The following is a 111,698-nucleotide window of genomic DNA, read 5'->3' on the forward strand; positions in this document are numbered from 1 at the left end:
AAGAGCCTGCAATTGTTTCGCGTTCATAAATCAACCTTATTTTGATAGTAAATTAAACATATCAAGATAAGGCAAATACACAATTTAATTTACAGGCTCTATTTTTTCTTTTTTATGTGTTAAGTTAATTTCTTATTATTAATTATCACCTCCTTTCCCACCTTTGCCTCCAGCAAAACTAACAGAAAAAATAGAAAGTGAAAGTATTTCAATTAATAAATCTGATATTAAATTTTTATTTTTCATAGGAAAATCTCATTATTTTAAATTAATTAATGTGGTATTATAAAATAAACCATTTTTTCACTACAAAAAATATTCTATATGCTCATTCTTTCAGAAATTTAATATAGTTATCATCTCCTTCATTTTAATTATCTCTACCTTTACCACCTTTACCACCTTTACCACCTTTACCACCTTTACCACCTTTACCACCTTTACCACCATGCCCCCCAATGATATCTCCATCTCCCCCTTTCCCTCCATTACCGGCTTTACTGCCAATACCTCCTGCATCTCCACCATTGCCACCATTCCCCCCACCGATACCTTTCCCTCCTTTTCCCCCTTTCCCTCCTTTTCCCCATAACCATCCATCAGCTCCATCAGCTCCATTAGTCTCAGTAGTTTCATTATCCTTATTAGCTTTATTATTCTTATTTATCTTGTTTCTTTTGTTTTTATTATCAATTTTATAATTTTCATTAACTAAAAGCAGTTCATTATTCTGAGATAATAATACTGTTGATGAACTGTGTGCATAAGAGATAGATATCATAAATATCATCGATACTAGTGGTAATATAGTTGGAATTTCTTTTTTTTTCATATACTAAGCCCTTTAAATTTATTTAAGGTAGATAATAAAAACTCAACCTTTTAATATGTTATAATGATATTCGTTTTTACATCATTCTTTTCTATCTCTACTAGATTAAATATTACATCGCAACTATGTTTATTTATACTTTTCTTATTTGTCAATTCATTTTTCGACAAATCGATATATTTGTAAAAATATATTGTGACTAAACACCTTTTCATAATAGCGAAACTCTCATGTTTTATATTTATTTCAATGTATTATGTAATTAGTGTTTTAGGGGGATTTTCATATACACGATAAGTGACTATGTATACTGTAGTTTGTGACTAAATCTTTTAATCCTCTTTGAAAGTTTTTTCACTCATGCCGATATCTCGGCCAGTTAGACCATCATCAAACCATGCGAGAAACACAGAATCAGCGAACCCTCGACTCATAGGGGCTTGTTCATACTCATGTAGTATCGCTTGAAATACTCTTTGGCCTGTTCTAGTTAGTTCATAAGTTGCAGCTATCCCAGCCGCAAATACTTTTACGAATTCATCAGAATCCTTTTCCTCTATTTGGTGTACCACGCTAGTTGCTGTGAGTTCTCCGGTATCAACATCCACTAAGGTTTTTCTTGATGACGCTGAACGGACTCGCTTTTTTTCACTGGCACTTCTGCATCATCTACTAGCGGATTTGTATCTGGAGAATCAACAAGGCGCTTGAGATTTGTATTTATCTGAGACATTTTTACCCCTATTTTTCTCCTCATCTTAGACACATAGTGTCACGTCAAAAGATAAAAAAAGAACTTTTTGTCTCAAGCGTTCCATTTTTTGTCTCAACGCCCCAATGAACCCAGCACTACGCTGGGTTCTATTTTTGATTATTTTCTTTCATAGCGCGAAGGCCATATTTCTTCTGGCGTGCGCTCCAATGCTGTCGCGATAAGACGTTCGCCTTTCGGCCAATGTCGTTGTAGGGCATTGGCAAGGGTTGATGATGCAAGCCCTGCCTCTCGTGATACTTCTGATAATGTTGTCCCGCGTTTTTTCAATTCAGCAATGATATCAGCGGAATGCCAGTCTTTTTTTTCCATCCTTAAGATCTCCAATTAGCTATCGTTTTTTCAATTAAAAAGTAAGTTATTAAACAGTAGACTATAAGTCACACATCATAGCATAACTCAAATTGAATAGTGACTCATAGTCCGTGGTCGGATAAGTAACACGAATCGATACTTATCGGATGAAAACATCGAACAACATTAGATCCCTTTTTGGGCAAAGAATCAGATATCTCAGGAAAGAAGCAGGGATGTCGCAGGAGGCTTTTGCCGATAAATGTGGATTGGATCGAACTTATGTCAGCGGCATTGAACGCGGCGTCAGAAATCCTACCTTAGAAATTATTTATGTGATTGCCAATGGATTACAAATTGAACTGACTGATCTGTTTGATTTTAAAACAATGTTTCCACCTCATTAGGGCTAATTATCAATATCACTTCTCTGCAATAAAAAACGTCACTCTTTCTTCTCCTTCATCATTCAATTTATTGACTACGACCTGAATGATGAAGGCGGTTCTCAATTTCACTCGTGATCGTTTGTTTGTCACTTATTATTCTTTTTTTGAATATGATATGTGTTTTTGACATAGTATGCAGAGAACGTTTGGTAACATGTGATGAATGAATTTTAATTAAATTCCAATTGGAAACGAGATAATGTTATTGCTCCCTGAACTTGCCATTGGAGCGGCTGTTGGTTTGGTTATCAGCACTACTGGCGTTGGCGGTGGAGTGATAATCCTGCCGATCCTGATTTATTTTTTTGGATTGGATGCGCTGGCTGCTGTAGCGACGGCAAATCTTCTTTCAATGCTGATGAAAATATCATCTTCTTATATACATTTTCGCATGGGGAATATTCCCCTTCGCCGATCTTTGATAATTCTGTTGATCATGATACCCAGCACAGTGTTGGCTAGTTATGGTGTAACGTTGTTGAATCATTTTAGCCACCATCAGGAGCAGATCGAATGGGGAATTAATTTGTTGGTGGTATTGGCTATCTTATTCTCTTTGTATCTTTTTTACCGCCGAATACGCCAACCACAGTTACAAATGAATTGCACACATCCAACTTCGGGAATGGTTAAGCCTCTTTTGTTGCCCGGCACAGGTGCTGGATTGGTACTGGGAGCAACAGGAGTTGGTGGTGGAGTTGTCGTGCTGCCATTGTTGCTGCGTTACGGGCGGATGAATATAAAACAAGCGATTGGTGTCTCCCTTTTCGTCACAATGATATTATCTGGTTCATCTGCTTTTGCTTTCGCATGTGGCGGTCATACAAACTGGAAACTGGCCCTGGTGTTATTTGTTGGTTCCCTGTTGTCTATCCCTTTTGTTAACTATCTGATGAAACATATGCCTGACAAGGTATTTCAATATGCCACCCTGTTTTTGATCTTATGCAGTGCTGTGCTGATGGGGATAAGACTTGTTGAATAGAATTTCCTTTAACCACTGAATCAAGGGGCTACCTCAATGGTCAAAGGATATAATCGCATGATTATTAAGCGGACTCTTCCGAACAGACTTATGGCTTTTAAGTTCAATAGGTTGTTTCGCCAATGTTTTTCAACGCATTGATCACTAATTGCCAAAATTTAGCTTGATCCAATTTGACGGCAACTTGTGTGTGACAATCTTCAGGCGGTGGAAAACGGAAATCTGCGACTGTCATGCCTGCTGTTAAGGCTCCGGTTAGCTCAATATTAACGGGGACTTTTTGGGTCGTCATGACAGTAGGGTCGATCACATAGGCCACTGCACAAGGATCGTGTACCGGAGGATAGCCGAATCCTTGGTTCTCACGATACCTGTCCCCATAAAATTGGAGTGCATCCAAAACGAATTGAGCAGAATGCGTTTTAATCTGGGCAATCTTCTCAATAACTTCAGGCGTCGCTTGAGCCTGATGAGTGAGATCTAAACCCACCATTGTCAGAGGCCATTTTTCATTAAAAACAATGTGTGCCGCTTCCGGATCGATCAAAATATTAAATTCAGCAACAGCGCTTCTGTTACCTTTATGGTAGCCACCTCCCATCAATACCACTTCCTTTACACGTTCGACAATCTGCGGGGCTTTGCGTGCAGCCATGGCGATATTCGTCAGACCGGCAGTGGGAACCAGAGTGACGCTTTTAGGCGGATTTTCCATAATCACATCAATGATTAAATCTACTGCATGACGGGAATCCAACTTCATTGCTGGTTCAGGCAGAATAGGGCCATCCAGACCAGTCTCGCCATGAATATCCGGTGCTGTTTTGATCTCCCGAACAAGTGGTCGGTGGCATCCTGCTGCGAAAGGAATATTGCGAATATTGGCAATTCGGGCAACGCACAGCGCATTATGGGTTACTTTATTCAGAGTCTGGTTGCCAACCACGGTCGTTACAGCCAATAGTTCAATGTTTGGATTTCCGTGAGCAAGTAAGAGAGCAATGGCGTCATCATGCCCGGGATCGCAATCAAGGATAATTTTCTTGGGTAGCATACTTGTTCCTTTTAGTGATTATGCCTTTCATCTTTCAGGCGGCTGTTTTGGTTACAACCCGAAACTTATTAGGTAAACATGCAAATATCCTTTTTAGAATAATTCAGTATTAAAAAAATTCCCCTTCCATCTATCACAAAATGAAAACATAAAATCCCTCATTTTTTAATGAATATTTTAATAATTGTGATTTGATTAACATGCAAACAACAAACAATTTGAGCATTTTAAGTACATGTGATTCATATACACCTTGAGATGAAATGCACAGACAGCGATTTGACACGAGAATATTAACTTATTAATGTTTTTGCTGGTGCCTTTGTTAATTTTTTGTGAATACACCGAAATAATCAATGTTCAATAAATATGATAAATCTCCCTGAAAAAACAGCATAGCAATGTAACTGAATGTATATCATCAGGGGATAGATGCACATGGGGTATAGCATGAATAATAAACTTGATTCATTAACATACTATGCGGCAACTAAGAAATATGATCTCCGTTTTCCAATGCTGACAGAAGATTTGGATGTTGATGTCGTTATCATTGGGGGGGGATTCTCTGGTATCAATACGGCATTAGAACTCGCTGAAAAAGGGATCACCAATATTGCTATTTTGGAAGGCCGGACTCTGGGATTTGGGGGGACTGGTCGTAATGGCGGGCAAGTGATGACAGGGATCGGTCATGACTTGGATAAGATCAAACGCCATGTTGGTGAGAAAGGCCTGGAAACAATATTCAAAATCAGCAGCCTGGGAGCCGGTATTATTCGTGACCGGATTGCCAAATATGATATTCAGGCGGATTTTTGTCGGGGTTATGCTTATCTTGGCTGGAATTCACGGCATGATAAGACGTTGCGGGACTGGCTGGAAGGCTTCCGTGCTGCTTCCCCTGATGAAGAAATCGAGCTTTATACAGGGCCTGATGTCAAAAAAGTCATTGGATCAGAGCGCTATACCAGTGCATTGAAACATATGGGTGGCGGTCATGTTCATTCACTCAATCTGCTTTTAGGCGAAGCTAAGGCTGTCTCCGAATACGGTGTTAAGATTTTTGAAAATAGTCAGGTCTTGAATGTCGAATATGGCCCGCGGGTCACGGTGCGCACAGCAACCGGCTCAGTTCGTGCCAGCAAGATGCTATGGGCATGTAATGGCTTCTTGGATGAGGAGCTCGAACCCACTATCTACAGAAAAACTATCAATACGTATGCCTTCCAATTGATGACAGAAGAACTGTCTGAAGATTTGATTGAACGAATAAGCCCGATTCGCGGTGCATACAGCGATATCAGCCCCGTCATTGATTATTACCGTGTCACTAAAGAAAACCGCTTGCTATACGGCAGTGCGACACAATTTTTTGAATATATGCCTTCCGATTTAAAAGCATGGAACCGCCATATCATGCTGAAAACCTTCCCTTACCTGAAAGACGTGAAAATAGAATTGGCGTGGGGCGGGCCATTATGTTGCAGTGTTAATTTGTTCCCGCAAATTGGTTCCCTGCCTAAGCATAAAAATGTGTTCTATGTTCAGGGATACTCAGGCTTTGGTGTAACCCCAAGCCATATTATTTGCAAAATTCTTGCTGAAGGAATGAGCGAAGGCTCCGATCGTTATTCACTACTGAGCTCTATTCCACATCTCGATGTTATTGGGAAAGACAGCCTTAGGAATGTATTGCTCTCTGGCGGCAAAATTTGGCATCAAACTTCGGGTTATTGGAAAGGACGTCGTTAGTCGGATCTCTGTTTAGCATTTTTCCTACGATTTTTTTGAACGGTAACTGTTAAAAGGTAAAGTCATGATCAAGCCATTATTATTAGATAAAGCCCTTCCTGAATTAATGCCCATTGGCAGTGTCACTAATCTTGGTTCTGTTGTGGTAGAGGGAGATCCGCAGGCGAGTGCAGCCATGATCCACGGAGCACCATCGGATAATCTGACTTGCGGTATTTTTGCCTGTACCAAGGGCAAATTTAAAATGGTCTACCCCTTTGATGAGATGGCAACAGTGCATGAAGGCTCAATAAAACTGACGGATGTCAAAACTGGGGTTACGGTTGAATATCATGAAGGTGACTCGTGGTTTGCGGCAAAAGGGACTGAAGTATTGTGGGAAATCACCAGCGAACGTTTCGTTAAACATTACATGGCTTGCATAAACGGACAAGTGTCTGGCTAGACTGAGGAAGAGATGATGAGTGAAATTAATTTGCTGGAGTCTGTTACCGCTTTTCTGCGACGTTCTCACGGCCATTATATTAATGGAGTCTCTATTCTTGGTCAGGAAAATGAAACTTTCTCTGTCGTTAACCCAGCGACGGGTGAAACGATAGCTATGGTCAATCAAGGAGGAGAAAACGAAGTTAATCAGGCAATGCAGGCGGCATCAACCGCCTTTCATGGTGTATGGGCAGAAACTTCACCCATGGAACGGGGGAATTGCCTGAATCGGCTGGCTGATTTATTGCTGAAAAATAGTGAACAACTGGCACAATTGGAAAGCTTATGTTCAGGCAAACCCATCCAGTTATCCCGCATGCTGGATGTGGGGGCATCTGCCGATTATTTGCGCTATTTTGCCGGATGGTCAAGCAAAATCAGCGGAGAAACACTGGATGTTTCATTGCCCTCATTTAAAGGAGAGAAATATACCGCGTTTACCCGCCGTGAACCGATAGGCGTAGTGGTTGGTATTATTCCGTGGAATTTCTCCATCATGATTGCTATCTGGAAATTAGGGGCAGCGTTGACCAGTGGTTGTACTGTGGTGCTGAAACCCAGTGAATATACCCCCTTGACCATGCTGCGTGTCGCTGAGCTGGCGAAAGAAGCCGGAATCCCTGATGGTGTGATTAACATCGTCAATGGGTCTGGTGCGGGTGTTGGGACGCACCTGCTAACTCATCCTCTGTGTGCCAAGGTCACTTTTACAGGTTCAGTGCCTACAGGAAAGCTCATTGGCAAATCTGTCATGGAACATGGGCTGTTCCGTGCAACGCTGGAGTTAGGCGGTAAAAATGCTGCTGCTTTCCTGTCGGATATGCCTGTTGAGAAGATTGTTGACGGGGTATTGGAAGCGGGTTATATGAATCAGGGGCAAATCTGTGCGGCGGCGGAACGTTTCTATATTCCTTCTGTTCATATGGATGCGGTTTTGAAATTACTTTCTGAGCGCTTGTCTGCGATGAAAATTGGCTCTCCCCTTGATGAAACGACGGAAATGGGACCTTTGGCAAATAAAGAGCATTATGAAAAAATTCTGTCTTTGTTTGAGAAAGCGCGTCAGGAGGGGAGTGAAATCGTATATGGCGGCCATGCTCTGGAAAGGAAGGGTTTCTTTGTCATGCCAACCGTGATTCGTGCCAAAAGTGCTGACGATACATTGATGAAAGAAGAAACATTCGGGCCAATTGGTACTTTCCTCAGTTATGACGATGAGGAAGAGCTGATTGCCATGATGAATGCAACGCCATTCGGTTTATCCGCCAGTTTATGGACTAACGATTTGGGCAAAGCGATGCGTATGACATCTCGCATTGAAGCGGGAATACTATGGATCAACATGCATACGTTCCTCGATCCTGCTGTTCCATTTGGTGGCGTGAAATCCTCTGGGATGGGGCGTGAATTTGGCAGTGCATTCATTGAACATTATACGGAATTGAAGTCGGTCATCATGCGCTATTAATTTATATTGATAGAGCGCCATCCGGCCTTTGGCTGTTGTGGCGCTTTTTATCTTTCAGAAAACCCTCCTGTCATCAGAATGTCGTCATAGATTCAAATAACTGTCATATGACATATCTATTATCCGGGCAACTCAACATGATGATTTTTCATCTTTTACCCAATGGATTTTAAGGTACAGCCAGCAAGGCTACACTTGAAAGACGGCGGGTATATTTATCTGACTGCAAGGAAAAACCTATGTCGCGTAATTATGAAAAAAAGCTGCTTGCTGTTGCCATTACTGTATTGATGTCAGGGGCTGATATGCCTGCATGGGCAGCCAGCGATTCAAATCACATTATGGCGCAACAGCGCGCAGCGCAAGGTAATATGGCTGAATTTGGAGGTGCACGCCGTTTGACTCAAGATCAAACAGAGGCACTTAAGGCCGCCCTGAGTAACAACAAAGCGAAGAATGTGATTTTGTTTATCGGCGATGGCATGGGGGACTCTGAAATCACCCTTGCGCGTAATTATGCAGAAGGCGCTGGTGGATTCTTTAAAGGGATCGACGCCTTGCCATTTACCGGACAATATACTCACTACTCGCTGGATAAGAAAACGCAAAAGCCGAACTATGTAACGGATTCAGCAGCGTCTGCTACCGCCTGGACAACAGGAGTGAAAACCTATAACGGGGCATTAGGCATTGATGTTTTTGGTAACGCTCACTCATCTCTTTTGGAGTTGGCTAAAAAGAACGGTAAGGCAACGGGAAATGTGACGACGTCTGAAATTCAGGATGCGACTCCAGCGGCTTTGTACGCACATATCACAAACCGTAAATGCTATGGCCCAGAAGAAACATCAAAAAAATGTCCCACTGATGCGTTAGAAAATGGTGGTAAAGGCTCCATAACTGAGCAATTACTGGCAGCACGCGCTGATGTAACTTTGGGGGGTGGTGCGAAATCATTTACCCAACAATCAGTATCCGGCATCAATAAAGGAAAAACATTAAAACAACAGGCATTGAGTCAGGGATATCAATGGGTAACCGATGAGCCGTCGTTAACTGCCGTCAAAGAAGCCAATCAACAAAAACCCTTGCTAGGTTTGTTCCATGATGGAAATATGGATGTCGCCTGGGAAGGGCCAAAGGCGATTTATCACGGTAATATCAATGAAAAGCCTGTGAAGTGCGACGTAAATTCTAAATTAGATTCTAACGCCCCGACTCTGGAACAAATGACAGAAAAAGCGATTGATTTACTGAAAAAAAACAAAAATGGCTTTTTCCTGCAAGTCGAAAGCGCTTCGATTGATAAACAGGATCATAATGCCAATCCTTGTGCGCAAATTGGTGAAACTGTCGCTTTAGATAAAGCGATACAAGTGGGGCTTAAATTTGCGAAAGAACAGGGTGATACGTTAGTGATTGTGACTGCTGATCATGCGCATTCCAGCCAGATCATTGAGCCTGATACAAAATCGCCGGGTTTGACGCGTTCATTGATTACTAAAGACGGGGCTGTCATGACAGTAAACTACGGGAATTCGGAAGGAGATAGCCAGGGACATACAGGAGCACAGTTACGGGTTGCTGCTTATGGCCCACATTCTGCCAATGTTGTTGGATTAACCGATCAGACGGATCTGTATTTTACCCTACGTAATGCGATGGATTTGAAATAATTGTTATTACCGTTATGTGTAGTTTATTTGGTAGTTTTCGTTATCTGGAATATTGTTGAAACAAGTTAATGTTTGATAAGAGATTTGAACAATAAGGGCAGGGACATAAAACAGAAAAGTAGAGGGAGATAAAGGGAAGGAAAATGAAACAGTGGTGCGAAGGGGGGGACTTGAACCCCCACGTCCGTAAGGACACTAACACCTGAAGCTAGCGCGTCTACCAATTCCGCCACCCTCGCAGGTACTGCCATTTATCCCATTTGTTTAACCGATAGTCATCTGATTTGGTGCGAAGGGGGGGACTTGAACCCCCACGTCCGTAAGAACACTAACACCTGAAGCTAGCGCGTCTACCAATTCCGCCACCCTCGCATATTCAGACACTATTACTTAAACGAATAGCATGGAGGCGCATTCTAGAGATTTTATGGCTGGCGTCAATCATTATTTAGTGGAAAAAAGAGTGATTGGTGTAAAAAACAGCATATTACAGCATGTTGATGTTTTGGTGAAATTGCCTGCTCGTTAAGTTGGAGCAGGCAAAACGGGGAGCGTGTTTAAAGCCTAAGTTACTTCTTAGTTGCTTGATACACTTTGAATTTGCCTGTTTGTGCAAGAACTTCATGTTTGCCAAAGGCACTGTCTAACAGAGCAGGATAAGGTAAGAAAGCGTTTGCAACGATCCGCAACTTACCACCCGATTTCAGATAGTTTGGTGCCATACGGATCATATCGTCAGCCGCTGCCAAATTAGTTTTTAAGCCATCATGGAATGGTGGATTGGAAATGATCCAGTCGAATTTTTCTTCAATGGCAGAATATACATTGCTGGTGACGACATTGCCTTCCAGCTTATTGACTTTCAGCGTTGCTTTACTGGATGTGATTGCGGCAGCACTGACATCACTCAATGTCAAAGCCAAATCAGGGTTTTTCTTACCCAATACGGTTGCCAGTACTCCTGAGCCACAGGCCATATCCAACAGACTACCGGAGATGGGAGCATCAAAAGTCGAAAGCAGCAGACGACTGCCTACATCCAGATCATCCTGGCTGAACACGCCGGGCAGTGTATTAACAATGACATCTCCCACTTGATAGCTGTTCCACCAGTTATTTTGATCAAACTGAACCTGATTTTTCAATTGGCCATAAAACAGACTGCAACGGCGGGCAGTATCAATTTTATGGAAAGTCGCTATACCTTCCATCAACTTATCAACGCTACGTACGCCACTGCGGTTTTCCCCCACAATGAAAATATCAGTGTTGGGAGACAGAACGGAAAACAGATTACGTAGCTGAAAACGTGCTTCATGCTTGCTTTTTGGCCAGTAATAAATCAACGTATCACACTCTTTGATAAATGTGCTGTCTGCCACAAGGCCAAAGTAAGCATTGTCACCGAGTTGACGAATCAGGGATTGCCAATGATGATACTGATTAGTATGCACCCGTACACTTGCAGCTTCGATTTCCGTTGCAAGACTGTCCTGAAGATCACCGGCAAAAAGCAGATGATGGGAGCGGAATTGCTCATGATGGCGCAGGATAACTTCGCTGGCCGGGGTTAATGCTGACATCTATGAATAGCTCCTTATAAATCTTTTATCCAAGTATAAATACCAGTGGGCAGGATTGGAATGCCGAGTTGGTTGGCGTAGAGATAAGCCCTCTGATAATATATTACCCGTTATTTTTTTATGGCAGATGGAATAAAACACGATGACGAAGCGTGACAGATTACTTTCCCAGTTGGGGATCACTCAATGGGTTTTGCGTAGCCCGATGGCCTTGCAAGGTGAATTATCTGTCCTCATCCCTGATTCAACCCGTCTATTGATCATTACCCATGATCATATTGACTTAAGTCATTCATTATTTGCTGATATTTTTACAGCCATGGGGATTGATGCCTCATCGGTATATTGCATCACGACAAAAGATGTTGAGCTACTTTCGGAATCAATCCACTGCCCATACTGGCTGTTGGGGGTTGATATTACCCTATCAATACAAGGGATTTCTTTGAGAAGCCCGGCATTAAATGACTTATCTCTTGATGGGAATGCAAAACGCGCTCTTTGGCAACAAATTTACCATTATGAAGAATATTTCTCTATTAACTCCCGTTGATCTTTCCACAGCATTTCAAATAGAACAGGCCAGCCACGCATTTCCTTGGAGTGAAAAAACGTTTTACTCCAATCAGGGAGAGCGTTATCTCAACTATAAAATAACGTTGAATGACCAGATTATCGGTTTTGCGATAACGCAATATGTGATGGATGAAGCCACGCTATTTAATATCGCCATTGATCCTGAATATCAATCAAGGGGATATGGCAGGGCATTGTTGAACCATCTCATTGATAGCTTGCCTGAAAAGCAGATAAACACCCTATGGCTTGAGGTGCGGCGTTCCAATCAATCCGCTATCCGGTTATATGAAGATCTGGGTTTCAATGAGGTTTCCATCCGTAAGAATTATTACCCGACTGCGACGGGAAAGGAAGATGCCATTATTATGGCGTTGCCATTGTTTGGTGGAGCTTTATGAACAGCGATAAAAGCTTATCTATGCCTGGATGAAGGTCTGACTGATAACTATTTCATAGCTTTCACACTCTTGATCTATACTATCGCCCCTTTTGTAACATATAAAAACACCATGGAACGCTTTCTCGAAAACACTATGTATGCCTCGCGCTGGCTGCTTGCACCGGTCTATTTCGGTTTATCATTAGCGCTATTTGCTCTTGCGATTAAATTCTTTCTGGAAATCATGCACATCCTGCCGAATATATTTTCGGTTGCAGAGTCAGACTTGATCCTGACACTGCTTTCTCTGATTGATATGGCCTTGGTGGGTGGGTTATTGGTGATGGTGATGTTTTCAGGTTATGAAAATTTTGTCTCAAGTCTGGATATTCACGAAAGTAAAGAGAAGCTGAGCTGGTTAGGGAAAATGGACGCAACCTCACTCAAAAATAAAGTTGCAGCCTCAATTGTCGCTATTTCCTCCATTCACCTGCTGCGCATCTTTATGGATGCCAAAAATGTGCCGGACAATAAACTAATGTGGTATGTCATTATCCACCTTACCTTCGTTTTATCCGCCTTTATGATGGGATATCTTGATAAACTCACACGCCACAACCACTAAGCAGCCCATCGAGCCAATCATCCTCCCCCTGATGCCAGTTGAATTCAACCGGCTGGCATTACGGGACTCGCCGTTTTGGTAATTCGCTGTGCAGGGTTTCTTTCATAAGCATCTCAATGCACCTGTCTACAACCATTTCAACCACTTCACTTCTGGTCGTCTCAAGCCGATTCGCCAGACCATCAATTTTTCTGATAACGGACATTCTCAAAGAAAGAGAAATAGGCTTTTTTTTCTCTTTATCAAGGAAAACATGACTGGTGGATTCTTCGGCTTTCAGGCTGAGATGCTGAGCAAGCAGCTCTTCGATCCTTTTCACGTCTTTCTTGGTCAATACTCCACTATCAACTAATTGATAGGTATTCCCCATTTTGCTAAAACGAATATCAGCACAGTAAAGATCCCTCAATTCCCGCAAAGCACGTGTTAGCGTCGGCTCAGAACAACTGAGCTCGTTAATGATCCTAACCTTACTAACCGGTTTGCCATGTGAAAGTAATAAAGTTAACTTGAAATTTCTAAATTGTTTGGGACTGAGCAGCATCTTTTTAATTACCAAGTCAGGGATAACAAAACCCCCTACTGTTAACCACGGGAATAAATTCCAGCATAGCTTCTATCATAGTTAAATCAATAATAAAACAGATTAAAAACCTTAATCCTCTTTTCTCCGGTTTCAGTCTTTATGCTGTCTCAGGCTCGATACCGTAATATTCAGCCCGCTCAAGAATATTGACCGCCCACCGTTGATGAGTAGCAGGTTCACACATCACCCCCTGAGATTTAAAGACAGCTTGGTTTGAGGTGAGAATATTCAAGGCATCGGTATAATCGTGGGAACTGACCCTCATCGCCCGCTGAATACATTCAATCTGTTTTGGGTGTATGGCTGTTTTTCCCACTAAACCGTGGGCAATATCCAATGCCAACTCTTTCTCAAGGAGCTCCAAATCATCAATGTGCTCACAAACCGGGGCGGTCAGGGCAAACTTCCGCGCCGCAAAAACGGCAACAAGCATTTTAATGACATATCCCATTGGCCCATCATACAGTGTGAAATCACGGGAGCGTCGTAAGGACATCACATTCATCAGATCGTTGCCGCCAATACGCAGGGCAATGATGCGTTCTTTGCAAGGATGATTTTTAAGAGTGTCAGCAAGCTGATTCATTTTCTGGATATCAAAGACTTCTTCAGTCTCCAGTGTCGGCATAATGCAAAGATGCGTTGAACGAATAATATCCCACCAATCGGGCAACGAAGCGTGGGTAAATTTGGGCAAAACCAGCCCATCAATGATATTGAGGTTAATGCTGGCGATCAGGTGTTTCGCCATTGTCTTGTCGCGCGGCCGGATAAAAATCAAAGGGCGATGTTGTTTCTTGCCGGAAAAAAAGGCACAGGAAGAAGCCATATCAGATCCTGCCAATGTTTGCAGAACACGGCTGAGGTTTTCAATAGCTGCCGGGATATCCTGCTCACTGACGGCATCTTCCAAACAAATCACCAGAGAGCGCAACCCAGTGATTTTATTTTGTAACACAATTTCTGCAATATTCTGACGAGTGGCAGGCATATACAGCGTTGCGCCAAGTTGGTATGGAGAAGGGATCAATTTCATTACGCAACCTTTTTAATAATAGTAACGGCGCGATACTGACCTATCAGATCACCAACTTCCGTAATAACAACATTTTTCTGGCGTGCCAGATGAACCAATAACGCAACATCAGGATCATTCCGGGAACGTACAAGTACATGTTCTGGTACGCGCCGCAATACTGCGCGGGTTGCTTCAGCAATGCCGGGTTTGATGCGGTTGATGCTGTCAATCTGGTATTTTTCAGCAAGATCAGCAATCACCGCTTTGCTCAATTGCAATAAAGGCATTTTTTCCTGCGGAAACCAAACAGCCTCTGGTATCGCATCTAAATCCAATTGATCACGGTAATCAGCCACAGTGTCCACCAGCAAGCGACTGCAATCAAACTCTGTCAGGTGATCACACTGCACACAGCCGTGCACTCCCCCTTCACGCCAAATAGAACGTGATATCAGCCCCGATACTGGTGCTCCCATAATGCCGAAAGGTATCAACCAATCATCGTCACTTGCCGCCAACCACGAACAACCACAGGGATCAGCCAGTACCACCAAGCGAGGCATTCCCGAATAACCAACCCGCCCTGCCAGTGATCGCGTCAGTTCTGCGGTAATCGCCCCTTTGCCCGTCCAGCCATCGACAAACACCAAACCATCCGTGCCATGTTGCTGTTCAATATACGATAGTGCCGTACTGTCAATGCCACGATCCCGAATGATACTGATACCATAATGATAAGAACGCTTACCCATTTTCCTGAGTGCCTGATGCAGCATTACCCCCAAAGGGACACCAGCCCTGACCAGACTGACCAACACAATCGGCGTATCCCCAAAGCGCGATACCAGTGCCTTAGCAAGCATCACCACTTCTGTTGCCAGCCGAACGGCACCCTGTTCAAGTGCCTTATCAAACAGCTCAAGGTGATAAGGGGTTGGCTCCGGTTCCTGACTCAACATATCCGAATAATGGCGGGCACCCGATTGAATCAACTGTTCCTTAACATCGACAGGTGTCATCTCCATTTGGATTGGTTTTAGCAAAAATTGAACATCATCAGAGGCATAACTTCCAGAAAAAGGAGGAAAGTTATTCATTTATTTACAGCTCCAAATAAAGCAGTCATTAATGTATCGGCAAATTGGCTTTGCCGGGGCATACCAAACCAATCGCACATGTGCATGAAACGGTAGTCGCTCAGACTATCTCCCAGGCCAATGACCGGAAAAACCCCTCTCTCAGCACGAAGCCTTTGCAAAAGGTGACGAGTTGCCAGCCCCTTGTCAACACACTTTGGCAGCAAAGTAAGGTTGTTATTGTTTTGGTGTATATAAAAGTGTTGGTGGAGATAAAAATGGTTTTCTTTAACCAGGGCTTCAGCCAGCAGATTAAGCTGATTTAACCTGCCATGATCCCGGTGTTTAATGATCAGGAAAACAGGTACATCACCATATTCATAATCAAGGCGCGCCCACGCATCCATATCATAAGACGCAATCAGGTGATGACTCAAATGCTCCAACGCCTGCAATTTCTCCCGATATGGCATTAACTCCCGCAACATATGTGACTGCCAATGCTCATCAACGACACCTTCTGGGGTGAGAAGCACTGCCCCATGAGAGGCAATGCACCAGGAATTAAAAGGGATCTGTACACGGCTGAGCTGTTCTGTATTTCTGGCTGTGACGGGAATACACTCTGCATGAGCCAATAGCCAATCAACCAGCATGGATTGCTCTTCCGTCATATAGCTGTGAGGAGAACTTTTTCGATCCAAAGCCCCCACGCGAAAAGTTGAGCTAGCCGACGCACTCTTTATCTTCCTGCGTGACTGAAATAGCGTGTCATCAAGATCGGTCAGCAAGACAGGCTTAGTCATAACCAACAATCTCTACAACCGGAGCAACATGGGCAAGCTGCGCCATCAGCACCTGATCAACCGACGTTCTCGGCGTTTCGAGGCAGAGCAAGATACGATCAAACTTCTGATGAGCGACATTGTAGAGAAAATTCGGGATGCCAAGCCCGTAATTATCAGTGAAAGCCATCACAGACTGAATAGCATGACCACAGGAAATAGGAGAGCGGGTTGTTGAACCAAACATGACCGATGCCCCCTCTTGCTCAAGCCGTTCAGCCAGCAGGAACGGCTGCCAGACAAATTCGCTGGAACCCAATACCAACACTTTCTCACCTGCCCTGACATGAATATCAGTACCAATTTCACATTGGCTTTCATCTAACCCCAGACGCCCCCAATTCTGGCGCCCGATAATACCGACTTCTCCCCGTGCGGTAACATTGACTTGAGGCATAACCGGAACCGGAGCGGCTATATCTGCATCCCATTGCCAATGCCCTTCAATCAGGGACACCGTAGAAACCGGTAATGGGCTGCGTTGTACAACTGCTTTCCCACTCCAGTCTGTCAATGTTACCGTGACAATATGTTCAATATGCTTAAGCCCTGCCTCACGCAACGCCGCCAATAAATTAAGAAAAGTGTTGCCAGTCGTTGCTTCATCATCAATCAAGACCAAAGTACGTGCAGCTATCACCCGTTGACGCAACCGGCTTTCTGCTGGCCAATAAATCAGATGATCCGTTGCATGACTGTGGTTTTCCTTAAACTCACACAACAAATCACCATCAACAGGATGGCGTGTTGAAGTCAGAAACACGGGGGCATCCACCTTGCTTTTTGTTTCCTGAAACACACCGGCAGCAAGCCCGACCGCTGTTTCCGCCATGCCAATATATAAAACCGGGCCAGGAAGATTGACAGGAAACCGTTCAGACAACTGTCGATAGACCGAACGCATCGTAGATGGACTGACAGGAATATGCCGCCCCAATACCTTACTGACAAACAAAAATGCTCTTTTGGGATTACGGCGTTCAGCGATATCAAACAGTGTTTCCAGAGATGCAAAATCATGAGTTGCCGTTACCGTCAACATCCCACTGTTCAACTTTTTTTGGTAAATCTGTTTTTGATAAACCTGTTCTTGATAAATACAGGTGTTACTTAATGCTGTCATGTAATGCCTTTTAAAAAAATTTCAGATCACTTGGGATGGCTGATAAATGCGGTAACTATTTATCTCATAAATCAAATTATCTTTTCGTAAATCAAATTTCGTTATTCTGACAGAAACAATTGTTAAATTGCCGACAGTCCACTTGGCTATGTGCAGCATCCTTTCTCAATTGGATGGAATATGCGTCGCAGTCTAGAGTTGATAATCACCACATGTCAATCATATTATGATTTTTTATTCCAAAATTTGTTTGACTTTTTCGCATGAAAAAGAAATGATAAAAAATGAAGCTAGATTGTTTTCTATCATGAAGTTAACAACCAGAAATACTGTTTATGGGAATCATAATATGACAGATATCGGCTATCTATTTTTCATATTATGATTTTTTAATGCGTGAAATTACCGTAATTCACCGACAAACAGATATAGAGGTGCCATTAATGGTTTCGTTAAGCAAAAATCAGTCAGTTTCGCTCACCAAACAGAGCGCTTCACTGGCTAAAGTTAATTTTGGTCTGGGATGGGATCCCGTAGCCAAGAAAAAAGGCTTTCTGGCGAGTTTATTTGGCAGCAGTGATGAAATTGATCTGGATGCAAGCTGCATCCTGCTTGATAAATCCGGCAATGCCATCGATACCGTGTGGTTCGGTCAGCTAAAATCAAAATGCGGTTCTATCCTCCACACTGGTGACAACCTGACAGGTGAAGGTGATGGGGATGATGAAGTTATCTGTGTCGATCTGATCAAATTGCCTGTTCATGTCGAATATCTTGCTTTTACCGTTAACAGCTTCCGTGGCCAAACCTTCAATGATGTTGAAAATGCCTTCTGCCGTGTCGTTGACCAAAACGGCAAAGAGCTGGCTCGCTATCAACTGAATGAACAGGGCTCCCATACCGGCATTATTATCTCCTCCCTGCGTCGCAACGGCGGTCAATGGGATTTCACTGCACATGGTGTTCCTTGCGTTGGGCGTACCATTGATGCAATGTATCCGCAGATCGTTGAGACGGTGGTAAGCTAATGAATCTGACGCCTGGGGGTAATGCCCCCGTTGCCAACCAAACACTCACCGTGCGGGTTTTGTCAGGTTCAGCCGTTGATGTCTCTGCTTTCCGTCTGTATGCCGATGGCAAAGTTAAAGGCGATCCCGATATGGTGTTCTACGGCCAGCCCGTCAATAATGACAACTCTATTCGTCTGGCGGGTGGCAATATCAATACCTCATTTTTCGTCAACTTGCCTGCATTAGGTCAGGATGTCCAGAAAGTGGCATTCACCGCAACCTGCGACGGCAACCAAACGATTTCCAGCCTGCGTAGCCTTACCATTCGGGTTGAACTGAACAGTAGCGTAATTTTACAGGGTGATGTTGAAATACAAGGGCGTCCAGAAGCTGCCCTGATTCTCGGTGAACTGTATCGTCGTAATGGTGAGTGGAAATTCCGCTTTATTGCCCAGGGCTTTAACGGCGGCCTCAAGCCTCTGGCGGAGCATTTTGGCGTGGATATCATTGATGATGGCGCATCAACTTCCACACCTGCATCCACAACACTTGCATCCACAACACCCGCACCGACTAACGTTAATTTGAGCAAGGTTTCTCTGACCAAAGAAAAACCGGCTATCAGCCTGAGTAAACGCGATAACTTCGGTGAAATCCGCGTTAACCTGAACTGGAACCAAACTCCCTCGGCTTCAAAAGGCATACTGCAAGGCATGTTTGGTTCAAACAAAAACGTAGACCTTGATCTCGGTGCGTTTATCCGGCTGCAAAATGGATATAAAGACGTTGTACAGGCATTGGGTAATCGCTTTGGTGATTACCGCGATGAACCTTACGTAGAATTACAGGGCGATGATCGCACCGGTAATGTAGCTGGCGGTGAATGGCTTCATATCAATGGCCTTGAGTGGAAAAACATCAGTGAAATTTTAATCTACGCCTTTATCTACGAAGGTGCGCCAAGCTGGGACAAAACCGACGGTGTTGTCACGATCTATGTCCCTGACCAACCACCAATTGAAACGCGTATGACAGAAGGCTACAACCACAAAAACATGTGTGCCATTGCCCGCCTTGTCAACGAAAACGGCTCCATCAAAGCAGAACGTATCAATCAATACTTCAACGGGCATCAAGAGATGGACAGAGCGTTGGGATGGGGCTTTAGCTGGGAATCTGGCAGAAAATAATGCCTTGGATTTTTAAATAACACGATCACTTATTACATAAGAGTTTTATACAAACGGAGGGGCTTATGTCCTTTTTAAACAAAATCAAATCAGCATTCAACGCAGGACGTGAAGAATTGACCAACCAGGTTAGCCGCTTCAAGAACAGAAAATTCATGGAAGGCACGGTGGCAGTATGTGCGCACGTTGCAATGGCAAGCGACGGTGTCAGTTCAGAAGAAAAGCAAAAAATGATCGGGTTCATTAAAAACTCCCCCGAACTGAAAGTGTTCGATACCGCTGAAATTATCGAATTCTTTAACAAACTGGTCAGCAGCTATGAATTTGATGCTGACATTGGTAAAGGTGAAGCCATGAAATTCATTATAGCGCTGAAGCAACAACCGGAAGCGGCACAGCTTGCTTTACGTGTAGGGATCGCCGTCGCCAAAAGTGATGGTGACTTCGACAATAACGAAAAGAATGCTGCCCGTGAAATTTGCACAGCCCTTGGTTTTGCACCGGCTGATTTCGAACTGTAATTGCAGATAATTATAAGAGGCTTACTTCATGGTATCCACGCACATTGGTTTTCCGATGGAAACCGTTGCTGTATTTATTATTCTGTCGGTTGGTGCGCTCTTTATCGACCTCTTTATGCATCGTCATGATAAGCCGGTTTCGCTGCGCAGTGCCGCTCTTTGGTCTATTTTTTGGATCGCAATTGCATTTGTTTTCGCGGGATTCCTGTATGTTCATCACGGAGCAGAAACAGCCAGCCTGTTTGTGACCGGTTATGCACTGGAAAAAGTACTTTCTGTCGATAACCTGTTTGTCATCATGGCGATTTTCTCCTGGTTCGCTGTTCCAGACCGCTATCGTCACCGTGTCCTGTATTGGGGAATTATTGGCGCCATCGTCTTCCGTGGTATTTTCGTTGCCATCGGAACAAGCCTGTTGGCACTCGGGCCGTGGGTTGAGATAGTGTTCGCCGTTATTGTGGGCTGGACAGCCGTTATGATGCTGAAAAGCGGCGATGATGATGATGAAATCGAAGACTATTCACAGCACCTTGCCTATCGTCTGGTGAAACGTTTCTTCCCGATTTGGCCGAAACTGCGTGGTCATGCTTTTATGCTGAACCAGAAGGAAGTAGATGCGGAACTGGCTAAACCGGAAAATGCCGATGTGAAAATGGGCCGTACTGGGAAAGCAGCGCTTTACGCTACGCCATTGATGTTGTGTTTGGCAGTGGTTGAGCTGTCTGATGTCATGTTTGCCTTTGACTCTGTACCTGCGGTTATTGCAGTCAGCCGGGAACCTTTAATTGTGTACAGCGCCATGATGTTTGCTATCTTGGGTCTGCGTACGCTCTACTTTGTGCTTGAAGCATTGAAAAAGTATCTGGTGCATTTGGAAAAGGCAGTCATCGTTTTACTGTTCTTCATCGCCATTAAATTGGGCCTGAATGCCTCTGAGCACATTTTCCACCACGGTTATTCAATTTCGGCAACGACTAGCCTGTTTGTGGTAATCGGGGTACTGGCAGCCGGTATTCTTGCCAGCCTGCTATTCCCACAAAAAGAAAGCGCAAGCTAAATCCGGTGAGTTAAAAATCTATCGGGTATAACCAATTAATACAAACGTAAAACGTAATAAATGAGGAAATAATAATGGGTGTATCTCTTTCTAAAGGCGGTAACGTTTCTCTGAGCAAAGAAGCGCCAAGCATGAAAAACGTTCTGATCGGTCTCGGTTGGGATGCTCGCGCAACTGACGGACAAGACTTTGACCTTGACGCATCAGCTTTCCTGCTGACAGCAAACGGTAAAGTACGCGGTGATGCAGATTTCATTTTCTACAACAACCTGAAATCGGCTGACGGCTCCATTATGCACACTGGCGACAACCGTACCGGTGAAGGGGATGGCGATGACGAATCACTGAAAATCAAACTGGATCAAATTCCTGCTGACGTAGATAAAGTTGTATTTGTGGTAACTATCCACGATGCACAAACCCGTCGCCAGAGCTTTGGTCAGGTTTCCGGTGCATTCATCCGTCTGGTTAACGATGACACTCAAGTTGAAGTAGCTCGTTATGATCTGACTGAAGATGCTTCTACTGAAACTGCAATGCTGTTCGGTGAACTGTATCGTCACAATGCAGAATGGAAGTTCCGCGCAGTAGGTCAGGGTTACGCTGGTGGTCTGGCTTCTGTTTGTGCTCAGTACGGCATTAACGCTGCCTAATTTGGGCATTAATTGATATAACACTTCAGTGTGAAGAGTAAAATCAGCACACTGAGATTAAAAGCCCTGCTGGATGATATCGGCAGGGTTTTTTATTTTCTAAACTTCAAACCGTTTATATAACTTAGAGCCTATCCAAATAGGCTCTAAGAATAGAATTCATAGGTTAACATTTAGTACCAAACTGTTAACCCAGGATGATTAAACTTAGTTTGAATATTATTTTGGTTTATTACTCCAACATCAATGGAGGTTTTAATTTATATAGCTTTCGATGTCGAGCAATTTAAACTTTTGTTCAATGTGATAGCAAAAAAGGAATATTTTGATAAGGGAAAAACAAAGTGTGGGGTTAGGATAGGAGGGAAATTTTTTAAGCTTGAATCAAAGAGTTATTTTGATTCTTGCGAAAGACGTGAAGATAAATGGTGTTGAAAAAGTGGGAAAATTTATTGGTTAACAGTTTGGTACTAATTGTCGACAATTTTCGTTTCCCTCTTTCTTGCCATATCGTCTCGAAGCGGCCTGCATTACTCGCGGTGTAGCGGACCGTATGGCGAATGTTTCGATGGCCTAAATAGTCCTGAATCAAGCGGGTATCCACACCATTGTCCGCCAGCGCATAGCCGCAAGAATGTCGTAACATGTGCGGATTCGCGCAAACCGCTAAATTAGCCTTTAAACTGGTTTGCCGGATGATCTTATAAAACTGTTGGCGTGACATGCGCGCCCCGGTTCGTGACAAGAATAACCAATCACTTTGATCACTGTTTTTATAGCGCTGACGCAGTGAAAGCCATTTCCGTATTAATTGAATTTCCCGCGCTACCATTGGATGGATCGTGGAAAAACCATTCTTCAATCGTTGTACCCGTAGTTTTTTGCCCTCCAAATCGATATCAGACAGTTTCAAACCCAGCAATTCAGACACCCGGAAACCGTGGATAAAACCCATAAATATCATGCAGATGTTGCGATCTGCATGAGGGTGTTTTTCCAATTCCTTGAGCAATACTTCAATTTCCGAGTGGGTTAAATATTTACGCTTTAACATGATGTTTGACACAGTATTCGACTCCCTATGATTATCAAAGATGCCTACTATGATTGTTGCTGATTATTTACAGACTGCAATATTAAGCATCATTAATAAACAAAACGCCAAATAAAACGGCTTCCTTACTCGTTGGATTTCCAACCTTGGGGAAGCCGTTTTTTAAGCGAATACTGTCAAATATGACGGTATATTATTTGACAATCTTTGCGTGCATTTCTTGTACAGAAATAACTTGTTCAGTAGGATCTGCGCTGAGTGCCATGGTGGTTGCAAAGCCACCATTCAGGGTTGTGTCATAGTGCACTTTATATTGCAGTGCGCTACGACGCAGCAGTTTTGAATCTTCAATTGCCTGACGGCCTGCGGTGGTATTGACGATATAGTCATATTCACCGTTTTTGATTCTGTCCTGAATATGTGGGCGTCCTTCGTGGACTTTATTGACTAAACGTGGGTTGATCCCTGCTTCACCTAAGACGACTGCCGTACCGTGAGTCGCATCCAGTTCAAAGCCATGTTTAAGCAACTTAGCCGCCAAATCGACCACACGCTCTTTATCACCTTCACGTACTGACAACAATGCACGGCCTTTTTTGCGCATGGTGGAGTTACTGCCCAACATAGCTTTTGAGAAGGCTTCCGCAAAGGTACGGCCAACGCCCATGACTTCACCCGTAGAACGCATTTCTGGCCCCAGAATTGGGTCAACGCCCGGGAATTTATTGAATGGCAGAACCACTTCTTTTACGGAGTAGTAAGGTGGAATGATTTCTTCAATTGCACCTTGCTCAAGCAGGGATTGACCCGCCATGACGCGTGCCGCGACTTTTGCCAGCGGCAAACTGGTCGCTTTGGAAACGAATGGCACGGTACGCGCTGCCCGTGGGTTGACTTCAATCAGGTAAACTTCGTTATTTTTCACCGCAAACTGAACATTCATCAGGCCACGGACACGCAGTTCAAAGGCCAGTTTTTCAACTTGCTGGCGCATAACATCCTGAATTTCTTTACTTAAAGTATAAGCCGGTAAAGAACACGCAGAATCACCAGAGTGAACACCCGCTTGTTCGATGTGTTCCATGATACCGCCGATCAAAACGCGCTCACCATCACAGATGGCATCTACGTCTACTTCAACTGCATCATCCAGAAAGCGATCCAGCAGGACGGGGGCATCGTTGGATACGCTAGCCGCAGTCTGGAAGTAACGGCGCAGGTCAGATTCGTCATACACGATTTCCATTGCGCGTCCGCCCAATACATAAGATGGGCGAACAACCAGTGGATAACCCAGTGCATTACCTTTCTCAACCGCTTGTTCGATAGTTGTAACCGTGGCGTTCGCAGGTTGTTTCAGGCCAAGGCGATTAACGGCCTGCTGGAAACGCTCACGATCTTCTGCGCGGTCAATGGCATCAGGGCTGGTGCCGATAATAGGTACACCCGCGGCTTCCAGCTCACGTGCCAGTTTCAGTGGAGTCTGGCCGCCATACTGAACGATCACTCCTTTTGGCTGTTCAACACGTACAATTTCCAGTACGTCTTCCAGTGTCACCGGTTCAAAATAGAGACGATCTGACGTATCGTAATCAGTGGAAACCGTTTCAGGGTTACAGTTCACCATGATAGTTTCATAACCGTCTTCACGCAGGGCCAGTGAAGCGTGGACACAGCAGTAATCGAATTCAATGCCTTGCCCGATACGGTTCGGGCCACCACCCAATACGATGATTTTTGGCTTATCGTTGTTCGGATTCGCTTCACATTCGTCTTCGTATGTGGAGTACATGTAAGCGGTATCGGTGGCGAATTCTGCCGCACAAGTATCAACACGCTTGTACACGGGATACAGGTTATAGTCATGACGCAATTTGCGGATCTCTTTATCAGAGATGCCTACCAGTTTCGCCAAATGTGCATCGGCAAAACCTTTGCGCTTGAGCTGACGCAGGAAATCAACAGTCAGGCTGTTAACGCCTTGTTCTGCAACTTGTTCTTCCAGACGGATCAATTCTTCAATCTGAACCAGGAACCAGCGATCGATATTGGTCAGGTTGAAGATACCATCAACTGACATGCCCGCGCGGAATGCGTCTGCGACATACCAGATACGCTCAGCGCCTGCATTTTTCAGCTCGCTGCGAATTTTGGTCAGGGATTGTGGATCATCCAGATTGACTTTAGGATCGAATCCGGTCGCACCGACTTCCAGACCGCGCAGGGCTTTCTGCAAAGACTCCTGGAATGTACGACCAATCGCCATCACTTCACCAACAGATTTCATCTGAGTAGTCAGACGATCATTGCTGCCAGCAAATTTCTCGAAGTTGAAGCGAGGAATTTTCGTCACAACATAGTCAATCGAAGGTTCGAAAGACGCTGGGGTACGTCCGCCCGTGATGTCATTCATCAGCTCATCAAGGGTATAGCCTACCGCCAGTTTTGCTGCGATTTTCGCAATTGGGAAGCCTGTTGCCTTGGAGGCCAGCGCCGAAGAACGGGATACGCGGGGGTTCATTTCAATGACGATCAAACGACCATTTTTCGGATTCACCGCAAATTGTACGTTTGAACCCCCGGTTTCTACACCGATTTCACGTAAGACCGCCATCGATGCGTTACGCATGATTTGGTATTCTTTGTCGGTCAGTGTTTGTGCAGGTGCAACGGTGATGGAGTCACCGGTATGGATGCCCATTGGGTCGAAGTTTTCAATGGAGCAGACGATGATGCAGTTATCGTTTTTATCACGCACCACCTCCATTTCATACTCTTTCCAGCCAATCAGGGATTCATCGATCAGCAGTTCATTGGTTGGAGAGAGGTCTAAACCACGTTCACAAATTTCTTCAAATTCTTCGCGGTTGTAGGCAATACCGCCGCCAGTTCCGCCCATGGTGAAAGAAGGGCGGATAATACAAGGGAAGCCAACCTCTTCAGCTACCGCCAACGCTTCTTCCATGGTGTGGGCAATACCCGAACGTGCTGTGTCCAAGCCGATTTTTTTCATCGCCTTGTCAAAACGCTGGCGATCTTCGGCCTTATCAATTGCATCAGCAGTTGCACCAATCATGGTGACGCCGAATTCGTTCAGAACTCCCTGACGCTCCAGTTCCAATGCGCAGTTCAGGGCAGTTTGTCCACCCATCGTTGGCAAAATTGCATCCGGGCGCTCTTTTTCAATGATTTTGCGTACAACTTCCCAGTGAATTGGCTCGATGTAAGTTGCATCCGCCATTTCCGGGTCGGTCATAATGGTTGCAGGGTTAGAGTTCACCAGAATGACGCGATAGCCTTCTTCCCTTAGCGCCTTACACGCCTGCGCCCCGGAGTAGTCAAACTCACAAGCCTGACCGATAACAATCGGGCCAGCACCTAAAATCAGAATACTTTTAATATCAGTACGTTTTGCCATTTTTTCTTTTTCTCCTGATTATTTAGTGTTCTGAACGTTTGTTTGGCGATATTGCTCAATTAACTCGATAAAGTGATCGAACAGTGAAGCGGCTTCATGTGGGCCAGGGCTGGCTTCAGGATGCCCCTGAAAACTGAATGCTGGCTTATCAGTACGGTGAATGCCTTGCAATGTGCCATCAAAGAGAGATTTGTGGGTCACGCGCAGATTGGCGGGTAATGAGTCTTCATCAACAGCAAAGCCGTGGTTTTGCGCCGTGATCATGACGACATCACGATCCAGATCTTTAACCGGATGGTTGCCACCGTGATGACCAAATTTCATTTTCACGGTTTTTGCACCACTGGCCAGTGCCAGTAATTGGTGCCCTAAGCAAATGCCAAATACAGGGATTTCGGTATTCAGGAAAGTTTTGATTGCTTCAATAGCATAATCACATGGCTCTGGATCGCCGGGACCATTGGACAGGAAAATGCCATCTGGCGCCATTTTCAGTACTTCATCAGCAGGAGTTTTTGCCGGAACGACAGTAACGCGGCAACCGCGATCGACCAGCATACGCAGGATGTTACGCTTAACACCAAAATCGTAGGCCACGATGTGGTAAGGTAATTCTTGTTCTTTGCGTGCTTCAGGCAAGCCACCTTCAAGTGTCCAGCTTCCTTGTACCCATTGATAGGATTGTGCTGTTGTAACCTCTTTTGCTAAATCCATGCCTTTCAAGCCGGGGAATGCTTTTGCTTTTTCCAGTGCAACTTGGGCATCTGCCTCATTACCCGCGATGATACAGCCGTTTTGCGCCCCTTTTTCTCTTAATAGACGGGTCAGTTTGCGTGTATCAATATCAGCGATGGCTACAATATTGTGACGTTTCAGGTAATCAGACAGATTTTCTTCACTGCGGAAGTTGCTAGTTACTAAGGGTAAATCGCGAATGACTAAGCCTTGGGCTTGAATGGCGGGGGATTCTTCATCAGCGGCATTGATGCCGACATTACCAATATGAGGATAAGTAAGAGTAACAATTTGGCGGGAATAGGAAGGGTCGGTAAGTATTTCTTGATATCCGGTCATTGAGGTATTGAAGACTACTTCTCCAACAGCCACACCTTCTGCACCAATGGCGCGACCGTGAAATTGGGTTCCATCTTCTAGAACCAATATAGCTGACTTAATCAAAACACCCTCCAGAATGAATAATAAATCGCATCCACTGCATATTAATTCAGAATTAATCCTTAAAATCAATGCCAATCATGATTTTTGTCAAAATTTTGGCAAATTGCGCGCATTCTAATGATGAGAGGGGGGCTTGTCTATAAAAAATGGCATTTTTATTGTTTTTTTTACAACTCTTAGCCTTACATTGAGCCAATATGGCTGAAAAGCATAAGGAAAGAGGGGAAGATATTCGATTAGTACGAGAGAAAACTGAAAAACAGGAAAAAAGTGTGACTTTTTTCACGTTGATGGAAGAAAGGTAACAAAAAGGTAAATTATAACTATGAAAACATAGGATAATGTTTGTTTTTATATAAAATTATTCTTTACTTGTAATTACGTAATTTTATGGAAAATAATCACGTAATTACAGTAGGTTATATATTTTATAGATTAAATATTTTCGAGATTAAGTACGTCTTTCATGTTATAAAGCCCGAAATTTTTACCTTTTATCCATATTGCTGCCTTAATCGCACCATTAGCGAAAGTCATGCGGCTTGAAGCCTTGTGACTTATCTCTACACGCTCACCAATATCTGCAAAAATCGCAGTATGCTCTCCAACAATATCTCCTGCTCGTATGGTGGCAAACCCAATGCTTTTCGGATCTCGCTCTCCGGTATAGCCTTCGCGGGCATAGACTGCACAGGTTTTAAGATCCCGGCCTAACGTATTGGCGATAGATTCTCCCATTGCGAGTGCTGTTCCTGACGGGGCATCCACTTTATGGCGATGGTGAGCTTCAATAATTTCGATATCCGCATATTCCCCCATAACCGTGGCGGCTTTTTCCAGCAATTTCAGTACCAAATTGACTCCAACACTAAAATTAGCAGCAAAAACAATCGGGATTTCACGGGAGGCTTCTTCAATGGCATGCTTACCGGCATCATCAAAGCCGGTTGTGCCAATGATCATTGACTTGCGATACTGCCGACAAATAGCGAGGTACGTTAATGTGCCTTCAGGACGGGTGAAATCGACCAGTACATCAAACTGCTCAATGACATGATGCAGATCGTCACTAATCGTAATTCCATTCTTACCGATACCCGCCAATTCTCCGGCATCACTTCCCACTAAAGAAGAACCGGAATGTTCCAGTGCTGCGCCAAGTGTAACACCATCCAGTTGTTGAACAGCCTGAATAAGGTTGCGTCCCATGCGACCACCTGCACCTACGATAGCCACGCGAATATCTGTATCAGCCATAAGACCCTCTCTGTAAATCGTTTTTAATTGGGGGTGACAAAGAAAATTATTTTACAGCTTAACTGTCAGGGGACGGTTGTGCCAGACTTAGGTAAAGGTCATTAGAAAAACAGCGATCAGACAGACAGTTATAAAAAATACTAAACAGCGGATATATTGTTACGAGTCGTTATTTATCTGAATAGGTAATTTGAATGATGTGTGGCATGGAAATCTGGATTAAGATGGTGTAACAAAAATGCTATCTTGGAGGTCATTTGTTCACTTAATATAGTTGATTGGTTATTTCTATTTATATTATTAATTAAAAAATTTAAGTGTAAATATTATATTTATTAATGTAATAAAAGGATAGATAGAAACTCATTGTAAAAATGACGTTATATTTTTAGATTTTTATTTGGTAATTAAATAATTTTATTCATTGGAGATAACATTATGTTAAGATCAAAATCTTTTAATATTCATCAACCTTTAACACCTGGCTCTTTAATCCGGTCTCAATCCTTTTCGGGAAAGTGGCCAAGCTCAGTCGATATAAGAGCATCCATCGTCATTAAGGAAGTTAGTCCAGAAGAAGCATCAAGTGAAATGATGAAAGTAAGAAAAGAAATGAAGGATAATAGCTGGGAATGTTTTATTTATTCAGGCAATTATGATAATGAGCAAGAAAAATGGAATAGTCGGTTTACTGGGGCGTATGAGATATTGAGTGATATATTAATTAATGCAAATCTACGTACAAAAGAATCGGGAGTGTCATTTTTTGTTGCTTATTTTAGGGGGAGCCCTATAGGGGGGTTGCAGCTTTCCCCGGGAGATAATGAATTCCCTGATTTTCCTAAAGTTAATTATTTAGCAACTCATTGCGGTATTCGAGGTTGTGGGGCTTTATTGCTTGAACAGGCAGTAAATAAATCACAACGATTGGGGAAGGACGGTAATCTAAAACTTCGTCCATTACTTAGAGCTATACCGGCATATGTGGATATGGGATTTGTTGAGATAGAATCTCACATGGAATTACATCCCATTGAGAGAAATGACAAATGGAAATATGATGAGGCAACTAATACTTATAAATATAGGTTTAGCTAAATTTCAGACAGAGTACTCAAGACATCGTAATGTATTCGGATTTTTGTGGGAGATCGGGTCGGGATTAATTTCTTATCCTTCCCAACCCATCTTCCAACCTGAAAAAGCCGACATTGGACTTATCTGATCTTGAAAGCGTTGAGCTTAAGTTAATTAATTTCTTTCACTTCAACTCGTAACTCTTTTGGTACTTCGAAAACGATGTTTTCTTCTCGCCCATGCAACTCATTAACTGTTTCTGCACCAAAAGTTTTCAGGCGTTCAATAACTTGCTGCACCAAAATATCCGGTGCGGATGCCCCCGCTGTTACACCTACTGCGCTCGCGCCGTTAATCCATTCTTCTTTGATATCATCTGCGGAATCAATCAAATAAGCGGGCTTTCCTACACGTTGTGCCAGTTCAGCCAGCCGATTTGAATTTGATGAGTTTTTAGAACCAACAACCAAAACAATATCAGAGCCGGAAGCTAAATCACGGACGGCTTCCTGACGGTTAGTTGTGGCATAGCAGATATCATCTTTGCGTGGGCCGACGATATTGGGGAACCTTGCGTTAAGGGCATCAATCACTTCTGATGTGTCATCAACAGAAAGTGTCGTTTGTGTCATAAAGCAGAGGTTGTTTTCATCTTTAACTTGCAGTTTCCACACATCTTCCGGCGATTCTACAAGATACATGCCACCCTTAGGGTTATTGTATTGCCCCATTGTGCCTTCCACTTCAGGATGGCCGGCATGCCCGATCAAAATCGCTTCTTTACCTTTGCGACTTGCCCTTGCCACTTCCATATGAACTTTAGTGACCAGCGGACAGGTTGCATCAAACAGCATGGTTAGATTACGGGAACGGGCTTCTGCACGAATGGCTTGGGAAACACCGTGTGCAGAGAAGATCAGAATAGCACCATCAGGGACTTCTGATATTTCCTCAATAAAAATAGCGCCACGATTTCTAAGATTGTCAACCACATAGCGGTTATGTACCACTTCATGACGGACATAAATGGGAGCACCGTATAATTCCAGTGCTCGCTCTACGATGCTGATGGCACGATCAACACCAGCGCAGAAACCACGTGGGTTAGCCAGCAATATTTGCATGGGTTTCCTCCAACTGAGGGTCAATTTCCAACACTTCAATATCAAAAGTGATGTTTTGTTCAGCCAGTGGATGGTTAAAATCAACAGTGATAGAACCTTCGGCGACTTCTTTGATAAGCCCTGGCATTTCACTGCCGTTGATGGCGGTAAATAACATGATAGTTCCTACTTCAGGGGTACCCGCGTCGGAAAAATCACGAGGAGTGAAATATTGGACTAAATCAGGATTGTGTTTGCCGAAAATGGTTTCCCCCGCCAGCGTGAACTGATGTTTATCGCCAATGGCTAAACCGAGAAGTTGCTGTTCCAATGGGGATGAGAGGCTACCATCACCGAGACGGAATAATGCGGGCTTACCCTGACTATAAGTCGAGTCTGCCGTTGAGCCATCATCCAGCTTTAGAGTGAAGTGTAATAAAACTGCACTGTGCGCTTGCACCTGCGTTGACATGTTGCTCAAACCTTTTACTTAAAAATGATTGCAAGTATACCGCTATTGGATTGGGTATAGATGAAATTTATCAGCCCCAGCTTTGTTCACTGGGGCTGGTTTATTATCATTTTTTCAATGACTGTTTTTTCATGACTATCTTTTTTAACGGACTATGTTTTTTAACAGACTATGTTTTTGGTGCTGCTTTTTTGTCATTCGGACTGATAAAGCTCTCAATGATGATGAGAGCTGCACCGATGCAGATCGCAGAATCTGCAATGTTAAAGGTAGGCCAGTGCCATTCTCCGACGTAAAAATCGATGAAATCGACAACAAAGCCATGCACCAGCCGATCGAACAAATTTCCCAATGCCCCACCAATCACTAAAGCGTAGGCAATGTTGCTCAGTTTTTGCTTAGCACTGGAGCGATACATCATCACGAGCAGGACTGCCGTGATGGCAATGGCTATCAATGCAAAAAACCAACGCTGCCAGCCGCCTTTGTCAGCCAGAAAGCTGAACGCAGCCCCCAAATTCTGAGCATAAGTCAGATTGAAATAAGGTATCAATGGCATGGATTCGTACAAAGTGAAATTTTGCAACACTAAGTATTTGCTGCCCAAATCCAGTATCAATACCACGACAACCAGCCAAAGCCAACGGAGTCCTGTGGAACAAATGGGTTTATTCATTAGGCAAATTTACGCTCTTCACCGTTACCGACAACGTTAGTCACACAGCGGCCGCAAAGTTCTGCATGTTCCGCCACCACGCCCACATCTTGAGTATAGTGCCAGCAGCGTGGACACTTTTCTCCATCCGCTTTGCGGAAGGCCACTTTAAGGCCGGCAAGTTCGCTTTGCTGTGCATCATCACCTGCTGCTGTATACGCCGCAACTTCTGCCTGAGAAGTCAGCAGGACAAAACGCAATTCGTCAGACAGCTTGTTGAGTTTTGCTGCCAGAGTTTCATCTGCATAGAGCGTGACAGCCGCTTCCAGTGAACTGCGAATATGTTTGTCAGTACGAGCCTGTTCCAGAACTTTGTTGACTTCACCACGTACAGCCAGTAAATCAGCCCAGAAAGTATCGTCCATATTTTCGCCGTTTGCCAGACCAAATAGCCCGTCATACCACTCTTCAGTGAAGACATATTGAGCACGTTTGCCCGGCAGTTCATTCCATATTTCATCGGCAGTGAACGATAGGATTGGGGTCATCCAGCGAACCAATGCTTCTGCGATATGGAATAATGCAGTCTGACAACTACGACGAGCAAGGCTGTCGCTTTTCGCGGTGTATTGGCGATCTTTAATGATATCCAGATAGAACGAACCCATTTCCACGGAGCAGAACTGCATTAGGCGCTGAACGACGGAGTGGAAATCATATTCGTCATAGTATTTGAGGATATCAGCCTGAGCCGCCTGAGCACGACCTACCGCCCAGCGATCCAGAGTAACCATATCTTCTGGTTTCACACTATGTTGTTCTGGGTTGAAACCGTTCAGGTTTGCCAGCAGGAAGCGAGCCGTGTTACGGATACGGCGGTAAGCATCAGCAGAGCGTTTCAGGATCTCATCAGAAACCGCGATTTCACCGGTATAATCAGTAGCTGCCACCCACAAACGAAGAATATCTGCACCCAGTTTGTTCATTACATCTTGTGGGCTGATAGTATTGCCGATGGATTTGGACATCTTACGTCCTTGCTCATCAACGGTGAAGCCGTGAGTCAGCACTTGACGGTAAGGTGCTTTGCCTTTGATTGCGGTAGACAGCATCAGTGAAGACATGAACCAGCCCCGGTGTTGGTCAGAGCCTTCCAGATAGAGATCGGCTGAATTGCCGTTGAATTCTGGGCGCGCATCAACAACGGAGGAGTGGGTGCTTCCTGAGTCAAACCAAACATCCAGTGTATCCGGAGCCTTGGTGTAATCAGCCGCTTCACTGCCCAGCAATTCTGTTGCGTCCAGATCCCACCACGCCTGAATACCATCAACTTCAACACGCTTGGCAACTTCTTCGATCAGCTCAACCGTACGAGGATGCGGCTCTTGTGTCTCTTTATGAACAAACAGAGACATTGGTACACCCCATGTACGCTGACGGGAGATGCACCAGTCAGGGCGGTTTTCGACCATTGACTCAATGCGCGCTTGTCCCCAGCCTGGGATCCACTGTACGTCTTTGATCTCTTTCATTGACTGGGTACGCAGGCCGTTCTTATCCATGCTGATGAACCACTGTGGCGTCGCACGGAAGATGATCGGTTTTTTATGGCGCCAGCAGCAAGGGTAGCTGTGTTGAATTTTGGCCAGACTGAGCAGAGCGCCTTTTTCTTTCAGCAGCTCAACGATGATATCGTTCGCTTTGAAAACAAACTGACCATCCAGTAAAGGGTAAGTACCAGAGATATAGCAACCGTTCGGGCCAACAGGGTTTGCAATCTCAAGGCCGTATTTCAGGCTGATGGAGTAGTCATCAGGGCCGTGACCACCCGCAGTATGCACCGCACCGGTACCCGCTTCAAGCGTTACGTGATCACCAAGAATGGCTGGAACATCGAAGCCCATAAATGGATGGTTAAAGCGCATCAATTCCAAGTCTGCGCCAGTGCAATCACTCATGACTTCCCATGACGTAATATTTGCACGCTGCATGACTAGCTCGACTAATTCAGCCGCCAGGATCAGACATTCATTATTGACTTTGACTAACTGGTAGGTAATTTCCGCACCCAGTGCAATTGCACGGTTAGCAGGCAATGTCCATGGAGTGGTTGTCCAGATAACCAGAGAGACCGGCAGCCCCTGCGGTTGTACATCAAATTTAGCGTACACGGCATCCGCATCAATGGCCGTAAAGCGTACGTCAATGGAAGGGGAAGTTCTATCGTAGTATTCCACTTCTGCTTCAGCAAGGGAGGAACCACAATCAGTACACCAGTGAACCGGTTTCACCCCTTTCAGCAAATGCCCATTTTTGATAATGCGGCCTAATGCACGGATGATGTCGGCTTCAGTTTTGAAGTCCATCGTCAAATAAGGTTTATCCCAGTCACCCAGTACACCCAGACGTTTGAAGCCCGCTTTCTGTGTTTCGACCTGAGTCATCGCATATTTTCGGCACTCAGCACGGAACTCAGCAGCGGAAAATTTTTCCCCTGGCTTACCGATAATTTGCTCAACCTTGAGCTCAATTGGCAAACCATGGCAATCCCAACCAGGAATATAAGGCGAATCGTAGCCTGATAATCCTTTGGATTTAATAACAATATCTTTGAGAATTTTATTAACTGAGTGACCAATATGAATATCGCCATTTGCATAAGGAGGGCCATCATGCAGAATAAACGATTTCTTGCCAGATTTTGCTTTTCTAATTGCTTGGTACAAACCTTCTTTGTACCAACGGCTTAACATATCTGGTTCGCGCTTGGCTAAATCCCCGCGCATAGGGAACCCTGTTTCCGGTAAGTTCAGGGTGTCTTTATAGTCACTCATTATAGATTCTCAGTTCCAATTTTCCGCTAGATACATGACTCGGATCGCTGCAAGAGATAATTCCTCGCAGCAACCACATCATTTGCGATTTGCTGTTTTAGCGCATCAAGCGAAGCAAATCGCTGTTCATCACGCAATTTTTTGCGTAATACCACATCGATATGATGCCCATACAGATCCATTTGGGTATCAATCAAATGCACTTCCAGTTGCTGGCCCTGACCCGCAACTGTGGGGCGGTTGCCTATATTGGCAACACCCGGTAAGGGTTTATGGCCCAATCCATGGACTTCAACAGCATAAACGCCCTTAACAGGGGTGACCAAACGTTTCAATGGTATGTTGGCCGTGGGAAACCCGATGGTACGTCCCAATTGGTTACCATGAACGACTCTGCCACTTATGCTGTATGGATGACCCAGTAAGGTTTCCGCCAAGGCCAGATCATCGCTTTGCAATGCCTGACGAATGGCTGTACTGCTGATCCGAAGACCGCCGTCACAAAAACTGTCGGTGCTGGCAACATCAAAATGGTATTCTTTACCTGCTTGCTGCAAATAGTGGAAATCTCCGAGGCGATTTTTGCCAAAACGGAAATCATCTCCTATTGCCAGAAACTTAACACCCAGTTTTTCAACGAGCAACTGTGAAACAAAAGTTTCAGGTGAGTTGGCTGCAAAGTGCCTGTCAAATTTCACACACAACAGATAATCAACGCCATTCTGGGCTAGATATTTTACTTTATCTCTCAGCCGTGTCAGGCGGGCTGGTGCTTTATCTGCAACAAAAACTTCCAGAGGCTGCGGTTCGAAAATCATGACCATCGTCGGTAACCCGAGGCGCAGCCCTTCTTGCTTCAAGTGTTTTAATAAAGCCTGATGCCCGCGATGGACACCATCAAAATTACCAATCGTCAGCACGCAACCATGGTGACGCGCCCGGATATTGTGTATACCGCGAATTAGCTCCATAGCTGGCTCAATACCGTGGAAATTGCCGGATTATACCTTGTACAAAGCACAAGGTTAACCCACGATCACAAAGGGTTTTAATTAATAACCTGATTCATACAATAAAAATAGGCTAGATGCCCGAAAAATATTTAATTTATCGCATTTCTCTGGGATTCATTCAGTTTTTTATTGCGAAAGACTGTATTCCCTTTCAGTAAGCTGATAAAATCCCGCCCCATCACAACGTAACCAGCGTCGTTGTACAGCGACGCTTATTTGCACAAATCCATTGACAAAAGAAGGCTGAACAGGCATATTCCTCGGCCTTTGAATTGTCCTCGATAGAATATATTTGGGAGTTGGACCTTGGCTAATATCAAATCAGCTAAGAAACGCGCCGTACAGTCTGAGAAACGCCGTCAGCATAATGCAAGCCGTCGTTCTATGGTGCGTACTTTTATCAAGAAAGTATACGCGGCTATCGCTGCTGGCGATAAAGAAGCTGCACAGAAAGCATTTAATGACATGCAACCAATTGTTGATCGTCACGCCTGTAAAGGTCTGATCCACAAGAACAAAGCAGCACGTCATAAATCTGCTCTGGCAGCGCAAATCAAAGCAATGTAATTATTGTTTTGGTTATGCTGAAAAAACCGGCTTTAAGCCGGTTTTTTTTCAGGTTGTTGGCGATGTGGGTTTTTTTATCCAGTATTCCGTCAAGGCCTGCTCTCATCAACATCCTGTTTCGGATGTAAAACCCTTTCCACACGACTCCTTTCTACACGACTGCTTTCTACAAGACTTGGCACGTTGGCGCGATTTTCAACCGAGGTTACCAGCGGTCTGATATCAGTGATAAAAATGACTAATACTTTCTTTCTCCCGACCCGTTATGATGACATCCATTAACCGTTCATAATATTTGATTAGGCTATCAATAGATTCTTCAGAGTACAGTTCTGTATTATATTCAAGCCCACATATGATATTTTTTGGCTTGTTGAGAAGATACATCCCAAGTGATTCAAAAGGAGTCGGATCAATCATTATTGGCTCTATGCCGAGGTTCTCGAATAATTCCTTTTCGTCATTAACTACATCCAGATAGTTATCCATATAGTTAAAGATAATGTTAAACATAGCATCCCTTGCTTTTTCACCAACAGAATCAATAACCATCGACATATGAACATCTAAGTTTTCCAGCGCGTTGTAGGTAGACTGGCTAATTTGTTGAATGATATCGTGTAAGCTCATCTCCTTATTAAGGCTGGATTTGACGAGTACGGCATTCAAAAACAATCCTATTACTTGCTGGCTTTCTATACTATCGCGCTCAAACTGTGGTGAAGAAGTCATTATCTGTGACACACCTGTATGCATAAAAATACAAGTATGGAACAGAGCCATAAACAGCATATATGGCGTAATTTTATTAGCTTCACAATATAGTGAAACCACTTTATTTAATGAATTGGGTACCTTGATATAGCGAACATTAAAGTGACCGTTTGACGCTGCATGTGTACTGAAATCAGCCAGAGAATCAGACTCCATATTGAAACCAGCAAACTGGTTTTGCCAAAACTTAAGCTGTTCTTGACATTTTTCTGCTTTATGACGTTCTTGCGACGCATAAATATACTCAGAATATTGCATGGTAGCGGGTGGAAGTATGGGGGCTTCTCCTTGTGAATAGAACGCATACAATTGTAAAAACTCTTTCATAAAGATATTGATTGACCAACCATCAAAAATCATATGATGAATATCAAACAATAATGCCGCATTTGTCTCCGAAATAGGGAAAAAGAATGCTCTGATTAATGGATCATGATAAATATCAAAAGGTATTTTCTGCTCCTCTTTCCAAAATGCTTTAATTTCATTGATTAATTGTTCTTTTTCTATTCCTTTTGACTGTAATGCAACAATCTGAAAGTCAATTGTCATATCATTGTCAGGCTGTACGAATATCTGCTCATTTTCTTGATAGAATTTTAAGCGCAAACTTTCATGCCGTCCTAAAAGAGTATTCAAGCTTTTTTTCAAAGCATTGCTATCAACTTTTCCATTTATCATTAAAGCAATTGGTACATGAAAGCATCGTTCTATTATCCCTTTTTGTATCAACGGCAAAAATGCTTTTTGACAATTATAGAGCGGTATTTTCCCATCAGAAGCAGTTTGTAATGAGTTGAGTGTCGGTATTTCAGATTCTTTAGTGCTTTTAATTATATCTGCAATTTGAATGATGGTCGGGCTGGCGAATAATTGGGGCATACTGAAATTACAGTTCAAACTATTTTTAATGGTTGCCGTAATCTTAGCAGCTAAGAGTGAATGCCCTCCCAGTGCGAAGAAATTATCATGAATACCTACTCGATTAATTTTCAATTGTTCTTGCCATAACTGACAAAGTTTTTCCTCAATTTCATCTCTTGGTGCAACGTAATTTTTCTGATGTAAGTCGCTTTCTTCCGGAACAGGCAGCGCTTTTTTATCCACTTTATCATTCAATGTGAGCGGCATTCGCTCCAGCGGAATATAAAGGCTGGGCAGCATATATAGCGGCAATTGCTTTCTCAGCGCGGACTCAAGGAGTTCTGAAAGTTCACTGCCAATAGTCGAGATTTGCGGGTAATTGGCTAAGTAGGTTTGGTTATAGTCATGGCGGGCCTGCACGGGCGGCAATTCACCCCGGCTGAAAATCACATCCAGCAAATCAGGCTGCTGTTGTGACCAAGTCACGCCACACTGGTAGCCACATTGTTCAGCGTATTGAAGCAGCGATTCAAATGATTGAACCTGTTCCATCGCTTCTGAAGAGAAACTGCCAGAATATTCTGACGGGGATATGACCTGGTTTGCCGGCCAGTGGCGTAACCCTTCCGCCAATGCAAGATCATCTTTGACTCTGCTGTTTGGAATGCCTGAAACACCAAACGTGTCATCTGCTCCTGTCTGTAATAGATTTTGCAGATTATCAAAGGTATCAAAATCATACCAGTTTAATGGCAGATCCCGACAAAACTCTGCCTTTTTGTCTCGTTTATGCAGAATGACATCGTAACGATAACGCAGCATTTCATTATCACCGATACCTCGTTTGATCAGGATATCAACCTGACTGATTTCCGCATAACGGGATGGCAATTGAGCAAAATAGGTCGGGCTGAGCAAAAACTCCGGCTCTTGTTGCAGACGGCGTTGAATACGATTTGCCAATATCCCGGCCTCAATACGTTGTCCGTTCAATCGGCTTTGTTCGATGGCCGTCACGTGCGCCGTTAACAAATCTAAGTTGCGGATATCGCCCAGTAAGATTTTTCCTCCTGCTTCGACGGCGGGGATGAGCTGTGCAATCACTTTGTCCATATATTGAATATTAGGGAAGTATTGGACGACGGAGTTGATCACAACGGAATCGAATTCACCGTCTGCCAATCCGGTTAAATTGAGCGCATCTCCTCTTCGTAACTGGACATGTGACCAACCGCGCTGTTGCAGGATCTGCTGATGCCGGTTTAGGACTTCAGCCGAGATATCGGTTGCCAGCACATATTCACATTGCCCGGCATAGTGATACAGCAATAATCCCGTACCACAGCCAATCTCCAATAAACGGCGGGGATGCAACGCGTCAATCCGGTGCATAATACCGGCCTGCCACTCTTCCATCTGGTCAAGGGCGATCGGCTGTTCGGTATAACTGCTCACCCAGCCCCCGAAATCACTGCCTGCTTCGCGGTTATTGATGACAACATCAGGCTCACCATGTTCGGCTGTTTCCTGACGGTATTGCCCATCAAAGATTTCTGTCCAGTTATCCAGATAATCCTCATTATATACCGCCGCTTTTTCAGCCAACCAAGCTGCGGTTGGCGTGACATAGGCAATGAGTCTTTTATCCTCATTGTTTTGACTATAGGCGATCACGGCGGCACTGCTTAAGGCGTCATGCTTGCTCAAAGCAGTTTCTATTTCACCTAACTCGATACGGTAACTGCGAATTTTGATTTGAGAATCTATACGACCAATAAACTCCAATTGACCATCTCGTGTCCAACGGACTAAATCGCCTGTCCGATAAAGTCTGTCTTCTGAATCACCGAATGGATCGCGGATAAATTGCTTTTCGGTAATTTCTGGTGAATTCCTGTAACCACGTGCCAACTGAACGCCACCGATATGCAGCTCTCCGATAGCGCCAATCGGGACTAGGTCTCCTTTTGGATCGAGAATACGTATCACGACGTTAGGCAATGGCTTACCAATCGTAATCCGGTCATCAGTTAATAAACCGGTTGTGACAATGGAGGTGCATTCTGTAGGGCCGTACACGTTAAACAATTTTCTGCCTTGTTGCCAATGCACCGCTATTGTCGGGGGTACAGCTTCGCCTGCCAGCAATAAAGCTGAAACTGAACGCCACTGTTCGAAGTTCAAATGAGGCAGTAGTGCTGGTGGCAAAACCGCATGGGTAATCTGATATTTTTCGACAAAATCATCCAGTAGTTCAGGGATCCGCCGCTGAGTTTCGGAAATCAAATACAATGTTGCGCCATAGGCCAATGACATTGACATCTCTAAGATCATGGCATCAAAGCTCCAGGAGGCAAACTGCAATATCCGGCTGTTTTCGTCAGCACCAAATAAGGCCGCTTGTGAGAGTGCCAGGTTGACCCAACCTTTATGCTCCAACATTACGCCTTTGGGTTTGCCTGTAGAGCCAGAGGTATAAATCACATAGGCCAGATGATTTTCCATCAAGGGAATCGGACGGTCGGTGATATTCTCTGTGGACAGATTTTGTAGATGTGACTGCAATTCCTCTGTATCCAGACAAAACACCTTTTGCTGGCTGACAGGCAACTTTTCCACCTGATGGGTTTCGGTCAGGATAAATTGCGCTCCGCTGTGCTCTAACATATATTGCAGACGTTCTTCCGGGTAATCGGGATCGAGTGGCACATATGCCCCGCCCGCTTTCAAAATACCCAACAATGCCACAACCGCTCGTAATGATCTCGGAATGCAGAGTGCAACTGGTGTATCGAGTTTAATCCTCTGATCAATCAGATAGTGTGCCAGTTGGTTAGCTTGCTCATTTAATGCCCGGTAAGTTAAGGCGTTATCATTAAAAGTCAGTGCCGTTTTTTCAGGATGCCGAACGACCTGCTCTTCAAATAACTCATGAAAACAACGCCCTCGTTGGCTATCATCCTTTGGCCCATTCCACTCATACATTAAGGTGTGCATTTCAGAGGCAGACAAGAGCGGGATATCATGCACAGAGGGTTCTACAGTGCCAGCAGGACGTTTCAGTATATTGACAATGTTGGCAAGCAGTGTTTCATAATTGGTGAGTAACCGGGCAATCGTCTCGTGTTTAAATAAGTGGGTGTCCGCGATCCATACAATGGATAACCCACCTTCATGTTCATCTTCATAAACATGGACTTCCAAATCAAACCGGGGGGCCAGAAGCGAACCTTCTTTAGTGGTAATAACGGAGGTAATAATGTTAGAGTGTTCCAACTCTGTATTTTGTTGGTTATTTTGCCCGGCAAAGACTATCTGGAAGATAGGGTTATGATTTAACGCCCGCTCCGGACTGATTTTTTCTACCAATGCCTCAAAGGGCAGATCCTGATGGGTATAGGCATCCAGAATGGTGCGACTGTTCTGTTTTAACAGTTCACTGAAAGTCGGTTGGCCGGATAAATCTGTTCTGATAACCAGCATATTGACAAAAAGTCCAATGAGCGGCTCAACGTCACGGTGCATTCTTCCTGCCAGTGCGGTGCCAACCAAAATGTCTTTTTCATTACTGTAACGGCTGAGCAATACCGAAAACGCCGTTTCCAGAAACATAAACAAGGTTACTCCATGTTTGGCACATAATGCTCTGATTTCTTGTGTCAGATGCTTTGAAATATGCTGTAAATGGGCATGCCCTTCAATATTCTGTTTTTCCGGGCGTGGGTTATCTAATGGAACACGGTGAACCGGAGAAATACCGGTTAATTGGTTCTGCCAGTAATTGAGTTGTTTTTCCAGAATATCCCCTTGCAGCCACTCCTGTTGCCACCGGGCGTAATCACTATATTGGATTTTTAATGGTGGCAGCGGATTTTCCTCATTCTGACAATAAGCCCGGTATAGCGTAAGAAGCTCCCTGAAAAATATCCCCATCGACCAGCCGTCACAGGCAATATGGTGAATGGTATAGAGTATGACATAATCCTCTTCGGCCATTTTTATCAATCGGATACGCAACATCAGATCTGTTCTGAGGTTGAAAACTTGTTGTATTTCTTCTTTGCCAAGTTGTTTTACTTGATATTCTTTCTCGCTCTCTGAGAGTGCAGACAGATCATATTGTGTAATCGGTAAGTCGTAGGAAGTAGTGATAACCTGCCGTGGCTCGTTATCAATCATTTTAAAATGGGTGCGTAAAGATTCATGGCGTTCAAGCAGGGTTTTTACTGCCGCCTCAAACGCCTTGATATTCAAAACTTCCTGTAGCCTGAAATCTCCCGAAGTATTGTACTGCGGGCTGCCTTCAGCCAGTTGATCAATCAGCCATAAACGCTGTTGGGCGTAGGAGAGTGGATAGTGTTCTGCATGACTATAACGCGGAATATCCGGCAACTGTTGTATGCTGGTTTCTTCTGCATCAAGCTGATTCAGAAAATCGATCAGCGCTTGTTTATGGTGTTTCCATTCACTGAGCAGCTCAGGGGGAATACTGTCGCGTTGAGTTCTGTATCTCAATTTATTACCAGAAACAAATAGAGTAATTCCTTGATTTAAAGCTTCATTAATAATTTGTGCTGCATTTCTCATATATCACCTTCCAATAGTTCCAGCATTGTGTTTTGCTCAGTCGGGAAATTCTTTCTTTTTTCTTTGATGAGATGAACTGTGATGACTTGTGACAACTGCTCAAGCGTCGGGTGTTCAAAAATGCTTATTAACGGTACTTCGATCTTCAACTCATTGCGTATTGAACTGATAAGGCGTGTGGCTTGTAATGAATGCCCGCCCAGCGTGAAGAAGTTGTCATCAATACCAACTTGACTGACATTCAATAATTTTTGCCATAACTGACTGATTTTTTGCTCTACTTCATCTCTCGGCGCAACATATGTTTTGCGATGAAAATCCTCTTCATTGGGTGTGAGAAGCGCTTTTTTATCCACTTTGTTGTTAGGTGTGAGTGGCATTCGCTCCAGCAGGAGATAGAGGTTGGGAACCATATATTCCGGCAATTGCGTTTTCAGGAAAGATTTGAGTAATTCTGAAAGTTCGCCGCCGACGGCAGAGATTTGCGGATAGTTAGTCAGTTGAGATTGACTATAGTTATGACGGGCCTGTACAGGCGGCATTTCATCACGGCTAAAAATCACATCCAGCATGTCCGATTGTTTTTGTGACCATGTTACGCCACACTGATAACCGCACTGCTGCGCATATTGCAGCAGAGATTCGAATTCCTGAACCTGTTTTGCTGCCTGTGGGGAGAAGCTGCCGGCATACTCTGTTGGCGATATCATCTGGTTTGTCGGCCAATGGCGTAGCTCCTCCGCCAAAGTCAGATCATCTTTCACGCGGGCATTGGGTATACCAGAAACACCAAAAGTGTCGTTCACACCCGAATGCAACAAATTACGCAGATTTTCAAAGGAAGAAAAATCGCACCAAGTTAACGGCAAATTGCTGCTAGATTGCGTATTTTCACTTCGTTTATATAAGATGACATCATAACGGTAACGCAGCATTTCGTTATCGCCCACACCACGTTTCACCAGAATATCGACCCTGTCTATTTCTGGGTAATGTTCAGGCAATTGAGCAAAATAGGCCGGGCTGAGTAAAAGCTCTGATTCTTGTTGCAAACGGCGCTGAATGCGGTTTGCCAATGCGCCCACCTGAATACTCTGCCCATCCAACTGGCTTTGTTCTATGGCGGTCGCATGGGCGGTTAACAGATCTAAGTTGCGGATATCTCCTAGCAGGATTTTTCCGCCTTCAGAGATAGCCGACATTAACTGTTCAAACACTTTTTCCAGATATTGACGATTGGGGAAACAGTGAGCAACGGCGTTAATGATGACGGTATCGAACTCATCGGTGTCCAAAGCGCCTAAGTTAAGCGCATCCCCCTTTCTTAACCGGACATGCTGCCAGCCGCGTTGTTGCAGGATTTGCTGATGCCGGTTCAAAATTTCAGCCGAAATATCGCTGGCCAGTACATATTCACACTGTTCAGCATAGCGATACAGATGTAAACCCGTACCACAGCCAATTTCCAGTAACCGGCGCGGTTGTAGTGCGTTAATTCGGTGCATGGTGCCAGCCAGCCACTCTTCCATCTGCTCACGGGCAATCGGTTGTTTGGTATAGCTGCTCACCCAGCCGGTGAAATCACTGTCGTACGGTGCTGGATCGTCAGCGATGCTTTGGCGGTATTGTTCATCAAAGATTTCTGTCCAGCTTTCAATGTTGTCTGTATTAAATTCTGCCGCCCTTTCCCCCATCCACTGTTCATTCGGACAAACGTAAGCAATCAATCTCTTATCTTCATTGTCTTCACCGTATGCGATCACAGCAGCACTACTTAAAGCATCATGCCGATTCAGGGTATCTTCAATTTCACCCAATTCAACTCGATAACCACGAATTTTGACCAATGAATCGGTACGACCGATGTACTCCAATTGACCATCTGATGTCCAGCGGGCTAAATCCCCCGTCCGGTAGAGCCTGTTTTTGGCATTGTCATCCGCATAGGGATCGCGAATAAACTGCTTTTCTGTGATTTCCTGTGCATTCCGGTAACCCCGTGACAGCTGACTCCCCCCGATATGCAGTTCCCCAATGACCCCGATAGGAACCAGTTTTCGTTCCGGATCAAAAATACGGGCCACGATGTTAGGTAAGGGTTTGCCAATCGTCACCCGGTCATCAGTTAATAATCCTGCGGTTACCATGGAAGAGGTTTCTGTAGCGCCATACGCGTTAAAGAGTTTTCTGCCCGGTTTCCAGCGAGTTGCTATTTGTGGTGGTAGCGCCTCTCCCGCCAACAGTAAGGCTGAGACAGAGCGCCATTTATCGAAGTTCAGATGAGGTAATAGTGCTTGCGGCAACATGGTATGAGTGATTTGGTATTGTTCAACCACATCATCCAGCAGTTCAGGGGTATGTTGCTGTTTTTCTGAAATCAAACACAGCGTTGCGCCACAAGGAAAAGACATCGCCATTTCTATGGTCATGGCAACAAAGCTCAAGGAGGCAAACTGTAATACCCGGCTGTTTGTATCAAGCCCAAATAGTGCCGCCTGTGATAATGCCAAATTAACCCAGCCTTGATGTTTCACCATCACACCTTTCGGTTTACCCGTCGAACCGGAGGTATAAATCACATAGGCCAGATGCTCTTCTGTCAGAGGCATTGAGCGGTCAGTGATATTCTTTGTCGGTCGTGTTTGCAGGTGTGACTGTAGGGTCTGCGTATCCAGATAAATCACTTTTTGCTGACTGACAGGCAATTTTTCGACCAGATGGGTCTCAGTCAAGATCAGCTCAACTTCGCTGTGCTCCAGCATATACTGAAGACGAGCCTGCGGGTAAGTGGGATCTAATGGTACATACGCCCCGCCTGCTTTAAGAATACCTAACAGCGCTACTATCGCTTGTAATGATCTCGGTATAAAAAGTGCAACCAGCGTATCAGGCTCAACCCCCTGTTCAGTCAGATAGTGTGCCAGCTGGTTGCTTTGTTCATTGAGTTCCCGATAACTCAGCGAATCGTCCCCAAAAATCAGTGCTGTTTTCTCAGGTGTCCGCACGGCCTGTTCTTCAAACAATTCGTGGAAACAACGCGCTGGTTGATAATCTTTCTGAGGGCCATTCCACTCATGCAATAACGTATGCTTTTCAGCATCAGATAAAAGTGGGATGTGATGAACAGAAGGCTCCGACACTCCACTAATACGTTGTGTTAACGCTTCAACGATATTGGCAAGCAGGGTTTCGTAATTGGCAATTAATCTCTCAATCGTAACGCTTTCAAAGAGGTTAGTGTCATAATTCCATAAAAGAGATAATTCACCTGTATCTTCTTCATAACCCCGAATGTCTAAATCCAGCCGATTTTTTAAAGACAGATATTCTTCGCTGTCAATGTGATTATCTTGCTTCAAAGCCGTGTCTTGTTGCTGGCTCTTTTCCAGAGCAGAAGTTTCCAGAGTAGGAGTTTCCAGAGTAAAAGCGATTTGAAAGATAGGGTTATAATTTAAATTTCGATTTGGATTTATGTCTTCCACCAACATCTCAAAAGGAAGATCTTGGTGTGCATAGGCATCCAAAATAGTGTGGTTATTTTGCTTTAACAATTCACTGAACGTGGGGTGACCGGATAAATCTGTTCTGATAACCAGTAAATTTGCGAAAGAACCAATTAAGGATTCAATATCATAATGCTTTCTTTCTGTAATGAGTGTTCCAACCAGAATATCTTTTTCATTATTGTAACGGCTCAGCAGCACAGCAAAAGCGGTTTCCAGAAACGTAAATAATGTCACTTCATGTCTGGCACACAATATGCTTATTTCTTGTATGAGGTTCTTTGGGATGCGTTGCTGACGAGTACACTTTTCGAAGCTTTGTTTTTCTGGGCGTGGGTTATCCAAAGGAAAATGGTGTAAGAGAGAAATACCTGATAATTGTTTCTGCCAATAATCCCGCCTCTTTTCCAAAATTATATATTGTGTTTCTTCTTTTTGATAAGATTGAGTGAGGAAGTCGATTAATTTTTTTTTGTTATTTATCCATCCTCTGAATAATTCTGATGGAATGCTGTCACGGCTGGTTTCGTATTTTAATCGTCCATTGTCAATAAATAATTTAATGCCTTGATTACCAGCTTCCTTGAACATTTGTGCTGCATTTTTCATATATCACCTTTAAAAGATTTTTATTATACCTTATTAGAGATGTTTTATTGTTAAGGATTATATACCCTATAGCTTTCAAGTTGCATCGCAGAGGATAGCTGACATATTTTCCAATGTATCAGCATCGATATAAAAATCATTCACTCCCCGGTCATTAATAACTCTTGTTATTTTATCCAAGTTGACCAAGCATAATTGAATCTTCTAAAATTAGACCATTTGTACTAGCCGATATACTTTTCGATTTATTCTCCTAGTTTATTATAAACACTAAGGCTAACGCATGAACTTTTTTTTGCTTTTTATTTTGATTCATGTGTGAATTAAATAATAAAGGTTCATTATATAAACACACCAAAGAAGCTCATTTATCTTTGATGGATTAGGAAAAACTATGTGGTTTATTTAATGAGTGCTCATGTGTTAGTCCTATTATAAATACATCGGTAGAGGGTAAGGAATAATAACGAATAATAATAAAGAGAACCTATATCATTATTCGAATGGCAACAAATATTATTGATTAAACATTGTGTAATCGAAATCCTGTCCCAATTTAGCAATAAATATAAAAAGTGAGGTGCGGGATGTCGGAATTAAAAACCAAAACATAATTCAAAACATATTTTATTAGGAGTAAAATAAAAATAAAAAAAGAACCGCTCGTACTTAAGCGAGCGGTATTATTCTATGAAAGGTTTTTTAAGCTTCTATTTTTTACTTACAAAAGTTGTTCAGGACGACTTTTAGAGGGAGAATGGAGAAGAGGTGCATTAAACAGCGCGGAAAAATCTTTGTTACATACGCGCTGAACGGCGGGATGCTGGATCATCCGCTCTGCAAAGATAACGTAATACTCTTCCTGCACTGAATCCAATCTGCCTACCTCAATAATATCGCTGTCAGCGAAAGTATCATTGGCATAGAAAGAGGGGGCGATGAAAATGGCATTATGGTACATGCCAAATGCCTTCATCAGTGCGGCATCATCAAATTCTCCCAGAACTTCAACTTGCAGGTTTTTATTGCGTATCCATGCCAGCAGTTTCCTGCCTAGCATTGAACGGCGTCCGGGGATCAACAAGCGGCGCTCTTCCAGACATTCAGGGAATGGTTTTTCCGGGACTGGTGCGCGGCAGTAAAAGCTAATGCTGCATTCTCCCAACTTGACAGAAAATAAGCCTTCCTGCTGGGTGGAGTCAACCGGGCAATCTGATAAGATCATATCCAACTTATGCTGGCTGAGTTGCTCAAGCAACATTTCATGCGTTGATTCAAAACAACGCAAGTGGATTTTCTCATGCTCTACCACCGTGGTTTCCAACACTTTGCTGACTAAGCGCTTGGACAGAGCATCAGCGACACCAACATCAAACAGTAGGTTTGATTCCCTGCTGTAAGTGACGATATCCATCATTTCCTGACTGAGTGTAAACATTTTATCCGCATAGCGGAAAATCAATTGCCCCAGTTCAGAGGGCACCAGACCCCTTCCTTGACGTTTAAATAACTTCCCCCCCAAGCGTTCTTCCAACGCCTTGATTTGCCCGGTAATGGTCTGTGGTGTTAAGTACAGCGCTTCTGCTGCACCTACAACAGAGCCTTCCTTACAAACATGCCAAAAATAGTAAAGGTGGTTAAAGTTTAAATGTGAAACCCGCATATATTTATCCTTGTATTGCCTCACATCTGTACAACAGCCGTGACCAACATTTCAGGCCGCCAGATTATGGCGTTCTCCTATTTTTTTGATATGAAATATTCGCGGCACAACATGTTCAACTGCTATACCGCGAATATTAAGAAGATGAATTACTTCGGAAATTACTTCTGGTTTTGTGTGTAACTTAGTCTATTCATTTGCTTTTGGCTACGTTTTTTTCTTCGGTAATAGTATGTTTAATAATCCATAACCGACGATGGCGGCGGTTGTAGAGCCAATCAAAATACCCAGACGTGAGTAGGTGCTGAAAGCGTCATTTAGACCTTCGAATGCCAGACCGGAAATAAAGATAGACATGGTAAATCCGATTCCACATAAGACAGAAACCGCGAAAATTTGTTTCATGCCAATTTTTTCCGGTAATTTAGCCATTCCCAGTTTTACTGAAATCCAGCTAAACAGGAAAATTCCCAATGGCTTGCCGATGAACAGGCCGAGCGCAACGCCCGCGGGCAGCATACTTATCAGGCCATCCAAAGTGACACCCTGCAATGAAACACCCGCATTGGCAAAAGCAAACAGTGGCAGAATTAAATAAGCGACCCACGGATGTAGTTCATGCTCGAGTGTTTCGGAAGGTGAATCACCTTTTTTATCGCGCAGAGGGATCAGGAACCCAACGATAACCCCGGCCAGCGTGGCATGAATACCGGATTTTAAGATACAAATCCATAAAACAACACCGACAGCCAGATAAACGGATGTTTTGGTTACCCCTTTCCGGTTCATCCAAGCCAGAAGCGCAATCGTAGCCGCAGCCAGACCTAATGCTCCTAAAGAAACGGTTTTGGTATAAAACAGAGCGATGATAATGATGACACCTAAATCATCAATAATGGCTAACGCAAGCAAAAATACTTTTAACGCGGTAGGAACACGCCTTCCCAATAACGCCATAACACCAAGCGCAAAGGCGATATCTGTTGCGGCGGGAATTGCCCAACCTTGCCGCGCGATGTCATCACTACCATTAAACAGTAAATAGACCAGAGCGGGAGCCAGCATACCTCCAAGGGCAGCAATGGCCGGAAAAATTGCTTTATCACGACCCGCAAGTGAGCCTTCCATGAGTTCACGTTTTACTTCCAGCCCGACAATGAGGAAAAACACCGCCATTAATCCATCATTTATCCATAGTAATAATGGCTTATTGATTTCCAATGCCGCGAACTGCACTGCGACAGGAAGGTTGAGAAATTGATGATAAATATCCTGCAATGGCGTATTCGCCATAGCCAGCGCAATGATGGCCGCTATGATGAGGAGAATTCCTCCTGCTGCCTCTAATTTCAAAAATTGGCGAATGATTGCAGTCATGAATAAATAACCTATGAAATTGATCAAGGGGTGTATGTTATTCTAGTCATTACTTCGTAAAAAGTAGATTATATATGCTATATTGATCGTTATTTTCGAGTTATTTGTTTGTGGAAGTCATGTTTTTAAGCATTGATAAATTTTGATGGATAGCAGAAGATGTTTTTATCATCAATTTTTATAATGATATAAATAAAATATCCTATGACAACTTTACTTTTTTGTCTGTCCTCGGTGCGGCTCTATTGCATGCCAGTTGGAATGCTTTAGTAAAGATTAGCGCTGATCGGTTCTTGGCTATTTGCTATTAATGGCTGGGTTATGGGAGTGATAATGTATTGCAAATATTGAAATACTGCCGGAAAGAATATTCGCCAATATTGGAAACAGGGATTGTTGGGGGGATTGATGCAACTACTCAGTTATGGAGTTGTCATTTGGGCGATGAGCTATGCTCCCATTGTGCTGGTTGCTGCATTGCGCGAAACTAGTGTGTTATTTGCGATGTTATTGTCTGTCATTCTCCTGCGAGAACCGTTTAGTAAAATGCGATTATTGGCTTGTGTTGTAATTGTTGCAGGTATTATTGGAACGAAATTGGGATAGTACTTCATTGAAAAATGAATACCAAAATAGTGGTGCATTTTGTGCAATCTTTTAAAATTACTGTATTATCTTTGTCCTACTGTGAGGTCGTATCTCTGCCATATATACCACTCTTTTTATGCTATAGTTTATGGCGTTCAAGTTCTCCTCCGTTGCTGGTGACGGATAATCTTCAAACTGATGCTCTTGGTATATAGATGTTGCTTTTCCTTTTGAATTCCAGACACTCATTTTTCTTTGCCATCTGGCAATATATTCTTCAGAGGAACAAGCTATATTAGCCCACGGGTCACATACCCAAGAGTGATCTGGGAGTGCTCTATATAGATGATTTAGAGTTGGTTTATGCTGAGTTTCTCTAGGGTGGGTAATAACAGCGATACAATGATCGTAGGGATCGCCAAACATCAGGAACAGTATATAAATGGGGTTCATTATGTAATCTTCATTCCCTCTGCCACGACCATTTTTACTAAACCATCTTAAGATATCATTATATCGATGTATAGCTAAGTAGTTGAATGCCGCTATCGTTAATTCACCACAGTTCCCAACTAATTGTTCATCGTGCTTAGAACTAAATAGGCAGTGTCGATATTTATCAGTAATATGATTTATTTCACGAAGTTGATCTGAAAATTCATCATGTTTATCTTCCCTTGCCCTGATATTATCTGGTGTATACCTTGCCATTTTATTTGGTGTTAGTTTTGTATAGTTACGATAGGTTTTATTCGATGTTTTACCTTTAAAGATATTCCGTGAATGTTGAATTGCATCCTGTAAGATATTCTCAATCATCATCTTAACCTCATAATAATTAATTAGAATGGTAAAAGCTATGCTGTGTGTGAGTATATTTGATGAATATGGTGTGGGTACGGAATTATAATGTCATACATTACTATGTGGGATAGTCTGCTCTATTTTTAGCAAAACTTCAATCAGAGAATTGGGTATGTTAGTGTTATATTAATAAATTAATAAATTAATAAATTAATAAATTAATAAATTAATAAATTAATAAATTAATAAATTAATAAATTAATAAATTAATAAATTAATAAATTAATAAATTAATAAATTAATAAATTAATAAATCCCTGCTTATTATCAATTAATTATAAGGATAATAGCAGGGATTATTAACAAAGATCTCACTAAGGTAATTAAATTACTTAGTCAAATCATCAAAAAACTTCTTCACGCCATCAAGGAAGCTCTTGGAACGAGGGCTATTAGTTTCACCACTTTTCCCGCCAAAAGACTCCCCCAATTTACGCATCAGCTCTTTTTGTTCTTCATTCAACTTCACAGGTGTTTCTACCACAACGCGGCACAGCAAGTCGCCTTGAACACCACCACGGACGGATTTAACGCCTTTACCTTTCATACGGAACAGTTTGCCGGTCTGGGTCTCTGCCGGGATTTTCAGGCTAACACGACCATCAAGGGTAGGGACTTCAATTTCACCACCCAATGCCGCAGTTGCGAAGTTGATCGGAACTTCACAATAGAGGTTACTGCCATCACGTTCAAAGATATGGTGAGCTTTGACTTGAACCTGAACGTACAAATCGCCGGATGGTGCACCGTGTTCACCTGCTTCACCTTCACCACTTAAGCGAATGCGGTCACCAGTATCGACGCCGGCAGGGATCTTAACAGACAGGGTCTTGTATTTTTCAACGCGCCCATGTCCATGACATTTACCGCAAGGATTCTTGATGATTTTTCCACGGCCATGACACTGAGGGCAAGGCTGTTGAACCGCGAAGAACCCTTGGCGCATTTGTACTTGGCCTGCACCGTGACAGGTTGAACACGTTTCCGGGCTGGTGCCTGCTTTTGCTCCGCTGCCATGACAAGTATCACAAGTTTCCAATGTTGGAATACGGATCTCTTTGGTCACACCACGGACAGCTTCTTCCAGGGTTAATTCCATATTGTAACGCAGGTCTGAACCACGGCTATGGCGCTGTTGACGGCGGCCACCACCGAAAATATCTCCGAAAACGTCACCAAAGATATCGCTAAAGTCAGCTCCGCCACCTGCGCCACCACCCATACCACCATGTTCAAAGGCAGCATGACCATATTGGTCATAAGCAGCGCGTTTCTGAGAATCCGTCAGGATTTCATACGCTTCTTTAATTTCTTTGAATTTATTTTCTGCGTCTTTATCGCCCTGATTACGGTCAGGGTGATATTTCATTGCCAGACGCTTATAGGCTTTTTTGATCTCTTTTTCGTCTGCGGTTTTGGAAACTCCCAAAACTTCGTAATAATCTTTTTTTGCCATCGTATTGTTTACCCTTAACACGCACGCACGGGCGTAGAGTTACCTCAACGCCCGTGTCAGTTAACAAGTAACAGGCGCCCTGTTACTTTTGCCCGCTAAGGGCTATTATTTTTTGTCTTTAACTTCTTCGAATTCAGCGTCTACAACGTCGTCTTCTTTTTTCGCGTTGCTTGCGCCAGCGTCAGCAGCACCAGCCTGAGCTTGTTGTTGTGCGATTTCCAGCAGTTTCTTGGACGCTTCAACCAGAGCTTGGATCTTCGCTTCGATGTCAGCTTTGTCTTCGCCTTTCGCCGCAGTTTCCAGCTCAGAAGTTGCTTTCTCGATTGCTGCTTTATCGTCCGCAGGCAGTTTGTCACCCGCTTCTTCAACTTGTTTACGAGTACCGTGAACCAGTTGGTCAGCTTGGTTACGAACCTGAACCAGCTCTTCAAACTTACGGTCAGCTTCTGCGTTTGCTTCTGCATCGCGTACCATCTGTTGGATTTCTTCTTCGTTCAGACCAGAAGAAGCCTTGATGGTGATATTTTGCTCACGACCTGAGTTTTTATCCTTCGCAGAAACATGCAGGATACCGTCAGCATCGATGTCGAAAGTCACTTCGATCTGCGGAGTGCCGCGCATTGCTGGCTGAATGCCATCCAGGTTGAACTGGCCCAGAGATTTGTTATCGCCGGCACGCTTACGTTCACCTTGCAGTACGTGAATAGTTACCGCAGATTGGTTGTCTTCTGCTGTAGAGAACACTTGGCTATGCTTGGTTGGGATAGTGGTGTTCTTAGAAATCAGGGAAGTCATTACGCCGCCCATGGTTTCAATACCCAGAGACAGTGGCGTTACGTCCAACAGCAGAACGTCTTTCACGTCACCTGCCAATACGCCGCCCTGAACCGCTGCACCCATCGCAACTGCTTCGTCCGGGTTCACGTCTTTACGTGGTTCTTTGCCGAAGAAGTCTGCAACGGCTTTCTGAACCATTGGCATACGAGTCTGGCCGCCAACCAGAATAACGTCGTGAACGTCAGAGACAGACAGACCCGCGTCATTCAGAGCAACTCTCAGTGGCTCGATAGAACGTTTCACCAGATCTTCAACCAGTGATTCCAGTTTCGCACGAGTCACTTTAACGTTCATGTGCTTAGGACCCGTTGCATCTGCGGTGATATATGGCAGATTCACGTCAGTCTGCTGTGCAGAAGAAAGCTCGATTTTCGCTTTTTCTGCGGCTTCTTTCAGGCGCTGCATTGCCAGCGGGTCGTTACGCAGGTCGATGCCTTGTTCTTTTTTGAATTCGTCAACCAGATAGTTGATCATACGGCTGTCGAAATCTTCACCACCTAAGTGAGTATCACCGTTGGTTGCCAGAACTTCATACGTTTTTTCGCCATCAACTTCGTCGATTTCGATGATAGAGATATCGAAAGTACCGCCACCCAAGTCATAAACAGCGATAGTGCGGTTGCCCACTTCTTTGTCCAGACCATAAGCCAGTGCAGCAGCAGTGGGTTCGTTGATGATACGCTTAACTTCCAGACCTGCGATACGGCCGGCATCTTTGGTTGCTTGACGCTGTGCATCGTTGAAGTATGCAGGAACAGTAATAACCGCTTCAGTAATTGGTTCGCCCAGATAATCTTCTGCTGTTTTCTTCATCTTTTTCAGAACTTCAGCAGAAATCTGAGGTGGTGCCATTTTCTGGCCTTTCACTTCCAGCCATGCGTCGCCGTTATCAGCTGACGTGATTTTGTATGGCATGATAGCGACGTCACGCTGAACTTCTTCGTCCTGAAAACGACGGCCGATCAAACGCTTAATGGCGAACAGGGTATTCTGCGGGTTAGTAACAGCCTGACGTTTAGCTGGTTGACCAACCAGAGTTTCACCATCCTGAGTATATGCGATGATTGAAGGTGTGGTACGGTCACCCTCACTGTTTTCAAGCACACGAGTGGTTGTGCCGTCCATAATTGCTACACAAGAATTGGTAGTTCCCAAGTCGATACCAATGATTTTACCCATCTAAACGCCTCCACAAAGAATTCATATATTCGGTCAAGTTACTAAGCTATATGAGGACGAATGTTTGCTTTTCAATGGCACTGATTGCCAGAAATTCCTCATTATTTATGTTTTCAGTTAGTGCTGAAATACCAGTAGTAACTGTAGTTGATTCTTAGATGGGGTCATTCGTCTCATCATCAAGGGGTCGATTGAAAAAAAATTGAAGTTTAATTAAAAATTTTTTCCCCAAGGCCATTGTGTAGTTGATGCCATCACATTATGATTCGCCGCCTTTTATAGTTTCTTGGCGAAATAAAGTGCCTTGATAACTTTTTTAATATTTTGTTTTATCTGTATTTTTCAGGGGAATTATGAATTCTAGTAAGTTGGCGAACCCAGGCCCGTTGGGCTTAATGGGTTTTGGTATGACAACCATTTTGTTGAATCTGCATAATGCAGGTTTTTTCCCATTGACGTCGGTTATTTTGAGCATGGGCATTTTTTACGGTGGGTTGGCTCAGGTGCTGGCAGGCATTTTTGAGTACAAAAAAGGAAACACTTTTGCTGCGACCGCATTTACTTCTTACGGTATGTTTTGGTTGAGTCTGATTGGTTTGCTTTTCCTGCCAACAATGGGACTGGCAGAAGCAACCAGCCATGAATTCCTCGGCGTTTACCTCGCCTTGTGGGGAATTTTCACTTTGTTTATGTTCTTTGGTACGTTGAAAGCCAACCGTGTCCTGCAATTTGTGTTTGGCAGCCTGACTCTGCTGTTTGCATTATTGGCAATTGGTAATATCACGGGCAATGCCAGTATCTTGACGTTCGCGGGTTTTGAAGGCGTTATCTGTGGTGCGAGTGCTTTCTATCTGGCAATGGCTGAGGTTCTGAATGAACAATATGGCCGTACTATTTTGCCGATTGGTGAAGTGAAACACGCTTAACCGTTTTCAGACAGGATGAGTATTTGTGCTCATCCTGTGTTATGTCATTTAACTCACTTTGCCTGCTTTTTCTTACATTGCTTTTTTTCGCAAATAGAATCCCAATAAGATGCCGACAGCCGATAATGTCATCATATAGTAGGCGGGTGCCAGTGAAGTATATTTCAATAGCAGGGTAACGAGGATCGGAGTCAGCCCACCAAAAATGGCATAGGCCAAGTTATATGAAAATGAAATGCCGCTGAAACGTACTTCTGCCGGATAACTTTTAACCATAACGAATGGTGCTGAGCTAATCACACCAACAGCTAATCCGGTAATGGCATAAACACTAAATAATTTGAGCGGTTCATCGCTGATATTATGATAGAAAAACCATGTCGCGGCAGCTAATAGAATACAGCCGACGATCAACACGATACCCGCACCACATTTATCACATAAATACCCTACGAATATACAACTCGCCGCCAACGAGATGATCGCAAGGCTGTTTGCTTTCAGGGTAATTGATTGCTCCAGATGAAATACCGTCTGCATATAGGTTGGTGCCATCAGGATAATGACTACGATGCCAGCGGAAAGCAGCCATGTTAATAGCATAGAGATCGTGATGGCGCGTTTGTGATTAAAGATAACGGATTTTAGTGGCAGTTCTTCCGCCAGCGCTTTACGTTCCTGCATTTCCTTGAAGATAGGAGTTTCATGCAGCCAACGGCGCAGGTACATGGCACACAGACCGAAAACACCACCCAAAAAGAATGGGAGACGCCATGCCCAATCCAAGACTTCCTGCTTGGTATAAATGGAAGTAATCATGGTTGCCACTAAAGAGCCAAACAAAATACCCATGGTCAATCCTGCTGTCAAAACGCCACAGGCAAAGCCTATGCGCTTATGAGGGACGTGCTCTGCCACAAAGACCCATGCTCCGGGTACTTCTCCTCCAATCGCAGCTCCCTGCATGATTCGCATTAGCAAGAGCAGTACAGGAGCGGCAATGCCAATCGCATCATAGGTGGGCAGCATTCCAATGATCAGTGTTGGTACGGCCATCAGGAATATACTGAGTGAAAACATCTTCTTGCGCCCAATAAGATCACCAAAATGAGCCATGATGATCCCACCTAACGGCCGAGCTAAATAGCCGGCAGCAAAAATACCAAATGTTTGTAGTTGTCTGAGCCATTCAGGTATATCCGCAGGGAAAAACAGTTCTCCAAGCGCAACGGCAAAGAAGACAAAGATAATAAAGTCGTAAAACTCCAGTGCACCACCCAAGGCGGCCAAAGACAGAGTTTTATAGTCCTGCCTGTTTAATGAACGATTTTGATGTTGTGACATAATTTACCGATTTATAGTTATAAAATGAGGTTTTTTATTATTATTTTCAATGGGTCGATTTTTTTGTGACGAATGAAAATAAAACTTATCCTATATTAAAAGGTGTTTATTCTGCAATTTTTTAAATGAAACGATATCTGGTGATATGTCGCTTAGGTCTGGGCAGAAGGAGAGCTTACGTCTGTCTATCAGTTTGTATATCAGGAAAATTTAAAATGGAAGAATACTCAGCCCACACGTTGAATAACCTTTTATCAATTGAAGGTGCGGAGTGCTCTTCCACAGCGATATTAATATCAGGGATTATTTTGCCAGATGTTGTTTCAGCAGTGACATAACCGTTTCAATATCCGGTAATGAGGGATGCCCAACGATTCGTTGCAGTGAAACATCAAAATTTTCGTGCCATACGGGTTCAATAACGTGATAGCCATCGTCACGTAACTGAGAAATATTGCGACGTGTCGCGTTTTTTTCCCACATCACGTTACCCATAACCGGAAAAAACAGTACAGGGAATGTGGAGGCCAGAATCACCGTCGTTAATCGGTTGGTCGCACCACCGTGAGCCGTGGTCGCCAGTGTGTTAGCAGTGGCAGGTAAAACGGCCATAATGTCATGATCCGCTACAATGCGTGAAGGTTTGTCTGTTGGCCAATCGAGTGGCGACTCTCCGCTGATGACCCGGTCTGCATAGAGCGCAACAGTTGATGCAGGTAAAAAGGTGGTGGCACTGTTTGTCATCAATACCGTCAAGGTACAGTCGATTGTTGCCTTAATTGCTGAAAGATATTTTGGAAGGAGGGTAATATCCACTGACCCGGTTGCACCAATTAAGATCCGAGGTTTTATCTGTGGAATTATTTCAGCATTTTTCATCGGTAAATTAGCCTCTTATTATTATAAAAATGGATGATTAGAGATTGCATTCGTGTGTTCCAGCAACCCATCTAGCTGCACCAAGTAAGAATCTCTACCATGTTCTTGCCATTCCCGCGGATATCCCAAAGAAACTTCCAAATGAACAACATCTTGAATATATTCGAGATTAGGGATGTGTAAATGTCCGTATACCACCATGCGAACTCCTTTTCTTGATGCCCACTGATGCGTTTTTTCACTGCCACACCAAATGGAAAATTCGGTATTGCGTAAAGATTCAAGCGGTTTTCGGAGAAGGGGAAAATGGCTTATAAGCACGATATCTTCACCGTCTGGAATAGCGTTTAAACGTTTTTCAGTATATTGGAGACGTTCCCGACACCAGTCGATAATATTTTTATGGGGGTAGGTTTTCAGAAAAAATTCGTCAGAGCTGATGACACCACAACGACGGGCGCGTTCTATGGCCTGCTCCGCCGTATAGTCATCAATATTTCTGAATGAATAATCATATAGAGTAAAAATAGGGGCAATGGTAACGGTTTTACCATTCCCCATGCGGTAATGGCGAAACTCATCTTCAGGGGTGAGCACGTTATGCTGTCGGCAAATATTGACCAGATGTTCATAACGCAGTACGCCGGGTAACTTTAATTGATCTCTTGGTGTACACCAGAGTTCATGATTCCCCGGCGTCCAGACGACTTGGGCAAACCGTTGGGAAAGCATACTGATGGCCCATGTAAAGTCTGATTCCTTCTCTGCAATATCACCTGCCAGCAGAAGCCAATCATCAGGTGTTGATGGCCTGAATGATTCGACTATAGCTCTATTTGTTGCATGAGATACATGTAAGTCACTGATAGCCAACAGCATGAGCTCACCTCTTTGTTTCTTATTTTCTTAACATCCTATTTTCCTAACATCCTAAGTTTCCTGAAAAATCAGGGTGTTCCCGGAGGGGCTTCTCCCCATCCCCAGTTGGGCACGGTTTCGCGACGTGAAGGGGCGGCATTGGGTTGAGAATTGGCTTCAGCTCTGCGTGAACCCCATTCGATATAACCTGCAAAGGCGGCACGAAATTCAGGATCAGATGGCAGGCCGATTTCATCAGCAGACTGCATCAGCAAGTCTACCCATCTTTTCCTTTGTTCTGGCTGAATGCTTCTGCCTCTGTGGCGGCTTAACATGACCTTGAAGCCACCGCGCTCATTGGTATAGCGCTTTTCGCCACCGAGTACTTCTTCCAACCACATGGCTACATGACCGGGGTGATCGGATTTCATGTTTTGGAACAGCGGAGCGAGCAGCTCATCTTTTTCAACTTTGGCATAAAAGATGGTCATGAGTTTCATGAGGGCCTCACGACCTCCCATCCATTCAAATAAGGTCGGTGCTTCATTTGCCATAATATAACCTCTCATATGAATATAGTTATTAATGATGTTGCGATTCAGGCAACGGCTATTGGTTGATATCCGTTACCCCAACTCCAAAGACGCAATGGCCTTGACCTTATCTATCTGCCCCTTTGGGATGAGATTGCCTTTGTACATTCGGTATGTGTTAAAGAGTCCCTTTAGCCCATACTCGTTAGCCAGTTGGAGAAAATCGTTGTTATCGGTTTCGGGAACATCCGCCGATATAGGTAAGCCATCAGGGATTTGTGCGAATGCGGTAAGGGCCAGCGTTTCAACAACTTCGGCATTGTCAGCATGGAAAGGGCCTATTCGGTAGCCATTTTGGGATCGCCTTATGCCTATGATCCCGGAAATTCCTGTTCTGGAATAAGTACAAAATCCATAACGTCCTTTTCCCCAGAACCAATTGGCAAGCAATGCGCCTCGATAAACGCCGGTGCATTCCGCATCATATTTGATGACTTCATCAATATTGGCTGGCGTGATCAGAATGGCGCCTGGTGGGGGTGTGATTTTTTTCTGGATGGTTCCAGAAAGCCGGACATTACGATAATGTTTAACAAACCCCCTTTTTTCGTAGAGTGACGTTTTATCCCAGTTACCATCACAGCCAATTGTGCGATGTTCTGCATAATCCATAGACCATTTCCATATTTTCCCTGCACAAATACTATTGCGGAATGCTGATGGTATGAGGAAGTTACCACCGAATGAGTAATGATCTGAATAATTGACCATCGATATTGATGCGATAGGCTGCATATTATGATGGGCGATAAAGAAAGCATCTGGGTCTACATTAAAGAAACAAGCTGTATCGCCCGAACTAATATCCCAGTTTTCATTATTTGCCCAATTGAGAACGATAGAATTCCATTGACTCAGATTCACCGAACGGACGAGACACGTTTGAGTGCTCCTTTCATTCATAACCAATATATCCTCTCGAATAGGGTTGAGTACCAGTATGGTGTGGTCTTAAAGTCCAAGTGATTTACTGATAATTTCTTGCAGCACTTCGCTGGTTCCACCGTAAATGGTCTGGGCACGGCTATTCAGCCAATTCTTGCCGGCAGTGGAATCACGCAGGTAACCCAGCCCTCCGTGCAATTGAAGGCAACGATCTGCCACTTTCATTTGAAGTTCAGTCGTCCACCACTTGATGCGGGCGGCATCTATCAGACTGAAAAGACCTTGGTTAAAGAGACTAACAGCGTTATCAAGGTAGATTCGGGCAATTTTTACTTCAGTATCTAATTGCGCGAGCATAAAACGGTTGTATTGAAAGGAGCCGATTGGTTGATTGAAGGCCGTTCTTTCTTTTACATATTCCAGCGTGCTCTGCAATATATGTTCTGCACTGGCAACCGCCACGGTTGAAATACTGAGGCGTTCACGGGGCATTGCTGACATGAAGTAATAATTACCAAGGTTTTCACGGCCAAGCAGGTTGGTAATGGGGACTTTGCAGTCATGGAAAAAGAGTTCAGCCGTGTCGCTGCCATTCCAGCCAATTTTCTTCAATGGCTCCCCTCTGGAGAAGCCGGGCATATCCCGTTCTATTGCCAACAAGCTGATGCCCTGACCTTGTTGCCCTTGTTCTGTTTTTACAGCGACAACAATCAGATCCGCATTGATGCCATTGGTGATATAAGTTTTGCCGCCATTGACCAGATAGTAATCACCCTGACGCGTAGCCACAGTTTTGATGTCGGCGGTATTGGAACCCCCACTGGGTTCTGTCATGGCAATAGCCGCAACTCGCTTTCCGCTACACAATTCCGGCAACCACCTTTTTTTCTGTTCCTCATTACCAAGGGCAAAAATATAGCTGGCAACAACATCATTATGAGCAACGATCCCCGGTACAGTCACACCTGATTTGATGAGTTCTTCTGTCAGAATGACTGCGAACCGGTAATCGCTTTTTCCCAGTCCCCCAAATTCGGGAGTGACACTCATACCTAATAAACCAGACTGACCTAACTTCTCCCAAAAAGAGCGTTCAACCAGCCCATTTTCTTCCCACCTTTGATGTTCAGGGACGATTTCACTTTCAAGAAATTCACGGCAGGATTTCCGGTAACTATCAAAATTATCAATCTCAACACGCATATTCACTCCTGATTCTTTGTCAGCTCATGGTTTTACTCAAATCGCCTTACTCAGTAGTATTTGTTTGATGACATTCCAGTGTTGGTACACAGCAAAGTGATCCCCTTCAATGTGGATGAGTGAGGTATTGCCAGAGGTGTAATTTTTCCAGGCTTCCATGTCCGCCAAAGTGACATGAATATCGTGAGTAGCAGAAATCAGCACCAATGGGTAATTCACCTGTATATTGCCAAGTTGGGGAAATTGGCTGCGTATCCGATAATCACTGCGCAGTTGGCGGATGATGGGTTTTATTAGCGCAGGCTCGTTCAAAATGGCTTCGGGCGTCCCTTGATCCTCTTTGGTTTTCTGAATCAATTGCTCATCAGTCCATTCATGCCGTTCATCTTCTGGTTGACGATGAGGAGGGACAGAGCTGGATACCACGCCAAATAGGGGAGAAATGCCATGATTTTTCATTAATGCCTGACCCACCGCGAGACTCAGCACACCACCAAAACTATGGCCAAAGGTGATCCACTCTGTCATTCCCTGTGCCTGTTTTTGTTGGAAATCGGCCCAAATATCTGATGCCAGCCGTTCAACCAGTGAATCGAGATCGTGAATTTCAGGCTCTTTAGCCAGATGACCACGACCTGGGATCGCAACAGGCTGTAAAATTGCGGATTGGGTTGTCATAAGATCATTTAGCCAGGGGCGATAAATGGCTGTTGTTGCCCCGGCATGTGGGAAGGCATAAATCACCCGCCTGCAATTAGTGTCCATTTGTTCTCCGATCGCTGGTGGCTTCTCTCTCTGCTTCTCTTTCTGTTTCTCTTTCTATTAAGAAACTGACAATACGTTCAGCAACCATAATGGTTGACAGATTGGTTGGCATGGAGGGAATGGTGGGAAACAAGGAGGCATCAGCGACTGTCACGCCAGTAATGCCATGCACCCGACCATCTTCCTGTGTGGCACTATCAGGATCACTACTGCTACCCATTCTGAGCGTTCCAGAGGCATGCCAGCCAGGATTGACAAGGTTCTTGATTGCACTGTTCATGATTTCGTCGTTATAAATCATGGAGTGTGACCAAAATTGGATGCCATCAAGGAAGGCATCCACTTCTGCATGGTGTAAAACCTCCCAAATTTTACGCACTCCCCCTATAAGGCGAGCGATATCTGATGGGGTGCGGGTCAATGGCAGATCAATTTGGGGCAATACCGTAGGCGTGGCGGAACTGATAAAGACCTGTCCTTGAATCTCCGGACGCATCAACATGACGGAAGCGCCAACCAACATTGGATAAGCAACGCGATCTCTGAAACCTGGCACAGTGTCACTGGCAACATTGTTCAGCAAGCCAATTTGCACATCGACTTTTTCGTCATAACCGCTGTTAATGCGGGCAGCAATTTGCCGCCACGGCAGGCCTGTTGTACAGACACCTGCTTTAGGCAGCGCCCAGAGTACCACTGAGGCATGGTCAGTTAGGTTTCTGCCAACGGCGGGCACTTGTGCAACAATAGGGATACCTAATCTGCTCAGGTGTGCCGGATCCCCCACACCTGAGCGCTGCAATAATGTTGCCGAGCCAATTGCACCAGCGCAGAGAACAATCTGTCTGGCTTGATAAACCCGCTCTTCTCCCGCCTGAATGATTTTTACCCCTGAAGCGACAGTGCCGTTAAAAATGATCTGCGTGACCAGCGCATCAGTGATCACGTGCAGATTTTCCCTGTTCAGGTTCGGTTCAAGGTATGAACGATAAACATCCACTCTTTCTGCGCCATTAATAACATTGGCGGGCACAGGGCCGACGGCCGGATCTTCACCGATATTGAGATCATCAACATAAGGCACACCAAACTGTTCGCAGGCACGGGCAAACGCCATATCAAGGGGATGGATCTCGCCATCCGGAGGTCTGCGCAGGCACATTGGTCCCTGTGAACCGTGGTTATCATCACCGATACGATCGGTGTCATTTTCCAGATACTTAAACCACGGCAGAACCTGTTCCCAAGACCAATTAGGGCAACCCATTTGGGCCCATTTATCGAAATCGCTCGGAAATCCCCTCAGGGCAATGGCACCGTTGACTGCGGAGGAACCCCCGAGCACTTTTCCTACCCGATAATTGAACGGCTTACGTTCCTTGTGCTTGCGAGCCGGTTGCCTGTCATCTTGGTGAACGTGAGGGGCAATGAGAGCGGCGAACCGATCATCATTGCGCACATTGGCTTCGTAATCCCAGTTATATCCTTCCAATACCAGTCTTGACGCATCTCTGAGTGGACTGGCGGGGTTGTGTACATCAGACTCGTGGCCTGCTTCAATCAGCAGTACGGATTTCGTGCTGTTTTCAGACAGGCGTGATGCGGCCACGCATCCTGCTGAACCGCCACCTACCACGATATAATCGTATGCTTTGGTCATAGTTCATTCACCGCTTGAGATTGAACGATTGTTTCGATGATGCGAGAGAAAGACTGAATGTTGGAATTCATGAACAACCCTTCGATGATGTCCTGTTCGCCAACAGGCGTAATGTTAAACTCCTGTCGCAGTGCACTAAGTAAACCAACGGCATGCAGTGAATCACCGCCAATATCAAAAAAGCCATCGGTGACATCAAAATCATCATGCTGAAGTTGTGCTTGCCAAAGTTTTAGGATCTTTGCTTCTATCTCATTAGCGGGTTTAACCGGAGCATCAGAGTGTTCTTCGGTATCAGACCAGGGGATAGGCAGCGCTTTACGGTCAATTTTTCCATTACTGGTTAATGGCATATGGGACAATAAAACGTAATAACTGGGTACCATATAAGAGGGCAGTGTCTTGCGGGCAATCTCCCTCAACTGGTCTTGAAAATGGCTTGGGGCATCCAAAATTTCTACAGTTTCAGGGACAACATAGGAAACAATATGCCGTTGTCCGGTTTTGGGATGTACGGGAGCATCAATAACGACATGGCAGGCATTTTCATGGCTCAGGAGGCAGGCTTCAATTTCGCCTAATTCAATGCGGTATCCATTGATTTTTACCTGATTATCTTCACGCCCTAAAATTTCTATCAAGCCATCGGCAATATATCGTCCCAAATCTCCGGTTCTGTACAGCCGCTCACCTGTGACGGGATGAGTAATAAAGCGCAGTGCAGTTTTTTCTGCGTCTCCCAAATAACCTTGGGTCACTCCGTCTCCGCCAATATAGAGTTCCCCCGTTACCCATTTGGGGCAGGGCAGAAGCCAATTATTCAGAACATGGAAAGTTTGATTTGCCAACGGCTTGCCATAAGGAATGCTTTTCCAGTTTTTATCAATTTCCTTGATTGGATAGTGTATCGACCAGATAGAGCCTTCAGTCGCTCCCCCCAGACTGATGATCGCAGTATCTGGCAGGCTTTCCCGAATACGTTCTGGTAGATCGACAGGTATCCAGTCTCCGCTCATTAGGATTAACCTTAATTTGGTCTCGGACAGAGCGGAACCATTTCTGTCTACCAGTACTTTCACGGGAGCCGGAACACTATCCCAGATAGTAATTTGATGTTTGATCAGCATGTCTAACCAGATTTTTGGGTCATTGGCCGTTTCAGGCATGGAAAAAATAACTTTTCCCCCAACTCCCAATAGCCCGAAATAGTCATAGACGGACAAATCAAATCCAGCCGGTGCGACGGATAATACAGCGTCTTTTTCTGTGACGTGGAATTTATGGTTGATATCAAACACCGTATTTGCCGCATTACGGTGAGAAGCCATGACACCTTTCGGCTCTCCGGTTGAACCTGAGGTAAAGATGACATATGCCAGATCATCTAATCCCTGCACTGAAGGCATGGAAGACCAGTGTGTTGTCTCCATAGCGCTGTGCATAGGGCACTCATCCAGGTTTATTCGGAGCAAACCCGTCAATTCACCATGTTCAAAAACCGTGCTGCCAGTGATAATCCCTTTGGCTGAACAACGATTGAGCAAATTCATCCGGCGTTCGGCAGGAAGCTGGGGATCGATAGCCACGTAAGCAGCTCCTGACATAAGGACACCCAGTAACCCGATGACTAATTCCGGGCCTTGTGGCAAGGATACCGCGACAATATCATTGGGATGAATTTGGGCTGAAGTGCGAAGTTGTTGCGCGATTACGATGGCTTTATTGACCATTTCCGCATAGGTAACTTGTTTTTCTCCCTGAATAAGCGCGATTTCATGGGGGAATTTGGCTGCGGCCTGCAAAATCATTTCATGCAGCAGTTTAAGATCGAACGCGGTATCTGTTGCATTGGATTTTTCCCGCTCTGCCAGATCTGATGCGGGCAACCTCACCAATGATGCACTTGTATCCCATACGGAATCATCTTCAGCACAAGTTGCAATCAGCGTCAGATAGGTATCCAGCATGGCTTCTACCATGTCATCAGGGAACAGTTCACTGACAGTGTTCCAGTTAATCTGAACAAGACCATCAACCCGAACAATTTGGTTCTCTAACCAGACTTGTGGGGTTTGATTGCTGTTATAAATTTGGGTAGCGTCCGTCCAACCGATATCTGTTACCACATCGTCCAAATTGGCTGTCAGGGTATTGCTAAATACTACGGGAGCTGTTGCTGCCCGATTGTTATGACCTCGGCGGGTCAGCTCTCTCAAAACCTGAACGCCATTGTAGGAACAATGCCAGCGATTCATCATCAAATCAGTCTGGATTTGCACTAAACGATCATGGAAGCTTTCTTCTTTTGTTCCCCGTATTCCCAGTAACATGGGTTGAAGAAAATTACCGACAACATTTTCGATGCCATCAAAATAGGGGCGCCGCCCGAATTGAGTGATAGTCAGCGTAAAAGTTTGGTGTTTCGACCACTGACGAAGGACTTCCGTATAAATGCCGAGAAGTACTGTTTCCAGAGTTAGCTTATGTGCTTCCGCTTTCTGCCTGAGCGCCAGCAATGTTTCAGCGGCGATTTTTCTACTGTAACGCTTGAACGCAGGAGAGGAAATCATCTCAGGAATCGTTTTCAATGGTAACTCTGGCGGTTGCGGTAAAGTATCTAACTGTTGTTCCCAGTAGGCTTTGTCACGTAACCCTTGTAATTGCCCTTGCAGATAACGCTCTGAGTTTATATAAGTGTGAAAATTCATATTAGCAGCTAATATGGGTAACTCATGACCTTGATAAATTTTCCACCAGTCACGTAATATCAGACGGATACTATGAAGATCTACAAACATCATATCGAAATAAACATGCAAGCGAGTAATATCGTCATTAATTATTGTTGCTCGTATATCGAATGTAGGGGCTTTATCAAGGGGGAGTAATTGTGTTTCCATTTCCTGACGGATATTTTCCAGCATGTTATCTTTTTCTGGTGCTGACCATTTTCTACAATCCTGAATAGGAATGATGTAATTTAATGGGGCAGGTAAAATCCGCTGTTGTCCATCTAAAGATAAAGTCGCCCTTAACATAGGGTGATATTCAATGATTTTGTTCAATGCGTTATTTAATGAATTGATATTTAATGATTTAATATCTAATTCAGTATAGAGGCAACTGGTTAACCCTCCCAGTTCCAGTCCGGGGTTACGCCCAATTAAATAAGCATATTGAATATCTGTTAATGGAAAATTTTCTGTCTCAATCGTATCGTCTTGTAGAGTTATAGGGATGGTAATATTTATTAATGGTAATCTATTTTGAAGCATCCCATTAACCTGTTTTTTCAATTGGGGTAACTCTATTTCTAAATTTTTATTTTCTGGTTTATATAATTCAGGAGAGGTAGAGATTTCTAATCCGGATTCTTGTAATGCCTGGAGAAAATTTTTCATGCATTATCCCTTAGTATTTGATTGGTAAGTTGATTTATGTTTTTTTGAAATTACTTTTTTCTCTGAAATAAAATAGCGCTGGGAATATGGTTGAATTTATTAACAAAGAATCCATTTGCTGTTCACCAATTTATTTTGGTGAAAATAAACATGATTTACTATCAAAATAATATATTGATTCATGAGCTTAAAATAAACGAGAAGCAATACATTGTTAGATGCCTCATGAATTTTAGTAAGGTGTTTAGTTTTATTTGTTGGTTTGCCTTTACGTAAAAATAACACTTTTATAACTAAATGTAATATCAAATAATAACATTTTATTAATGATTATTGTTATATAAAACATACGGATACTGACCAAATTTAAGTTTGCAATAGAATAATAATTCCTGACGCCTCACAAACTTGCACAGCTTCTGTGGGAAAATTCGAGATTTTTAGACAGCTCAATCGTCAGAAAAAGTATGAATTTTTTTATTCACTGTTTGTGTCTTACTTATGTTTTCCTTCCTTAATCTTATGTTAATAGACATTCTTTATTGAAACTGGTGATTATCCATTTCACCTGAATTTTTATTAAATTATTTTATTGAACACCTGTTTGTGGTTAATGGTTGTTCTCCTTGAAGACTAAAACGTGTGGAGAAGGGCGTGACTCAAACTCGTAAAGAGCAATACTCATTATTATGTTGTTATTGCGTGATTTTTTGTATTTTGAATAGTTAATAAGTGAAATCATCCTATCTCTATTGATTTTTTCTCTGGTTAAAGTTATTAAGTAGAATTTATCTTATTGATTTTTTTGAAAATTATATTTATCCAATATTGCTTAGATAATTTTTGTGTCATTTATTTTGAGGATTTTAATAACTGATTGTTATTAATTGATAGCCTGTCCCTATCTTTCTGATAGGAAAAGATCTATTGATCTAACTATAATATTCAATATAATAATTGAATTACGGGTATCGAGTATTCTGAGTTAGCGATTATCTTGTACATGGATTCATAAAACGAATGTTCCGATATTAAGTTAACAAATTTACATTCGTATACCCCACATTTTATTTATAAGCTGTGTTTAAGTAACTTGAAAATTTTGTTGAGGATTCAATATGAGTACATTAATTGAATTAACTGAAGATAATTTTGAGCGTGTAGTCGGTACTAAAGGGGTCTGTGTTGTCAGATTCTGGGCACCATGGTGTGGCCCGTGTCGTGCGGTAGCACCAACGTTTAATCAGTTATCAATCGATATGAAAGATAGTGCCACTTTCGGGGAAATCAATATTGATGAAGCCTATAATATCACTATGAAATATGGCATTCGCAGCATACCAACGACATTAGTATATAAAGATGGGCAGCCTGTAGATTCTCTTGTTGGCGTCGCTTCATTAACACAATTTAAGAATATGGTTTCTCAAAATTTGTAGTTCAAGTTGAGTTAAATTTGAGGGTTTGAGGAGCCTGCCTTACCTAACAGTCCAAACCAATATCATCATTTGCTTTTAATTGGTAAAACAAGGAGCATTTAATGTCTGTTTATACGAAAGTATTAATTATAGGAACTGGCCCTGCTGGGTATACTGCGGCGATATATGCGGCTAGGGCAGGTTTTTCTCCTATTGTTGTCTCCGGTTTGGAACTGGGCGGGCAATTAATGAATACCACTGATGTTGAAAATTGGCCGGGAGAGCCGGGAGGGACAACAGGCCCTGAACTTATGTTAAGAATGGATCAGCATGCGAAAGAATTTATTCCGGAAATAATTAATGACCACATAGTTTCAATTAATTTTGATGCCAAACCCTTCTTGGTTTCAGGGGAGAAAAATGAATACCAAGCAGAAAGTATCATTATTGCAACAGGGTCAACTGCACGCTATTTGAATCTGCCTAATGAAAATAAATTACAGGGTAAAGGGCTCTCCTCCTGTGCGACTTGTGATGGTTTTTTCTTTAAAGGCCAAGATGTTGCAGTAATCGGGGGTGGCAATACTGCCGTTGAAGAAGCATTATATCTTGCTAATATAGCAAGGCGAGTTTTTCTGATTCATAGGCGAGCTGAACTAAGAGCTGAAAAAATCCTACAGGACAGACTGATGGCTAAAGTCAGTGAAGGTAAGATTGATATACTCTGGAATACAGAAGTGAAAGGGTATATAGAATATCAGAATGAATTTAAAGGGCTCGCTTTAATAAATACATTTGATGATATCTTATTTGATCTTCCTATCAGTGGCTGTTTTATGGCGATAGGCCATGATCCGAATACAGGTTTTTTACAAAATAAATTAAAGCTGAATGATGGATATATTATTGTTAATGGCAAATCTCATCATTTTGAAACAATGACATCAATCCCCGGGGTATTTGCAGCAGGAGATGTTGCTGATGACAAATATCGTCAGGCAATAACATCAGCAGGTTCAGGGTGCATGGCGGCACTTGATGCAGGAAAATGGTTACAGTTTAATAAATTATAATATTATTAGTTCATTAAGGCCATTCAGTGTCTCTCTTCATCAATTAATCTGCGCATTTCTGCCAGTATGTAAATACTGGCTTTTATCATTAATATGGTTGTTCATATGGATTGGCACTTTCCCTTATATCTCCCTTGAAGGACAAGGCATTACACACTGGATAAGGAATAAAGCGGTATAGATTGTTTATCGTTGACTAAAATTTCAAGCCAGACTAATCTATCAATCAATAATTACATTGAATGCTTTAATGAAAACATTGTGCCTCATGCCGCTTTTATAGAACAGGAGTTTTTATAATGTCGCCTAACAACATATCCTCTACAAGCAACGATACATCACAGATAAAACCCCATTCAAATCAGCGTCTGGCGTTTATGGTTCTAGCAATCGTACAGTGTATTCTTATTTTCACGATTGCAATCGTTACAGTTCCACTTCCAAAAATCGCGATAGAATTCAATCTCACATCTGCTGATCTGCTTCTTGTTCTTGCTGCTTACGGACTCCCATTCAGTGGCTTACTATTGTTTGGCGGGCGGCTGGCCGATAGGTTTCAGGGACGACGGATGTTTGCCATTGGCTTATTCATCTTCGGTATATCTTCTGTGATTGCAGGTTTCTCTCCTACTTTTGAAATGCTCGTTGCCATGCGATTTACTCAAGGGATAGGTGGAGCCTTAACAGCGCCGGCTGCAATGGCTGTACTACGTGCTTTATTCCCGGAACCCAATGCCTTTGCCAGAGCAATGGCTACATGGGGAGGGGTTTCCGTTTTGGGTGCTGTCTTAGGATTTGTCATCTCTGGTGTAGTAACAACATGGGTTTCCTGGCGATGGATGTTCGCCGTACCTGTCCTTGTGTCAGTCATAGGTTTGCTCAGCACCCGCAGTCTACTTCCAGCCGGAATTGATGAGTCTCACCAGCATCGGTCGAAATTAGACCTGATTGGTGCAATATTCGCTACGTTCGGTATTTCCTTAAGTAGTTATGGCTTGATATTAACTGGCGATCATCCGTGGACATCGTCAGTGGTATTGCTCCCACTACTGATTGGTCTTGGCTCATTAGTTGCCTTTGCTGTGCTCGAACGTTTCGTCCGTGACCCACTCCTTCCTCCCGGGTTTATTTTCGAGCGGAACCGAATCACAGGACTATTTGGCATGTTTCTGGCGGCCGTAGGCTCGGGCGTTGTCAACTTCGTTTTATCCCTCTACTTACAACAAGAACTGGGATGGACACCACTCATGACAGCCGGCGCATTCCTGCCGTTCGCAGTCGCGCTCATCGTGACCGGACAAATGACAACACCTTTAGTTGGTCGCATGGGGGCTGCACGGGTGACAAGCCTGGGGTTATTTATCGCTGCCATCGGACTTGGATTGTTGGTCGGTATTGACAAAAACACAACTTACGTCGTGGGATTACTGCCCAGCCTGGTTCTTGTCGCAATAGGTATTTCACTGGCTTTTTCAGGCTCTGCGGTACTTTCCACAATGAATGTTCCACAACATCAGGCGGGTCTGGCTGGTGGGGTCATGAACACAGCCATGGAGCTCGGCCCGACTGTAGGGCTGGCAGGATTAATGGCTGTGGCTGCAACACAAGTAGAGATCATTGATGGTTATGTATGGGCGTTCGGAACTGCCGCCGTTATTTATGTCATTGCAGCACTATTGGCGATTTTACTCACAAACCGTAATCATGTTGCATTAGGGAAACCTCACCATGAATAACATTCAATCAGAGGAAAAAAGCCCGAAAGCCTCATCGGGAATAGCACCACCAATGCAAAAGCAGCGTGATATACCTGCCTCCATTTATTTGCTCGGGTTGACTATATTCGTACTCACTACCTCTGAGTTTATGGTTGTCGGTATGATGCCATCGTTAACCGGCGTGTTTGGAGTCACTGTTGCAGATATTGGCTACCTGATTTCACTCTACGCTATCGGCATGGTTGTCGGTGGGCCGATACTGACAGCATTATTTGTCACGTTACGGGTTCCCAACAAGCAGGCACTACTTTGGCTACTGGCTCTCTACAGTGTTGGCGGCATTATAGCTGCAACGGCAGGGAGTTATCAGTCGATGGCTATTGCCCGCGTTATCACTGGCGTTGCCGGCTCTGCCTGTATCGGTATCTCTTTGGCGATTTGTGGTGAAGTCGCCAGAACAGAAATGCGGGGAAGAGCCTCATCAATTGTACTCAGTGGCATGATGCTGGCGACTGTTTTAGGCGTACCCGCAGCAACCGTTATTGATCAGAACATGGGCTGGCGTTTGAGTTTTTGGTTGGTTGTTATATTCACTGTCATTTGTGCTTTGATTATATGGGCGCTGGTGCCTGCTTCACGTAATACTTCGGATATTCGTATTGGCGATCAACTTACATCGTTTCGAAATGGAAAACTTTGGGCAGCTTATGCGTCAAGTGCACTTATCATCGGAGCATCTTACGCAGCTTTCAGCTACATTTCAGCAATTTTGACTGAAGTTACAGGATTATTGCCGGCCATCGTGCCTATTATACTCGGCCTTTATGGTGCAGCGAATGTCATTGGCAACACGATTACCGGCCGTTTTGCTGATAAGCATACTTTCGCAGTACTGACCATCGGGATTAGCATTCTGGCTATATCGTTACTGATATTTGCGTTTTTTCCAGAAAGTCGCTACATAAGTGTCATTGCCTTTTTAGTGATTGGTCTTGTGGGGGTTCCCATGAGTCCAGCAATGATTGCACGTGTTATGCGCGTGGCAAATGCAGGTCCTTTGGTCAATAGTGTCCATGTCTCCATTATTAACAGTGGGCTGGCATTTATCGCATGGGCAGGGGGATTAAGTATTGGTGCAGGATATGGGCTTATATCACCATTATGGATCGGCCTGATTCTGGCTATCTTTGCCTTGCTTTCACTCACACCACTTAGTGTTAGGATTTCAATGAAGTCATCTTAAATGAATGAATAGAGAGGCGATAAATAAGTATCTTACAAGATAATAGCGCTGGTGTTCACAAATACAGCGCTATTTACTAAAAAACTTCAGTTTTTGTTTCATGAGGTTAAAAATCAACAACAGTATCACTACCTACCATCTTTCCAAACTTTAAGAATAATAGTATTACTGTGTGACCCAACACTGGCGAATGAATCATCAGGAAGATCAATCCACCTGGCATTTAAGCTATTCATTAGATTTCTAAACTCCTTTGATTTCCTACGGTTACGAAATTCTGTACCCGGTGACATAATAGAAACGAGTAAACCGTCACTCTTGAGAAATTTCAGGGCATGTATTACATGGTCGATATCTCTTTCCCCCTCAAAAGGAGGATTCATGATTATTCGGTCATATAGCTCTTTTTGGTCAGGTTCAACCAAGATAAAATCTGCATTTATAACGTGTCGGAAAAGATGAGTATTATCTAGTTCTGTACATCTTTCTGTATGTACTTCAATACAATCAACAATACCACCGGCGTATACAGCAAACTTAGCAAGGTTTCCTAACCCTGCACTTGGTTCAAGCACAGTTAAACGATGAGGGGCTGGAGTATGAACAATTTCAGCCTCTGCAACAATCCGATGTGCAACTTCGATTGGGGTTGGGAAAAAGCCGTAATTAGTTGCAAGGTCTAATACTGGTTCGTACAATCCACGACTTTCGTCCAGGTTGGTACCTTCCAAATTTAGTTCCCCATAATAATCACTTAAAATACGTATAACCTCTTTAACTAAATCTTCCCGCTTGAACCAAAAATAACATTCTTTCTTTTCATTGACATATCCAGAAAGGTATTCTGAATCAATGTGTATCTTTACATCTGTTTGTTCATTATTCTCTGTACTAATCAAAGCATCAATAATGCTAAATCGGCTCTTATCGGATATATTCTTTCCATCTAAAAGTGAAAAGATCATCTCAATATCTTCTAATAACTGTCTAATATCTGAAGTGATTTTCTCTTCATTTCTCACTTCGAAGATATTTTGTATGTAAATACTATCTCCAAAAACCCAGCCATCATGTGCTCTGAATCGTCTGTCGAAACGAGAAAAACTGTGAGCCACTGCTCTTTTGAAAGCGGTTCCGTCTTCTTCAGAGAGGTAATTAATTCTTTTGTCAGAAAAAAAGTTATTCATAAATTTCCCCTATCTCGGTGTATTGATCAAAACGATTAACTTTTATTTTATTAACATCATTAAATGAATTCATTTAATGATGTTTCGTTTTGGTAGTATCTGTCATTTTGTTCGTTAGCAAGTTTCATATATAAAATTTTGTTTATAAATACTAATTTAACTTTATTTTCATGAAGTTAAAAATAATTCACATTTATGAAAATATCAGATTGACAGAAATTGGATGACGCACATATTATTCAAATTTTAAATTGAATGATTTTTTGTTTAGTTGGTGTAGAGGTTGATGTAGAAATAGTTATTAAAAGAAATAATTCTCAAAAGGCGATTCATTGCGTGGTTATACAAAACACATAAATAATTTTGCTTTTTCAAACCCTCCGGGGAAAATCTATAAAGGAGCAATACCATGAAATACGATGTAATCGTTGTCGGATCAGGTGCAATCTCCAGTTCAATCGCTTACGAATTAGCCAGTAGAAAGCATTCTGTCTGCCGCATCGGTAGTCTCGATAGACGCAATGCAGCTTCCAATGCAGCAGGAGCTATGAATGGCTGTTTCGGTGAAGTAACAACAGGTTTAGTTGCAAGCCAGCATGGAAAATTGAAGATAAAAATGGATTTCAACGCCAAAAAAAGATGGCCACAATGGGCTGAAAGACTTGCAAATTCATCCGGCAACCATCAATCACTTTTTACTGCACAAGGGACGCATGTTATTCTTAATACGGCTGGGACTGACGAGATAGATAGCGCTAATTATGATGCAATCGAGAAGATGCTAATCTCTTATAATGAGCCCTATGAAACAATTTCGCCCGGACAGATCACGTGGTTAAAACCTAATGAACTTGTTCGACCATTAATGGCTCTTCACATTCCCGACGAGCACGCCATAAATTCTCACCGACTACTCGAAGTGTTAGATTCTGCTTTTCTGGCCGAAGGAGGAACACTCATCTCGAAAAATGCCAAACGCGTTTTATCAGAAAATGAAAGCGTTACCGGCGTTGAGCTTGAGGATGGAGAAACAGTTTCAGCCGATAAAGTCATTATAGCTGCTGGTGTCCACTCACTGGATATACTTGCTGACAAGCCAGATATTACAGAACGAATTCCACCACTGTTTGCGGGTAACGGTGTTTCCATATTACTTAAGCTTCCGGAAGGCATGGAACTACCACAGTCAGTAATTCGAACACCTAATCGTGCTTTCGCATGTGGGCTGCATTGTGTGCCAAGAAATGACGGTATTCTATATATTGGTGCAACTAATATTCTGAAAAACGATCCCCGAACTCAAGCAACAGTATCAGATGTACAATTCCTGCTTGAATGTGCGGTAGAACAACTCAATGTGAATTTGTATTCTTCTGAAATCATTTCAGTTCAGGTGGGAAACAGACCTATATCGGCTGATGGATTTCCTCTTATTGGTGAATGTGGAATGGACGGGCTTTGGTTGGTTACTGGCACGTACCGAGATGGTTTGCATCAGTCTCCCTTATTGGCGGACTACGTCGCTAATGCCATCTATGGGAAAACAAATACAGATATCGATCTTAGTGATTTTACTCCTATACGTGCACCCTTAACTGGCCTTTCCCGCGATGTGACAGCTAGAGAAACTGTGTCACAAATGCTTGGTGTGGGATATGAGTGTCTTTGGGACATTAAGCCGAATTGGGCGCCTATAATTGAAGAGGGATTATTGCACCGTTACGAAAGCTTAATTAACTCTCTTCATCTTCGTTTCACACCTCCTCCGGAGATTGTTGCTTTTTCGCACTACAACGACAGGATAAAAGAACGTTTGTTGAAATACTATGACGCTTGGTCATCATAACCCATTAAGATATCGCAAGTAAGTCTATGAAGAGGCATGGGATTACATGCGAGGGGGGTGTTACTAGAAATTATTGAATAAATGATGATTTTGTATAATTGTTTTAGCTAAATAATAAACAAACCTTATCATTAAGCCACAAATTGTGTTAATAAAATAATAGAGAACATATACCAACCCTTAAACAACAGTGCCGGAAAAGAGGCCGGGATCCGCATAAATTTCCGGCCTTATCGGGGTGTTGATATGTTCTCGTAACGTTCGGATACCTCAAAAACGTTCCATTAGGCTATTTTCCCGGCAACTCCCCCGACGGATTAAGTTTTGTCTGATTCGATACCGTTACAACAAATAACTAAAAAACAGGGCGGCTAAATAGAGGCCAACACCATAAGAAGTATGCGCCATTAAACTTCTCAATCTTAGTGTATTAGGTGCGGGAGTCTTGGATGCAGCTATCCCCATTCCCAGACCTGGCTGCATAATAAAAAAAGGTGCAATGACAGTAACGATTCCCATGATTAATGCAGGAAGGAACGTTGGATTTTTTGCCCAATCCAGTCCCAAAATAAGCAACAGAATGCCCGCAAAAATGATGCCAATAAGATAGTGAGCAAACCAACCAATCCCGCTTTCCCCTTTCACAGGTTCGGCCTGTAGAATGCTTGTATGGGTAAATTGCCCTTTGGACATGTGTCCAATCCAGCGTCCTACCAGGCTATAATTCAATGAGGAAATGCCGAAACAACGTTTTATGAAAACAGCCCAAAGATCCATGACAACCGTTGAACCAATACCAATCAATACAGAATAAACAATAAACTCCAGTCCTTCATTCATCTGTTGCGCTCCTCCGAATTGTGGTTATCCATAATGGTCAATCAATCAGCAGGTACTCGAAATGGCACAGAAACTCTGATACCATTACATTCAATTAATGCATTGAGTGTAATAATGGTGGAAGTGTAAAGTCAATGTTTGATAAACAACTTATTGTCGAGATTGCAGAAATTGCCAAGGTGCTAGGAAATCTTCATCGGTTGGCACTGCTTGAATGTTTGGTTAACACTGAACACCCCGTGGAAAAGCTATCAGAGCTTTCCGGTTTGTCAATTGCTAATACTTCGCAGCATCTCCAGCAACTCAAACGTGCAGGATTACTTCAGTCTCGTAAATCAGGAAAGCATGTGCTTTATCGCCAGAGCGAAGGGCCCATTATGGAAGTTATTTCGGTACTCCAGCAATATGCCGAGTTTAACCGCAAAGAAATGCGCAGATTGATTGATGATTCAAACAACCAGGAAATCATTTCATGGGATGAGTTGTTGGACAGAATTAAGGAAAACAGCACGATATTACTGGATGTCAGGCCAAAAGAGGAGTTTGAACAAGGTCATTTGCCGAATGCCATCAATATCCCTGTAGAGGAACTGGAAAACCGCTTAGACGAGATTTCTTCCAATCAAGATCTTGTTGCGTACTGCCGGGGCCCTTACTGTGTTCTTTCTGCTAATGCTCTTGAATTATTGCGTGCTAAAGGTATTCGCGCCCGTCGCTTTAATAAAGGATTCTCTGGCTGGAAAGATGCTGGAATGAATGTTGAAGTTAAACCTTAAAATTAATGTAATCAGGCCGATGACTGGCCTGATTACATTAAAATTTGAAATTTACCGGATAGGTATATTCCATTTTTGTGATGAAACTCTTGTAATAAAATATCAACGGCGTGCACTTTTTGGTCTGAAAGCAGTCACAACGGTTTCATCCGTTTCCACATAAGGGCCGTCCAGCAGTTGGATACAATAGGGAACGCTGGCAAAAATTCCTGCTACTAATACCTTACCATTTTCGTCTTTCAACCCTTCCAACGTTTCCGCGATGGCTTTGGGTTGTCCGGGGAGATTAAGAATTAACGCCTGATTACGAATTACGCCTACCTGACGGGACAGAATGGCTGTTGGAACGAATTGTAGACTGATTTGACGCATCTGTTCCCCAAATCCGGGCATTTCACGATCAGCAATTGCGAGTGTTGCATCTGGTGTGACATCGCGGCGTGCTGGCCCTGTTCCCCCGGTGGTTAGTACCAGATGGCATCCCAGCTCATCGACCAATTCACACAAGGTTTGCTCAATCAGGATTTGCTCATCAGGAATAAGGCGGGTTTCTACGCTAAAAGGTGTGGTAATCGCCTTTGCCAGCCATGTTTCCAGTGCGGGCAGCCCCTTGTCCTGATAAATACCATTGGAAGCCCGATCGGAAACGGACACGAGGCCAATGCGTAATACGTTCATACGAACCTCAATTAACGATAAAAATAGAAAAAATGTTGTTAATGAAATAAAAAACAAAAGGCGACTTATTATGTCGCCTTGGTATAAGAAAAAATAGTGTCTCGTTTGAGATTACAGCAGATCAGCGATCATGCTCTCAAGTTTGCCTTGGTCTATGGCAAACTTACGGATACCTTCCGCCAGTTTTTCAGTTGCCATTGCATCTTGATGGTGGTTCCAATAGAACTCAGCTTCAGTCAATGGTTCCGGGCGTGCTTTAATGTCGCCTTCATAACCCAGTTTGCGCTCAACTTCACCTTCTGCTTCAGACAGCTCTTTCAGCAATGCAGGAGAGATGGTCAGACGGTCACAGCCAGCCAGTTCCAGAATTTCACCAGAGTTACGGAAACTTGCACCCATTACAACTGTGTTATAACCGTGCTCTTTATAGTATTGGTAAATTTCAGAAACAGAAATCACACCCGGATCTTCGTGTGGTGCGAATTCTTTCTTGTCGCTATTTGCTTTGTACCAGTCAAGAATACGACCAACAAATGGAGAAATCAGGTAGACACCGGCTTCTGCACAAGCACGCGCTTGGGCAAAGGAGAACAGCAGGGTCAGGTTACAGTTGATACCTTCTTTTTCCAATTGTTCCGCAGCACGGATGCCCTGCCATGTGGAAGCCAGTTTGATCAGGATGCGGTCATTGCTGATGCCTGCTTCGTTGTACAGTTTGATCAGGCGTTTTGCTTTCGCTACGCTTGCTTCGGTGTCATAAGATAGACGAGCATCAACTTCAGTAGAAATACGACCTGGGATCAGTTTCAGAATTTCCAGACCAATGTTAACTGCCAATTTGTCGCCGGCATCGATAATTTGCTGTTCACGGGAATCGCTTTGACCACGCGCCCATTCAACGGCTTCATCAATCAGTTGGCGATATTCTGGAATTTGAGCTGCATTCAAAATCAGAGAAGGGTTGGTGGTCGCATCTTGCGGCTGATACAGTTTCATAGCCGCGATATCCCCGGTATCTGCTACTACTGTGGTCAGTTTACGCAGGGAAGTCAGTTTATCGGTCATGTTTAATATCTCATCGTTATACGTAAAATCGTTGGCAACGTTGCCTCGCCATCTCGTGATAATAACATGGTCAAGCGTGGCTGTAAGGTAGGAAAATCCTATCGCTGAGATTCTCCTCTTTCCGTTCTTTTTTGCTAAAGTGGAGAAGGTCTGGATTATTAGGAAAAAATGATGCTTATTACCATTTCACCTGCAAAAACACTCGATTATGCAAGTCCGCTTGCAACAGAAAAATACAGTCAGCCGGAATTACTGGGAGAATCTCAGCAATTGATTGAGGTTTGCCGCATTTTAACCCCTGCGCAAATCGGCAGTTTGATGAGCATTAGTGATAAATTGGCGGACCTGAATGCTGCCCGTTTTGGTGAGTGGCAGCCAAATTTCACACCAGAAAATGCCCGTCAGGCAATTTTAGCGTTTAAAGGTGATGTCTATACCGGTATGCAGGCCGAAACTTTCTCAGCGAATGATTTTGAATTTGCCCAGACGCATTTGAGAATTTTGTCCGGTTTGTATGGTGTTTTGCGTCCTCTCGACTTGATGCAGCCTTATCGCTTGGAAATGGGAATTAAACTGGAAAACCCGCGCGGTAAAGATCTGTATAAATTCTGGGGTGATCGTATTACTGACAATTTGAATGCTGCATTGGAGCAACAAGGCGATGAAATTCTGGTCAATCTGGCATCAGATGAATACTTCAAATCGGTCAACACCAAAAAGCTGGCAGCCAGGATTATCAAGCCTGTTTTTCTGGATGAAAAAAATGGTAAGTACAAAGTTATTAGTTTCTACGCTAAAAAAGCCCGTGGATTGATGAGCCGTTTTATTATTCAGAATCAATTGACTGATCCGTCTCGGCTGGTGGAATTCAATCTGGAAGGATACGCTTTTGATAAATCCCTCTCTAAAGGGAATGAGCTGGTGTTTAAGCGACATGAACAGAGTTAAATTTTTATTCCTATGAAATAATTGTATATTTATCCCCATCTGGTGATGACAAAAAGCTGTATTGAAGCAAAATTAGCAAGAAGTGCAGCCATTGGAAAATGAATTAGCACGTAAAAAACACCGATGGGGTAGCAGCAATTAAGTTACATATACTTTATAAAAACTTCACTATCTACCTATTCACTACTCAACCAATCTGAATTCCTTCCTGAACCATCAGTACAATATGGAAAACTTAATCCTGAAGGTTTTACTTTTTAATAAATTAATAACGTAATTTGACAATTTCATATGTTAAAACTATGTTATTAATAATAACCTATCTAAATTTATAATAAATTACAGCTCTATCGCTGGATATTTTCGTCCTTACGAAAAAAATTCTTAGGTTATGTTAAAACTTCTTCATGTAGTGAAGTTTTATCCCACAAATTACCATCATCTGGAGAAATATTATGAAAACATATGCATTGTTCTTATTGATACCTATGTTAATAAGTTGTTCATCCGATGGGAAAAAAACAGGGAGAGAAGCACTCAGAGAACATCCGTCTATAATAGACACACGCAGCTCAGTCGAGTATTTAATCGACGATATGAAAGAATGTGGGCGGGGTTATGTTGTTGGAGTGTGGTCAAAAGCTAATGACTGGAATGAATGGGCAGTTTGGTTGTCACCAAAAGGACGACATTCGAGTAAGGATGCAAAAATGTATTGGGCTTACAGCAAGTTAGAAACCAATTATGACAGTGGGAAAAATGCTTACGCAACTATCTTAGCTGCCCAAGCCAGTGGACAGGTGGTCACACTCTTTGATGATGAAGTTGGATCTCAATGTAACACCTGGGGATCTGGTGAATACAACGGGCCACAATTTAATTCAGTTAAAGCTATGTTCCCGGCAGAATAATAAATAACTTTTTTGATCTGGTCTCTCTGAAAATTTATAAGATCCTAACGGGGGAGCATTTAATGAGAATTTTAAAATTATTTACGCTGTTGTGTATTTTATTTTTATACACAGCTCAATCTTTGGCTCAACAAAACGTTGATACAGTTTATAGAATAGACTCGCGTCCTCCACAGCAAATATTTATCCTAAATGGGGGATTTCATCCCTGGGGAACGAATGCGGATCTTGCGGAGCATATTCAAGATTACAGTTTGGGAACTAATCAGCCCGCTGAAGGTTCAGCATTTGTCGCAACGACCTCAAATGAAGAACAAGCTATTGAGTGGGGAGTTATGATGTCCTCTTCTAGCGAAGAGCGATTCTACGTTTATAATATACGCCCAACCGCTAATTTTTATAGTGTAGTTTTATCATTACAGTCTTTTTATGCTCGTACAGGCGATCGGCGTTATCTGGAGCTGCTTAATACTTATGAAGAACAAAAAGAATATGCGGCATTTAATGGTATTTCTGTCACGCAAATTCGCAGAGTTGATGTGTATGAATATGACCCGAATAGAGGTGACTACGGTCGTACTAGTTCTATACTTAACCCACTGTATCAAGAAGTTCAAACAACGGCAAACGGCAACCCTTTTTCACAACTTCCTCAGTTGCCAAGAGAAATAGTAACGCCTGCTACGTATTGTGCTATGAATATGACCCACTCACATCATTATTCTGCTAGTCTTGCTGCTAGTACTAAGACACGCAAATTTATTAAAGAATTATCACAATGCAATGCTAGCTTATCGATAATGGCCTTTTTATACACCAGCTTTTTTTAATAGTATTCAATATAAATCATCACTCCACTATTCAAAGGTGGAGTGATGAGTTCCATATTATTTCGGTGCTCTTTCCATCAAAAATTCACGCAAGATTGAAAAATCCGCAGGCATAAAGTGGGATAACAAGTCCATATCCGCACGTTCAGCCAGCTCTTGTGGCAACGGTAATGCTTGGCCGAGGGTCGCTTCAACGCTTTCTTTGAATTTCGCGGGATGTGCAGTACCCAAGAATAAGCCATATTCTCCTTCCTGCAATTGATCACGCAGGACACGGTAAGCGATGGCGGCATGCGGCTCGGAAATATAGCCTTTTGCCGCGAGTTCGCGCATGGTGCTCTGGGTGGTTTTGTCATCTACCACACCGTTAGCCAAGTCACTCAGTGCCCAGCTTTTACGCTTGAACAGTTCTTCAATACGTGGCCAGTTATTGGGCTGGCTGACATCCATTGCATTGGAAAGCGTTGCAATGGTTTGGTGTGGTTGCCATGTACCTTCCGCTAAATAACGGGGAACGGTGTCATTAACGTTGGTTGCCGCGATAAAACGTTTTACCGGAAGCCCCAACGATTTTGCCAGCAGCCCGGCGGTTAAATTACCGAAATTGCCGCTTGGCACGGAAATGACTAATTGTTCACGCTTCTCCGCCGGGATTTGGGCAACTGCTTCAAAGTAATAACAGATTTGTGCCAATAATCGGCTGATATTAATGGAGTTAGCTGAATTGAGATGCAGGGCCTGTTTCAGTTCTTCATCATCAAAAGCTTGTTTGACTAATGCCTGACAAGCGTCGAAATCGCTTTTTATAGCAACCGTGTGAATATTGTTGCCTAGCGTACAGAAAAGTTTTTCCTGTAATGGGCTAATCTTGCCCTCAGGATAAAGGATTACGACCTGTACATTATTTAAGCCATAGAAAGCATGGGCAACGGCAGCACCGGTATCACCGGATGTGGCAGTCAAAATAGTGACAGGCTGTTCTCCTGCAATTTGTGCAAGAATTTGTGCCATGAAACGACCACCAAAATCTTTGAAGGCCAGCGTTGGCCCGTGATATAGCTCCAGTGAAGCGATATCATCTTCAACATTTGTTACCGGGGCAGGGAAGGCAAATGAATTTTTAACCCGGGCAGCCAATTGTTCTGCCGGGATCTCATCACCAATAAACGCGGCCAGAATTCGTTGGCTACGGCTGATAAAATCTAATTTTAATAATTCGTTGATCTCATCACGGCTGAATTCTGGTAACTCCTGTGGAAAAAAGAGCCCTTGTTGCTTGCCCAATCCCTGTTTTACCGCCTGTGAAAAACTAACCTGCTCGCTGTTGTCTTTTAAGTTATATAATTTCATGATTACTCTACCTGTCGTGCGCCTGCGAGATCCAAGCGGCAAATATGGACAAAACCTTCATCATTCTGTACGTAATGTTGTCGCAGCCACTGTGCGACTTCTTCTGCTACTGCCATTTCATGACAAATCGCAAAGAGTGTGGGGCCTGAACCGGAAATACTGCATGCCAGTGCGCCCAACTTTTGGATTGCTTCGCGTGCGTTGGCAAAACCGGGCAAGAGTTGAGTGCGATACGGCTCTGCAACAACATCTTTCATCAATTTGACAGCCAGAGCTGATTGTTGGGTATGGCAGGCATGAATGAAACCGGCAAAATAACGGCCGTGATCAATGATGTCCTTGCGGGAATAATGCTGCGGCAGGATCGCTCTGGCTTCTGACGTGGAAACTTTGATACCGGGATAAGCCATTACCCATAACCAATCATCAAACGCAGGCACTGTCTGGCAAAGGGGTTCATCCTGAGACAATATCAACTGTAATCCCCCCAAATAGCAGGGTGCGACATTATCGTAGTGAACACCACCAGAAATGCGTCCTTCTAATTCTCCCATCATGCCCAGCAATTGGTTGCGGCTAAATGGATGGCCTTCATATTCATTCAAAGCCACCAAACTGGCGACCACAGAACAGGCACTGGAACCTAATCCTGAACCAATCGGCATGTTTTTCTCTAATGTCATGGCAACGGGGAGTTCTTTTCCCAACCGTTGACAAAAAAGCTGCCAGCATTGGTAGACAATATTATGTTTTGGATCGGCAGGTAGCTTGCCGACAAATCGTCCCTTATTATTCAGACTGAAACTTTCAGCTTTACTTACGGAGACACAATCTCCAAGCAACGAGCCATCAACGGGAGAAACCGCTGCGCCGAGCACATCAAATCCGACGCCAACGTTCCCGATAGAGGCAGGCGCATAAACCCTGACAACCATTAAACCCCCAATTTCCATGACAGAGTGCGTAATATATCAGCAAAAACCCCTGCTGCCGTCACATCATTCCCTGCACCATAACCGCGCAGCACCAGCGGTATGGGTTGATAATAACGGGTATAGAAAGCCAGTGCGTTTTCACCATTTTTGACTTTATAGAGTGGATCATTGCCGTCAACGGCGACAATTTTCACCCTACAATGGTCTTGTCCGATGATGCCAACATAACGCAAAACTTTTCCTTGTTCTGCTGCATCTGCCGCACGTTGGCTGAATTCCTGATCCAACTGCGGTAAATGTTGCAGGAACTCATCGACATTGCCACTGGAATCGAATGAAGCTGGCAATACAGGTTCAACATGGATATCTTCCAGCTCCATTTCATAACCTGCCTCACGTGCCAGAATCAGCAGCTTGCGGGCAACATCCATGCCGGAAAGATCGTCTCGTGGGTCTGGCTCTGTAAAGCCTTTCTCTTTCGCCAGCAGGGTGGCTTGTGAAAGTGCCATACCTTCATCCAGCATACCGAAGATGTAGGAAAGAGAACCGGACAGAATGCCGTTGAATTGGACTAATTCATCGCCTGCATTGAGCAGATTCTGTAAGTTTTCAATAACAGGCAACCCAGCACCTACGTTGGTGTCATACAGGAATTTGCGCTTTGATTTTTCTGCGGCCTGACGGATTTGGCGGTAATAACCCATTGACAGGGTATTGGCTTTTTTATTCGGTGTGACAACGTTAAAGCCGTCACTGAGGAAGCTGGCATATTGCTCTGCAATGGCTTGATTGGATGTACAGTCTACAATGACCGGGTTCAGCAAATGGTACTCTTTTTCAAGGCGGATCAATCGGCTCAGGCTGAAAGGTTCAGTTGCCTCTGATAGTGCCTGTTGCCAATTATCCAGACAAATTCCTTGCATGTCGGTTAACAAGGCACGGGAATTGGCAATACCACAGACCCGTAGTTCAATGTGTTTTTGTTTGAGCCATGTTTGCTGGCGGCGGATTTGTTCTATCAACGCATTTCCTACACCACCCACGCCGACAACGAAGACTTCAACCACTTGTGCGGTGTTGAACAGCATTTGGTGACAGAGTCGAACCGCAGTCGTTGCCGCATCATTCTCAATAACAGCGGAAATGGAACGCTCAGAAGATCCCTGTGCAATAGCAATAATGTTGATATTAGCGCGTGTCAATGCAGAGAAGAAACGGGCAGAAATACCCCGCTGAGTGCGCATGCCATCTCCAACCACAGAGATAATGGCAAGGTTATCCATCACATCAATCGGATCAAGCACACCATCTTTCAATTCCAGATAAAACTCTTCCGTTAATGCTTTTTGCGCCTTCTCCAGTTCTTTTTGCGGTACACAAAAACTGATGCTGTACTCCGACGAAGACTGCGTGATCAACACGACGGAAATACCTTTGCGCGACATAACGGAAAAGACCCGTGCCGCCATCCCAACCATGCCCTTCATACCGGGGCCGGAAACGTTGAACATTGCCATGTGGTTAAGATTGGTGATGCCCTTAATCGGCATGTTCTCGTCTTTTTGATCACCATTGAGGCGTTCATTGCCAATGTTATTGCCAATGAAAGTACCCGTCGCATCAGGATTGGCCGTATTTTTGATCAGGCAAGGAATTTGAAATTGGGCGATAGGCGCAATGGTACGGGGATGAAGGACTTTTGCACCAAAATAAGAGAGTTCCATCGCTTCTTGGTATGACATGCTTTTCAGCAAGCGGGCATCAGCAACCGCTCTTGGATCGCAAGTATAAACGCCATCTACGTCAGTCCAGATTTCGCAGCAGTCTGCCCGTAAACATGCCGCCAGCACTGCAGCTGAATAGTCAGAGCCGTTGCGCCCCAATACCACCAATTCACCGTTTTCATTGCCAGCGGTGAAACCTGCCATCAGGATAATATGGTCAGAAGGAATGTTAAGTTCCGCAATCCTCTTGGAAGACTCAAGAATATCAACGGTAGATTCAAGATAATGCCCATGTGCCAGAAGGTTTTTGACGGGATCAATCACAGTCACTTTATGACCACGGGCCTGTAATACTGCTTCCATGATGGCAATCGATAGTTTTTCGCCGCAGCAGATCAGAGACGCGTTAATACTATCAGGGCACTGCCTCAACAAGGAAATGCCATGCAGGGCTTGTTTCAGATAGGCGAGTTCGCGTTCCACAACACCTTTCAGATGTTCATAAGCAAATCCTGCTTGTTGTTCTTTCAATCCCGACAGCAAATCGGCAAAAATTTGGGTTGCATCGCTAATATTGGAAACAATATCTTGCCCTGCGACCGTTTTTTCGATCATCGCCACGAGATGGTTGGTAATCTTTGCCGGTGCAGAGAGCACCAGGGCGACTTGCCCAAGCAGTAACTCATTCTCGGCGATATTTGCAACGCTCAGTACACGCTGGTGATTTGCAACTGAGGTGCCCCCAAATTTCAGTACTCGCATTAACGTCCCTCTCCTGGTTTTTGTCCAAAAAAAAGCCCGTATCTTGTGGGATACGGGCTTATTATTGTTTTATGTGTATGCGTCAGCCCGCACCGCAACTCATGGTTCCGGTGGTAATCGTAGTGGTTGTTTTTGTAGTAACCATTTTTTTCGGGCTGTTATGGCGCATAATTTCCTGTCTGTCTTTTAATTTGTCTGACCCCCTATTGGTTAAATTAAACTGTGGTCAATGTCAAATATTTTTTATGGCGAAAGCAGAAAAAAGCGTCATTTTCCGTACTGTAATTATTCAAAATATGACAAAAGGGACACACCATTATCTGGCAGGTCTGGTTATTTTCTAGCATTTAATTTTACAAAAAACATATTTTGTAATTGTTTTATCTTTATGATAAAAACATGCGTGTTTAGACGTTTAGGAGCCGAGCTAACTCCTTCTGGCGTTCAGGTCTTCATGATAGTTGTTAACATATTTTATTCAAATTAATAACAAATGATCTAAATTAAAATTAACAATTACAATTAATGTTAACGTGCTACAATTGATTTTGATATGTATCAACAAAAGTTAGTTTTTTTAGAAGGCAAATACATTACTAGCTGTTATATTGCTGTTAATAGACTAATATAGTGCCTTGTTTAAATCGGGTTTTTCAGGTATGTACCCTCCAAAAAAAGCAACGCTGGCTTTTAGCGTAAAACATATCAAAACATTTATTTTGGGCATGAGCTGGTTTTTCTGTGAATCAGAACAAGATCAGCATATTTTCTTTTAATAATAACAGCTTATGTCATACAGATTCTGTTTTTTAGCGATTTTAGGTAGCAACCATGCAAACCCCGCACATTTTGATTGTTGAAGACGAAATTGTCACACGCAATACCCTCAAAAGCATTTTTGAAGCTGAAGGGTATGTCGTTTATGAAGCCACTGACGGCTCAGAAATGCACAACATTCTGTCAGATAACGATATCAATTTAGTGATTATGGATATCAATCTGCCAGGTAAGAATGGGTTACTTCTTGCTCGTGAATTACGTGAGCAGGCAAATGTCGCGCTGATGTTTTTAACAGGCCGTGACAATGAAGTGGATAAAATTCTTGGTCTTGAAATCGGCGCTGATGATTATATCACCAAGCCATTTAACCCACGTGAATTAACCATTCGCGCCCGGAACTTGCTTTCTCGAACAATGAATCTGAGTCATTATTCAGATGATGTGCGTCGTCAAATTGAAAGTTACAAGTTCAACGGGTGGACGCTGGATATCAATAGTCGTTCTTTGGTTAGCCCAATGGGAGATCAGTACAAGCTGCCACGCAGTGAATTCCGTGCGATGCTTCATTTCTGTGAAAATCCAGGAAAAATTCAGACTCGTGCAGAATTGCTGAAAAAAATGACGGGCCGTGAACTGAAACCTCACGATCGTACTGTTGATGTCACTATCCGCCGTATTCGTAAACATTTCGAATCGATCCCGGATACTCCGGAAATTATTGCGACCATCCACGGCGAAGGTTACCGTTTCTGCGGTGATTTAGAAGACTAATCAATACCACCAAGGTATTGTGCTGTATTTGTCAAAAAGCCCCGAATGTCTTATGGCATCAGGGCTTTTCTTTTTGACTGTTGCTTGATTTGTGGAGTATTTATTCTTTCCACGGCATGATCGGCACGGCGCTGATTGCATTCTTAGGAGAACCATCGATCACTTTGTCAGAGTAAGTTAAATAAATCAGCGTATTACGTGTAGGATCATAGAAGCGCACAACCTGAAGTTTTTTAAATACTAAAGAAGTACGTTTCTGGAAGACAACTTGTCCTTTCTTGGGCGATTTTTTTATCTTATCTGCCAATTCAATCGGGCCAACCTGTTGACAGGATATAGCTGCATCAGATGTATCTTCAGCCAATCCCAGCCCTCCCTTAATTCCCCCTGTTTTAGCCCGGCTCAGATAACAGGTAACATTTTTAACATCAGGGTCATCAAAGGCCTCTATCACTATTTTGTTATCAGGGCCAAAAAGTTTGAACACGGTATCGACAGAGCCGATCTCTTCAGCATGCAGAACTACAGGAGAAAAGAGTAAGGTAGCCGCTATCACTATTTTCTTCATGGTTACCATATTTAGTCCATTTGAATTAAATAAATGCAGTGAAAATATCTACCATTAACATATAATGTAAATCAATAGTTCTAATGTAATCATTTTCACCATGAATGCACTCGTAATAAAAAATCATGGCATTATAGCTGAATATGCACTCAAAACGAGCCAATTGTGGTTTTTTAGTCCACCTCTGTTGGCTGCGTATCTTTCTGAAATACTCTTAAAATAGAGATAATTTTTAGAAATTACCCATAGTTGCTGAGGCTAACAGGACATCCAGTCAATTGGTTGTCGATTTATTTTTTATTTAAGTTCATAGTGTTACCTAATCCATTAAGACAGTGCTTGACATATTATCAAGCCTGCCATTAATTTATTCCAAGTCTAAACTTGTTTAATTTTGTTGGTGATTTATGTGAAACATAAGTGTAACAACGATCGTGCCGAACAGAATATAGTTTATTCTTTTATTATTTTGATTGCGATTTGTTCTATTGAGTAATAATAAATTTCGTAACTGATTTGCTAAGATAGAACGACTGCTATCACGATAAGGCACAAGGGACGGCTTTCAATGTAAAAAAGCTAACACCCTGCCTGAACGGTAGGTAAGCAGTATCCTAAAAACATGTTGTTATCGTTGGGGAAATATAAATATTGGTTATAAATAAGACTACAGAATATATACGTTCGGAAAAATATTTTGGTTTTCAGGCCAACAAGTAAGTTGTTTTACATTTATATGATTTTCTTTTTGTCTTAATGACTTAGGGATATGTATGGATCAAACCAACATCATTCGGGATTTGCTGCATTGGGTAGATAATAACCTAGATCGTCCATTGTCCCTTGATAATGTTGCAGCAAAAGCAGGTTACTCCAAGTGGCATTTACAGCGTATGTTCAAGGATGTGACTGGTCAGGCAATTGGCTCCTATATCCGCGCAAGACGATTGTCCAGAGCTGCTGTTGCATTACGTTTAACCAGCCGCCCTATTTTGGATATCGCTTTGCAATATCGCTTTGATTCTCAGCAAACTTTTACCAGAGCTTTCAAAAAACAGTTCGATCGAACGCCAGCATCTTACCGCCGAAGCGACGAGTGGTATACCAAGGGAATATGCCCACCTATTTTGTTGGATAATAAACCGTTGCCGGCACACAAATTCGTTACATTGGAAGATAAACTGCTTATTGGTACTGAGCATACGTGTAGCTATGTGCTCGAACAGTGGTCTGAAGCTTGCAAAAATATGCGTCATAACTTTTGGATTAACTACTTACAGGACGCTGAAGTATTACCACCCAGACTTTATGGGCTACACCATACTACGCCTAGTGCGGAGCATGAGGAAGAACAGACAGTTTTCTATACCACTGCAATAGAGCCTGAATACGCTACCTTTGATACCAAGGGCAGTAGCCCGGTTATCCTGCCCGGCGGAGATTATATTTCGTTCAGTTATTTTGGTGATAAAGAGCAATTACAAGAGTTTCTCTTTACGATTTATGGCATTTGTCTGCCTGTATTAAACATCACTCGCAGAAAGGGATACGATGTCGAGCGATATTACCTCACTAACCTTGAATGGAAAAATCTTGGGAATGAGTCTCAAAACCATGTTGTGGAATTTGAGTACCTCATCCCAATTGAGCGTTAACCTTGTAATTCATCCAAGGCGGGCATATCCAGATGTGTAATATCGCCCGCCGTTTCAACAATCCAGCCTGAAGCAAGCCATGGGCTATCCTGATAATCTACCCGTGAGATAGAACAATTTCTTAGCCTCAGACGACGTTCTGAATTGGCCGGAAGTCCTAAAATTGAACAGACTAAACTAACCAGTGCCATGCCATGACTCACTAGTAAAGGGCGACTGCCTGCGGGCAGATTGAGGCAACTTTCCAATGCAGCCCGCATACGTACAGATAATTCATTCATCGATTCACCTTCTGGGATTCGCCCATTTGGTGTACCATCGACAAGACTTTTACGCCAGGATTCCTCTTCCGGTGTGAGGGAACTCAGTTCGCGGTTTTCCAGAACGCCCATATGTAACTCGCGCAAACGCGGTTCCAATATAATGTCGCACCCGCAGGCTTTAGCGATGATTTCTGCGGTTTGTCGTGTTCGACCAAGGTCACTGGTGATAACATGAGTAATGTTTTCTGATTTGACTCTCTGTGCGACCAGATCAGCCTGACGCCGACCCATTTCAGTCAAAGGACTGTCGGATTGCCCCTGAATACGACGAGCCACGTTCCATTCGGTTTCGCCATGACGAACAAGATAGACCTGTAACATAGTTATTTTCCGTTATACTGCATCATGAAATAATTCAAAGGATAATTTATTTATTATGTACCACGTTATTGCAGCAACAACTAACCCTGCGAAAATAAAAGCGATTAGCCTTGCATTCGATGATGTTTTTGGTCCAGGTACTTACCGTATAGAAGATGTCAATGTAGACAGCAGTGTACCTCAACAACCTATTGGCAATACTGAAACCCGCACAGGTGCCCGTCATCGAGTTATGGCCGCCCGTCAGGTTCGGCCTGAAGCTGATTTTTGGGTTGGGGTTGAAGCTGGAATTGAAGATGACATGACGTTTGCCTGGATGGTGGTTGAGCACAAACAAATTCGGGGAGAATCGCGTTCTGCCAGCCTGATGCTGCCTGAAAAAGTATTGGAAGGCATTCGTGAGGGACGCGAACTTGGCCACGAAATGGCTGACGTAGCAGGCATTGATAATATTAAGCAGAAAGGTGGTGCAATTGGCTTTTTCACCAACGGTATTCTGACGCGCACCAGTGTGTATCATCAGGCTCTGATACTGGCTCTTGTACCTATCCATCATGAAATTTACAAAGAGTTAAATAACTAATCCTAACAGTACGTTATATTTAACGGTACTGTTTCCAATAACATAGCTTTTCCAGGAACGTGGCTTTTTCAAGAACGTAGCTTTTTCAAAAACATAGCCTTTCCAAGAAAATAAGCTGTTTGGGGTCATGGCTGGATGACCCCGAATAACGTTTGTCCTGTTATCTTACACTGGCTATTTTGATAAATTAATAGTGGTTATTTTAACAACTGCATTTCCAGCCACTCTTTAACATGGGCTGGCGCTGCTTTTAAGCTGTTGGAACCACGCGTAATGGTGGCAATGCCAACACTGAGTTCGTCTTTTAGTTCACGCTGACTCATTTGCCCACGCATCAATTCCTGAATAATCCGAACCCGGGTTGATAAAGCTGTACGCTCATCGGGGGTCAATAATAGTTGTAAAATAGAATGTTGCAAATTTTGTTCAAATGCTGTTTGTAACAACCCCACAAAAGTGAGCCAGTCATCGCCATCTTCCGGGGAAATAGCCGGATCAATCAAATGATTTTGTGCCATAATTAACTGCCATACTATCTAACTAGTACGGCAGCATATCATATTTAAATTACTTCATAAATTAATAACGTTTTTGCCATTCAGCATCAGTCAGCACGTTCGACATTTTTCCCATAAAATTATGATAAAACAGATCGTAGGCAAGCACATTTTTGACATAAGAGCGTGTTTCAGAGAAAGGGATGCTCTCAATAAAGGCTATAGGATCAATGCGTCCGGAAGTATTCGCCAGCCAACGATCAACATTCGTCGGGCCGGCATTATAGGCGGCACTGGCAAGAATACGGTTATTGCCAAAACGCTGGTAAACTGAGTCCAAATAAGCGGTGCCAATTTTAATATTCATGGCTGGATTCATTAATTGACGGCTGTTGGCATAGCCTTGAATTTTTTGACTCTTCACCGTATGTTCGGCGGTTTTTGGCATGATTTGCATTAATCCACTGGCTCCTTTAGAAGAACGCGCTTGTGGATTCCAGGCACTTTCCTGACGGGCAATCGCCATCGCATAACTTTGTGAAATATTTTTGTCTGATGTAAAGTTCGCAAATTCGTTTTGCCATGCCAGCGGGAAACGTTCTTCAAGATGATCCCACATCTTTCCCGTAATGGTGGCCTGCACACTCAATCCCGGCCAATGCCGTTCAAACGCATAACGCGCTAATTGCTCCTGCTTCAAGCGATTTTGGGATGAAACCAAGCGAACCCATTCTGAGCGAGCCAAATCATCCATGTTCCAATACAGTAATTCATGGATACGCTTAATTGCAGGCATATTGGCAATGGAAGCATCAGGTCTTTCTGATTTATTGATCATCAAGGGGTAGGAGATATGTAATTTCTGGGCAGCTACCATAGGATAAAAACCACGGTGCTCAGTCAGCTTGCGCAATATCGTATTTCCTTCCTTATTCATCCCTTGGCTGAGCAGGGTCATGGCACTCCAATATTGCCATTCATCTTGCTGCAAACTTGTTTTTGGCAACAACAAAAGCCATTTCTCAAGCTCAGCATAATTATCATCTCGCAATGCCAAACGGGCACGTCGTTCAAGCAATTTAGCAGATTGTGAATTCTGAATAACCTCATCCCGCCATTTTGCCTGTTCTGGCGTGACATCTCCCATCAATTGCCAGGCTACTATATCTTTTAACTGCTGCCGCTCGGTATCATTCATTTTCTGTGCACGAACAAATGCAGGAATATTAACTCTGGCAAGCTCAGCATCTTTGCGGGCGAAACGCGAAAAGACAGTCATGACAACCGAACGGGTGAAATCCGTTGGTGCCACGGTTGTGACAAATTGTTCAATCAATGCAGGATCTTGTTGCAGCCTGATCAAACGGGAACCTAATTCCTGATAGTCTAATGGCAAGCGTTTGGCAAGATAGGTAACGAGAGTGGTGTTATTTGCTTTCATAGCCAATTCAATACGCTGCAAAATGAGGTTTGCAGAGAGATATCCATCGCGCTCCCAAACATCGAACAGCTTATTGCAATTGTCAGGCAATGAATTGCCATTCAACCAAATCTTTTGGGCTCCATTCCATGCAACTTGCTGGTGGCCTGTAGCCCATTGTGCGAAGTAATAATCGCAGCGTCCTGCAATCGAACTTGGGGGATTGGGGCTGAATGCTAAAATGCCGGCCCAGTCACCATGGTTAGCCAGCACATCAATAAATCCGGATGCCAGTGAATGTGCGGGTGGCAGCGTCGGATGGGCATTAATAAAGTGCTGAACTTGCTGGGGAGTAGCAACTGCCAAATCCTGGGTTAACTGGCGATATTCAAGATAGGGATATAGTGGATAATCTTTCAGCGTGGGCATCAGGCGTGCAACCTCAGCCATATTTTTGTCATCCCATGCCTGTTTTATTTCTTGATAGCGTTGGCGCTGAGCATCCAGAGAGTCAGCATGTGCTGCTCCTGCAACAACAGAAACCATACTTACAGCGATTGTAAAATGCTGCCACTTACTCATTGCCACATACCCCTCTGGAAGACTACTATCAGTGCTCAAATGCACAATGCCTAAATACATTGCCAAAATATAGTGTAATTATAATCATATTATTGGTGTGATTTATTACAACTGATGAATGCGAAAGGGGATGCTGGGTTAATCCTAATTAGGTAACAACACGATACGTAAAATTTAGGGTAAAATACGCTCTCCAAGCCGCATAAGCGCAAATGAATCTTAAAATTTCCTGGTTAATCAAAAGGTAAAATACATTGGCTCAATATGTTTATAGCATGCACAGGGTTGGTAAGATTGTTCCCCCGAAAAGGCATATTCTGAAAAATATCTCTCTAAGTTTTTTCCCCGGAGCAAAAATTGGTGTTCTTGGCCTTAATGGTGCAGGTAAGTCAACCTTGCTGCGCATTATGGCAGGTATTGATAAAGATATTGAGGGCGAAGCTCGCCCACAACCTGGCATTAAAATTGGGTATTTGCCGCAGGAACCTAAGCTCAATCCTGAACATACTGTGCGTGAAGCAGTGGAAGAAGCCGTTAGCGAAGTTAAAAATGCACTGACACGCCTTGATGAAGTTTATGCGGCTTATGCTGATCCTGATGCGGATTTCGATAAGCTGGCAAAAGAGCAAGGTGAGCTGGAAGCTATTATCCAATCTCATGACGGACACAACTTGGATAACCAACTTGAGCGAGCGGCTGATGCTCTGCGCTTGCCTGCATGGGATGCCAAGATTGAACATCTGTCCGGGGGTGAACGCCGTCGTGTAGCTATCTGCCGCCTGCTGCTGGAAAAACCAGACATGCTGCTGCTCGACGAACCGACTAACCACCTTGACGCTGAATCTGTCGCGTGGCTGGAGCGCTTCCTGCATGATTATGAAGGCACCGTGGTTGCGATTACCCACGACCGTTACTTCCTTGATAACGTTGCGGGTTGGATCTTGGAACTTGACCGTGGTGAAGGTATTCCATGGGAAGGTAACTACTCTTCGTGGCTGGAGCAAAAAGATGCGCGTCTGGCACAGGAAGCCGCTTCAGAAGCGGCTCGTCGCAAATCCATTGAGAAAGAACTTGAGTGGGTTCGCCAAAATCCGAAAGGGCGTCAGGCAAAAGGCAAGGCACGTCTGGCTCGCTTTGAAGAGCTTAATAACGTTGAATATCAGAAACGTAATGAAACCAGTGAGCTGTTTATTCCACCTGGCCCACGTTTGGGTGACAAGGTACTGGAAGTCACCAATCTAACGAAATCTTATGGTGATCGCGTTCTGATCGATAACTTAAGTTTCTCCCTGCCAAAAGGGGCGATTGTTGGGATCATCGGGCCGAACGGCGCGGGTAAATCAACGCTGTTCCGTATGTTGTCCAATCAGGAGCAACCGGATTCTGGCTCAATTACACTGGGTGAAACCGTTAAATTGGCTTCTGTTGATCAGTTCCGTGACAACATGGATGACAGCAAAACCGTTTGGGAAGAAGTTTCTGGTGGTCAGGACATCATGCGTATCGGCAACTTTGAAATTCCAAGCCGTGCGTATGTTGGGCGCTTTAACTTCAAAGGGGTAGATCAGGGCAAGCGCGTCGGTGAGTTATCTGGTGGTGAACGTGGTCGTCTGCATTTATCCAAGCTGCTACAAGTTGGCGGCAACATGTTACTGCTGGACGAACCAACCAACGATTTGGATATTGAAACACTGCGCGCATTGGAAAACGCCTTGTTGGAATTCCCGGGCTGCGCAATGGTTATTTCCCATGACCGTTGGTTCCTTGACCGTATCGCGACGCACATCATTGACTATCAGGATGAAGGCAAGGTGTCCTTCTTTGAAGGAAACTTCAGCGAATACGAAGATTACAAGAAGCGGACTCTGGGAGCTGAAGCGCTGGAGCCTCACCGCATTAAGTATAAGAAAATCAGCAAATAAGCTGGATAGAAAAAACGGCCTGATAGCAGGCCGTTTTTTACTAATCATGACTCGTTTTGATATACCCATCGTCTTTCAAGTTGCCGCTTTGTTGGCTGCGCTCATTCACCCCAGTCACATAGTGAGCTATGCTTCTGGGGGTTCATTCCCTTGCCGTCGCGCTGCATCTTGAAATCCATTGGGTATAACTATTTCACTACTGCACTAAAACTCGCTGATCCAGCATAGGCTCATACGTTTTAATGGCTTTTCCACTGGCTAACGTGATAATGCTATCCGCATGTCGTATCAGGCGGCTATCCTGTGAAGCGATGACAACCGTGCCTTTCTGTTCATGTGCAATAAACTTAAAGATGTTAATGAACGTCTGAAATGCTTGATGATCTAGATTACGTGTCGGATCATCGGCAAATAAATATTCCGGTCTTCTGACTATGGCTTTTGCCATTGCAGCCAGTTGTTTCTCGTTTTCAGACAGTTCCCCTGGGTAATAACGGCTTTTATCGCCTAATTTCACAATATCCAACGATTTTTGTGCGATGTTTTCTGCTTGCTCACGAGGAAGCGATAATCCATAAGAAGTTGATAATAACAAGTTATCTAACAGCGTGAGTTCACTGAATAAATTGAAATCTTGGAAAATGAACCCACTATTTTCAGCATGAAATTTGCCTAATTCTATATCATCCATTAGTTTCAACTTGTTATTATTAATTAATACATCTCCTTGATCTGGTTGTAACATACCCGAAGTAATCGACAATATTGTGCGGTTAGTCGATGCTCTCGGCCCTGTTATCAAAGTAATTTCACCTGGTATAATAGAAAATGTGATATCTGAAATCATTTCATGATTAACTGTAGTATCAGTTAAACCATATGAAATATTGATAACCTCAATCGATTTAAATTGATTTAAGTTCATATTCTCAACACAATTAGGTTAAAAGATTAAAGCTTTTTCCTTAACATATGCTGTCTAAGTTTCTTCGCAATAACACTAATGTCCATCTGGTATTGTACGAATAAAAATAGTCTATATGTGAAACATCTTCATTACGGATATGCTCATCTTATGTCAATTATTATTTACAATGACTATCTAATAAATGAGATATTTCTTAGTCTTAGAATAAAAAATCAAGAATGTTAATTAATTATGCTTAAAGGCAAACTAAATAAAAATAGCATAAATTCTTCTGTCTTTATTCCATTTTGATAATAAGGAAAAAAGTCATTTTATATTTCATTAATATTTTAATGTTATCTTGGTATTACCTCCATTATCGTTTAAAACACCCAGAATATTTGTGGGATTATTACTGCCTAATAAATTTTATATAAATAAATCAATAGGTCTGTTCATTAAATGACTTATTTCTCTGCAATTCAAGTCAAAACAGTAAAATTAAAGTATCAAAAAATATTATTATCACAATTTATTTTATTACCATTGTAAAAATAACTACAGTAAACATTTAATTAAATGCTTATACAGAATAAACATAAGACAATAAAAGTTACAATGGATAATAAATGACTATCAATTAATCGTGATAATAATATAAGTGTAATCTATTTTATATATAAATGTTAGTTACCCCATTAACATTTGTTGAACGAGCTCAACACAGCGTAGAAAACGTTGATCATAGTCTGGTGAATTGACACAAACATAATCAATATTATTTTTCTTCAATAAACTTTCAAGTAAATCTTGAAACTCCTTGCGATCCCGTTCGCTGCCTAAACTTCTTAAGCTATCAGCTACCCATGGAGTATTGTTCTCTAAAAGTATAACTAAATCAAAGCGATACTCATCAATCATTGCCTGAACAAAAGGATGTTCTTTTCCTTCATAGCGTTTGCAAAATGCTTGCGTTGTCACGAAATCCGTGTCAATAAAAGCCGCTTTGTTAGCATATTTAACTGAAAAATCAATATATTGAGCATGACCTAGTGCAATTTTATCGTAATCTGAGTATTGTAAGGCCATTTCGTCACCTCCCAGATGGGAAAAGACATATTCTCGCCCATATTCCCATGCGCTGGTGGTGTTAAACATATTGGCCAGTTTGTTCACCAACGTAGACTTTCCGCTTGATTCACCGCCAAGAATGGCAACTTTACGTACAAAGAAAGGCTTCACTTCCGTAGGGATGTACTCCCAATAGCGGAAAGGGGCCTGACGAATTTGGCTGCCGCTGATATTCATAAAAGAGCGCTGTGGGTCAATAAGCACGGTTTCAATGCCGAAATGCTCTTTATAACGGGAAACATCCTGTGCTTCACTGGAATAGATGTATTCAGGCGTTATCCCTTTTGCTGACATGAATGCTTTCACGCCCTTACTCCAGGTTTCCCAGCCATTTGGATAGGGTTCCATGCCCTGTTCATCAAACGCGTGAATATGAATATTCTTTTGGTATTTGAACGTTTGCAGTAACCATCTCAAACGGTCACTGACCGTTGGTTGCTGGGACATCGAACTGTTGATGAATAGCTCACGATCACGCATTTCGTCATAGCAAAGCACGACATGTAATTCATCAACTTGACTGGATGCTCTTTGAATCAGATAAATGTGTCCCGTATGTAACGGGTAAAATTTACCAAACACGACGCCGATCGTTTTCTTTTCCATGGGATATGCCAATCCTAGATATTGATGAAGAGAAGCCAGTTTCTGTGCGCTGGGACTCTTTATTTTGTCGTTAATGAGTTGGCTAAGGTAGCCTTTTGTCATACCGCTGGCATCAGCAACTTGCTGTAACGTGTAACCAGCTTGTTTAATAGCCTCTTTCAAGTAGTCAAATTGTCTCATATAACCTCCCTTTGTGTTTAGTATACTAAACAAAATAGCATGCTCGTCGTGAAAGGTAAAAACAAAATGAGTCGTTTATTGAGGCTTTGGGATGAAACGCTGCTATTTCAAAAACTGTAAGTGTTTAAAATTGGATAATCAAATATAGGTATAAAATTAAAAAATCAAATACTACATTATTGGTTGATTCGTAAAATCAATGGCAATGCAGATTGTGGAATTTTTATTGAATAGGGTTAGTCACTTCCCTAATCGTTATAAATTAATTTATATAACCGTATGTCAGACAAATTTCATCATGCTTTTATGGACAATAAACCACAGTATTCAGTAAAAGTATAGGGGGTAAATACTATAATCTTCAATAAATTGATTTTTTATCTAAATAGAGTGAATAAAAATTTCTTCTGAAATTTTGTTATTTCGCTTATGTTAATTAGGAATAATCTGAATTTTGGGGTTTCGTATTAAAATACGAAAAACTTAAATGGATGAGGAAAGAATGCTAATTTTATTGCCTGCCTTATTTAATATGTGACGGCAGGCAATATATATTATAGATAATTAGGAAAAATACCTAGATCTAAAATGAACGAGAGATTGTTTAATTATCCAAATCATCTAAAACTGATAACGCATCGGCCAGTTTTTTGACACCGAATACTTTCATGTTTGGTAATGACTTTTTCGGCATATTAGCGTGGGGAACAATTGCACGTTTAAATCCATGCTTGGCTGCCTCTGAAATACGCTCCTGACCACTGGGAACGGGACGAATTTCACCAGCCAGACCAACCTCACCAAACACCACGAGATCACGGGGTAAAGGACGATCACGGAAACTGGACACTAAAGAGAGCAGTAACGCAAGGTCAGCACTCGTTTCCGTCACTTTCACACCGCCCACGACGTTAACAAAAACATCCTGATCAGCCATTTGCAAACCACCGTGCCGATGCAGGACAGCCAGCAGAATAGCCAGCCTATTTTGCTCAAGCCCTACTGCTACGCGACGTGGGTTTGACATCATGGAGTGGTCTACCAGCGCCTGAATTTCAACCAGCAAAGGGCGGGTCCCTTCCCACACAATCATGACGGAACTGCCTGAAGTGATCTCATCGCCCCGACTCAGGAAAATGGCGGAAGGGTTGTTCACTTCCCGCAACCCTTGTTCGGTCATCGCGAACACACCCAGTTCATTGACGGCTCCAAAACGGTTTTTATGGCTTCGCAGAGTACGAAAACGAGAATCTGCTTCGCCATCAAGCATAACGGAACAGTCTATACAGTGTTCAAGTACTTTGGGGCCAGCCAAAGAACCATCTTTTGTTACATGCCCAACCATGATAATGGCAACACCACGGGTTTTAGCGAATCGGGTCAGGTAAGCCGCAGTTTCCCTCACTTGGGCTACGCTACCCGGTGAAGATTGAATATCTGCCATGTGCATAACCTGAATTGAGTCTATTACCATGAGCTTGGGCTGTTCTTGTTCTGCAATCAGGCAAATCTGCTCAATGCTGGTTTCTGACAGCATGTTCAATTTATCCGTCGGCAATCCCAGACGATGTGCCCGCATTGCTACCTGTTGTAATGATTCTTCCCCTGTTACATACAACGTTTTCATCTGTGTCGATAATTGACACATGGTTTGTAAGAGCAGGGTACTTTTCCCCGCTCCGGGATTACCACCAATCAAAATAGCACTGCCGGGAACCACGCCACCACCGAGAACACGATCAAATTCTTTAAATCCGGTTGAGAAACGGGGAAGTTCTTCCAGACTGATATCTGAAAGTTTTTGAACTTTACTGATGCCCGCATCTCCGGCATAGCCACTGAAACGTTCAGTGCGGGAAGAGGAAGCAGCGGCTAAACGCACTTCCGTAATCGTATTCCATGCGTGGCATGCGGTACATTGCCCCTGCCAGCGGGGATAATCCGCGCCACATTCGTTACAGACAAATGCCCGTTTTGCTGCTTTTGCCACTCTATGCTTCCTTAATATGTTGATTGTTAATGGGGGTGATTGCTGACTGCTAATATTAGCGCTCTTCGTGCTTCAAGCCGCCACTCAATACACACAAAACACCCATCAAATCTGCATGGCGGATCGCAACTTTAGCCTGTGCATACACTTTAGGTTTGGCATGATAGGCAATGCCCAATCCTGCTTTGCGGATCATTTTCAGATCATTGGCGCCATCCCCAATCGCGACAGTTTGACTGAGGGGAATATCCAGCTCTTTTGCCAGCCTTATCAAAGTAGTTGCCTTGTATTTTGCATCGACAATCGGCCCTTTGACTTTACCGGTCAGTTTGCCATCTCTGATCTCAAGTTGATTAGCGACGGCGGCAAACAGGCGCAGTTGCTGGCGAAGGTTATCGGCAAAGAAAGTAAAACCACCGGAAGCAATAGCGACATGCCAATCCAATGATTGTAACTTGCGGACAAGGCTGGTCAGCCCGGGCATAAGAGGAAGTGTGTCCATCACTTGCTGTAAGATTGCCGCATCAGCCCCTGCCAGTTGGGCGACTCGTTCGCGCAGGCTTTCTGAAAAATCCAGTTCACCCTGCATGGCCCGTTCTGTAATTGCCGCCACTTTATCGCCAACTCCCGCCAGACGGGCAATTTCATCTATACATTCGATTTGGATTGCGGTCGAATCCATATCCATCACCAATAAGCCGGGTGAACGCAGGCGAGGGATTTGCCCTAGCGGAACAACATCCAGACGGCACTCATCCGCCAATCGTTTAATGCGAGGTGAAAGACTGCCGGCAATACGAACAACTTGATAATCATCAATACGCCATGAAGATACCACCACAATAGCGACCCCAAGCCGGTGCTGAAAATCGCTGATACGTTGTTTATCCAAACCTCGTCCATACAGCAACCAGCCGCTGTCTCCTGCTCGGTAATCCAGAGGCATAACCTCATCACCACTAAGGGATAGCGGTAACCCCGGCCATTTATGGATCTCATCCGGTAAGTAACGATAGGCCAGATTATTAGACATGAACTTCGACTCCTGTAATTCCATGCAATTTTGGCAAGCGAAAAATGCTTTTCAAACTATCCTATCAGTACAGCATCTGGCAACATGTGCTTTCCGATCATGGGATGGGATAACAATGATTAAAGCAAAGCTAAAATTTCGACTGCACAAGACGGCGATTATTTTAATATGTATAGCACTGTTGGTTCTGCTGATGCAGGGTGTTTCCTATTTCAGCCGCTCCCAACAGCAGGCCCATATGGATCAGTTTGAGGATTTGGCGAAAACATTGGCAAAACAGGTCGCATTCAGCTTGGCTGATTATATGGAGAATGGTAGCAAAGATCTTAATAATAAAAAGATTGTCGCTAATTTGGATTACTTGACCAGCAACAGCCGCATTCTGGATGCCAGTGTTTATCTGGAAAATGGAACGCAGATTGCACGCAGTGGTGAGCCAATTTCTGTCCGTGAACGATTGGCGCTGGAAGGTAAAAAATCCAGTAGCTATTTCAATCAGCAAATCGTTGTCCCTATACCGGGGAAAGATTCTCCGCAGGGTTTTCTTCGTCTGACACTGGATACCCATAGATTGGCAACAGAAGCTAAGCAGGTTGATAACACCACTAACTTACTTCGGATCATGCTCCTGCTGGCTTTGGCGATTGGCTTTATTCTGGCCCATAATTTACTGCAACTGGCACCCAGCCGTTGGCAACAGTCTCCTTATCTTTTGACTGCGAATACCAAATCAACGGATGAAAAAAACGATGAGAACGGCTCTTCCCGTTAACCGATTTTGATATCGAAACTGATTGGTGCCACCATTTCCACCCGCCTCCGTTGAGCAGTTCATGCGGAGGTACCGGGAATTCGGTTGTTTTATCCATTGACGAAAAATATTCTTTAATGTTCTTCATAAGTCGCTTTCCCATAGTACCGCTTGAAGCAAATGGAATAGATCACCCCATGCAGTAATGCAATGAGAACTGCGCCATAGAACACGATCGGTCTATGGGACATGGCAACATGTACAATCGGTAACTTGTCGAAGCGGAAGATGTACATGTGAAAAGCGATAGCGGCTATTGCCAGCATCATGCCTGCCGCATTGTGATGGATCAGGTGTGATAACAGGAACCACCTCAAGGCAAAGAAAAAAGGGATAAGCATGAATAAAGAAATAACTATGTAAATCATCATCATTTCCTTAAGTATTTTTTAAAAGGATTAATGAAAATAGATATATCAATGACTGTCACAAATTCCGTTAATATTAATTACCTATTTAATATATTGACTATTTAACTTTGCAAAGTAAGTTTAGGACATCAATCATACATAAATAGTAAACATAGTTATTATTAGCAATATTTGTTTTGTTAATGAGTTATGGTGTTTTAAGAGGGACGGTTCAGATCATGCTTCCGACCTGAACCCTGTGGGAAAACAGAATTCAGGTCTATTGGAAGGGATTGGATTAGGTCGGTGGGTATACATTAAAATTTATTGTAATCATCAGGATTTGGGCCTATTCGCTTACCAATATCCAATTCGGCCATGGCTGTTAGATCTTCTTTTTCCAACCTGAAATCAAATACATCAAAATTTTCTTTGATACGGGAAGGTGTCACAGATTTAGGAATGACAATCATGCCACATTCGAGATGCCAGCGAATCACGATTTGCGCTGGTGTTTTGCTGTACTTCATTGCTAATCGTTCAACCAATGGGGAGTTAAAAACATCTTTTCCACCGCGTGATAGTGGGCTCCAGGACTCAGTGGTAATATGGTGGGTGGCATTCCATGAATGGAGTTGCCGCTGTTGCATCAGGGGATGAAGTTCAATTTGGTTGATCGTGGGAACCACACCTGTTTCCAACATTATTTTCTGTAAGTGTTCAATGTGAAAATTACAAACACCAATACTGCGAGTCAATCCGGCTTCTTTCAGTTCAATAAGCTGTCTCCACGCATCCACATAATGATCCTGTTCGGGAACAGGCCAATGAATGAGATAGAGATCAACATAGTCTAGCTGTAATCTATCCAAACTTTCCTGTAATGCAGTGCCGGCATCCAAATGACGATCATTCCAAAGTTTGGTGGTGATAAAAATTTCTTCACGTGGAATGGCACTTTCTTTCAAGGCTCTTCCGACACCTTCTTCATTATGATAAATCGCTGCTGTATCAATAGAACGATAGCCCACTTCTAATGCGGTGTGGATAGCCCCAACAACCTGCTCATTACTCGCTTTCCAAACCCCAAGCCCCAGTTGTGGCATGTGATTCTCATCGACGAGTTTAATAATTGTTTGCTGACCCATTCTAACCTCCTTCAGATTTGGTGTTTCAGATGGACGCCTCATAAATGCGCTTACTGACATCAAGCGTAATATCTTGATGTTCTCCAAGGGCAACCAAACCTTGTTGTTCTAGTTTTTTGATCATGGCTGGAATAGAATTTCCATCAAGCTGATAATCAGAAAGTGTTTAATTTTTTTGTTGATAAGCTAATGAATAGAAAAGTATTCGTTTTCAGTCAGATAGCGTTTTTTCGCAAGAATGTTAAAACGGTAAGTGTGTTTACTTATTTTTTTTTGATGATGTTCTCTTGTGACGCCAGTACATCAACAGAGAAGCAGACAGTCCACTAATCAACAGAACGACAGGCAAAATCACCAGAATATTCATGACCAGATCCTGATGTGCTTTGACAAAAGGGATCTGATTTAAGGTATAGCCAAAACCCACGATAATAATGACCCATAAGAAGCCACTTAACCAGTTAAAAAATTGAAAGCGTTTATTATTTAGACCAGAAATACCGGCAAATGTTGGCAAGAGAGTGCGAACAAACGCCAAAAAACGCCCGATGAGCAGCGCCGACAGACCGTGTTTGGTAAATAAGACATTAGCGCGTTGGCGATATTGTAAGGGAAGCTGAGCCAGCCAATCTTTGACAACACGAGTATGACCCAGCCAACGTCCTTGCAAATACCCTAACCAACATCCCAGGCTGGCGGCAATGGTCAGCAGAAGCACCGTGGGAATGAAGCTCATGACACCTTTGGCAATTAAGGCACCAGAAAGTATCAATAAGGTATCGCCGGGTAAAAAGGCTGCGGGTAATAGCCCATTTTCCAGTACAAGGGTGACAAAGAGGACACCATAAATAATCCAGATGACATCGGGATTGGCGAGTTGGTTAAAATCATGATGCCAGAGTGCATACACGATCTCGCTTAATGTTTCCATTGTTTATCCTGTGATTTTTGCAAGTAAACTAATTAATAAACAGATCTGTCCCAGTGTACCGCAAAATAGAGGGATGGGGGTTGATTTGATTCAGCATACGGAATTGAAAGGGATAAAACACAATCACGGCTGTCTGCAACGGAAAGACAGCCATGAGATTGGGTCATCGTTTTGTCAGGAAATTAACGACTTGCAAGGCGATCAAAACCCGCTTCCAGATCGTCCATTAAATCTTGTGGATCTTCCAGCCCGATGTGAAGGCGGAATAACGTGCCGGTTTTTTTCGGTGGATTGTAATGGCGTATCATTTGGATCAATTCAGGTTGCTTATCCAAAATCAATGACTCAAATCCTCCCCATGAAAACGCCATTTTAAAATGCTTCATATTATCAAGATAATCAGCGACTTGCTCAGGTGTAAGCTCAGTGTTCAGGAGAAAAGAAAACAGCCCGCAAGAGCCAGTGAAGTCGCGTTTAAAATAACGGTGCCCGGGGCAAGAAGGCAGGGCGGGATGATAAACTTCAGCCACTTCCGGCCGTTTTGCGAGCCACTTGGCAATTTTGATACTGTTTTTTTCCTGTTGTTTTAGACGAACAGCCAGCGTATGCAGCCCACGAGTTGCCATATAAACGGTATCGGGATCGGCAATCTGACCCAGTAGGTAAGATCGCTCTCTGAGCTGTTCCCAACATCGTGCATTGGCGACAGCGGTTCCCAGCATGCCATCTGAATGGCCGATGATATATTTTGTGGCGGATTGAACGGAAATATCGACACCAAACTCCAGAGCCTTAAACAGAATGCCGGCCGACCATGTATTGTCGATAATAATCACAATTTCAGGATTAACCTTACGGGCGGCACGCACAATAGCGGGAACATCCTGTACTTCCATCGTCAGAGAACCGGGAGACTCAAGAAAGAGCACCGTGGTATTGGGCTTAATCAGAGAAGCAATATCCTTGCCAATCATCGGATCAAAATAATCAGTAGTGATACCCATTTTCTTCAGAACTTTGTCGCAAAAAGCCTGTGATGGTTCATACGCATTTCCCGTCATCAAGACATGATCGCCGGTTTTTACAAAAGCCAGAATCGAATTAGTGACAGCGGCCGTACCGGAAGGATAGAGAGCACAGCCTGCACCGCCTTCCAGTTCAGTCATTGCATTCCGAAAGGCAAAATGCGTCATCGTGCCACGGCGTCCGTAGATTAATTCGCCTTTAGTGTGGTGCTTCAAAGCATGCTGCATGTGTTCCACAGAATCGAAAATGACAGATGATGTACGTTGAATAAGAGGATTAACGGCGCCCTGCGTATACTTTTTTTCCCTTCCTACATTGACCAATAAAGTTTCTAGTTTTTTTTCTGTCATGGATCTCATCCCCCCAAGTTAATTTTTGGCCAGCTTTTTTGGCCTACTTTCCCATGCCTAAACAGAACGGCTCAAACAGAACTGTGCAAATAATGATTAGAAAGTTAAAAGATTTGGTGTCGATTTGCCAAAGGGATTCGGGCAACTTGACGAAAATTCAAGGTGATCTGTTGAGAGGCTATCAGGAAGTATGAACAAAAATGTATCGTTTTTTAGCAATTTTTTATTAAATAGTAATGATAATTACTATCAAATCGTACAATGTCTGATATCATTTGCGGCGGACTTTTTTCCCTCTTGAGCTTATTTGAGGTGAGAAAGTAAAAAACATGACCCTGGTCATATTAGGATTAGCAAGATGAGTAAACGTGATTCACTGCTAAGTAACAGAATCTATAAAAAAGAGAGTAAGGCTAACTGATGCGTAATTTGACAGCTTCTATTCTATTGGCACTCGGATTAACAAGTTCAGCATGGGCTGATACAGCGCCAGCTGCGCCAGAAAATCAGGTTGCTGCTCAGGTAGCCGCTCCGGCAACACCAGCATCTTCCGCAGCGCCACAAGTGGCTGAACCGAAAACTGAAACACTATCAGCCACAGAAATATCATCAGCCGCAGAAACACCATCAGCCACAGAAACGAAATCCGAAACTCCGAATACAGCAGAAACTGGAGTTACCGAAACCGTGGCCACCAAAGCTGTTGTTGAACCAGTTACAGAAGAATCGGCCAGCCAATCCGGTGGGTTCGCAACCGATCTGTCTGTTTGGGGCATGTATAATAATGCAGATGTGGTCGTAAAAACGGTCATGGTAGGGTTGGTCATCGCCTCCGTCATCACATGGGCACTGTTTTTCTCCAAAGGTATGGAACTACTAATGGCGCGCCGTCGTTTACGCAAAGAACAACAGGCTTTGGCTGATGTCACCAATCTGGATGCGGCTGCGAAAATTGCAGCGGATTTTGGTAAGCAAAGTATCAGCCGTTTGTTGTTGAGCGAAGCACAGTCAGAGCGTGCGCTGTCTGCTGAAAGCGCTGACAAGGCAGGAACCAAAGAGCGAACTGCATTCCGTATGGAACGTGCCGTTGCAGCAATCAGTCGCCATATGGGGCGTGGTAACGGCTATCTGGCGACCATTGGCGCAATTTCCCCGTTTGTCGGGTTGTTCGGAACTGTTTGGGGGATCATGAACAGCTTTATCGGGATTGCCCATTCACAAACCACTAACCTGGCGGTTGTTGCACCGGGTATTGCGGAAGCTTTGCTGGCGACAGCTTTGGGTCTGGTGGCGGCGATCCCTGCGGTAGTCATTTATAACGTTTTTGCCCGTGTTATTTCCTCATACCGTGGGCAAGTGGGAGATACGGCGGCTCAGGCAGTCCTGTTGTTGGGCCGCGATCTTGATCTGGCTGAAAGCAAAGCAGAAAAAGCAGAAGCAAGGTAATAAACTATGGCAATACGTCTTAATGAAGATTTGGACGATAGCGGTGAACTGCATGAAATTAACGTCACGCCATTTATTGACGTGATGTTGGTGCTGCTGATTATTTTCATGGTAGCTGCGCCACTGGCAACGGTAGATATCAAAGTCAATTTGCCGGCCTCATCTGCTAAACCGCAACCCCGACCAGAAAAACCGGTATTTTTGACTGTGAAAGCGGATCATCAACTCTATGTGGGTGAGCAACAGGTTGATCGCGATACCTTATCCTCGGTATTGGATCAAACTACGCAATCCAACAAAGAAACCACGATTTTCTTTCAGGCAGATAAATCCGTGGATTATGAAACATTGATGAGTGTGATGGATTCTCTGCGCAAAGCGGGTTACCTCAAAGTTGGGCTGGTGGGAATGGAATCTGTTGCTGCCCAATAAACCTCCTTCATGCGATCCAATGATGATTTAGCGTGATAAACATGAACTGCCCAATTAGCTATTTGGGCAGTTCAGCTTTCTGTAGTCTCTCCTGTTGATGATATACCTAAAATAAATCCCCTTGTTACCCTCAATGCAATTTGAAATATGAAGAGTAAGAACCGATTGAAATTGGTTATAAATTAGTCATAATAACCTTTATATTGGCATTATGTTTTTTATTTGTTTTCATTCAGTTGAATGAAGTTCTGTGTATTAAAAATAGTTAATGAATATTGTTTTTACTTCATTGCCCGATATTCACATTTTTATGTTTACACTGGTTAAAGTTATTGTTCTGTTATTTTGTTTTATTGTGACAATATCTTCTGAATAGGGTGGTGTAAAAGATAAAAAGCACATTATATAATATATCAATAATAAATATTAATAATGGATTAAATAACTGTAAATTTGGATTTTTTAAAAGATAAATAAATTGAGTTTTAGTTTTATCGATATGCTCAAATAATAAAAATAAATAAAATAAAAAAATGGATAAAAAATATATTACTAGATGAAAATATTGTCTTTTCACATTAAGGGTAACTTGATTGCACATATTGAAATGATAATAAAATAAAAATGTTTTCAGATAGATAAATGCGAAGTTTAATTAACATTAAATTAAACCAGCGACACTAACGGAGAACGATATGTCATTAAATAACAGTTTGGCAGAAAATAAGATCCCTGTATCAGAAGTTCCTGCAGTTACCTTAAAAATATTGACCGGTCAGGTAGAAGGTGCTGCTCGTCCGGGAGGTATCTTTACTAAAGAAGATCTCATTAGTATTAAATTGTATGTTAAACGTGGTTTGGCGCTTCCTTATACTTTGGAAGAAGTTAAGCAATATATCGGTTATAACGACATTGATATTGATGGTTTAAAACCCGCAAATATGACGACTTTGTTTAAAGGCATTCATGACCATACACTGAGCTGGAGTGGTGTAGAAAGCAATGTTCAACAGCAAAGTATCGATTTGGAAAATGCTGGCAGACAAATTACTGAAACGGGCGGGGATATCATCAACATTATTGATCAGATGCCGATTATTGAACGTGTAAAGACAAAATTGGGTGATTTAACTGATAAACAACTCGCTGAAATCACTTATACCAATGATGATAAAGAAATCGCGGTTGAATTGGGTAATATTCTTGAAAGCATGAAGAAGGATATTAAAAAACAGCAGGAAAATACCCAACGAGTTAGAAATGCGGTAACCGATTTTAAAATCACCTTGATTGGCGGGGAATTATCAAATGGTAATCAAGCAGAAGGGTTACAGCCACAGGTCAAGAATAAAAAAGATCTGATGGATAAGAATAAACTTTCTACCACCATCAAAGAGCTGCAAAATAAAATCGACAATAAAAACAGTGAAATTGAACAACTCAAAAAAGACTACGATAAATACGTTGGTCTGGCATTTTCGGGAATGGCAGGAGGCATTATTGGTTGGGCGATTACTGGCGGTATTTTTGGTGACAAAGCAGAAAAAGCACGTAAACGTAAAAATGAATTGATTGAGGAAGTTAACGGTTTGCAAGAGCAAGTTAAAGGTAAAAGTGCATTGCAGACTGCGATTCAGAATTTATCCCTCAATTTTAGTGACATGGATATTCGTATGGCAGATGCAGAAGTGGCCCTAAACCATTTGGACTTCATGTGGAATACCATGCTAACACAAATTACGACTTCAAAAGATAAATTTGCCGAAATTAATGATGCGTTGAAACTCACTTCTTTTGTGGTGACGTTTAAGCAAGTTATTAGTCCTTGGAAAGAGGTTCAGGGTTCTGCTGCTAAATTGGTTAAAACTTTCGATGAGGCATTGGCAGAATATAGAAAAAGCCATAGCTGATTTCTTCTTGAATAAAGAATTTATAAAATAAAAAGGAATATTAAAATGACTGAAAAGAATACCTCACAAAAAGAAACCCTGTATCCAGAAATCAATATCAAGTCTCTGAATCAGGCGGCAAATACGATTTGGCTTTTGGCTGAGCGGCAAACATCTGGTATTGAAATTATTGGGGAAAAAGTTGAGCGAGTCAGGCTCTATAGCCGTGATCTCAATGAATCGGTTCGTGATTCCCTGGCACAATTAACGCCGGTACTCAGTCAGTTTGCTAAGGGAGAGACTTTCCAAACGATTAGCCAAATTGATGAGGCTTTGGTAACCCCTGATTTGAGCGACGATGATCGCAATGCCTTACTGGAAGAACGTAATCAATTGATCGAGAAATTATCAAAAGATATCGATAGTGTGATTATCAATTTCAGTGGCAGAACCAGCCAACTGACCGGAAAAATTAATGATATTAGCAACATGGTGATTGCAGAGCGCTTGGGAGATCTTGTGGCGCAAACGGAATCCAAAAAAGCAGAATTACAGAGTGAGATCGAGAATAAAGCAGAAAAAAGAAAAAAACTGGATGAAGATCGGGAGAAGATCATCGAAAGTCAGGATGTTATTCGCGCAAATAATATCGCAGATATGTTTAAAGATTTTATTCCCAGCGCCAGTGATATTGATGGTTTAGACTTTACCCAACCTAAAAAAGAAGCCATTAAACAGGCGATTAAACAAGGTGTTGAGATTGCCAGAAAAATATTGGGTAAAATTTCTGAAGGATTGAAATACTCAGAACTGGCAGATGCCAGAATGAAACTCAGTGATCAAATCGATCAGGTAATGAAAGAAACTGACGCACTGAAAACGACATTACAGGAAACAGAACAGCGGATTTCCGGCCTAAAAGATGTGATACAAATCGACGCAGAACGCGCCATTCTTCTTTCAGAAGCAGCTAAACTGGAGCATGCTTGGAACGAATTTGCGACCCAATTACACAGTTTGTCCGGTAATAAAGTTGTTCAGAAGGATCTGACGAACCTGATAAATGGTCAACTGGACTTCCTGAAAAATTTGGCAGAACAATATAATAAGCTGAAATAATCATTATTTTCTTTTTCTGATAATAAAAGGCTGGAAACATATATCCAGCCTTATTTTTATGTAATGTCCCGTCCTAAATAAAGTTGACACTTTCCTTCATCTCTTTAGGAGAGTGTTATGAAATCAGAAAGTAAACGTACCCAGTGTGATTATTCATTGGCTT

At 43.2% G+C, this 111,698-nt stretch carries 91 protein-coding genes, 2 tRNA genes, 1 pseudogene and 1 other annotated feature; of the genes and pseudogenes, 36 read left to right on the forward strand and 58 right to left on the reverse strand.

Annotated elements, in window-relative coordinates:
* Window positions 1-370: 370 nt before the first annotated feature.
* From Xmir_RS15290 to Xmir_RS15300, 4 genes are all read right to left on the reverse strand, one after another.
* A complete protein-coding gene (locus tag Xmir_RS15290; protein ID WP_099115055.1) occupies window positions 371-832 on the reverse strand; it encodes a hypothetical protein in 462 nt (153 codons plus the stop codon).
* Window positions 833-1,164: 332 nt separating this feature from the next.
* The gene (locus Xmir_RS15295; RefSeq protein ID WP_099115056.1) at window positions 1,165-1,440 is read right to left on the reverse strand and encodes a hypothetical protein; all 276 of its coding nucleotides are present in this window, start codon (window positions 1,438-1,440) and stop codon (window positions 1,165-1,167) included.
* Window positions 1,440-1,565: a hypothetical protein gene (locus Xmir_RS31150; RefSeq protein ID WP_279627216.1), complete on the reverse strand. Its 126-nt coding sequence runs from the start codon at window positions 1,563-1,565 to the stop codon at window positions 1,440-1,442. Before Xmir_RS31150 ends, Xmir_RS15295 begins: the two co-directional genes overlap by 1 nt.
* Before the next feature lie 138 nt (window positions 1,566-1,703).
* Window positions 1,704-1,916 (reverse strand): helix-turn-helix domain-containing protein, encoded by a 213-nt coding sequence (locus Xmir_RS15300; RefSeq protein ID WP_047963844.1) that lies wholly within the window; start codon window positions 1,914-1,916, stop codon window positions 1,704-1,706.
* Window positions 1,917-2,065: 149 nt separating this feature from the next.
* Between Xmir_RS15300 and Xmir_RS15305 the strand changes: the two genes are divergently transcribed.
* Together Xmir_RS15305 and Xmir_RS15310 are read left to right on the forward strand one after the other, a co-directional pair.
* On the forward strand, window positions 2,066-2,305 hold the full coding sequence (locus tag Xmir_RS15305) for a helix-turn-helix domain-containing protein (RefSeq protein WP_099115057.1): 240 nt from the start codon (window positions 2,066-2,068) through the stop codon (window positions 2,303-2,305).
* Between the two features lie 241 nt (window positions 2,306-2,546).
* A complete protein-coding gene (locus tag Xmir_RS15310) occupies window positions 2,547-3,332 on the forward strand; it encodes a sulfite exporter TauE/SafE family protein (RefSeq protein WP_099115058.1) in 786 nt (261 codons plus the stop codon).
* Window positions 3,333-3,435: 103 nt separating this feature from the next.
* Here the strand turns inward: Xmir_RS15310 and uriH are convergent, their stop codons facing one another.
* Window positions 3,436-4,386, reverse strand: a complete 951-nt coding sequence (gene uriH, locus Xmir_RS15315) for a uridine-preferring nucleoside hydrolase UriH (RefSeq protein WP_099115059.1) — start codon at window positions 4,384-4,386, stop codon at window positions 3,436-3,438.
* Between the two features lie 450 nt (window positions 4,387-4,836).
* Between uriH and Xmir_RS15320 the strand changes: the two genes are divergently transcribed.
* From Xmir_RS15320 to phoA, 4 genes are all read left to right on the forward strand, one after another.
* Window positions 4,837-6,141, forward strand: a complete 1,305-nt coding sequence (locus tag Xmir_RS15320; protein ID WP_099115060.1) for an NAD(P)/FAD-dependent oxidoreductase — start codon at window positions 4,837-4,839, stop codon at window positions 6,139-6,141.
* Between the two features lie 64 nt (window positions 6,142-6,205).
* Entirely contained in the window at window positions 6,206-6,586 is a 381-nt protein-coding gene (locus Xmir_RS15325) for a cupin domain-containing protein (RefSeq protein WP_099115061.1), read from the forward strand.
* A gap of 15 nt (window positions 6,587-6,601) precedes the next feature.
* Window positions 6,602-8,095 carry an aldehyde dehydrogenase family protein gene (locus Xmir_RS15330; RefSeq protein WP_099115062.1) on the forward strand — a complete coding sequence of 498 codons (1,494 nt, stop codon included), beginning with the start codon at window positions 6,602-6,604 and terminating at the stop codon, window positions 8,093-8,095.
* A 239-nt stretch (window positions 8,096-8,334) separates the two neighbouring features.
* Window positions 8,335-9,771: an alkaline phosphatase gene (gene phoA, locus Xmir_RS15335; protein WP_099115063.1), complete on the forward strand. Its 1,437-nt coding sequence runs from the start codon at window positions 8,335-8,337 to the stop codon at window positions 9,769-9,771.
* Window positions 9,772-9,923: 152 nt separating this feature from the next.
* Here phoA and Xmir_RS15340 read toward each other — a convergent pair.
* The 3 genes from Xmir_RS15340 to rsmC all read right to left on the reverse strand — a co-directional run bounded on the left by Xmir_RS15340 (window position 9,924) and on the right by rsmC (window position 11,354).
* Window positions 9,924-10,010: transfer RNA gene (locus Xmir_RS15340), tRNA-Leu, on the reverse strand.
* Between the two features lie 46 nt (window positions 10,011-10,056).
* Window positions 10,057-10,143: transfer RNA gene (locus tag Xmir_RS15345), tRNA-Leu, on the reverse strand.
* A gap of 197 nt (window positions 10,144-10,340) precedes the next feature.
* The gene (rsmC, locus tag Xmir_RS15350; RefSeq protein ID WP_099115064.1) at window positions 10,341-11,354 is read right to left on the reverse strand and encodes a 16S rRNA (guanine(1207)-N(2))-methyltransferase RsmC; all 1,014 of its coding nucleotides are present in this window, start codon (window positions 11,352-11,354) and stop codon (window positions 10,341-10,343) included.
* A gap of 142 nt (window positions 11,355-11,496) precedes the next feature.
* On the opposite strand from rsmC, the gene Xmir_RS15355 reads away from it, so the two are divergent.
* From Xmir_RS15355 to Xmir_RS15365, 3 genes are all read left to right on the forward strand, one after another.
* Window positions 11,497-11,907 carry a DNA polymerase III subunit psi gene (locus Xmir_RS15355; RefSeq protein WP_099115065.1) on the forward strand — a complete coding sequence of 137 codons (411 nt, stop codon included), beginning with the start codon at window positions 11,497-11,499 and terminating at the stop codon, window positions 11,905-11,907.
* Window positions 11,876-12,331 carry a ribosomal protein S18-alanine N-acetyltransferase gene (rimI, locus tag Xmir_RS15360; RefSeq protein ID WP_099115066.1) on the forward strand — a complete coding sequence of 152 codons (456 nt, stop codon included), beginning with the start codon at window positions 11,876-11,878 and terminating at the stop codon, window positions 12,329-12,331. Before Xmir_RS15355 ends, rimI begins: the two co-directional genes overlap by 32 nt.
* A 111-nt stretch (window positions 12,332-12,442) precedes the next feature.
* Entirely contained in the window at window positions 12,443-12,937 is a 495-nt protein-coding gene (locus Xmir_RS15365) for a TIGR00645 family protein (protein ID WP_099115067.1), read from the forward strand.
* 58 nt (window positions 12,938-12,995) lie between these two features.
* Here Xmir_RS15365 and Xmir_RS15370 read toward each other — a convergent pair whose 3' ends face one another.
* The 5 genes from Xmir_RS15370 to Xmir_RS15390 all read right to left on the reverse strand — a co-directional run bounded on the left by Xmir_RS15370 (window position 12,996) and on the right by Xmir_RS15390 (window position 17,585).
* Window positions 12,996-13,481: a tellurium resistance protein TerW gene (locus Xmir_RS15370; RefSeq protein ID WP_099115068.1), complete on the reverse strand. Its 486-nt coding sequence runs from the start codon at window positions 13,479-13,481 to the stop codon at window positions 12,996-12,998.
* 139 nt (window positions 13,482-13,620) lie between these two features.
* A complete protein-coding gene (locus tag Xmir_RS15375; RefSeq protein ID WP_099115069.1) occupies window positions 13,621-14,559 on the reverse strand; it encodes an HpcH/HpaI aldolase/citrate lyase family protein in 939 nt (312 codons plus the stop codon).
* Window positions 14,559-15,638 carry a cysteine protease StiP family protein gene (locus tag Xmir_RS15380; RefSeq protein ID WP_099115070.1) on the reverse strand — a complete coding sequence of 360 codons (1,080 nt, stop codon included), beginning with the start codon at window positions 15,636-15,638 and terminating at the stop codon, window positions 14,559-14,561. Before Xmir_RS15380 ends, Xmir_RS15375 begins: the two co-directional genes overlap by 1 nt.
* Window positions 15,635-16,423, reverse strand: a complete 789-nt coding sequence (locus tag Xmir_RS15385) for an HAD family hydrolase (RefSeq protein ID WP_099115071.1) — start codon at window positions 16,421-16,423, stop codon at window positions 15,635-15,637. Before Xmir_RS15385 ends, Xmir_RS15380 begins: the two co-directional genes overlap by 4 nt.
* Window positions 16,416-17,585 (reverse strand): phosphoribosyltransferase domain-containing protein, encoded by a 1,170-nt coding sequence (locus Xmir_RS15390; protein ID WP_099115072.1) that lies wholly within the window; start codon window positions 17,583-17,585, stop codon window positions 16,416-16,418. Before Xmir_RS15390 ends, Xmir_RS15385 begins: the two co-directional genes overlap by 8 nt.
* A 443-nt stretch (window positions 17,586-18,028) precedes the next feature.
* Here Xmir_RS15390 and Xmir_RS15395 point away from each other — a divergent pair, with 443 nt between their 5' ends.
* The 5 genes from Xmir_RS15395 to Xmir_RS15415 all read left to right on the forward strand — a co-directional run bounded on the left by Xmir_RS15395 (window position 18,029) and on the right by Xmir_RS15415 (window position 22,016).
* Entirely contained in the window at window positions 18,029-18,613 is a 585-nt protein-coding gene (locus Xmir_RS15395) for a TerD family protein (protein WP_099115073.1), read from the forward strand.
* Window positions 18,613-19,785 carry a TerD family protein gene (locus tag Xmir_RS15400; protein WP_099115074.1) on the forward strand — a complete coding sequence of 391 codons (1,173 nt, stop codon included), beginning with the start codon at window positions 18,613-18,615 and terminating at the stop codon, window positions 19,783-19,785. Before Xmir_RS15395 ends, Xmir_RS15400 begins: the two co-directional genes overlap by 1 nt.
* Before the next feature lie 65 nt (window positions 19,786-19,850).
* Entirely contained in the window at window positions 19,851-20,306 is a 456-nt protein-coding gene (locus Xmir_RS15405) for a tellurite resistance TerB family protein (RefSeq protein ID WP_099115075.1), read from the forward strand.
* Window positions 20,307-20,334: 28 nt separating this feature from the next.
* Window positions 20,335-21,363 carry a TerC/Alx family metal homeostasis membrane protein gene (locus Xmir_RS15410; protein ID WP_099115076.1) on the forward strand — a complete coding sequence of 343 codons (1,029 nt, stop codon included), beginning with the start codon at window positions 20,335-20,337 and terminating at the stop codon, window positions 21,361-21,363.
* Window positions 21,364-21,437: 74 nt separating this feature from the next.
* Window positions 21,438-22,016 carry a TerD family protein gene (locus Xmir_RS15415; protein WP_099115077.1) on the forward strand — a complete coding sequence of 193 codons (579 nt, stop codon included), beginning with the start codon at window positions 21,438-21,440 and terminating at the stop codon, window positions 22,014-22,016.
* Window positions 22,017-22,389: 373 nt separating this feature from the next.
* Here the strand turns inward: Xmir_RS15415 and Xmir_RS15420 are convergent, their stop codons facing one another.
* The 4 genes from Xmir_RS15420 to dapB all read right to left on the reverse strand — a co-directional run bounded on the left by Xmir_RS15420 (window position 22,390) and on the right by dapB (window position 28,924).
* Entirely contained in the window at window positions 22,390-23,070 is a 681-nt protein-coding gene (locus tag Xmir_RS15420) for a tyrosine-type DNA invertase (RefSeq protein ID WP_145956913.1), read from the reverse strand.
* A 193-nt stretch (window positions 23,071-23,263) separates the two neighbouring features.
* The gene (gene carB, locus Xmir_RS15425) at window positions 23,264-26,488 is read right to left on the reverse strand and encodes a carbamoyl-phosphate synthase large subunit (RefSeq protein ID WP_099115078.1); all 3,225 of its coding nucleotides are present in this window, start codon (window positions 26,486-26,488) and stop codon (window positions 23,264-23,266) included.
* Between the two features lie 18 nt (window positions 26,489-26,506).
* Window positions 26,507-27,667: a glutamine-hydrolyzing carbamoyl-phosphate synthase small subunit gene (gene carA, locus Xmir_RS15430; RefSeq protein WP_099115079.1), complete on the reverse strand. Its 1,161-nt coding sequence runs from the start codon at window positions 27,665-27,667 to the stop codon at window positions 26,507-26,509.
* Window positions 27,668-28,102: 435 nt separating this feature from the next.
* A complete protein-coding gene (gene dapB / locus Xmir_RS15435; RefSeq protein ID WP_099115080.1) occupies window positions 28,103-28,924 on the reverse strand; it encodes a 4-hydroxy-tetrahydrodipicolinate reductase in 822 nt (273 codons plus the stop codon).
* 438 nt (window positions 28,925-29,362) lie between these two features.
* On the opposite strand from dapB, the gene Xmir_RS15440 reads away from it, so the two are divergent.
* Window positions 29,363-30,022: a GNAT family N-acetyltransferase gene (locus tag Xmir_RS15440; RefSeq protein ID WP_099115081.1), complete on the forward strand. Its 660-nt coding sequence runs from the start codon at window positions 29,363-29,365 to the stop codon at window positions 30,020-30,022.
* Window positions 30,023-30,171: 149 nt separating this feature from the next.
* On the opposite strand, the gene ispH is transcribed toward Xmir_RS15440, so the two are convergent.
* From ispH to ribF, 5 genes are all read right to left on the reverse strand, one after another.
* On the reverse strand, window positions 30,172-31,125 hold the full coding sequence (ispH, locus tag Xmir_RS15445; protein ID WP_099115082.1) for a 4-hydroxy-3-methylbut-2-enyl diphosphate reductase: 954 nt from the start codon (window positions 31,123-31,125) through the stop codon (window positions 30,172-30,174).
* Window positions 31,106-31,576, reverse strand: coding sequence for an FKBP-type peptidyl-prolyl cis-trans isomerase (gene fkpB, locus Xmir_RS15450; RefSeq protein WP_099115083.1), 471 nt, complete (start codon window positions 31,574-31,576; stop codon window positions 31,106-31,108). Before fkpB ends, ispH begins: the two co-directional genes overlap by 20 nt.
* A gap of 169 nt (window positions 31,577-31,745) precedes the next feature.
* A complete protein-coding gene (lspA, locus tag Xmir_RS15455; protein WP_099115084.1) occupies window positions 31,746-32,252 on the reverse strand; it encodes a signal peptidase II in 507 nt (168 codons plus the stop codon).
* Window positions 32,252-35,065 (reverse strand): isoleucine--tRNA ligase, encoded by a 2,814-nt coding sequence (gene ileS / locus Xmir_RS15460; protein ID WP_099115085.1) that lies wholly within the window; start codon window positions 35,063-35,065, stop codon window positions 32,252-32,254. The genes lspA and ileS overlap by 1 nt, the downstream gene beginning before the upstream one ends.
* A 26-nt stretch (window positions 35,066-35,091) precedes the next feature.
* Entirely contained in the window at window positions 35,092-36,036 is a 945-nt protein-coding gene (ribF, locus tag Xmir_RS15465) for a bifunctional riboflavin kinase/FAD synthetase (RefSeq protein ID WP_099115086.1), read from the reverse strand.
* A 348-nt stretch (window positions 36,037-36,384) separates the two neighbouring features.
* Between ribF and rpsT the strand changes: the two genes are divergently transcribed.
* Window positions 36,385-36,645: a 30S ribosomal protein S20 gene (gene rpsT, locus Xmir_RS15475; RefSeq protein WP_038240544.1), complete on the forward strand. Its 261-nt coding sequence runs from the start codon at window positions 36,385-36,387 to the stop codon at window positions 36,643-36,645.
* Window positions 36,646-36,867: 222 nt separating this feature from the next.
* Here the strand turns inward: rpsT and Xmir_RS15480 are convergent, their stop codons facing one another.
* From Xmir_RS15480 to nhaA, 4 genes are all read right to left on the reverse strand, one after another.
* Complete coding sequence (locus Xmir_RS15480; RefSeq protein WP_099115087.1) at window positions 36,868-42,870, reverse strand: non-ribosomal peptide synthetase; 6,003 nt, start codon at window positions 42,868-42,870, stop codon at window positions 36,868-36,870.
* Window positions 42,867-46,982, reverse strand: coding sequence for a non-ribosomal peptide synthetase (locus Xmir_RS15485; RefSeq protein ID WP_099115088.1), 4,116 nt, complete (start codon window positions 46,980-46,982; stop codon window positions 42,867-42,869). The genes Xmir_RS15480 and Xmir_RS15485 overlap by 4 nt, the downstream gene beginning before the upstream one ends.
* Before the next feature lie 721 nt (window positions 46,983-47,703).
* A complete protein-coding gene (nhaR, locus tag Xmir_RS15490; RefSeq protein ID WP_099115089.1) occupies window positions 47,704-48,645 on the reverse strand; it encodes a transcriptional activator NhaR in 942 nt (313 codons plus the stop codon).
* A gap of 207 nt (window positions 48,646-48,852) precedes the next feature.
* Window positions 48,853-50,022: a Na+/H+ antiporter NhaA gene (gene nhaA / locus Xmir_RS15495; protein ID WP_099115090.1), complete on the reverse strand. Its 1,170-nt coding sequence runs from the start codon at window positions 50,020-50,022 to the stop codon at window positions 48,853-48,855.
* Between the two features lie 369 nt (window positions 50,023-50,391).
* Between nhaA and Xmir_RS29345 the strand changes: the two genes are divergently transcribed.
* Window positions 50,392-50,628 carry an EamA family transporter gene (locus Xmir_RS29345; protein WP_279627218.1) on the forward strand — a complete coding sequence of 79 codons (237 nt, stop codon included), beginning with the start codon at window positions 50,392-50,394 and terminating at the stop codon, window positions 50,626-50,628.
* A gap of 57 nt (window positions 50,629-50,685) precedes the next feature.
* Here the strand turns inward: Xmir_RS29345 and Xmir_RS15505 are convergent, their stop codons facing one another.
* The 3 genes from Xmir_RS15505 to dnaK form a co-directional block, all read right to left on the reverse strand.
* On the reverse strand, window positions 50,686-51,432 hold the full coding sequence (locus tag Xmir_RS15505; RefSeq protein WP_167385998.1) for a hypothetical protein: 747 nt from the start codon (window positions 51,430-51,432) through the stop codon (window positions 50,686-50,688).
* Window positions 51,433-51,802: 370 nt separating this feature from the next.
* Window positions 51,803-52,930, reverse strand: coding sequence for a molecular chaperone DnaJ (gene dnaJ, locus Xmir_RS15510; protein ID WP_099115092.1), 1,128 nt, complete (start codon window positions 52,928-52,930; stop codon window positions 51,803-51,805).
* Between the two features lie 105 nt (window positions 52,931-53,035).
* A complete protein-coding gene (dnaK, locus tag Xmir_RS15515; RefSeq protein WP_099115093.1) occupies window positions 53,036-54,946 on the reverse strand; it encodes a molecular chaperone DnaK in 1,911 nt (636 codons plus the stop codon).
* Between the two features lie 353 nt (window positions 54,947-55,299).
* Here dnaK and satP point away from each other — a divergent pair, with 353 nt between their 5' ends.
* Entirely contained in the window at window positions 55,300-55,872 is a 573-nt protein-coding gene (satP, locus tag Xmir_RS15520) for an acetate uptake transporter (RefSeq protein WP_099115094.1), read from the forward strand.
* 72 nt (window positions 55,873-55,944) lie between these two features.
* On the opposite strand, the gene Xmir_RS15525 is transcribed toward satP, so the two are convergent.
* From Xmir_RS15525 to Xmir_RS15565, 9 genes are all read right to left on the reverse strand, one after another.
* Window positions 55,945-57,216 carry an MFS transporter gene (locus Xmir_RS15525; protein ID WP_099115095.1) on the reverse strand — a complete coding sequence of 424 codons (1,272 nt, stop codon included), beginning with the start codon at window positions 57,214-57,216 and terminating at the stop codon, window positions 55,945-55,947.
* A gap of 303 nt (window positions 57,217-57,519) precedes the next feature.
* On the reverse strand, window positions 57,520-58,095 hold the full coding sequence (locus tag Xmir_RS15530; RefSeq protein ID WP_099115096.1) for a flavoprotein: 576 nt from the start codon (window positions 58,093-58,095) through the stop codon (window positions 57,520-57,522).
* A 21-nt stretch (window positions 58,096-58,116) separates the two neighbouring features.
* Window positions 58,117-58,974, reverse strand: coding sequence for a metallophosphoesterase family protein (locus Xmir_RS15535; protein WP_099115097.1), 858 nt, complete (start codon window positions 58,972-58,974; stop codon window positions 58,117-58,119).
* Window positions 58,975-59,042: 68 nt separating this feature from the next.
* Window positions 59,043-59,507: a group II truncated hemoglobin gene (locus tag Xmir_RS15540; RefSeq protein ID WP_099115098.1), complete on the reverse strand. Its 465-nt coding sequence runs from the start codon at window positions 59,505-59,507 to the stop codon at window positions 59,043-59,045.
* A gap of 72 nt (window positions 59,508-59,579) precedes the next feature.
* Window positions 59,580-60,449: a GNAT family N-acetyltransferase gene (locus Xmir_RS15545; protein WP_099115099.1), complete on the reverse strand. Its 870-nt coding sequence runs from the start codon at window positions 60,447-60,449 to the stop codon at window positions 59,580-59,582.
* Between the two features lie 48 nt (window positions 60,450-60,497).
* On the reverse strand, window positions 60,498-61,634 hold the full coding sequence (locus Xmir_RS15550) for an acyl-CoA dehydrogenase family protein (RefSeq protein ID WP_099115100.1): 1,137 nt from the start codon (window positions 61,632-61,634) through the stop codon (window positions 60,498-60,500).
* Window positions 61,635-61,670: 36 nt separating this feature from the next.
* Window positions 61,671-62,399 carry a thioesterase II family protein gene (locus tag Xmir_RS15555; RefSeq protein ID WP_099115101.1) on the reverse strand — a complete coding sequence of 243 codons (729 nt, stop codon included), beginning with the start codon at window positions 62,397-62,399 and terminating at the stop codon, window positions 61,671-61,673.
* Window positions 62,389-64,059, reverse strand: coding sequence for a GMC family oxidoreductase (locus Xmir_RS15560; RefSeq protein ID WP_099115102.1), 1,671 nt, complete (start codon window positions 64,057-64,059; stop codon window positions 62,389-62,391). The genes Xmir_RS15555 and Xmir_RS15560 overlap by 11 nt, the downstream gene beginning before the upstream one ends.
* Entirely contained in the window at window positions 64,056-67,460 is a 3,405-nt protein-coding gene (locus Xmir_RS15565) for a non-ribosomal peptide synthetase (protein ID WP_099115103.1), read from the reverse strand. The genes Xmir_RS15560 and Xmir_RS15565 overlap by 4 nt, the downstream gene beginning before the upstream one ends.
* Before the next feature lie 1,118 nt (window positions 67,461-68,578).
* Here Xmir_RS15565 and trxA point away from each other — a divergent pair.
* The 4 genes from trxA (at window position 68,579) to Xmir_RS15585 (ending at window position 72,912) form a co-directional block, all read left to right on the forward strand.
* Window positions 68,579-68,899, forward strand: coding sequence for a thioredoxin (gene trxA, locus Xmir_RS15570; RefSeq protein WP_099115104.1), 321 nt, complete (start codon window positions 68,579-68,581; stop codon window positions 68,897-68,899).
* A gap of 101 nt (window positions 68,900-69,000) precedes the next feature.
* On the forward strand, window positions 69,001-69,951 hold the full coding sequence (trxB, locus tag Xmir_RS15575; RefSeq protein WP_099115105.1) for a thioredoxin-disulfide reductase: 951 nt from the start codon (window positions 69,001-69,003) through the stop codon (window positions 69,949-69,951).
* A 299-nt stretch (window positions 69,952-70,250) separates the two neighbouring features.
* Complete coding sequence (locus Xmir_RS15580; RefSeq protein WP_099115106.1) at window positions 70,251-71,687, forward strand: MFS transporter; 1,437 nt, start codon at window positions 70,251-70,253, stop codon at window positions 71,685-71,687.
* Window positions 71,680-72,912, forward strand: a complete 1,233-nt coding sequence (locus Xmir_RS15585) for an MFS transporter (protein WP_244170950.1) — start codon at window positions 71,680-71,682, stop codon at window positions 72,910-72,912. The genes Xmir_RS15580 and Xmir_RS15585 overlap by 8 nt, the downstream gene beginning before the upstream one ends.
* Window positions 72,913-73,040: 128 nt before the next feature.
* Here the strand turns inward: Xmir_RS15585 and Xmir_RS15590 are convergent, their stop codons facing one another.
* Window positions 73,041-74,099 (reverse strand): class I SAM-dependent methyltransferase, encoded by a 1,059-nt coding sequence (locus Xmir_RS15590; protein WP_099115107.1) that lies wholly within the window; start codon window positions 74,097-74,099, stop codon window positions 73,041-73,043.
* Between the two features lie 409 nt (window positions 74,100-74,508).
* On the opposite strand from Xmir_RS15590, the gene Xmir_RS15595 reads away from it, so the two are divergent.
* Complete coding sequence (locus tag Xmir_RS15595) at window positions 74,509-75,945, forward strand: NAD(P)/FAD-dependent oxidoreductase (protein WP_099115108.1); 1,437 nt, start codon at window positions 74,509-74,511, stop codon at window positions 75,943-75,945.
* Between the two features lie 342 nt (window positions 75,946-76,287).
* Here the strand turns inward: Xmir_RS15595 and Xmir_RS15600 are convergent, their stop codons facing one another.
* A complete protein-coding gene (locus Xmir_RS15600; protein WP_099115109.1) occupies window positions 76,288-76,785 on the reverse strand; it encodes a DUF2938 domain-containing protein in 498 nt (165 codons plus the stop codon).
* 134 nt (window positions 76,786-76,919) lie between these two features.
* Here Xmir_RS15600 and Xmir_RS15605 point away from each other — a divergent pair, with 134 nt between their 5' ends.
* Entirely contained in the window at window positions 76,920-77,561 is a 642-nt protein-coding gene (locus Xmir_RS15605) for an ArsR/SmtB family transcription factor (protein ID WP_099115110.1), read from the forward strand.
* Window positions 77,562-77,663: 102 nt separating this feature from the next.
* Here the strand turns inward: Xmir_RS15605 and mog are convergent, their stop codons facing one another.
* Both mog and tal read right to left on the reverse strand, forming a co-directional pair.
* Window positions 77,664-78,239 carry a molybdopterin adenylyltransferase gene (mog, locus tag Xmir_RS15610; RefSeq protein WP_099115111.1) on the reverse strand — a complete coding sequence of 192 codons (576 nt, stop codon included), beginning with the start codon at window positions 78,237-78,239 and terminating at the stop codon, window positions 77,664-77,666.
* A gap of 111 nt (window positions 78,240-78,350) precedes the next feature.
* Window positions 78,351-79,304 carry a transaldolase gene (tal, locus tag Xmir_RS15615; RefSeq protein ID WP_099115112.1) on the reverse strand — a complete coding sequence of 318 codons (954 nt, stop codon included), beginning with the start codon at window positions 79,302-79,304 and terminating at the stop codon, window positions 78,351-78,353.
* Between the two features lie 171 nt (window positions 79,305-79,475).
* Between tal and yaaA the strand changes: the two genes are divergently transcribed.
* The 3 genes from yaaA to Xmir_RS15630 all read left to right on the forward strand — a co-directional run bounded on the left by yaaA (window position 79,476) and on the right by Xmir_RS15630 (window position 81,993).
* Window positions 79,476-80,252 carry a peroxide stress protein YaaA gene (gene yaaA, locus Xmir_RS15620; protein ID WP_099115113.1) on the forward strand — a complete coding sequence of 259 codons (777 nt, stop codon included), beginning with the start codon at window positions 79,476-79,478 and terminating at the stop codon, window positions 80,250-80,252.
* A gap of 455 nt (window positions 80,253-80,707) precedes the next feature.
* The gene (locus Xmir_RS15625; protein ID WP_099115114.1) at window positions 80,708-81,163 is read left to right on the forward strand and encodes a hypothetical protein; all 456 of its coding nucleotides are present in this window, start codon (window positions 80,708-80,710) and stop codon (window positions 81,161-81,163) included.
* 62 nt (window positions 81,164-81,225) lie between these two features.
* Window positions 81,226-81,993 (forward strand): scabin-related ADP-ribosyltransferase, encoded by a 768-nt coding sequence (locus Xmir_RS15630; RefSeq protein ID WP_099115115.1) that lies wholly within the window; start codon window positions 81,226-81,228, stop codon window positions 81,991-81,993.
* Window positions 81,994-82,050: 57 nt separating this feature from the next.
* On the opposite strand, the gene thrC is transcribed toward Xmir_RS15630, so the two are convergent.
* The 3 genes from thrC to thrA are packed head-to-tail and all read right to left on the reverse strand — an operon-like array spanning window position 82,051 to window position 86,764.
* Window positions 82,051-83,343, reverse strand: coding sequence for a threonine synthase (thrC, locus tag Xmir_RS15635; RefSeq protein WP_099115116.1), 1,293 nt, complete (start codon window positions 83,341-83,343; stop codon window positions 82,051-82,053).
* Window positions 83,344-83,345: 2 nt separating this feature from the next.
* Complete coding sequence (gene thrB, locus Xmir_RS15640; RefSeq protein WP_099115117.1) at window positions 83,346-84,296, reverse strand: homoserine kinase; 951 nt, start codon at window positions 84,294-84,296, stop codon at window positions 83,346-83,348.
* On the reverse strand, window positions 84,278-86,764 hold the full coding sequence (gene thrA / locus Xmir_RS15645) for a bifunctional aspartate kinase/homoserine dehydrogenase I (RefSeq protein WP_099115118.1): 2,487 nt from the start codon (window positions 86,762-86,764) through the stop codon (window positions 84,278-84,280). The genes thrB and thrA overlap by 19 nt, the downstream gene beginning before the upstream one ends.
* A 25-nt stretch (window positions 86,765-86,789) precedes the next feature.
* Window positions 86,790-86,909: a sequence feature (Thr leader region), on the reverse strand.
* A 686-nt stretch (window positions 86,910-87,595) separates the two neighbouring features.
* Here thrA and arcA point away from each other — a divergent pair.
* Window positions 87,596-88,315 carry a two-component system response regulator ArcA gene (arcA, locus tag Xmir_RS15655; protein ID WP_099115120.1) on the forward strand — a complete coding sequence of 240 codons (720 nt, stop codon included), beginning with the start codon at window positions 87,596-87,598 and terminating at the stop codon, window positions 88,313-88,315.
* Window positions 88,316-88,415: 100 nt separating this feature from the next.
* Here the strand turns inward: arcA and creA are convergent, their stop codons facing one another.
* Window positions 88,416-88,892, reverse strand: coding sequence for a protein CreA (gene creA, locus Xmir_RS15660; protein ID WP_099115121.1), 477 nt, complete (start codon window positions 88,890-88,892; stop codon window positions 88,416-88,418).
* Between the two features lie 764 nt (window positions 88,893-89,656).
* Between creA and robA the strand changes: the two genes are divergently transcribed.
* On the forward strand, window positions 89,657-90,538 hold the full coding sequence (robA, locus tag Xmir_RS15665; protein ID WP_099115122.1) for an MDR efflux pump AcrAB transcriptional activator RobA: 882 nt from the start codon (window positions 89,657-89,659) through the stop codon (window positions 90,536-90,538).
* On the opposite strand, the gene gpmB is transcribed toward robA, so the two are convergent.
* Window positions 90,535-91,182 (reverse strand): 2,3-diphosphoglycerate-dependent phosphoglycerate mutase GpmB, encoded by a 648-nt coding sequence (gene gpmB / locus Xmir_RS15670; protein WP_099115123.1) that lies wholly within the window; start codon window positions 91,180-91,182, stop codon window positions 90,535-90,537. The two genes, robA and gpmB, sit on opposite strands and share 4 nt — an antisense overlap.
* Window positions 91,183-91,237: 55 nt before the next feature.
* Here gpmB and yjjX point away from each other — a divergent pair, with 55 nt between their 5' ends.
* A complete protein-coding gene (gene yjjX, locus Xmir_RS15675) occupies window positions 91,238-91,765 on the forward strand; it encodes an inosine/xanthosine triphosphatase (protein ID WP_086111514.1) in 528 nt (175 codons plus the stop codon).
* 197 nt (window positions 91,766-91,962) lie between these two features.
* Here yjjX and trpR read toward each other — a convergent pair whose 3' ends face one another.
* Both trpR and sltY read right to left on the reverse strand, forming a co-directional pair.
* Window positions 91,963-92,283 carry a trp operon repressor gene (gene trpR / locus Xmir_RS15680; RefSeq protein WP_099115124.1) on the reverse strand — a complete coding sequence of 107 codons (321 nt, stop codon included), beginning with the start codon at window positions 92,281-92,283 and terminating at the stop codon, window positions 91,963-91,965.
* A gap of 61 nt (window positions 92,284-92,344) precedes the next feature.
* Window positions 92,345-94,264 carry a murein transglycosylase gene (gene sltY, locus Xmir_RS15685; RefSeq protein WP_099115125.1) on the reverse strand — a complete coding sequence of 640 codons (1,920 nt, stop codon included), beginning with the start codon at window positions 94,262-94,264 and terminating at the stop codon, window positions 92,345-92,347.
* Window positions 94,265-94,518: 254 nt separating this feature from the next.
* Here sltY and ettA point away from each other — a divergent pair, with 254 nt between their 5' ends.
* The gene (gene ettA / locus Xmir_RS15690) at window positions 94,519-96,186 is read left to right on the forward strand and encodes an energy-dependent translational throttle protein EttA (protein WP_099115126.1); all 1,668 of its coding nucleotides are present in this window, start codon (window positions 94,519-94,521) and stop codon (window positions 96,184-96,186) included.
* A 196-nt stretch (window positions 96,187-96,382) separates the two neighbouring features.
* On the opposite strand, the gene Xmir_RS15695 is transcribed toward ettA, so the two are convergent.
* The 4 genes from Xmir_RS15695 to serB all read right to left on the reverse strand — a co-directional run bounded on the left by Xmir_RS15695 (window position 96,383) and on the right by serB (window position 102,033).
* Window positions 96,383-97,111 (reverse strand): ATP-binding cassette domain-containing protein, encoded by a 729-nt coding sequence (locus tag Xmir_RS15695; protein WP_099115127.1) that lies wholly within the window; start codon window positions 97,109-97,111, stop codon window positions 96,383-96,385.
* 672 nt (window positions 97,112-97,783) lie between these two features.
* Window positions 97,784-99,010: a multifunctional transcriptional regulator/nicotinamide-nucleotide adenylyltransferase/ribosylnicotinamide kinase NadR gene (nadR, locus tag Xmir_RS15700; RefSeq protein WP_099115128.1), complete on the reverse strand. Its 1,227-nt coding sequence runs from the start codon at window positions 99,008-99,010 to the stop codon at window positions 97,784-97,786.
* 604 nt (window positions 99,011-99,614) lie between these two features.
* Window positions 99,615-101,000 (reverse strand): DNA repair protein RadA, encoded by a 1,386-nt coding sequence (gene radA / locus Xmir_RS15705; protein WP_099115129.1) that lies wholly within the window; start codon window positions 100,998-101,000, stop codon window positions 99,615-99,617.
* A 55-nt stretch (window positions 101,001-101,055) separates the two neighbouring features.
* Complete coding sequence (gene serB, locus Xmir_RS15710; protein WP_099115130.1) at window positions 101,056-102,033, reverse strand: phosphoserine phosphatase; 978 nt, start codon at window positions 102,031-102,033, stop codon at window positions 101,056-101,058.
* A 115-nt stretch (window positions 102,034-102,148) separates the two neighbouring features.
* On the opposite strand from serB, the gene Xmir_RS15715 reads away from it, so the two are divergent.
* Window positions 102,149-102,805 carry a YtjB family periplasmic protein gene (locus tag Xmir_RS15715; protein WP_099115131.1) on the forward strand — a complete coding sequence of 219 codons (657 nt, stop codon included), beginning with the start codon at window positions 102,149-102,151 and terminating at the stop codon, window positions 102,803-102,805.
* 113 nt (window positions 102,806-102,918) lie between these two features.
* On the opposite strand, the gene Xmir_RS15720 is transcribed toward Xmir_RS15715, so the two are convergent.
* The 5 genes and pseudogenes from Xmir_RS15720 to metC form a co-directional block, all read right to left on the reverse strand.
* Complete coding sequence (locus Xmir_RS15720) at window positions 102,919-103,212, reverse strand: hypothetical protein (protein WP_047964840.1); 294 nt, start codon at window positions 103,210-103,212, stop codon at window positions 102,919-102,921.
* 299 nt (window positions 103,213-103,511) lie between these two features.
* Window positions 103,512-104,342 carry a 2,5-didehydrogluconate reductase DkgA gene (dkgA, locus tag Xmir_RS15725; RefSeq protein WP_099115132.1) on the reverse strand — a complete coding sequence of 277 codons (831 nt, stop codon included), beginning with the start codon at window positions 104,340-104,342 and terminating at the stop codon, window positions 103,512-103,514.
* A 25-nt stretch (window positions 104,343-104,367) separates the two neighbouring features.
* Window positions 104,368-104,505, reverse strand: a pseudogene (locus Xmir_RS15730) (NADH-dependent alcohol dehydrogenase); the annotation flags it as partial.
* Between the two features lie 96 nt (window positions 104,506-104,601).
* On the reverse strand, window positions 104,602-105,273 hold the full coding sequence (locus tag Xmir_RS15735) for a DedA family protein (protein ID WP_099115133.1): 672 nt from the start codon (window positions 105,271-105,273) through the stop codon (window positions 104,602-104,604).
* A gap of 182 nt (window positions 105,274-105,455) precedes the next feature.
* Window positions 105,456-106,649 carry a cystathionine beta-lyase gene (gene metC / locus Xmir_RS15740; RefSeq protein ID WP_099115134.1) on the reverse strand — a complete coding sequence of 398 codons (1,194 nt, stop codon included), beginning with the start codon at window positions 106,647-106,649 and terminating at the stop codon, window positions 105,456-105,458.
* A gap of 420 nt (window positions 106,650-107,069) precedes the next feature.
* Here metC and exbB point away from each other — a divergent pair, with 420 nt between their 5' ends.
* The 4 genes from exbB to Xmir_RS15760 all read left to right on the forward strand — a co-directional run bounded on the left by exbB (window position 107,070) and on the right by Xmir_RS15760 (window position 111,535).
* A complete protein-coding gene (gene exbB / locus Xmir_RS15745) occupies window positions 107,070-108,095 on the forward strand; it encodes a tonB-system energizer ExbB (RefSeq protein WP_099115135.1) in 1,026 nt (341 codons plus the stop codon).
* A 6-nt stretch (window positions 108,096-108,101) separates the two neighbouring features.
* Window positions 108,102-108,527 (forward strand): TonB system transport protein ExbD, encoded by a 426-nt coding sequence (gene exbD, locus Xmir_RS15750; protein ID WP_099115136.1) that lies wholly within the window; start codon window positions 108,102-108,104, stop codon window positions 108,525-108,527.
* Between the two features lie 695 nt (window positions 108,528-109,222).
* Window positions 109,223-110,437 carry an alpha-xenorhabdolysin family binary toxin subunit A gene (locus Xmir_RS15755; protein WP_099115137.1) on the forward strand — a complete coding sequence of 405 codons (1,215 nt, stop codon included), beginning with the start codon at window positions 109,223-109,225 and terminating at the stop codon, window positions 110,435-110,437.
* A 45-nt stretch (window positions 110,438-110,482) separates the two neighbouring features.
* A complete protein-coding gene (locus Xmir_RS15760; protein WP_099115138.1) occupies window positions 110,483-111,535 on the forward strand; it encodes an alpha-xenorhabdolysin family binary toxin subunit B in 1,053 nt (350 codons plus the stop codon).
* Window positions 111,536-111,698: the final 163 nt, after the last annotated feature.

The sequence above is a fragment of the Xenorhabdus miraniensis genome, assembly GCF_002632615.1.

What these genes read in the sequence shown, in the direction of transcription:
- Xmir_RS15605 (WP_099115110.1), top strand. Translation starts at nt 76,920, where the DNA reads ATGTTTGATAAACAACTTATTGTCGAGATTGCAGAAATTGCCAAGGTG.
- Xmir_RS15415 (WP_099115077.1), top strand. Translation starts at nt 21,438, where the DNA reads ATGGGTGTATCTCTTTCTAAAGGCGGTAACGTTTCTCTGAGCAAAGAA.
- Xmir_RS15535 (WP_099115097.1), bottom strand. Translation starts at nt 58,974, where the DNA reads ATGCTGTTGGCTATCAGTGACTTACATGTATCTCATGCAACAAATAGA.
- Xmir_RS15385 (WP_099115071.1), bottom strand. Translation starts at nt 16,423, where the DNA reads ATGACTAAGCCTGTCTTGCTGACCGATCTTGATGACACGCTATTTCAG.
- Xmir_RS15300 (WP_047963844.1), bottom strand. Translation starts at nt 1,916, where the DNA reads ATGGAAAAAAAAGACTGGCATTCCGCTGATATCATTGCTGAATTGAAA.
- Xmir_RS15410 (WP_099115076.1), top strand. Translation starts at nt 20,335, where the DNA reads ATGGTATCCACGCACATTGGTTTTCCGATGGAAACCGTTGCTGTATTT.
- Xmir_RS15390 (WP_099115072.1), bottom strand. Translation starts at nt 17,585, where the DNA reads ATGACAGCATTAAGTAACACCTGTATTTATCAAGAACAGGTTTATCAA.
- Xmir_RS31150 (WP_279627216.1), bottom strand. Translation starts at nt 1,565, where the DNA reads ATGTCTCAGATAAATACAAATCTCAAGCGCCTTGTTGATTCTCCAGAT.
- Xmir_RS15735 (WP_099115133.1), bottom strand. Translation starts at nt 105,273, where the DNA reads ATGGAAACATTAAGCGAGATCGTGTATGCACTCTGGCATCATGATTTT.
- Xmir_RS15290 (WP_099115055.1), bottom strand. Translation starts at nt 832, where the DNA reads ATGAAAAAAAAAGAAATTCCAACTATATTACCACTAGTATCGATGATA.
- Xmir_RS15525 (WP_099115095.1), bottom strand. Translation starts at nt 57,216, where the DNA reads ATGTCACAACATCAAAATCGTTCATTAAACAGGCAGGACTATAAAACT.
- trxB (WP_099115105.1), top strand. Translation starts at nt 69,001, where the DNA reads ATGTCTGTTTATACGAAAGTATTAATTATAGGAACTGGCCCTGCTGGG.
- Xmir_RS15545 (WP_099115099.1), bottom strand. Translation starts at nt 60,449, where the DNA reads ATGAATGAAAGGAGCACTCAAACGTGTCTCGTCCGTTCGGTGAATCTG.
- Xmir_RS15540 (WP_099115098.1), bottom strand. Translation starts at nt 59,507, where the DNA reads ATGGCAAATGAAGCACCGACCTTATTTGAATGGATGGGAGGTCGTGAG.
- Xmir_RS15715 (WP_099115131.1), top strand. Translation starts at nt 102,149, where the DNA reads ATGATTAAAGCAAAGCTAAAATTTCGACTGCACAAGACGGCGATTATT.
- Xmir_RS15600 (WP_099115109.1), bottom strand. Translation starts at nt 76,785, where the DNA reads ATGAATGAAGGACTGGAGTTTATTGTTTATTCTGTATTGATTGGTATT.
- rsmC (WP_099115064.1), bottom strand. Translation starts at nt 11,354, where the DNA reads ATGTCAGCATTAACCCCGGCCAGCGAAGTTATCCTGCGCCATCATGAG.
- dapB (WP_099115080.1), bottom strand. Translation starts at nt 28,924, where the DNA reads ATGGCTGATACAGATATTCGCGTGGCTATCGTAGGTGCAGGTGGTCGC.
- robA (WP_099115122.1), top strand. Translation starts at nt 89,657, where the DNA reads ATGGATCAAACCAACATCATTCGGGATTTGCTGCATTGGGTAGATAAT.
- thrB (WP_099115117.1), bottom strand. Translation starts at nt 84,296, where the DNA reads ATGGAAATTGGGGGTTTAATGGTTGTCAGGGTTTATGCGCCTGCCTCT.
- Xmir_RS15585 (WP_244170950.1), top strand. Translation starts at nt 71,680, where the DNA reads ATGAATAACATTCAATCAGAGGAAAAAAGCCCGAAAGCCTCATCGGGA.
- lspA (WP_099115084.1), bottom strand. Translation starts at nt 32,252, where the DNA reads ATGAATAAACCCATTTGTTCCACAGGACTCCGTTGGCTTTGGCTGGTT.
- Xmir_RS15590 (WP_099115107.1), bottom strand. Translation starts at nt 74,099, where the DNA reads ATGAATAACTTTTTTTCTGACAAAAGAATTAATTACCTCTCTGAAGAA.
- Xmir_RS15370 (WP_099115068.1), bottom strand. Translation starts at nt 13,481, where the DNA reads ATGCTGCTCAGTCCCAAACAATTTAGAAATTTCAAGTTAACTTTATTA.
- carB (WP_099115078.1), bottom strand. Translation starts at nt 26,488, where the DNA reads ATGGCAAAACGTACTGATATTAAAAGTATTCTGATTTTAGGTGCTGGC.
- dnaK (WP_099115093.1), bottom strand. Translation starts at nt 54,946, where the DNA reads ATGGGTAAAATCATTGGTATCGACTTGGGAACTACCAATTCTTGTGTA.
- yjjX (WP_086111514.1), top strand. Translation starts at nt 91,238, where the DNA reads ATGTACCACGTTATTGCAGCAACAACTAACCCTGCGAAAATAAAAGCG.
- Xmir_RS15305 (WP_099115057.1), top strand. Translation starts at nt 2,066, where the DNA reads ATGAAAACATCGAACAACATTAGATCCCTTTTTGGGCAAAGAATCAGA.
- trpR (WP_099115124.1), bottom strand. Translation starts at nt 92,283, where the DNA reads ATGGCACAAAATCATTTGATTGATCCGGCTATTTCCCCGGAAGATGGC.
- Xmir_RS15480 (WP_099115087.1), bottom strand. Translation starts at nt 42,870, where the DNA reads ATGAGAAATGCAGCACAAATTATTAATGAAGCTTTAAATCAAGGAATT.
- creA (WP_099115121.1), bottom strand. Translation starts at nt 88,892, where the DNA reads ATGGTAACCATGAAGAAAATAGTGATAGCGGCTACCTTACTCTTTTCT.
- Xmir_RS15380 (WP_099115070.1), bottom strand. Translation starts at nt 15,638, where the DNA reads ATGAATAACTTTCCTCCTTTTTCTGGAAGTTATGCCTCTGATGATGTT.
- Xmir_RS15505 (WP_167385998.1), bottom strand. Translation starts at nt 51,432, where the DNA reads ATGATGATTGAGAATATCTTACAGGATGCAATTCAACATTCACGGAAT.
- Xmir_RS15560 (WP_099115102.1), bottom strand. Translation starts at nt 64,059, where the DNA reads ATGACCAAAGCATACGATTATATCGTGGTAGGTGGCGGTTCAGCAGGA.
- exbB (WP_099115135.1), top strand. Translation starts at nt 107,070, where the DNA reads ATGCGTAATTTGACAGCTTCTATTCTATTGGCACTCGGATTAACAAGT.
- Xmir_RS15320 (WP_099115060.1), top strand. Translation starts at nt 4,837, where the DNA reads ATGAATAATAAACTTGATTCATTAACATACTATGCGGCAACTAAGAAA.
- Xmir_RS15760 (WP_099115138.1), top strand. Translation starts at nt 110,483, where the DNA reads ATGACTGAAAAGAATACCTCACAAAAAGAAACCCTGTATCCAGAAATC.
- metC (WP_099115134.1), bottom strand. Translation starts at nt 106,649, where the DNA reads ATGACAGAAAAAAAACTAGAAACTTTATTGGTCAATGTAGGAAGGGAA.
- Xmir_RS15395 (WP_099115073.1), top strand. Translation starts at nt 18,029, where the DNA reads ATGGTTTCGTTAAGCAAAAATCAGTCAGTTTCGCTCACCAAACAGAGC.
- Xmir_RS15720 (WP_047964840.1), bottom strand. Translation starts at nt 103,212, where the DNA reads ATGATTTACATAGTTATTTCTTTATTCATGCTTATCCCTTTTTTCTTT.
- fkpB (WP_099115083.1), bottom strand. Translation starts at nt 31,576, where the DNA reads ATGTCAACGCAGGTGCAAGCGCACAGTGCAGTTTTATTACACTTCACT.
- Xmir_RS15440 (WP_099115081.1), top strand. Translation starts at nt 29,363, where the DNA reads ATGTTAAGATCAAAATCTTTTAATATTCATCAACCTTTAACACCTGGC.
- trxA (WP_099115104.1), top strand. Translation starts at nt 68,579, where the DNA reads ATGAGTACATTAATTGAATTAACTGAAGATAATTTTGAGCGTGTAGTC.
- exbD (WP_099115136.1), top strand. Translation starts at nt 108,102, where the DNA reads ATGGCAATACGTCTTAATGAAGATTTGGACGATAGCGGTGAACTGCAT.
- Xmir_RS15400 (WP_099115074.1), top strand. Translation starts at nt 18,613, where the DNA reads ATGAATCTGACGCCTGGGGGTAATGCCCCCGTTGCCAACCAAACACTC.
- tal (WP_099115112.1), bottom strand. Translation starts at nt 79,304, where the DNA reads ATGACCGATAAACTGACTTCCCTGCGTAAACTGACCACAGTAGTAGCA.
- Xmir_RS15365 (WP_099115067.1), top strand. Translation starts at nt 12,443, where the DNA reads ATGGAACGCTTTCTCGAAAACACTATGTATGCCTCGCGCTGGCTGCTT.
- dnaJ (WP_099115092.1), bottom strand. Translation starts at nt 52,930, where the DNA reads ATGGCAAAAAAAGATTATTACGAAGTTTTGGGAGTTTCCAAAACCGCA.
- Xmir_RS15530 (WP_099115096.1), bottom strand. Translation starts at nt 58,095, where the DNA reads ATGAAAAATGCTGAAATAATTCCACAGATAAAACCTCGGATCTTAATT.
- Xmir_RS15755 (WP_099115137.1), top strand. Translation starts at nt 109,223, where the DNA reads ATGTCATTAAATAACAGTTTGGCAGAAAATAAGATCCCTGTATCAGAA.
- arcA (WP_099115120.1), top strand. Translation starts at nt 87,596, where the DNA reads ATGCAAACCCCGCACATTTTGATTGTTGAAGACGAAATTGTCACACGC.
- Xmir_RS15310 (WP_099115058.1), top strand. Translation starts at nt 2,547, where the DNA reads ATGTTATTGCTCCCTGAACTTGCCATTGGAGCGGCTGTTGGTTTGGTT.
- dkgA (WP_099115132.1), bottom strand. Translation starts at nt 104,342, where the DNA reads ATGGGTCAGCAAACAATTATTAAACTCGTCGATGAGAATCACATGCCA.
- Xmir_RS15625 (WP_099115114.1), top strand. Translation starts at nt 80,708, where the DNA reads ATGAAAACATATGCATTGTTCTTATTGATACCTATGTTAATAAGTTGT.
- ispH (WP_099115082.1), bottom strand. Translation starts at nt 31,125, where the DNA reads ATGCAAATATTGCTGGCTAACCCACGTGGTTTCTGCGCTGGTGTTGAT.
- Xmir_RS15420 (WP_145956913.1), bottom strand. Translation starts at nt 23,070, where the DNA reads ATGTTAAAGCGTAAATATTTAACCCACTCGGAAATTGAAGTATTGCTC.
- Xmir_RS15565 (WP_099115103.1), bottom strand. Translation starts at nt 67,460, where the DNA reads ATGAAAAATTTTCTCCAGGCATTACAAGAATCCGGATTAGAAATCTCT.
- mog (WP_099115111.1), bottom strand. Translation starts at nt 78,239, where the DNA reads ATGAACGTATTACGCATTGGCCTCGTGTCCGTTTCCGATCGGGCTTCC.
- ribF (WP_099115086.1), bottom strand. Translation starts at nt 36,036, where the DNA reads ATGGAGCTAATTCGCGGTATACACAATATCCGGGCGCGTCACCATGGT.
- thrC (WP_099115116.1), bottom strand. Translation starts at nt 83,343, where the DNA reads ATGAAATTATATAACTTAAAAGACAACAGCGAGCAGGTTAGTTTTTCA.
- serB (WP_099115130.1), bottom strand. Translation starts at nt 102,033, where the DNA reads ATGTCTAATAATCTGGCCTATCGTTACTTACCGGATGAGATCCATAAA.
- yaaA (WP_099115113.1), top strand. Translation starts at nt 79,476, where the DNA reads ATGCTTATTACCATTTCACCTGCAAAAACACTCGATTATGCAAGTCCG.
- Xmir_RS15695 (WP_099115127.1), bottom strand. Translation starts at nt 97,111, where the DNA reads ATGAACTTAAATCAATTTAAATCGATTGAGGTTATCAATATTTCATAT.
- Xmir_RS15355 (WP_099115065.1), top strand. Translation starts at nt 11,497, where the DNA reads ATGACGAAGCGTGACAGATTACTTTCCCAGTTGGGGATCACTCAATGG.
- Xmir_RS15550 (WP_099115100.1), bottom strand. Translation starts at nt 61,634, where the DNA reads ATGCGTGTTGAGATTGATAATTTTGATAGTTACCGGAAATCCTGCCGT.
- nadR (WP_099115128.1), bottom strand. Translation starts at nt 99,010, where the DNA reads ATGAGACAATTTGACTACTTGAAAGAGGCTATTAAACAAGCTGGTTAC.
- sltY (WP_099115125.1), bottom strand. Translation starts at nt 94,264, where the DNA reads ATGAGTAAGTGGCAGCATTTTACAATCGCTGTAAGTATGGTTTCTGTT.
- Xmir_RS15375 (WP_099115069.1), bottom strand. Translation starts at nt 14,559, where the DNA reads ATGAAATTGATCCCTTCTCCATACCAACTTGGCGCAACGCTGTATATG.
- rimI (WP_099115066.1), top strand. Translation starts at nt 11,876, where the DNA reads ATGAAGAATATTTCTCTATTAACTCCCGTTGATCTTTCCACAGCATTT.
- satP (WP_099115094.1), top strand. Translation starts at nt 55,300, where the DNA reads ATGAATTCTAGTAAGTTGGCGAACCCAGGCCCGTTGGGCTTAATGGGT.
- Xmir_RS15485 (WP_099115088.1), bottom strand. Translation starts at nt 46,982, where the DNA reads ATGAAAAATGCAGCACAAATGTTCAAGGAAGCTGGTAATCAAGGCATT.
- Xmir_RS15330 (WP_099115062.1), top strand. Translation starts at nt 6,602, where the DNA reads ATGAGTGAAATTAATTTGCTGGAGTCTGTTACCGCTTTTCTGCGACGT.
- Xmir_RS15405 (WP_099115075.1), top strand. Translation starts at nt 19,851, where the DNA reads ATGTCCTTTTTAAACAAAATCAAATCAGCATTCAACGCAGGACGTGAA.
- nhaA (WP_099115090.1), bottom strand. Translation starts at nt 50,022, where the DNA reads ATGACTGCAATCATTCGCCAATTTTTGAAATTAGAGGCAGCAGGAGGA.
- Xmir_RS15630 (WP_099115115.1), top strand. Translation starts at nt 81,226, where the DNA reads ATGAGAATTTTAAAATTATTTACGCTGTTGTGTATTTTATTTTTATAC.
- nhaR (WP_099115089.1), bottom strand. Translation starts at nt 48,645, where the DNA reads ATGCGGGTTTCACATTTAAACTTTAACCACCTTTACTATTTTTGGCAT.
- gpmB (WP_099115123.1), bottom strand. Translation starts at nt 91,182, where the DNA reads ATGTTACAGGTCTATCTTGTTCGTCATGGCGAAACCGAATGGAACGTG.
- thrA (WP_099115118.1), bottom strand. Translation starts at nt 86,764, where the DNA reads ATGCGAGTACTGAAATTTGGGGGCACCTCAGTTGCAAATCACCAGCGT.
- Xmir_RS15325 (WP_099115061.1), top strand. Translation starts at nt 6,206, where the DNA reads ATGATCAAGCCATTATTATTAGATAAAGCCCTTCCTGAATTAATGCCC.
- phoA (WP_099115063.1), top strand. Translation starts at nt 8,335, where the DNA reads ATGTCGCGTAATTATGAAAAAAAGCTGCTTGCTGTTGCCATTACTGTA.
- Xmir_RS15555 (WP_099115101.1), bottom strand. Translation starts at nt 62,399, where the DNA reads ATGGACACTAATTGCAGGCGGGTGATTTATGCCTTCCCACATGCCGGG.
- ileS (WP_099115085.1), bottom strand. Translation starts at nt 35,065, where the DNA reads ATGAGTGACTATAAAGACACCCTGAACTTACCGGAAACAGGGTTCCCT.
- Xmir_RS15580 (WP_099115106.1), top strand. Translation starts at nt 70,251, where the DNA reads ATGTCGCCTAACAACATATCCTCTACAAGCAACGATACATCACAGATA.
- Xmir_RS15595 (WP_099115108.1), top strand. Translation starts at nt 74,509, where the DNA reads ATGAAATACGATGTAATCGTTGTCGGATCAGGTGCAATCTCCAGTTCA.
- uriH (WP_099115059.1), bottom strand. Translation starts at nt 4,386, where the DNA reads ATGCTACCCAAGAAAATTATCCTTGATTGCGATCCCGGGCATGATGAC.